This is a genomic window from Streptomyces sp. NPDC021115 (assembly GCF_044333065.1).
In the GTDB taxonomy this organism is placed as follows: Bacteria; Actinomycetota; Actinomycetes; order Streptomycetales; family Streptomycetaceae; genus Streptomyces.
The window spans coordinates 1-113,448 of the sequence record NZ_JBIRQF010000007.1 but is presented as its reverse complement, the minus strand read 5'-3'; the positions used below and the strand labels follow the sequence as shown (position 1 = coordinate 113,448).

The 113,448-nt window shown below is 72.8% G+C and carries 98 protein-coding genes, 1 rRNA gene and 2 pseudogenes (1 of these 101 only partly in view); 41 read left to right on the top strand and 60 right to left on the bottom strand.

What is annotated here, in order from left to right:
* Positions 1-1,069: the 3' portion of a type ISP restriction/modification enzyme gene (locus ACH4TL_RS22880; RefSeq protein WP_398317738.1), read on the top strand. It extends 98 nt beyond the left edge of the window; the window shows 1,069 of its 1,167 coding nt (coding positions 99-1,167); its start codon lies beyond the left edge, outside the window; its stop codon occupies positions 1,067-1,069.
* 133 nt (positions 1,070-1,202) lie between these two features.
* Here the strand turns inward: ACH4TL_RS22880 and ACH4TL_RS22875 are convergent, their stop codons facing one another.
* Complete coding sequence (locus tag ACH4TL_RS22875; RefSeq protein ID WP_398317056.1) at positions 1,203-1,466, bottom strand: hypothetical protein; 264 nt, start codon at positions 1,464-1,466, stop codon at positions 1,203-1,205.
* A 252-nt stretch (positions 1,467-1,718) separates the two neighbouring features.
* Here ACH4TL_RS22875 and ACH4TL_RS22870 point away from each other — a divergent pair, with 252 nt between their 5' ends.
* The 4 genes from ACH4TL_RS22870 (at position 1,719) to ACH4TL_RS22855 (ending at position 8,435) form a co-directional block, all read left to right on the top strand.
* Positions 1,719-3,233, top strand: coding sequence for a DUF4331 domain-containing protein (locus ACH4TL_RS22870; protein WP_398317053.1), 1,515 nt, complete (start codon positions 1,719-1,721; stop codon positions 3,231-3,233).
* Between the two features lie 126 nt (positions 3,234-3,359).
* A complete protein-coding gene (locus ACH4TL_RS22865; RefSeq protein WP_398317050.1) occupies positions 3,360-4,721 on the top strand; it encodes a tetratricopeptide repeat protein in 1,362 nt (453 codons plus the stop codon).
* 554 nt (positions 4,722-5,275) lie between these two features.
* A complete protein-coding gene (locus ACH4TL_RS22860) occupies positions 5,276-6,811 on the top strand; it encodes a nickel transporter (RefSeq protein ID WP_398317047.1) in 1,536 nt (511 codons plus the stop codon).
* 46 nt (positions 6,812-6,857) lie between these two features.
* Positions 6,858-8,435: a serine/threonine-protein kinase gene (locus tag ACH4TL_RS22855; protein WP_398317044.1), complete on the top strand. Its 1,578-nt coding sequence runs from the start codon at positions 6,858-6,860 to the stop codon at positions 8,433-8,435.
* 20 nt (positions 8,436-8,455) lie between these two features.
* Here ACH4TL_RS22855 and ACH4TL_RS22850 read toward each other — a convergent pair whose 3' ends face one another.
* Positions 8,456-9,262 (bottom strand): SGNH/GDSL hydrolase family protein, encoded by an 807-nt coding sequence (locus tag ACH4TL_RS22850; RefSeq protein WP_398317041.1) that lies wholly within the window; start codon positions 9,260-9,262, stop codon positions 8,456-8,458.
* 397 nt (positions 9,263-9,659) lie between these two features.
* Between ACH4TL_RS22850 and ACH4TL_RS22845 the strand changes: the two genes are divergently transcribed.
* From ACH4TL_RS22845 to ACH4TL_RS22820, 6 genes are all read left to right on the top strand, one after another.
* The gene (locus ACH4TL_RS22845) at positions 9,660-10,085 is read left to right on the top strand and encodes a hypothetical protein (protein ID WP_398317038.1); all 426 of its coding nucleotides are present in this window, start codon (positions 9,660-9,662) and stop codon (positions 10,083-10,085) included.
* Positions 10,086-10,088: 3 nt separating this feature from the next.
* Positions 10,089-11,201 carry a GNAT family N-acetyltransferase gene (locus ACH4TL_RS22840; protein ID WP_398317035.1) on the top strand — a complete coding sequence of 371 codons (1,113 nt, stop codon included), beginning with the start codon at positions 10,089-10,091 and terminating at the stop codon, positions 11,199-11,201.
* 382 nt (positions 11,202-11,583) lie between these two features.
* Entirely contained in the window at positions 11,584-12,396 is an 813-nt protein-coding gene (locus tag ACH4TL_RS22835) for a glycosyltransferase family 2 protein (protein ID WP_398317032.1), read from the top strand.
* Positions 12,393-13,499 (top strand): glycosyltransferase family 2 protein, encoded by a 1,107-nt coding sequence (locus tag ACH4TL_RS22830; RefSeq protein WP_398317029.1) that lies wholly within the window; start codon positions 12,393-12,395, stop codon positions 13,497-13,499. Before ACH4TL_RS22835 ends, ACH4TL_RS22830 begins: the two co-directional genes overlap by 4 nt.
* 145 nt (positions 13,500-13,644) lie before the next feature.
* Positions 13,645-14,433, top strand: a complete 789-nt coding sequence (locus ACH4TL_RS22825; RefSeq protein ID WP_398317026.1) for a polysaccharide deacetylase family protein — start codon at positions 13,645-13,647, stop codon at positions 14,431-14,433.
* Positions 14,434-14,437: 4 nt separating this feature from the next.
* Positions 14,438-18,109, top strand: coding sequence for a lipopolysaccharide biosynthesis protein (locus tag ACH4TL_RS22820; RefSeq protein WP_398317023.1), 3,672 nt, complete (start codon positions 14,438-14,440; stop codon positions 18,107-18,109).
* A 17-nt stretch (positions 18,110-18,126) separates the two neighbouring features.
* Here the strand turns inward: ACH4TL_RS22820 and ACH4TL_RS22815 are convergent, their stop codons facing one another.
* Positions 18,127-19,455, bottom strand: a complete 1,329-nt coding sequence (locus ACH4TL_RS22815) for a xylan 1,4-beta-xylosidase (RefSeq protein WP_398317020.1) — start codon at positions 19,453-19,455, stop codon at positions 18,127-18,129.
* A gap of 252 nt (positions 19,456-19,707) precedes the next feature.
* On the opposite strand from ACH4TL_RS22815, the gene ACH4TL_RS22810 reads away from it, so the two are divergent.
* The gene (locus ACH4TL_RS22810; protein ID WP_398317018.1) at positions 19,708-20,859 is read left to right on the top strand and encodes a DUF5925 domain-containing protein; all 1,152 of its coding nucleotides are present in this window, start codon (positions 19,708-19,710) and stop codon (positions 20,857-20,859) included.
* A 12-nt stretch (positions 20,860-20,871) separates the two neighbouring features.
* Here the strand turns inward: ACH4TL_RS22810 and ddaH are convergent, their stop codons facing one another.
* Both ddaH and ACH4TL_RS22800 read right to left on the bottom strand, forming a co-directional pair.
* Positions 20,872-21,651 (bottom strand): dimethylargininase, encoded by a 780-nt coding sequence (gene ddaH / locus ACH4TL_RS22805; RefSeq protein ID WP_398317015.1) that lies wholly within the window; start codon positions 21,649-21,651, stop codon positions 20,872-20,874.
* Positions 21,652-21,673: 22 nt separating this feature from the next.
* Positions 21,674-22,048 (bottom strand): GntR family transcriptional regulator, encoded by a 375-nt coding sequence (locus tag ACH4TL_RS22800; protein WP_398317012.1) that lies wholly within the window; start codon positions 22,046-22,048, stop codon positions 21,674-21,676.
* A gap of 111 nt (positions 22,049-22,159) precedes the next feature.
* Here ACH4TL_RS22800 and ACH4TL_RS22795 point away from each other — a divergent pair, with 111 nt between their 5' ends.
* A complete protein-coding gene (locus ACH4TL_RS22795; RefSeq protein WP_398317009.1) occupies positions 22,160-23,104 on the top strand; it encodes a GNAT family N-acetyltransferase in 945 nt (314 codons plus the stop codon).
* 172 nt (positions 23,105-23,276) lie between these two features.
* On the opposite strand, the gene ACH4TL_RS22790 is transcribed toward ACH4TL_RS22795, so the two are convergent.
* On the bottom strand, positions 23,277-24,440 hold the full coding sequence (locus ACH4TL_RS22790; RefSeq protein ID WP_398317006.1) for a methyltransferase domain-containing protein: 1,164 nt from the start codon (positions 24,438-24,440) through the stop codon (positions 23,277-23,279).
* 85 nt (positions 24,441-24,525) lie between these two features.
* On the opposite strand from ACH4TL_RS22790, the gene ACH4TL_RS22785 reads away from it, so the two are divergent.
* From ACH4TL_RS22785 to ACH4TL_RS22765, 5 genes are all read left to right on the top strand, one after another.
* Positions 24,526-24,897, top strand: a complete 372-nt coding sequence (locus tag ACH4TL_RS22785) for a type II toxin-antitoxin system RelE/ParE family toxin (RefSeq protein ID WP_398317003.1) — start codon at positions 24,526-24,528, stop codon at positions 24,895-24,897.
* Entirely contained in the window at positions 24,897-25,232 is a 336-nt protein-coding gene (locus tag ACH4TL_RS22780; RefSeq protein ID WP_398317000.1) for a helix-turn-helix domain-containing protein, read from the top strand. Before ACH4TL_RS22785 ends, ACH4TL_RS22780 begins: the two co-directional genes overlap by 1 nt.
* Positions 25,233-25,339: 107 nt before the next feature.
* Positions 25,340-26,635 (top strand): MFS transporter, encoded by a 1,296-nt coding sequence (locus ACH4TL_RS22775; protein WP_398316996.1) that lies wholly within the window; start codon positions 25,340-25,342, stop codon positions 26,633-26,635.
* Positions 26,607-28,373 (top strand): beta-galactosidase, encoded by a 1,767-nt coding sequence (locus ACH4TL_RS22770; RefSeq protein WP_398316993.1) that lies wholly within the window; start codon positions 26,607-26,609, stop codon positions 28,371-28,373. Before ACH4TL_RS22775 ends, ACH4TL_RS22770 begins: the two co-directional genes overlap by 29 nt.
* Positions 28,374-28,481: 108 nt before the next feature.
* Positions 28,482-29,558: a LacI family DNA-binding transcriptional regulator gene (locus tag ACH4TL_RS22765; protein ID WP_398316990.1), complete on the top strand. Its 1,077-nt coding sequence runs from the start codon at positions 28,482-28,484 to the stop codon at positions 29,556-29,558.
* Here ACH4TL_RS22765 and ACH4TL_RS22760 read toward each other — a convergent pair.
* From ACH4TL_RS22760 to ACH4TL_RS22735, 6 genes are all read right to left on the bottom strand, one after another.
* Positions 29,549-30,718: a type III PLP-dependent enzyme gene (locus ACH4TL_RS22760; protein ID WP_398316987.1), complete on the bottom strand. Its 1,170-nt coding sequence runs from the start codon at positions 30,716-30,718 to the stop codon at positions 29,549-29,551. The two genes, ACH4TL_RS22765 and ACH4TL_RS22760, sit on opposite strands and share 10 nt — an antisense overlap.
* Positions 30,715-32,436: an IucA/IucC family protein gene (locus tag ACH4TL_RS22755; RefSeq protein ID WP_398316984.1), complete on the bottom strand. Its 1,722-nt coding sequence runs from the start codon at positions 32,434-32,436 to the stop codon at positions 30,715-30,717. Before ACH4TL_RS22755 ends, ACH4TL_RS22760 begins: the two co-directional genes overlap by 4 nt.
* A 59-nt stretch (positions 32,437-32,495) precedes the next feature.
* On the bottom strand, positions 32,496-34,331 hold the full coding sequence (locus ACH4TL_RS22750) for an IucA/IucC family protein (RefSeq protein ID WP_398316981.1): 1,836 nt from the start codon (positions 34,329-34,331) through the stop codon (positions 32,496-32,498).
* The gene (locus ACH4TL_RS22745) at positions 34,328-35,557 is read right to left on the bottom strand and encodes an acetyl-CoA carboxylase biotin carboxylase subunit family protein (RefSeq protein WP_398317735.1); all 1,230 of its coding nucleotides are present in this window, start codon (positions 35,555-35,557) and stop codon (positions 34,328-34,330) included. The genes ACH4TL_RS22750 and ACH4TL_RS22745 overlap by 4 nt, the downstream gene beginning before the upstream one ends.
* Positions 35,558-35,702: 145 nt before the next feature.
* Positions 35,703-37,295, bottom strand: coding sequence for a carboxyl transferase domain-containing protein (locus ACH4TL_RS22740; protein ID WP_398316978.1), 1,593 nt, complete (start codon positions 37,293-37,295; stop codon positions 35,703-35,705).
* A 76-nt stretch (positions 37,296-37,371) separates the two neighbouring features.
* The gene (locus ACH4TL_RS22735) at positions 37,372-37,869 is read right to left on the bottom strand and encodes a MarR family winged helix-turn-helix transcriptional regulator (RefSeq protein ID WP_398316975.1); all 498 of its coding nucleotides are present in this window, start codon (positions 37,867-37,869) and stop codon (positions 37,372-37,374) included.
* Positions 37,870-37,973: 104 nt separating this feature from the next.
* Between ACH4TL_RS22735 and ACH4TL_RS22730 the strand changes: the two genes are divergently transcribed.
* Positions 37,974-38,390 (top strand): organic hydroperoxide resistance protein, encoded by a 417-nt coding sequence (locus ACH4TL_RS22730; protein WP_398316972.1) that lies wholly within the window; start codon positions 37,974-37,976, stop codon positions 38,388-38,390.
* A gap of 12 nt (positions 38,391-38,402) precedes the next feature.
* Here the strand turns inward: ACH4TL_RS22730 and ACH4TL_RS22725 are convergent, their stop codons facing one another.
* The 3 genes from ACH4TL_RS22725 to ACH4TL_RS22715 form a co-directional block, all read right to left on the bottom strand.
* A complete protein-coding gene (locus tag ACH4TL_RS22725; RefSeq protein WP_398316969.1) occupies positions 38,403-39,284 on the bottom strand; it encodes an esterase/lipase family protein in 882 nt (293 codons plus the stop codon).
* A gap of 146 nt (positions 39,285-39,430) precedes the next feature.
* Positions 39,431-40,543: a helix-hairpin-helix domain-containing protein gene (locus ACH4TL_RS22720; protein ID WP_398316966.1), complete on the bottom strand. Its 1,113-nt coding sequence runs from the start codon at positions 40,541-40,543 to the stop codon at positions 39,431-39,433.
* The gene (locus tag ACH4TL_RS22715; RefSeq protein WP_398316963.1) at positions 40,540-44,070 is read right to left on the bottom strand and encodes a DNA polymerase III subunit alpha; all 3,531 of its coding nucleotides are present in this window, start codon (positions 44,068-44,070) and stop codon (positions 40,540-40,542) included. Before ACH4TL_RS22715 ends, ACH4TL_RS22720 begins: the two co-directional genes overlap by 4 nt.
* A gap of 208 nt (positions 44,071-44,278) precedes the next feature.
* Between ACH4TL_RS22715 and ACH4TL_RS22710 the strand changes: the two genes are divergently transcribed.
* Together ACH4TL_RS22710 and ACH4TL_RS22705 are read left to right on the top strand one after the other, a co-directional pair.
* On the top strand, positions 44,279-44,731 hold the full coding sequence (locus ACH4TL_RS22710; protein WP_398316960.1) for a PPOX class F420-dependent oxidoreductase: 453 nt from the start codon (positions 44,279-44,281) through the stop codon (positions 44,729-44,731).
* A 421-nt stretch (positions 44,732-45,152) separates the two neighbouring features.
* Positions 45,153-45,599 (top strand): subtilase-type protease inhibitor, encoded by a 447-nt coding sequence (locus ACH4TL_RS22705; RefSeq protein WP_398316957.1) that lies wholly within the window; start codon positions 45,153-45,155, stop codon positions 45,597-45,599.
* A gap of 116 nt (positions 45,600-45,715) precedes the next feature.
* Here ACH4TL_RS22705 and ACH4TL_RS22700 read toward each other — a convergent pair whose 3' ends face one another.
* Complete coding sequence (locus tag ACH4TL_RS22700; RefSeq protein WP_398316954.1) at positions 45,716-46,792, bottom strand: S1 family peptidase; 1,077 nt, start codon at positions 46,790-46,792, stop codon at positions 45,716-45,718.
* A 222-nt stretch (positions 46,793-47,014) separates the two neighbouring features.
* Positions 47,015-48,092, bottom strand: a pseudogene (locus ACH4TL_RS22695) (RNA-guided endonuclease InsQ/TnpB family protein).
* A gap of 122 nt (positions 48,093-48,214) precedes the next feature.
* Between ACH4TL_RS22695 and ACH4TL_RS22690 the strand changes: the two are divergent.
* Positions 48,215-48,298, top strand: a pseudogene (locus ACH4TL_RS22690) (IS200/IS605 family transposase); the annotation flags it as partial.
* A gap of 257 nt (positions 48,299-48,555) precedes the next feature.
* Here the strand turns inward: ACH4TL_RS22690 and ACH4TL_RS22685 are convergent.
* The 9 genes from ACH4TL_RS22685 to ACH4TL_RS22645 all read right to left on the bottom strand — a co-directional run bounded on the left by ACH4TL_RS22685 (position 48,556) and on the right by ACH4TL_RS22645 (position 59,497).
* The gene (locus ACH4TL_RS22685; protein ID WP_398316951.1) at positions 48,556-49,479 is read right to left on the bottom strand and encodes a slipin family protein; all 924 of its coding nucleotides are present in this window, start codon (positions 49,477-49,479) and stop codon (positions 48,556-48,558) included.
* Positions 49,480-49,676: 197 nt separating this feature from the next.
* A complete protein-coding gene (locus ACH4TL_RS22680; RefSeq protein WP_398316948.1) occupies positions 49,677-50,582 on the bottom strand; it encodes a S1 family peptidase in 906 nt (301 codons plus the stop codon).
* A 190-nt stretch (positions 50,583-50,772) separates the two neighbouring features.
* Positions 50,773-52,086, bottom strand: coding sequence for an NtaA/DmoA family FMN-dependent monooxygenase (locus ACH4TL_RS22675; protein WP_398316945.1), 1,314 nt, complete (start codon positions 52,084-52,086; stop codon positions 50,773-50,775).
* Positions 52,083-53,177 (bottom strand): LLM class flavin-dependent oxidoreductase, encoded by a 1,095-nt coding sequence (locus ACH4TL_RS22670; protein ID WP_398316942.1) that lies wholly within the window; start codon positions 53,175-53,177, stop codon positions 52,083-52,085. The genes ACH4TL_RS22675 and ACH4TL_RS22670 overlap by 4 nt, the downstream gene beginning before the upstream one ends.
* 31 nt (positions 53,178-53,208) lie before the next feature.
* Positions 53,209-54,198: an ABC transporter substrate-binding protein gene (locus tag ACH4TL_RS22665; protein WP_398316939.1), complete on the bottom strand. Its 990-nt coding sequence runs from the start codon at positions 54,196-54,198 to the stop codon at positions 53,209-53,211.
* Between the two features lie 23 nt (positions 54,199-54,221).
* Positions 54,222-54,974, bottom strand: coding sequence for an amino acid ABC transporter ATP-binding protein (locus tag ACH4TL_RS22660; RefSeq protein ID WP_398317732.1), 753 nt, complete (start codon positions 54,972-54,974; stop codon positions 54,222-54,224).
* Between the two features lie 5 nt (positions 54,975-54,979).
* On the bottom strand, positions 54,980-55,867 hold the full coding sequence (locus ACH4TL_RS22655) for an amino acid ABC transporter permease (RefSeq protein ID WP_398316936.1): 888 nt from the start codon (positions 55,865-55,867) through the stop codon (positions 54,980-54,982).
* A 53-nt stretch (positions 55,868-55,920) separates the two neighbouring features.
* Positions 55,921-57,834, bottom strand: a complete 1,914-nt coding sequence (locus tag ACH4TL_RS22650) for an FAD/NAD(P)-binding protein (protein ID WP_398316933.1) — start codon at positions 57,832-57,834, stop codon at positions 55,921-55,923.
* Positions 57,835-58,267: 433 nt separating this feature from the next.
* Positions 58,268-59,497: a DUF5685 family protein gene (locus tag ACH4TL_RS22645; protein ID WP_398316930.1), complete on the bottom strand. Its 1,230-nt coding sequence runs from the start codon at positions 59,495-59,497 to the stop codon at positions 58,268-58,270.
* A 233-nt stretch (positions 59,498-59,730) separates the two neighbouring features.
* Here ACH4TL_RS22645 and ACH4TL_RS22640 point away from each other — a divergent pair, with 233 nt between their 5' ends.
* Positions 59,731-60,165, top strand: coding sequence for a cell division protein SepF (locus ACH4TL_RS22640; protein WP_398316927.1), 435 nt, complete (start codon positions 59,731-59,733; stop codon positions 60,163-60,165).
* Between the two features lie 15 nt (positions 60,166-60,180).
* On the opposite strand, the gene ACH4TL_RS22635 is transcribed toward ACH4TL_RS22640, so the two are convergent.
* Both ACH4TL_RS22635 and ACH4TL_RS22630 read right to left on the bottom strand, forming a co-directional pair.
* Positions 60,181-61,368: an acyl-CoA dehydrogenase family protein gene (locus ACH4TL_RS22635; RefSeq protein WP_398316924.1), complete on the bottom strand. Its 1,188-nt coding sequence runs from the start codon at positions 61,366-61,368 to the stop codon at positions 60,181-60,183.
* A 129-nt stretch (positions 61,369-61,497) separates the two neighbouring features.
* Positions 61,498-63,201 (bottom strand): MFS transporter, encoded by a 1,704-nt coding sequence (locus tag ACH4TL_RS22630; RefSeq protein WP_398316921.1) that lies wholly within the window; start codon positions 63,199-63,201, stop codon positions 61,498-61,500.
* Between the two features lie 305 nt (positions 63,202-63,506).
* Here ACH4TL_RS22630 and ACH4TL_RS22625 point away from each other — a divergent pair, with 305 nt between their 5' ends.
* Together ACH4TL_RS22625 and ACH4TL_RS22620 are read left to right on the top strand one after the other, a co-directional pair.
* A complete protein-coding gene (locus ACH4TL_RS22625; RefSeq protein WP_398316918.1) occupies positions 63,507-64,691 on the top strand; it encodes a hypothetical protein in 1,185 nt (394 codons plus the stop codon).
* Positions 64,692-65,003: 312 nt separating this feature from the next.
* Positions 65,004-66,050, top strand: a complete 1,047-nt coding sequence (locus tag ACH4TL_RS22620; protein WP_398316915.1) for a phosphatase PAP2 family protein — start codon at positions 65,004-65,006, stop codon at positions 66,048-66,050.
* Between the two features lie 135 nt (positions 66,051-66,185).
* Here the strand turns inward: ACH4TL_RS22620 and ACH4TL_RS22615 are convergent, their stop codons facing one another.
* Complete coding sequence (locus ACH4TL_RS22615; protein ID WP_398316912.1) at positions 66,186-66,401, bottom strand: I78 family peptidase inhibitor; 216 nt, start codon at positions 66,399-66,401, stop codon at positions 66,186-66,188.
* Between the two features lie 325 nt (positions 66,402-66,726).
* Between ACH4TL_RS22615 and gvpO the strand changes: the two genes are divergently transcribed.
* The 9 genes from gvpO to ctaD all read left to right on the top strand — a co-directional run bounded on the left by gvpO (position 66,727) and on the right by ctaD (position 71,989).
* Positions 66,727-67,029, top strand: coding sequence for a gas vesicle protein GvpO (gene gvpO, locus ACH4TL_RS22610; protein WP_398316909.1), 303 nt, complete (start codon positions 66,727-66,729; stop codon positions 67,027-67,029).
* Between the two features lie 50 nt (positions 67,030-67,079).
* Positions 67,080-67,547 carry a gas vesicle structural protein GvpA gene (locus ACH4TL_RS22605; protein ID WP_398316906.1) on the top strand — a complete coding sequence of 156 codons (468 nt, stop codon included), beginning with the start codon at positions 67,080-67,082 and terminating at the stop codon, positions 67,545-67,547.
* A 19-nt stretch (positions 67,548-67,566) separates the two neighbouring features.
* Positions 67,567-68,286 (top strand): GvpL/GvpF family gas vesicle protein, encoded by a 720-nt coding sequence (locus tag ACH4TL_RS22600; protein WP_398316903.1) that lies wholly within the window; start codon positions 67,567-67,569, stop codon positions 68,284-68,286.
* Positions 68,286-68,492, top strand: a complete 207-nt coding sequence (locus ACH4TL_RS22595) for a gas vesicle protein GvpG (protein ID WP_398316900.1) — start codon at positions 68,286-68,288, stop codon at positions 68,490-68,492. The genes ACH4TL_RS22600 and ACH4TL_RS22595 overlap by 1 nt, the downstream gene beginning before the upstream one ends.
* The gene (locus ACH4TL_RS22590; protein WP_398316897.1) at positions 68,471-68,869 is read left to right on the top strand and encodes a gas vesicle protein; all 399 of its coding nucleotides are present in this window, start codon (positions 68,471-68,473) and stop codon (positions 68,867-68,869) included. Before ACH4TL_RS22595 ends, ACH4TL_RS22590 begins: the two co-directional genes overlap by 22 nt.
* A complete protein-coding gene (locus ACH4TL_RS22585; RefSeq protein WP_398316894.1) occupies positions 68,866-69,687 on the top strand; it encodes a GvpL/GvpF family gas vesicle protein in 822 nt (273 codons plus the stop codon). The genes ACH4TL_RS22590 and ACH4TL_RS22585 overlap by 4 nt, the downstream gene beginning before the upstream one ends.
* Positions 69,684-69,896, top strand: a complete 213-nt coding sequence (locus tag ACH4TL_RS22580; RefSeq protein WP_398316891.1) for a gas vesicle protein — start codon at positions 69,684-69,686, stop codon at positions 69,894-69,896. The genes ACH4TL_RS22585 and ACH4TL_RS22580 overlap by 4 nt, the downstream gene beginning before the upstream one ends.
* Complete coding sequence (locus tag ACH4TL_RS22575) at positions 69,893-70,171, top strand: gas vesicle protein K (RefSeq protein WP_398316888.1); 279 nt, start codon at positions 69,893-69,895, stop codon at positions 70,169-70,171. The genes ACH4TL_RS22580 and ACH4TL_RS22575 overlap by 4 nt, the downstream gene beginning before the upstream one ends.
* A gap of 102 nt (positions 70,172-70,273) precedes the next feature.
* On the top strand, positions 70,274-71,989 hold the full coding sequence (gene ctaD, locus ACH4TL_RS22570; protein WP_398316885.1) for a cytochrome c oxidase subunit I: 1,716 nt from the start codon (positions 70,274-70,276) through the stop codon (positions 71,987-71,989).
* Here ctaD and ACH4TL_RS22565 read toward each other — a convergent pair.
* From ACH4TL_RS22565 to ACH4TL_RS22555, 3 genes are all read right to left on the bottom strand, one after another.
* On the bottom strand, positions 71,943-72,914 hold the full coding sequence (locus tag ACH4TL_RS22565; RefSeq protein WP_398316882.1) for a helix-turn-helix transcriptional regulator: 972 nt from the start codon (positions 72,912-72,914) through the stop codon (positions 71,943-71,945). The two genes, ctaD and ACH4TL_RS22565, sit on opposite strands and share 47 nt — an antisense overlap.
* 58 nt (positions 72,915-72,972) lie before the next feature.
* Positions 72,973-73,833 carry a hypothetical protein gene (locus ACH4TL_RS22560; RefSeq protein WP_398317729.1) on the bottom strand — a complete coding sequence of 287 codons (861 nt, stop codon included), beginning with the start codon at positions 73,831-73,833 and terminating at the stop codon, positions 72,973-72,975.
* A gap of 68 nt (positions 73,834-73,901) precedes the next feature.
* Positions 73,902-75,143: a glycosyltransferase family 4 protein gene (locus ACH4TL_RS22555; protein ID WP_398316880.1), complete on the bottom strand. Its 1,242-nt coding sequence runs from the start codon at positions 75,141-75,143 to the stop codon at positions 73,902-73,904.
* 272 nt (positions 75,144-75,415) lie between these two features.
* On the opposite strand from ACH4TL_RS22555, the gene ACH4TL_RS22550 reads away from it, so the two are divergent.
* Together ACH4TL_RS22550 and ACH4TL_RS22545 are read left to right on the top strand one after the other, a co-directional pair.
* A complete protein-coding gene (locus tag ACH4TL_RS22550) occupies positions 75,416-76,234 on the top strand; it encodes a hypothetical protein (RefSeq protein WP_398316877.1) in 819 nt (272 codons plus the stop codon).
* A gap of 62 nt (positions 76,235-76,296) precedes the next feature.
* Positions 76,297-76,662 carry a hypothetical protein gene (locus ACH4TL_RS22545; RefSeq protein ID WP_385442191.1) on the top strand — a complete coding sequence of 122 codons (366 nt, stop codon included), beginning with the start codon at positions 76,297-76,299 and terminating at the stop codon, positions 76,660-76,662.
* A 51-nt stretch (positions 76,663-76,713) separates the two neighbouring features.
* Here ACH4TL_RS22545 and der read toward each other — a convergent pair whose 3' ends face one another.
* From der to ACH4TL_RS22470, 15 genes are all read right to left on the bottom strand, one after another.
* Positions 76,714-78,177, bottom strand: a complete 1,464-nt coding sequence (gene der, locus ACH4TL_RS22540) for a ribosome biogenesis GTPase Der (RefSeq protein ID WP_398316874.1) — start codon at positions 78,175-78,177, stop codon at positions 76,714-76,716.
* Positions 78,178-78,231: 54 nt separating this feature from the next.
* Positions 78,232-78,912 (bottom strand): lysophospholipid acyltransferase family protein, encoded by a 681-nt coding sequence (locus tag ACH4TL_RS22535; protein WP_398316871.1) that lies wholly within the window; start codon positions 78,910-78,912, stop codon positions 78,232-78,234.
* The gene (gene cmk / locus ACH4TL_RS22530) at positions 78,909-79,625 is read right to left on the bottom strand and encodes a (d)CMP kinase (RefSeq protein ID WP_398316869.1); all 717 of its coding nucleotides are present in this window, start codon (positions 79,623-79,625) and stop codon (positions 78,909-78,911) included. Before cmk ends, ACH4TL_RS22535 begins: the two co-directional genes overlap by 4 nt.
* Positions 79,626-79,717: 92 nt before the next feature.
* Positions 79,718-80,803: a prephenate dehydrogenase gene (locus ACH4TL_RS22525; protein WP_398316866.1), complete on the bottom strand. Its 1,086-nt coding sequence runs from the start codon at positions 80,801-80,803 to the stop codon at positions 79,718-79,720.
* Entirely contained in the window at positions 80,800-81,162 is a 363-nt protein-coding gene (gene aroH / locus ACH4TL_RS22520; RefSeq protein WP_385442198.1) for a chorismate mutase, read from the bottom strand. The genes ACH4TL_RS22525 and aroH overlap by 4 nt, the downstream gene beginning before the upstream one ends.
* A 107-nt stretch (positions 81,163-81,269) precedes the next feature.
* The gene (locus ACH4TL_RS22515) at positions 81,270-82,295 is read right to left on the bottom strand and encodes an ADP-ribosylglycohydrolase family protein (RefSeq protein WP_398317726.1); all 1,026 of its coding nucleotides are present in this window, start codon (positions 82,293-82,295) and stop codon (positions 81,270-81,272) included.
* On the bottom strand, positions 82,292-83,353 hold the full coding sequence (locus tag ACH4TL_RS22510) for a pseudouridine synthase (protein WP_398316863.1): 1,062 nt from the start codon (positions 83,351-83,353) through the stop codon (positions 82,292-82,294). The genes ACH4TL_RS22515 and ACH4TL_RS22510 overlap by 4 nt, the downstream gene beginning before the upstream one ends.
* Positions 83,353-84,036 (bottom strand): SMC-Scp complex subunit ScpB, encoded by a 684-nt coding sequence (gene scpB / locus ACH4TL_RS22505; protein WP_398316860.1) that lies wholly within the window; start codon positions 84,034-84,036, stop codon positions 83,353-83,355. The genes ACH4TL_RS22510 and scpB overlap by 1 nt, the downstream gene beginning before the upstream one ends.
* On the bottom strand, positions 84,033-85,181 hold the full coding sequence (locus tag ACH4TL_RS22500; protein WP_398316857.1) for a segregation and condensation protein A: 1,149 nt from the start codon (positions 85,179-85,181) through the stop codon (positions 84,033-84,035). The genes scpB and ACH4TL_RS22500 overlap by 4 nt, the downstream gene beginning before the upstream one ends.
* A gap of 69 nt (positions 85,182-85,250) precedes the next feature.
* Entirely contained in the window at positions 85,251-85,847 is a 597-nt protein-coding gene (locus tag ACH4TL_RS22495) for a hypothetical protein (RefSeq protein ID WP_398316854.1), read from the bottom strand.
* Positions 85,832-86,848: an AAA family ATPase gene (locus ACH4TL_RS22490; protein ID WP_039939394.1), complete on the bottom strand. Its 1,017-nt coding sequence runs from the start codon at positions 86,846-86,848 to the stop codon at positions 85,832-85,834. The genes ACH4TL_RS22495 and ACH4TL_RS22490 overlap by 16 nt, the downstream gene beginning before the upstream one ends.
* A gap of 543 nt (positions 86,849-87,391) precedes the next feature.
* The gene (gene ald, locus ACH4TL_RS22485; RefSeq protein WP_398317723.1) at positions 87,392-88,507 is read right to left on the bottom strand and encodes an alanine dehydrogenase; all 1,116 of its coding nucleotides are present in this window, start codon (positions 88,505-88,507) and stop codon (positions 87,392-87,394) included.
* A gap of 264 nt (positions 88,508-88,771) precedes the next feature.
* Positions 88,772-90,784, bottom strand: coding sequence for a tetratricopeptide repeat protein (locus tag ACH4TL_RS22480; RefSeq protein WP_398316851.1), 2,013 nt, complete (start codon positions 90,782-90,784; stop codon positions 88,772-88,774).
* Positions 90,785-91,532: 748 nt separating this feature from the next.
* Positions 91,533-92,159 carry an NUDIX domain-containing protein gene (locus ACH4TL_RS22475; RefSeq protein ID WP_398316849.1) on the bottom strand — a complete coding sequence of 209 codons (627 nt, stop codon included), beginning with the start codon at positions 92,157-92,159 and terminating at the stop codon, positions 91,533-91,535.
* Between the two features lie 119 nt (positions 92,160-92,278).
* Positions 92,279-93,934 (bottom strand): CTP synthase, encoded by a 1,656-nt coding sequence (locus tag ACH4TL_RS22470; RefSeq protein WP_398316846.1) that lies wholly within the window; start codon positions 93,932-93,934, stop codon positions 92,279-92,281.
* Positions 93,935-94,428: 494 nt separating this feature from the next.
* Here ACH4TL_RS22470 and ACH4TL_RS22465 point away from each other — a divergent pair, with 494 nt between their 5' ends.
* Genes ACH4TL_RS22465 through ACH4TL_RS22455 form a run of 3 tightly spaced genes read left to right on the top strand, consistent with a single transcriptional unit; the run spans position 94,429 to position 98,294 of the window.
* The gene (locus ACH4TL_RS22465; protein ID WP_398316843.1) at positions 94,429-96,231 is read left to right on the top strand and encodes a glycoside hydrolase family 15 protein; all 1,803 of its coding nucleotides are present in this window, start codon (positions 94,429-94,431) and stop codon (positions 96,229-96,231) included.
* A 44-nt stretch (positions 96,232-96,275) separates the two neighbouring features.
* Complete coding sequence (locus ACH4TL_RS22460) at positions 96,276-96,542, top strand: hypothetical protein (protein ID WP_398316840.1); 267 nt, start codon at positions 96,276-96,278, stop codon at positions 96,540-96,542.
* A 33-nt stretch (positions 96,543-96,575) separates the two neighbouring features.
* Positions 96,576-98,294, top strand: coding sequence for a PucR family transcriptional regulator (locus ACH4TL_RS22455; RefSeq protein ID WP_398316837.1), 1,719 nt, complete (start codon positions 96,576-96,578; stop codon positions 98,292-98,294).
* Positions 98,295-98,303: 9 nt separating this feature from the next.
* Here the strand turns inward: ACH4TL_RS22455 and ACH4TL_RS22450 are convergent, their stop codons facing one another.
* The 6 genes from ACH4TL_RS22450 to ACH4TL_RS22425 form a co-directional block, all read right to left on the bottom strand.
* Positions 98,304-99,479 (bottom strand): glycoside hydrolase family 64 protein, encoded by a 1,176-nt coding sequence (locus tag ACH4TL_RS22450; protein WP_398316834.1) that lies wholly within the window; start codon positions 99,477-99,479, stop codon positions 98,304-98,306.
* A gap of 133 nt (positions 99,480-99,612) precedes the next feature.
* The gene (locus tag ACH4TL_RS22445; RefSeq protein WP_398317720.1) at positions 99,613-100,737 is read right to left on the bottom strand and encodes a glycosyltransferase family 4 protein; all 1,125 of its coding nucleotides are present in this window, start codon (positions 100,735-100,737) and stop codon (positions 99,613-99,615) included.
* Between the two features lie 247 nt (positions 100,738-100,984).
* Entirely contained in the window at positions 100,985-102,736 is a 1,752-nt protein-coding gene (recN, locus tag ACH4TL_RS22440) for a DNA repair protein RecN (protein WP_398316831.1), read from the bottom strand.
* A 168-nt stretch (positions 102,737-102,904) separates the two neighbouring features.
* Complete coding sequence (locus tag ACH4TL_RS22435) at positions 102,905-103,849, bottom strand: NAD kinase (RefSeq protein ID WP_398317717.1); 945 nt, start codon at positions 103,847-103,849, stop codon at positions 102,905-102,907.
* 20 nt (positions 103,850-103,869) lie between these two features.
* Positions 103,870-104,736 carry a TlyA family RNA methyltransferase gene (locus ACH4TL_RS22430; protein WP_398317714.1) on the bottom strand — a complete coding sequence of 289 codons (867 nt, stop codon included), beginning with the start codon at positions 104,734-104,736 and terminating at the stop codon, positions 103,870-103,872.
* A 39-nt stretch (positions 104,737-104,775) separates the two neighbouring features.
* The gene (locus ACH4TL_RS22425; protein ID WP_398316828.1) at positions 104,776-105,117 is read right to left on the bottom strand and encodes a hypothetical protein; all 342 of its coding nucleotides are present in this window, start codon (positions 105,115-105,117) and stop codon (positions 104,776-104,778) included.
* 66 nt (positions 105,118-105,183) lie between these two features.
* On the opposite strand from ACH4TL_RS22425, the gene ACH4TL_RS22420 reads away from it, so the two are divergent.
* On the top strand, positions 105,184-105,531 hold the full coding sequence (locus ACH4TL_RS22420; RefSeq protein WP_398316825.1) for a sterol-binding protein: 348 nt from the start codon (positions 105,184-105,186) through the stop codon (positions 105,529-105,531).
* A 60-nt stretch (positions 105,532-105,591) separates the two neighbouring features.
* Here ACH4TL_RS22420 and ACH4TL_RS22415 read toward each other — a convergent pair whose 3' ends face one another.
* The 4 genes from ACH4TL_RS22415 to ACH4TL_RS22400 form a co-directional block, all read right to left on the bottom strand.
* Complete coding sequence (locus ACH4TL_RS22415) at positions 105,592-106,569, bottom strand: ABC transporter ATP-binding protein (RefSeq protein ID WP_398316822.1); 978 nt, start codon at positions 106,567-106,569, stop codon at positions 105,592-105,594.
* Positions 106,566-107,627: a FecCD family ABC transporter permease gene (locus ACH4TL_RS22410; protein WP_398316819.1), complete on the bottom strand. Its 1,062-nt coding sequence runs from the start codon at positions 107,625-107,627 to the stop codon at positions 106,566-106,568. The genes ACH4TL_RS22415 and ACH4TL_RS22410 overlap by 4 nt, the downstream gene beginning before the upstream one ends.
* Positions 107,624-108,685: a FecCD family ABC transporter permease gene (locus ACH4TL_RS22405; protein WP_398316816.1), complete on the bottom strand. Its 1,062-nt coding sequence runs from the start codon at positions 108,683-108,685 to the stop codon at positions 107,624-107,626. The genes ACH4TL_RS22410 and ACH4TL_RS22405 overlap by 4 nt, the downstream gene beginning before the upstream one ends.
* A 123-nt stretch (positions 108,686-108,808) precedes the next feature.
* Positions 108,809-109,840 (bottom strand): HAD-IIA family hydrolase, encoded by a 1,032-nt coding sequence (locus tag ACH4TL_RS22400; RefSeq protein ID WP_398316813.1) that lies wholly within the window; start codon positions 109,838-109,840, stop codon positions 108,809-108,811.
* Between the two features lie 79 nt (positions 109,841-109,919).
* Between ACH4TL_RS22400 and ACH4TL_RS22395 the strand changes: the two genes are divergently transcribed.
* A complete protein-coding gene (locus tag ACH4TL_RS22395) occupies positions 109,920-111,191 on the top strand; it encodes a DUF1015 domain-containing protein (RefSeq protein WP_398316810.1) in 1,272 nt (423 codons plus the stop codon).
* Positions 111,192-111,255: 64 nt separating this feature from the next.
* Here the strand turns inward: ACH4TL_RS22395 and ACH4TL_RS22390 are convergent, their stop codons facing one another.
* From ACH4TL_RS22390 to rrf, 3 genes are all read right to left on the bottom strand, one after another.
* The gene (locus tag ACH4TL_RS22390; protein ID WP_398317711.1) at positions 111,256-111,999 is read right to left on the bottom strand and encodes a hypothetical protein; all 744 of its coding nucleotides are present in this window, start codon (positions 111,997-111,999) and stop codon (positions 111,256-111,258) included.
* Positions 112,000-112,022: 23 nt separating this feature from the next.
* Positions 112,023-112,967 carry a hypothetical protein gene (locus ACH4TL_RS22385; protein WP_398316807.1) on the bottom strand — a complete coding sequence of 315 codons (945 nt, stop codon included), beginning with the start codon at positions 112,965-112,967 and terminating at the stop codon, positions 112,023-112,025.
* Between the two features lie 181 nt (positions 112,968-113,148).
* Positions 113,149-113,265 (bottom strand): 5S ribosomal RNA (rrf, locus tag ACH4TL_RS22380).
* Positions 113,266-113,448 lie beyond the last annotated feature (183 nt).

The window sequence follows — 113,448 nt, the reverse complement described above, 5'->3', positions numbered from 1 at the left end:
GGGGGACGAGGCCGAGCGGGCGGCGCTGTTCCGGCCGAGCCGCGCCCGTACGCTGCACACCTCCGTGAGCCAGCTGCCAGGACAGGCCACCTCGACCGCCCGGCTGGTGCGCGAGGACGGGCCGTGCCCGGAGCCGGTGCGGATCGCGCACGGGCCGTTCGACCAGCAGTGGCTGATACCGGATCACCGCGTGCTCGACGCCGCACGTCCTGAGCTGTGGCGGGTCGCGGACGACCGGCAGATCCATGTGGTGGAGGCGGGCGGGCCCGCCCCCGATCCGGTGCTCACCTTCTCGGCACTGCTGCCGGACGGCCACTCCCCCGCCGGGCGCCCCGGGCTGATCCGCCCGCTGTACCGGCGCCCCGGCGGGCGTGAGCCCAATCTCGCGCCGGGGCTGCTCGCCCACCTCGGCGAACGGCTCGGGCAGCCGGTCACCGCCGAGGACTTCCTCGCCTGGACGGCCGCCGCGCACCGGGGCGCGCCGTGCACCGTGCCACTGACCGCCGATCCCGAGGTCTGGGAGACGGGCGTGGAGCTGGGCCGCCGTGCGCTGTGGCTGCATACGCGCGGGGCACACAGTGCTGAACGCCCGCGCATGCCGGGCGGCCAGCGCCCGTACGTACGCGCCGCGCTGCCCGAGCGCGGACTGCCGGACACGATCGATTACGACCCGGACGAGGCGGCCCTGCTGCTGGGCGCCGGGCGCATCTCCCCCGTACCGCGGGCGGCCTGGGAGTCCCACGCGGGCGGGGTGCGGGTGCTGGAGGCGTGGTTCGAGCGGCGTACGGCACGCCCCGAACCGGGGACCCTGGAGGCGGTCGGCGCACCGGCCGGATGGCCTCGGGCCTGGACGTCGGAGCTGCTGGAGCTGATCACCGTGCTGGCGCTGCTCGCCGAGCTGCGCCAGGACCGGCGGGCGCTGGCCGACCGGGTGGCGGAAGGGCCGGTGGCCGGCCCGGAGGAGCTGCGCGCCGCCGGAGTGCTGCCGGTGGCCGCCGCGGCCCGCCGTCCGGCGTCGGTGCTGGACCACCAGGAGGAGGGGCCGGAGGGCCAGTTCGCGCTGCTGTGACCGGCTGCCGCGGTGACCTCACGGCAGTGGACTCACAGCGATGAACGCAGCACGGAGCACCGGCTGGAGCGGGCCGGTGCATCCGGTGCCTGGCGGGGCGGTCGGGCGCGAGGGGCCAGGCGCGGTGGATCGGTCAGGCGTGGTTGCCGAACAGCGAACGCCGCAGCCGCCGCAGCGGCGCGAACAGCGACACCCGCGCGCCGCGGTTGTTCTTCGCGCGCGCGTGATCGCGCGCGATCAGCTCCTGCATCAGCACCGTCGCGCTCTCGGCCTCCCGCTCGGGGACGGCCGGGCCGCCCAGCACCGCGAGATGGCGGTCGAGCCGCGCGCTGGTCGCACCGCTCCCGCAATGAATGGCAGGCACTCGGGGCCTGCTGCGAACTGTTATCTGCTCCATGGTCACTCCCCACCCGTACGAGGGCACCCGCCCCGGGCAGAGTAACCCTACCTCCCCGAGCCGTCACCTGCGCATCCCAGGTCGCTGATTCACCACCACGTCAAGGGTGTTGACGCCCATACAGTGAAGATCAGCCCCGGTGACGGCGCCTTTGCCATTCGTGACAAATTACGGAACGCGCCAAGCCATTCGGCCCTCCGCCCCGAATAGCCGCATGAAGGAACATCCGGCAAGGTGCGAAGGACCGACACGATGACCGCATTCACCAGGAGCTTGGCCGGGCTCGTCTGCTGCTCGCTGGCCGCGGGCGCGCTCACGGCCGCCGGCGTGGCGGCGCTCCAGCCGCAGACGGCCGAAGCCTCCAGCCACCGCGAGGCGCCGCTGATCTCGGGGCAGCCGCAGTACGACGCGACGGACGTGTACGCGTTCCAAAGCCCCGACAAGCCGGACAAGACCACCCTGATCACGAACTTCCTGCCGTTCCAGGACCCGGCCGGCGGCCCGAACTTCTACAAGTTCGGCACAGACGCCAGGTACGACCTGCACGTCGACAACGACGGCGACGGCCAGGGCGATCTGCTCTTCCGCTGGACGTTCAAGGACGATGTGAAGAACGGGGACACGTTCCTCTACAACACCGGCCCGGTCGAATCACTCGACGACCCGGACCTCAACTTCACCCAGAGCTATGACCTGGAAGTCTTCAAGCTGAGGAACCAGCGCGCCGTCGCCCGGGCCAAGCTCGCCGACGACCTCCCGGTCGCCCCGTCGAACGTCGGCAAGGCGTCCATGCCCGACTACAAGAAGCTCCGCGACCAGGCGGTGCAGGAGATCGGCTACAGCGGCGGCTCGACCAGCTTCGCCGGTCAGGCCGACGACCCGTTCTTCGCCGATCTGCGGGTCTTCGACCTGCTCTACGGCGGCGACATGTCGGAGATCGGCAACGACACCCTCAAGGGATACAACGTCCAGTCCCTTGCTCTCGAGGTGCCGACCAAGGCGCTGGTCGAGTCCAAGGACCAGCCGGTGATCGGCGTATGGTCCACCGTCCACCGCAGGACCGCGAGCGGCGGCTGGGCCCAGGTCTCCCGGCTCGGCAACCCGCTGGTCAACGAGGTCGTCATCCCGCGCAAGGACAAGGACAAGTTCAACGCCTCGGCGCCGTGGGACGACGCGCAGTTCGCGGGCTCCGTCAAGGACCCCGAACTGCCCAAGCTGATCGAGCAGATCTACAAGATCGAGGCCCCGGACACGCCCCGCGACGACCTCGTGCAGGTCTTCCTGACCGGTGTGCCCAAGCTCAACCAGCCGCCGCACGTCCGCCCCTCCGAGATGCTGCGGCTCAACACCTCCATCGAGCCCGCGAAGAACCCCAAGCGGCTGGGCGTGCTCGACGGTGACAACGCTGGGTTCCCCAACGGGCGGCGGCCGCTCGACGACGTCCTCGACATCTCGCTCCAGGCGGTGGAGGGCGAACTCCTCGGCAAGAAGAACGACCTGGGCGACGCGGTCGACAAGAACGACCAGGAGTTCTACGGCGCCTTCCCGTTCCTCGCGCTGCCCAGCTCCGGTTCGGACGCCAAGGCCGTCTCCAAGAGCGCCGGTTCGTCCCTGGTGAACGGCGGCTCCGGCATCGGCGGCTCCTCCGAGGACACCATGATGCTCGCCGGATCCGCGGCGGCCGGCGGCGGCGCCGTCCTGGTGCTGGGCCTCGGCCTGCTCTGGCTGCGCAAGTCGCGCCGTCCCGCCCGCGCGCGCAGGCACTGACCGGCGCCCGTCTCCTCTCGCACCACCCCGCGGGCGCGGTCCCGCCCCTCCTGCCCTCCCGCGCGCTGTGAGCCGCGCGGGACCGCGCCCCCCCTTCACCGTCCTGGCGAAAGGCAGCTGTCACCCATGGCTCTCCGGCCACCCCTCCCCCGCACGGTCCGCACGGCGGCCGTCGTCTGCACCCTCGCGGTGGGTCTGACCGCCGCCTCGTCCGTCCTCAGCGGAACGCCCGCCGACCAGTCCGCCGGACCGGTGTCGCTGCGCGCCGCCGGGTCACCGGCCTCGCTCCAGCAGGTCTCTGCCGACGGCCTCGCCAGGCGGATCAGCGCCCTCCAGAAGCATCTGCGCGCCCAGCCGAAGGACGCCTCGGGCTGGTCCGGGCTGGGGGCCGCCTACATCGAACAGGCCCGCAGCACCGGCGACCCCACCCGCTATCCGCAGGCGGAGAAGAACTTCGCCCGCTCGCTCGCCGTCCAGCCCCGCGACAACGACGAGGCCCTCGCCGGGCGCGCCTCCCTCGCCGCCGCCCGGCACGACTTCACGAGCGCCCTGCGGGACGCCGACAAGGCCCTGAAGGTCAACTCCTACAGCCAGGCCGCGATGGCCGTCCGGATCGACGCCCTGGTGGAGCTGGGCCGCTACAAGGACGCGTCCGCCGCCGCCGAGCACGCCGACTCGGTGCGGCCCGGCATCCCCGTCTTCACCCGGCTCGCCTACGTGAAGGAGCTACGCGGCGACCCGAAGGGGGCGCGCGAGGTCCTGGAACGCGCGCGGGTGTCCGCGACCTCGCCCAGCGACATCGCCTACGTCTCCACCTCGCTCGGTCAACTCGCCTTCAACCGGGGCCGCTACGACGCGGCGCGCAGCGCCCTGCGCACCGCCCTGCGCGCCGTCCCCGGCTACCTCCCAGCCCTGGAGTACCGCGGCCGCACCGCAGCCGCCGAGGGCCACCTCGGGCCCGCCGTACGCGACCTCGAAGCGGTCGTACGGCGCTCCCCGCTGCCCGCCCAGCTGGCCGCGCTGGGCGAGGCGTACGAGGCGCGCGGCGGCGGCAAGGACCGCACGAAGGCGAAGCAGCAGTACGCCGTGGTCGACACCTGGATCACCCTGGCCCGCGCGAACGGCGTGGCCACCGACCTCGACAGCGCCCTCGTCGCGGCCGACCACGGCGACGTCAAGGAGGCCCTGAAGGCCGCCCGCGCCGAATGGGACCGACGGCAGACCGTGCACACCGCCGACGCCCTGGCCTGGGCCCTGCACCGCAACGGCAAGGACCGCGAGGCCCTCGACGCCGCCGAGCGCGCCGCCGGACCGGGCTACCGCAACGCGGCGTTCCTCTACCACCGGGGGATGATCGAGAAGTCCCTCGGCGACGAGTCCGCCGCCCGCGACCACCTGTCGGCGGCCCTCGACCTCAACCCGGGCTTCTCGCCGACGGGCGCGCGCGACGCGAAGGCGGCGCTGAAGCAGCTGGGCGGTGCCCGATGACTTTCCCCCACCCCGCCCCTACCCGATCCGGGGGCCAGCCCCCGGCCCCCCACAAGGCGCGCTCCGCCCGGCCGGTCCCCAATCTCCCCCGGCTACCGCTGGCAAGCGCCCCCTGGACCGGCTGGACTGCCACCGGTCCCCCGACGGTGTCGAGCGCGGAACCCCCCGCAGGGCCCGGCCCCGGGCACTGGGCAAGGTCCGGAGCGAAGCACCCGGCGGAACCCGAATCAAAGCCCCCGGCGTGGCCCGGAGCGGAGCGCACGGCGCAACCAGGCGCGGAACCCGCGGCACAGCCCGGCGCGGAGCGCGCGGCGCGGCCCAAGGCGAAGCGCGCGGCGGGGTCCGGGGCGGAGCAACCGGCACGGTCCGCGAGGCGACACCCCGCAGAATCCGGCGCGGAGCGCACGGCGGGGTCCGGGGCGGAGCCCCGGGTCCGGGGAGGGGCGGGGTGGGGGAACAAGCCCGGCCACCGGCCCGCACACGCCGACGAAACCCACGCCACGCGGCCCGGGGCGGAGCCCGGTCAGCGGCGGTTTCGGCGGCGGCTGGCCGTGGTGGGCGTGTTGGTCGGGGCCGCGGCCGCGGTCCTGGTGCCCGCCGGGAGCGCCGAGGCGCATCCCCTCGGCAACTTCACCGTCAACCGCTACGACGGCCTGGTCGTCACGCCGGACACCCTCCGCGTCGACCACGTCGAGGACCTGGCCGAGATCCCCTCCGCACAAGCCAAGGCGCAGATCGACAAGAACGGCGACGACGCCCTCTCCCGGAACGAGCTGACCACCTGGGCCAAGACCCGTTGCGAGACCGCCGCGGACAAGGCCCGCCTCACCGTGGACGGCCGCGAGACCGCCGTACGCGTCCAGCACAGCGCGGCCCGCAGCCGTCCCGGGCAGGCCGGGTTGCCCACCCTGCGGGTGGGCTGCCGGATGACGGCGAGCCTGCCGCACGCGCAGGCAGCGACGCTTCGCTACCGGCCCCATGACGTCGGCACCGGCCCCGGCTGGCGCGAAGTCACGGCCCAGGGCGACCGCATGACGCTCGCCGACTCGACCGCCCCCACCCGCTCGGTGTCCCACCGGCTCACCACCTACCCCAAGGGTCAGCTCTCCTCGCCGCTCGACCAGCGCACGGCCACCCTCCGGGTCGAGCCGGGCGGCCCGGCGCTCGCCGCGAACGCACCGGCGTCCGACCGGGACGAAGCCGTCGGCTCGTCGGTGCTGCCGCGTGGCGCGGACCGCTGGACGCAGGCGCTCACCTCGATGGTGGCGCGGCACGACATCACGTTCGGCTTCGCGCTCACCGCCTTCGGCATCGCGGTCCTGCTGGGCGCGATGCACGCGCTCGCCCCGGGCCACGGGAAGACGATGATGGCGGCGGCCGCCGCGGCGGGCGGGCGCAGCGCGCTGCGCGACGTACTGGCGCTGGGCGCGTCGGTGACGGTCACCCACACCATGGGCGTGTTCGCCCTGGGGCTGCTGGTCACGGCGGGTTCGGCGGCCGCGCCCTCGGTGATCTCGTGGCTGGGTATCGCCAGCGGGGTGCTGGTCGCGCTGACGGGTGCGGGGCTGCTGCGCAAGGCGGTCCGCAGGCATCGGCACGTGAAGGCCCATCACCACCACCATCACCACGAGCACGAGCACGAGCACGGGCACAGCCACGAGCACGGACACACGCACGGGCACACCCATACGCACGACCACGGCGACGGCCACACCCACACCCACACCCACGAACTCCGCCCCACCCTCCGCGGCACCCTCCTCATGGGCTTCGCGGGCGGCATGGTCCCCAGCCCCTCCGCCGTCGTGGTGCTCGTCGGCGCGGCCGCGCTCGGACAGGCGTGGTTCGGGGTCGTACTGGTAGTGGCGTACGGGATCGGGCTGGCGCTGACCCTCACCGCGGCCGGGTTGACGGCGGTACGCGTGGGCCAGGAGGCCGCCGAGCGGCTCATGGCCCGCCGGGAACGGGCGGGCCGCGGCCACAAACTGCTGGGCGTGCTGCACCGCGCGTCGCCGTTCGGGACGGCCGCCGTCGTGCTCGTGCTGGGCTGCGGATTGGTGCTGAGGGGGGCGGCAACAACACTCGGTTGAGGTACATTCAGCCCGAATTGCTCGGTTGGTGGGGGAGGGCTCGGCCATGAGCGAAGAGGGTTTCGGCCGACAGGGCGAGCAGCTGACCGGGGGGCGTTACCGCCTCCTCGGCGAGCTGGGCCGCGGCGGCATGGGCGTGGTGTGGCGGGCGTACGACGAGGCGCTGGGCCGCGAAGTCGCCATCAAGGAGGTGCGGGCCCCGGCCGGGCTCGGCGGCCGTGACATCGACCGGCTGTACGCCCGGCTGGAGCGGGAGGGCCGGGCGGCGGCGCGGGTCTCGCACCGCAATGTGGTCACGGTGTACGACGTGGCGATGGCGGGCGGCCGCCCGTGGATCGTCATGGAGCTGGTGCGCGGGCTGTCCTTCGCGGACGTACTGGAGGCGGAGGGTTCGGTGCCGCCCGCGCGGGCCGCGTCCGTCGGCGCCGAAGTGCTGGCGGCGCTGCGGGCGGCGCACGGGGTGGGCGTGCTGCACCGGGACGTCAAGCCCGGGAACGTCCTGCTCGCCAACGACGGCCATGTGGTGCTCACGGACTTCGGGATCGCCGTGGTGGAGGGCGACGCGGCGCTGACGCTGACCGGGGAGCTGGTCGGCTCGCCCGAATTCCTCGCCCCGGAACGGGCGCTCGGGCAGCCGCCGGGCCCGGAGGCCGACCTGTGGTCGCTGGGCGTGATGCTGTACGCGGCGGTGGAGGGCTTCTCGCCGTTCCGGCAGGACACGCCGCTGTCGACGTTACGGGCCGTGGTGGACGCGGCGTTACCGCCGCCCCGCTGGGCCGGGCCGCTGAGGCCCGTACTGGAGGGGCTGCTGCACAAGGATCCGCGGTGGCGGACGTCCGCGGCGGAGGCGGAGCGGCTGCTGCGGCTGGTGGCCGCGGGCGGCACGCCCTGCGACGTACCGTCACGGCCGGACGTGCCCGCCTCGCCTCCCCCGCGGCGCCTGGCGGCGGTGCCACCGGGTGGCCGTTCGGCCACGACCGGCCCTGCTCCCGCGGACGACCGGCCCTCACCGGCGCATCCCCGGGCGGCGATGGCCGCGATCGTGGCCGGGGCGCTGCTGGGCGTACTGGCGCTGGGCGGGCTCACCTGGGCGCTGTTGCACAACGGCGGCCAGGACGACAAGAGCGGCGGCACCGGCGGCGGTACGACGGTCGGCACCGCCACGACGGCGAGCGGTACGCACCATACGGACGCCACGAAGGACACCACCCGCCCCGCGACCACCTCCCCCGCGCTCACCATCACGGTCGTCATCAAGGCCGAGCGCGACGGCTACGAGGGCGCCTGCCCGCCCCCGCCCGACCAGGCGCCGTCCTTCAGCGCGGACCTCTCCGTGGACCACGCGCCCGCGACGGTCCGGTACCGCTGGATCACCGGCAGCGGCCGGGTGTCGGACGGCGGCTGGAAGTCGGCCCGCTTCGGCAGGGGCGGTACGGCGCGGACGGTGCGCCACACCGAGCCGTCGTATCAGGCGGGTGGCCGCCACAAGGACTGGATCGCCGTGGAGGCGAGGGGCGCGGAGGGGGCCAGGTCCGTCACGCCCGTCACGTCCTCGCGCGTCGACTTCGCCACGACGTGCGAGGAGGCCCCGCCGGACGGGGCCTCCTCCGGATCAAGCAGCTGAGAGGTCGAGCAGCTGAGGGATCAGGCAGCCGAGGTGAACACCGGGAGGTAGCCACCGGACTGACCGGCGGCGGTCGGGTGGTAGGACTCCTCGATGGGGAAGGTGACGCTGTTCAGCCAGGCGTTGCCGGAGCAGATCTCGTGGCCGGTGAAGGTCGTGGTGACGTCGCCGAAGGAGAAGCCGTGGTCGGCGGCGCGCTTGGCGGTGACGGAGTTGAGGAGGTCGGCGGCGTTGTTGATGGCGGCGCGCGAGGCTTCGCTGATGCCCAGGAGACAGGAGCCGTTCAGCTTGTAGAAGCGCGGGTAGCCGAGGACGACGACATGGGCGGACGGGGCCTTGGCGCTGATGGCGTCGTACACCTGGTCGAGCTTGCCGGGCAGGGTGCCTTCGGCGTACGTACGGGCGTTGGCGACGGCGGTGAGGCAGGCGCTCTCGCCCTGGAGGGCGCAGGTGGTCATGACGCTGGCGAACCCGGCGTCGTTGCCGCCGATGCTGATGCTGACGAGGCCGGTGGCCGAGTTGAGCGGCCCGAGCTGACCGCTGAGCACATCGCCGGTCTTGGCGCCCGAGCAGGCGGTGAAGGCGAAGCTGGAGGGGGCGTGGGCGGCGGCCCAGAGCGCGGGGTACGCCTTGGTGCTGCGCTTGCAGGAGCCGCTGGCGCTGTCGTAGCTGCCCGAGCCGACTCCGGCCGAGTAGGAGTCGCCGAGCGCCACATAGGCGGGGCCCGCGCTCTGTTCGGCGGCCTGGGCGGCACCGGCCCCGGTGAGGGCGAGGACGGTGCCGACGGCGAACGCGCCTAAGGCCGCCGTGAGTCTGGACAGTTTCATTCGAATCTCCCTAGCAGGATCACTCCTGTGTCGATGTGAGGCGCGATCACCCCGAAACAGGGCAATCACGTTCGAAACCGTCAATCACGCCACCGTGTATATTTCGGCGCCATGACATGGCTATGTCATGCCGCCGAAAATCATGATCTATGCGCGAAAGTGGCCAAAATCTTTCGATCACTCAAAAGGGTGAATCCTGCACGCAATCCCCGGCGCGCGCCAGGCGCGCACGGTGCGTAAAACCCTTGGCGGGCGCTCGACCACGCGCTCTCGCCTGGCTTCTTCGCGCTCCTTTCCCGTCTTGACGGGCCTTGGCGCACTGCGCGACATTGAAGCCCGGCATCCGGCGCTTCGGGGGGCAAAGTCGCCAATGCAGCCAATGCAGCCAATTCATTCCATGCAGACGAACACCGACAAGAGATCGGCACGCGCCGAACTGCTGCCGGTGGCCGCGGGGGCGGCCGTCGGCATCGCGGCCACCGGCGCGGCGCTCGCGCTCGCGGACTTCGACTCACCGCTGCGCGCGCCGTTCACCCTGTTCTTCCTGGTGGTGGCGCCCGCCGCGGCGCTGGGCAGCGCCCTGCGCGGGCTCGACGCGGCGGCCCGAACCGTGCTGGGGGTGGCGGGCGCGCTCGCCCTCGATCTGCTGGTCGCGCAGACCATGCTCGCGCTGCACATCTGGTCGGTGCGCGGCGGAGTGGCCGCGGTGGGCGTGCTGAGCCTGCTGATCCTGTCCCCGGCACTCCTCCCGCGGGCCCGGCGCACCGGCAGGGGCGCCCCCGGCCGGGAGCGCGCCGAGCCGCACCCCGGTGGGGGCTGCTGACCGGTGGATATCCGTGTGCACCGGCCGGGCGAGCTGACCGCCGCGGACCGGGCGGTCTGGACGGACCTCCAGGCCCGCGCGCATCTGCACGGCGCGCCCCAGATGGCGAACCCCTTCCTCTCCCCCGAGTTCGCCCTCGCGCTCGGCCGCTGCCGCCCCGGGGTGCGGATCGCGGTGGTGCGCGAGGAGGGCGAGCCGGTGGCCTTCTTCCCGTTCCAGCGGACCCCGTTCGGGGTGGGCCGGGCCATCGGCCTCGGGCTGTCGGACGCACAGGGGCTGGTGCACCGGCCGGGGTTCCAGTGGGAGGCGCGCGAGCTGTTACGGGCATGCGGTCTCGCGGTGTGGGAGTTCGACCATCTGGTGGAGGGCCAGAAGCCGTTCGAGGTGGCGGCCCGGGGTGCGTACGACTCCCCCGTGATCGACGTGGAGGGCGGTTACGAGGCGTATCTCGCCCATCTGCGCGCCCGCTCGCCGAAGTTCACCCGGACGACGCTGGCCAAGGAACGCAAGCTGGGCCGCGATATCGGCGAGGTGTCCTATGTACACGACGAGCGCGATCCGGCCGTGCTGCGCACGCTGATGGGGTGGAAGTCCGCGCAGTACCGCAGGACCGGGCGGAGCGACCGCTTCGCGCATCCGTGGATCATCCGGCTGGTGCGGCAGCTGTTCCACACCAGGGGGGATTCCTTCGCGGGACTGCTGTCCGTGCTGTACGCGGGCGGCCGCCCGGTCGCCGCGCACTTCGGGCTGCGTTCGCAGCGCGTCATGGCGTGCTGGTTCCCCGCGTACGACACGGACTTCGCCAAATTCTCGCCCGGTCTGGTGCTGCATCTGCGGATGGCGGAGGGAGCCGCCGCCGAAGGTGTGGGCTATCTGGATCTCGGGCGCGGTGAGAAGGACTACAAGGACTCCCTGAAGACACGCGATCTCAGCGTGTCGGAGGGGTGGGTGATGCGCCGCCATCCAGTGGCGCTGGGGCATCGGGCACGGCGCGCGCCGGTGCGGGCGCTGCGCAACACGGTGCTTTCCCGGCCGGAGCTTTTCGGTCCGGCCGACCGGCTGCTGAAACGCATGGGGAGTGTGCGGGCCGCCGGGAAGATACGGGACCAGAAATGACGGCCGACATGACGGAGAGAGGTGTCGCCACAGAGTCACCAGGATGAATAGCATCGTTACTCAACCCGCAGCGGACCATCATTCAACGCGGCTCAAGGGGAGGGCTCGAGCGCCGCGATGGATTCCGTGCGGGGCGCGGTAGGGGGGTGCCGCGTCCGGTTTTCCTGCCTGTTGTGAGGAGGCACCGGGGCGCGGGCCGCGAGGCCAGTAACAGCCAGCTCGTCCGTCCTGCACGGCGTGCATGACGTGCGTGGCGTGCACGCGAGTCTTGCCGTCATGCGGTCATGCCGTCACGGGCGGATGAGAACCCCCCTTTCGAACCGGATACACCAAGGGATCACCGCGGGGGCGGTGGTCCACCGGACGAGAGGGAACCATCGTCATGAGTTCTTTTGTGCGACCGGCCACGTCCGATATCGCACTGGCGGCCGGATCATCGCGATACCGGCCCATCTCCTCGCATCTCGCGATCGCGCCGCCGGTGAGCGTCGTGATTCCGGCGATGAACGAGGCCGAGAATCTTCCCTATGTCTTCAAGACCCTTCCGGGCTGGATTCAGGAAGTCGTCCTGGTGGACGGCAATTCCACGGACGACACGGTCCGGGTGGCCCGTGAACTGTGGCCGGACGTGAAGGTGGTGCCGCAGCGCGGCAAGGGCAAGGGAAACGCGCTCATCGCCGGATTCGCCGCCTGCACCGGCGAAATCGTGGTGATGGTGGACGCGGACGGCTCCGCCGACGGGTCCGAGATCGTCAGCTACGTCTCCGCGCTGGTGTCGGGCGCCGACTTCGCGAAGGGGTCGCGCTTCGCCAACGGGGGCGGCACGGACGACATGACGCCGATCCGCAAGCTCGGCAACCGCGCGCTCACCACCATCGTCAACCGCAAGTTCGGCGCCCGCTACACCGATCTCTGCTACGGCTACAACGCCTTCTGGCGCCGCTGCCTGGACGAGATCGCGCTGGACTGCGCCGGGTTCGAGGTCGAGACGCTGATGAACATCCGGGTGGTCAAGGCCGGGCTGCGGGTCCAGGAGATCCCCAGCCATGAGTACGAGCGCATCCACGGCGCCAGCAATCTGCGAGCCGTCCGCGACGGGCTGCGGGTGCTCAGGGTGATCCTGCGCGAGCGCGGCGTCCGGCGGCCCCGCCGCCCGGCCGTGGCGCCCGCGGCGGTCCGAGGGGAGGTGTCTTGACCCTCGACCGGCCGCAGCCGCGGATCTCGGTGGTGATCTGCGTCTTCACCGAGGACCGCTGGGACGACATCCTCGCCGCGGTGTCCTCGGTGCGCGACCAGTCGCGTCCCGCCGAGGAGACGCTGCTCGTGGTGGACCACAACCCGGCGCTGCTGCGGCGGCTCCGGGACCACTACGGGGACGCGGGCGGGGAGGGGGTGCGGGTGCTCGCCAACGCGGGCCCCCGCGGCCTGTCCGCGGGCCGCAACACCGGCATCGCCGCGTCCTCCGGCGAGGTGATCGCGTTCCTCGACGACGACGCGGTCGCCGAGCGGGACTGGCTGCGCCACTTCGCCGCCGCGTACGCCGATCCGCGGGTGCTGGCGGTCGGCGGGCGCACCGAACCGGTGTGGGCGTCCCGGCGCCGCCCGGCCTGGTTCCCGGAGGAGTTCGACTGGGTCGTGGGGTGTACGTACCGGGGGCTGCCGCCCGGCCGGGTCCGGGTGCGCAACGTACTCGGCGGGAACGCCTCGTTCCGCAGGGAGGCGTTCGACGCGGTGGGCGGGTTCGCCAGCGGCATCGGGCGGGACGCCGGCAAGCGGCCGCTGGGCTGTGAGGAGACCGAGCTGTGCATCCGGCTGGCCCGGGCCCGGCCGGACGCGGTGCTGCTGATCGACGACCGCGCGGTGATCCACCACAAGGTGCCTGCGGCGCGGGAGCGGTTCGCCTACTTCCGCGGCCGGGCGTATGCCGAGGGGCTGTCGAAGGCCCTGGTCGCCCGCAGCGTGGGGGCCCAGGCCGGGCTGGCGACCGAGCGCCGCTACACCACGCGCGTGCTGCCCGCGGGCGTGGCCCGCGGGCTGCGGGACGCCCTGCTCGGCCGGGCGGGCGGGGCCGGTCGCGCGGGCGCGATCGTGGCCGGTGTGTCGGCCGCGGCGGGCGGCTACCTGATCGGCACCGTCCGCGCCCGCCGAGGCACAGGCCCGGGCTTCACGGTCCCGGCGGTGCCGGGCCCCTTGGCGTCCGACGCTTCGGGGCCGAGTGCTTCCGGGTCCGACGCTTCGACGCCAGGAGCCCGGGCCGACGGCAGCCCCGCCGGGCCGGGACACGAGGGGGCGGCATGACGGCAAGACGCGGGCGCCCTCGCCGCGCCCTGCTGGGCGGGGCGCAGCCGCCGCGCGGGGAGCCGCGCGGCGTCGCACCGCGGAGGACCACGGCCGTGGGCTGGAGCGGCTCGGGCCCGGGCGGCGCTGGCCGTGGGAGCTCGCCATGACGGCCGGGGCGGTGCCGATATTGATGTATCACGCCGTGGCCCACGCACCGGCGCGGGCGACGCATGCGCTGTCCGTCTCGCCGGGGGCGTTCGCCGAGCAGATGGAGCTGCTCGGCGCGTCCGGCTTCACCCCGGTGACCTGCGAGCGGCTCGCCCGGGCCTGGCGCGGGGGCCCGGCGCTGCCCGCGCGCCCGGTGCTGATCACCTTCGACGACGGCTACGAGGGCGTGCACCGCCACGCCCTCCCCGTCCTCGACCGGCACGGCTTCGCGGCCACCCTGTTCGCCTCGACGGGGTGGCTGCGCGGCCGGTACGAGACGGACGGCGCGCTCGACCTGATGCTCGACTGGGGGCAGGTGCACGAACTCGCCGCGGCCGGGATGGAGATCGGTGGGCACAGCCACACCCACCCGCAGCTCGACCAGCTCGGGGACGAGCGGCTGCGCTTCGAGGCGGTGCGCTGCCGGGACATCCTCGAGGCCGAGCTGGGCCGTCCGCCGGTGTCGTTCGCGTATCCCTACGGCTACTCCGACCGCCGGGTCCGGCAGGTGGTGCGGGAGGCCGGGTTCGGGGTGTCGCTCGCGGTGGGCAACGCGCTGGCGGCCCGGCACCAGGGCCCGTACGCGCTGCGGCGGGTGACGGTCGCCCGCACCACCCGCATCGAGGAGTTCGACGCGCTGGTCCACGGCCGGGCCGTCGGCCGCGCCTTCGCCCGGGACCGGGCCCTCACCAAGGGCTATGCCCTCGTCCGCAGATCACGTCAGCTTCTAGGGAAGGTGCGCTGAGCCCGTGTCCGACACGACCACCCGGGTCGAGGCCGCCGCCGAGGTGCGGCCCGCCACGGAGCAGCCGCCGCCGACCGGCCCCGGCGGCGGCAGCCAGCTGTTCCGCAACGCCTATGCGCTGATGCTCAACACGGGCATCTCGGCCGTCCTCGGCCTCGGCTTCTGGCTGGCCGCCGCCCGCTACTACGCGGAGGACGCGGTCGGCCAGGGCTCGGCGGCCATCGCCGCGATGAAGCTCCTCGCGGGGCTCACCGCGGTGACGCTGACCGGTGCACTGGCACGCTTCATCCCGGTCGCCGGGCGGACGACGCGACGGCTGGTGGCCGCCACGTACGCAGGCAGTTCGGTGGTCGTGGCGTGCGCCGCCGTGGTCTTCCTGCTGACGCTGAACCTCTGGGGCCCCTCGTACCGCTTTCTGCACGGCCCGGTCCACGGCGTCGGCTTCATCGCGGCGGTCGTCGGCTGGTCGCTGCTGACCCTTCAGGACGGGGTGCTCACCGGGCTGCGCAGCGCGCTCTGGGTGCCGGTGGGCAACACGGTGTTCTCGGCGGCGAAGCTGCTGCTGCTCGTCGCGCTCGCCGCCACGATCCCGACCGCCGGGGTGTTCGTCTCGTGGGTGGTCTCCATCGCGGTGTCCGTGCTGCCGCTGGGCTGGCTGGTCTTCCGGCGGCTGGTGCCGCGGCACGTGAAGGCGACGGAGGGCCGGGCGCGGCCCGCGTCGTGCCGGGAGATGGGCCGCTTCCTCGCCGGGGACTGCACCGGGTCGCTGTTCTCGCTGGCCGTGGTGTACGCGGTGCCGGTCATCGTCGCCTCGCAGGTCAGCGCGGCCGACAACGCGTACTTCTACATCACCACCACCATCGGCGGCACGGTCAATCTGCTCGCCATCAACATGGGCGCGTCGCTGACCGTCGAGGGTTCGCACGATCCGGCCCGGCTCGCCGAGAACTGCCGGGCGGCGCTGGGCCGGATGGCGCGCCTGATGCTGCCGGTGTGTATCGGGCTGTTCGTCTTCGCGCCGCAGATCCTGGGAGTGTTCGGGGCGGGCTACGCGGACGCGGCCGCGCCGCTGCTGCGCTGGTTCGCGGTGGGCGCGGCGCTGCGGGTGGTCATCGAGGTGTACTTCGCGGTGCTGCGGGCGCAGAGCCGTACGTCGGGGCTGGCGTATCTCCAGGGGCTGTTGTGCGTGCTGGTGCTGGGGCTGACGTTGCTGCTGCTGCCGCGGATGGGGCTGGTGGGGGCGGGGGTCGCGGAGATCTCCAGCCTGGCGGTGATCGCCTCGATCGCGTCGGTGAAGCTGTACCGGGTGGTCAGGGCGCAGCCGCAGCCCGCGGATCCGGCGCCGGACGCGGCCCGGATTCCGCCGCCGCCCGGCCCTCCCCCGCCGCTGGAGTGCAGCACGGCGCCCGACGGTGATCTGGCGGATCTGGCGGTGAACGGCGACCGTCGCGTCAAGCGCTCCCGCCCTGCGGACGACGCCCGCTACGGCACGCGCTGGGCCCTGCGCTCGGCGCTGGACTCGGACACCCTGGCGCAGGGCGTCCGCATGGACTTCGACCATCCCGAGCGCCGCCCGGACAGCCGGTACGGTCCCCAGCAGCCCGCCCACGCACCACCGCCCGCTGCCGCTGCCTCCGCTACTTCTGCCTCTGCCGCGCCCGGCGCGCCTCCGCCGCGCAGCACCACGGTGCGGACCGGCGTGGCCGTCCTGTGGGCGGTGCTGGCCGCCGGTCTCGCCCTCTACTGGCTGCCGCTGTTCGGCCTGGACGAGGCCGACCTCGACCGGATGAGCGGGCTCGGGCTGGTCTCCGTGCTGCCCGGGCCGACGCTGCTGGGGGCGGCGCTGCTGATCGCCGCGTTCGCCGGTGCGCTCGCGCTCGCCCGGCAGCGCCGGGCGCTGCTCACCGTCGCCCTGCTGGCCACCGTCGTCTCGCTGCACGCCGTGCCCGCCGTGCTGGAGACCCATCCGCGGTTCCCGACCGCGTGGCAGCATCTGGGGTTCCTGGACTACATCGGCCGGACCGGCGACGCCGTGCCCGACCTGGACGCGCGCTGGAGCTGGCCGGGCTTCTTCGCCGGGGCCGCGTTCGTCGCCGAGGCGTGCGGCGTACGGGACTTCTCCGCGCTGCTGCGCTGGTGGCCGACGGTCATCCAGCTGCTCTACCTCGCCCCGCTGATGCTGCTGATGCGCGCGCTGCGGGCGAGCTGGCGGGCCAAGTGGACGGCGGTGTGGCTGTTCGCCTTGAGCGGCTGGGTGGGCCAGGACTACTTCTCGCCGCAGGGGTTCACGTACCTCTTCTATCTGGTGTTCGTCGCGGTGCTGCTGGTGTGGTTCCGCGAACCGCGGGTGCTGGGCGGCAGGCGCCGCCCCGGTGAGGCGGAGGTGGCGGAGGCGACGCGCGGGCAGCGCGCGGCGCTGCTGGGGCTGCTGATCGCGCTGTTCGCGGCGTCGGTGGCGGCGCATCAGCTGACGCCGTTCGTGATGCTCGGGGTGGTGACCGCGCTGGTCCTGGTGCGGCGCTCCGACCTGTACGGGCTGCCGCTGCTGTGCGGGGTGATGGTGGTCGTGTGGATCGGCTTCCTGGCGGAGCCGTACTGGTCGGGCCACTGGGACGAGCTGTTCGGCGGGGTCGGCGGGGTGGGCGGCAATGTGTCGTCGTCCGTCTCCGGCCGGATCGAGGGCGGCAGCAGCGTGCACAAGCTGGTGCTGTACGTGCGGGTCGCGCTGGCGGGCGGGGTGCTGGCGGGCGCGTGCTGGGGGGTGCTGCGGCGGCGCGCGGCGGGCTTCACCGAGCGGGCGTTGCTGGTGCTGACCTTCGTCCCGTTCCTGGGCTTCGGCATGCAGAGTTACGGCGGAGAAATGGCGCTGCGCGTCTTCATGTTCGCGCTGCCGGGCGCCTGTGTGCTCGGGGCGCTGGCGTTCTTCCCGCGGGTGCGCCCTGACCGCCGGGGGTTGGCGCCGGTCGCGGCCCTGGTGGCGGGGCTGACGCTGATGTCCGGCTTCCTGGTCGCCCGCTGGGGCAATGAGTCCTTCGAGCGGGTGCGGCCCGGCGAGGTCGCGGCCATGGAATACCTCTACGCGCACGACAGGCCGACCGTGCGGGTGCTGTGGATGAGCGACGACCCCGTCAACAGCGTCACCCCCGCGATGCCGTGGGGCGCGCGGGACATGGAGCGGGTCGCGTACGAACCCACCCTCGCGCCGCGCGATCCGGTGCTGGTGGGCGGGCTGGTGACGGCGCTGCGCGACGCCGGGTCGCGCTCGTATCTGATGGTGGGCCGCGGCCAGTCGGTCTCGCTCCAGCTGGACTCCGGTTACGGGGCGCGCTGGCAGGAGCGGCTGCTGCGCTCCCTGGACGAGCGCCCCGAGCTGCGCCGGGTGCTGTCGAACGAGGACGCGTCGCTGTACGAGCTGACGCCGCCGCCGCGCGCGGCGGCGCCGAAGCCGGAGCCGGGCCCGGCCGGTCCGCAGATCACCTGGACGCCGTGGTCGGTGATCGGCGCGCTGGCGGCGGTGGTGCTGATGGCGCTGCTCGTGGCGCGCGAGGTGGTGCGGGTGGTGGTGCGGCCGAGCGTGCGGCGGCTGCGGTGGCTCCAGGCGTCGTACTGGTTCGCGCTGCCGCTCCTGCTGATGGTGCTGGGGTCGCTGGTGCAGCGGTTCCTGACGATGTCATGAGGGAGGACGGCATGGCGCTAGCGCCGCAGCCAGCGCACCTCGTACGCGTCCATGCCGAACGACCGCCCGTCGACCTTCGCCTTGATCGACCGGCCCAGCGTGTTGATCACCAGCACCGCGTCGTCGTCGGCGAGGACCTGGACGTTGGGGCGGTCGTCGGCGGCGATGTCCACCGAGCGGAAGCGGGTGCCCGGCGGGAACTCGCGGCCGAAGCGGCTCAGCAGCTCCATCATGGGCAGCGCGCTGCCGCCGTCGTCCAGTTCGGTGGGGCGCCACAGACAGCCGGGGCAGGAGGCGCCCGTCGTCTCCGGGTTCCAGTAGAAGGCGGTGGCGGCGCCGCCGCGGGCCAGCCGGGTCAGCGCGGTGGCCTGCACGGCGACGCGGTGCGCCTCGCTCCAGCGGCCGCGGGCGCCCTGTCTGCTGGTGTCGGCGGCCGGTTCCACGTACCACTCGGCCCACCAGACCGGCAGCTTCGTGGTCTCGTCGAGCCAGCGGGTGATGTCCTCGAACTTCTGGGTGGCGCCGAACGTATTCGGGATCAGCTCATCGTCCGCGCGGGTGTAGCTGGAGCCGTCGACCACGACGAAGTCGGCGCCCGCCTTGTGCTTGTTCCAGTACGTGATCGCGTCGACCGAGCGGCGGTCGAGCGCGCCCCAGGGACCGCTCACCGTGTCGTCGCCGCCCGCTGCGCCCGGCGGGTCGCTGTCGGCGACCACATAGGGGCCGCCGACCAGGTTCTTCGGGTTCCGCTTCTTCAGCTCGTCGTAGACCAGGTTGTAGAGCTTGGTGTACCCCTCGTAGTTCCAGCGGTTCCTGGCGTCGTCGTAGAAGCCCTTGAACTCGTTCCAGACGATGAAGTGACGCACCTCCGGATAGCGGTCGGCGACCTTCCCGGCGAGCTTCGCGAAGTCCTCGTAGTGGTCGGGGGTCGGCGCGGTCTCCAGGGCCTCCTGCGACCAGTCCGTATCCCCCGCGGCGCCGCCCTTCATCCAGTCGGGCGCACAGCACAGGGTGAGCACCGGCTCGGTGCCGGTCTTGCGCATCAGGGCGACGCGCCGGTCCAGGTCCACGAAGTCATAGCGGCCGGGGGACGGCTCGGGGTTGCCCGCGCCCCACCCCATGATGTGCTGGTTCTGCGGCATCGGACGACTCGACAGCAGCGACTCCGCGGCCTTCCTGGCCCGGTCGGTGCCACGGTCCGCGCTGTACTGGGTGTGGGTGAAGCCCCAGCCGAGACCGCCGGACGCCGCCCGCTCCCGGGCCGAGGCCGACGCCCCAGGACGCCCGGCGCCGTCGTCACCCGGCCAGCCGGTGCACGTGGTCAGCAGCAGGGCCAGCACGGCCATGCCGATGGCGAGAGGGGCGGTGAGCCGCCACCGCCGCGCTCCCGAGGGTCCGGATAACCCGGACCGCGATTCCGTCCGCGACCCCACTCGCGGTCCCGCCCACGATCCCACCCGCGCCCCGCCCCGTTTCCGTCCTTGACGCCCCACAAAGGGTAAGAGTATCCCTGAACGCCCCCATTCCGGTGGGCTTCTTCGGAACAGCTCGGTAAACGGCCGTAAACCCCGGTGCGCCGACGCCCCTCGTGCTGGATCATGGGGCGGGGTGCGCCGACCGCCGCACCGGACCGCTCGCTCAGGAGGCAGACCCTGCCCGCTACACCCGCCGAACAGTCCCTTCCGATCCGGCTGAACGTCGATGACAGCGATTCGCCGTCGGATGTCGTCGACGCACTCTTTCTCGGCCGCTTCGCGACCGGAGAGCAGCCGTATGCCCGCAGCCACTCCGTCGACCGGGTGAAGTCGGGCGCCACGCTGCTGCCGCCCGCCGCGACCGTGCTGCGCGCGGCCCGCGACGACGACCGCAGCGCCACGCTCGCCGAGGGCGACGGCTGGACCCTGCTGGTGTCCCGGTGGAACCGGGGCGCGGACGTGACCGTGACCGCCGTCGAGGACGACCTGGCCGAAACGGTGCTGCGGCAGGCGGTCGACGGTGCGGAGGACGAGCCCGAGCCGCAGCCGGAGAACGTGTCGATGGGCTTCTGGTACGTCTCGCCGCGCCGCGGCCCGCACCGCACCACCCGCCAGATCGCGGCCGGGACGTGGGAGGAGATCCGCGACAACTACACCGCGCCGGTCGCCGAGGCCATGGACGGGCTGATGAAGGTCACCCCGGACGACATCGCGGGCCGCCTCCTGCTGCTGCACGGCCCGCCCGGCACCGGCAAGACCTCCGCGCTGCGCACCCTGGCCCGCTCCTGGCGCGACTGGTGCCAGGTGGACTGCGTCCTGGACCCGGAGCGGCTGTTCACCGACGTCGGCTATCTGATGGACATCGCCATCGGCGAGGACGACGGCTCGGCCAAGGGCCGCTGGCGGCTGCTGCTCCTGGAGGACTGCGACGAGCTGATCCGCGGCGAGGCCAAGCACACCGCGGGCCAGGCGCTGTCCCGGCTGCTCAACCTGACGGACGGTCTGCTGGGCCAGGGCCGCAACGTCCTGGTCGGGGTGACCACCAACGAGGACCTGGAGCGGCTGCACCCGGCGGTGGTCCGCCCCGGCCGCTGCCTCGCCCGCATCGAGGTCGGCAAGCTGAACCGTACGGAGGCGGTCAACTGGCTCGGCACGGAGGAGGGCATCGGGCGGGACGGAGCGACGCTCGCCGAGCTGTTCGCCCTGCGCCGCGGCACGCGTCCCGCCTCGGTGCCCATCCAGCCTGGCGAGACGGACGCGGGCCTGTACCTGTAAGGCCCTGTGCCGCTATACGTACAGCTCCCGCAGCCGCACCGACAGACAAGTCACACAGCCCTCCATCTTCTCGAACTCGCCGATGTCCACCGGCACCGGCGTATACCCGAGGTCGGCGAAGAGCGCCGCGCTGCGCGGCGCGCTCGCCGCCATCAGCAGCCTGCCGCCGCCCAGCAGCACCACATGCGCGCCCGACTCCTCCGGCACCGGCAGAAACCGCGGAAAGGCGGCCGGGTCGTCGACCAGCGGCGGATAGCCGATCACGGTCCCGTCCGGCAGCGCCGTGACCGCCGACTTCAGATGCAGCACCTTGCTGACCGGTACGGCCACCACCCGCGCCCCCAGCGGCTCGAAGGCGGCACGCACCTGCCGCACCCCGTCGCCGTTGGTGCGGCCGCCGCGCCCCACGTAGACGGTGTCGCCGATCTTCAGCACATCGCCGCCCTCCAGCGTCCCCGGCTCCCGCACCCGGTTGACCGAACAGCCGAGCGCCGTCACGGCCGCCTCGGCGGCCGCGGTCTCGGGGCGCCGGGACTCGGCACCGGGGCGCGCGATCAGCGCGACGTTCCGGTAGAGGACCATCGTGTCCTCGACGAACACCCCGTCCGGGCACGCGTCGAGCGGATCGGCCTCCACGGTCTCCCAGCCGTGCAGCCGGAGGGCGGCGACGTACGCCTCCCACTGCCGCAGCGCGAGCGCGACGTCGACCGGCTTGCGGTCGATGTGCGTGACGAGCCCGTCGGCGAGCCGCGGGCTCGGGCGGCGGACCAGGGCAATGCGGCTGGTGGTCATGGCTTCCCCCTGTCTCTTCGGGTCACTCACCGTACGTCGCGCGCAGGGCGTCCTCGACGGTGGCGAGCGCCGTCGCGCGGTCCAGGCCGAGGCGGTGCGCCCGCTGCGCGTACGTCTGCGCCGCCTCGGCGGCCCGGCGCCCGGCCGCGTCACCGGCCGCCGCGACGAACGTGCCGTGGCGGCCACGGGTCTCGATCACCCCGTCCGACTCCAGCGCGCGGTACGCCTTGGCCACGGTGTTCGCCGCCAGCCCCAGCTCCTCGGCGAAGCCGCGCACGGTGGGCAGCTTGTAGCCCACGGGGAGGTCCCCCGAGCGGGCCTGCTCGGCGATCTGCGCGCGGATCTGCTCGAAGGGGGCGGTCGCCGCGTCGGGGTCGACGGTGATCTGCAAGGCCACGTGGGGCTCCTGGGGGTGCGGGCAGGTTTTGTCGCATCCATTGTGTGCCGCTTCGTGGACGTCCGGAAATTCGGAGGCGGGGCGGGTGGGCGGGCCGTAGTCTGCCCGCCCATGGCCATGACCGTGCGCGATTTCCGGGCCGCCGACGCGGCCGCCGTCGCGGAGGCGCGACGTTCCGCCTTCCCCCATCTGCTGACGACGCCCCGGACCGTGGCATGGGAGGTGGCGAGCGCGCCGCGGCCCTGCCGCTACCGGCTGCTGGTCGCGGAGGCGGACGGCCGGGTGGTGGGCTCCTGCGAACTGGGCCTCTTCCCGGACGCGGGCCGCGACGAGCCGGGCGTGACGGGCGTGGGCTGCGCCAATACCTCGGTGCACGCCGATGCCCGGGGCCGGGGCGCCGGTTCGGCGCTGGTGATCGCGGCGGAGGAGTATCTGGCGGGGCTGGGTGCCGCCAAGGTGTTCGCGTGGACCCTGGACGAGCCCGCCTCCGTCGCCTTCGCCGAGCACCGTGGCTACCGCCGCAGCCGGTCGTCCCGCGTCCAGCGGCTGGACCTGACCACGGCGGCCCTGCCGCCGCTGGACGCGGACGCCCTGCCGGTCGGCGTGGAGCTGCGGACCGCCGCGGACCTCGCCGACGATCCACGCCCGCTGTACGAGGCGGACGTCGCGGTAATGGCGGACGAGCCCAGCGATGTGGTGGAGGGCCCGATGCCCTACGCCGAGTGGCTGGCCCGGACCTGGGACCATCCCGCGCTGGACCACGAACTGACCTCGCTGGCCGTGGTGGACGGCAGGGTCGCGGCGTTCAGCCTCGCCCACACGGACGGCCGCGGCCGCTACTGGTCGGGCATGACCGGCACGCTGCGCGCCTACCGCGGCCGGGGCCTGGCGAGGCTGGCCAAGACCGACTCGCTGCGCCGGGCGCGCGCGGCGGGGTGCGCCGAGGCGTTCACGGGCAACGACAGCGAGAACGGCCCGATGCTGGCGATCAACGCCCGGCTCGGCTATGCCGTGGCCGCCCTGGAGCGGCGCTACGTACGCGAACTGCGCCACTGATCGGCGGCCTCGGGCGTGCCACGGCGTTGACCGGACGGGGCCCACGTCTGGGTCCACACCGGGGTGCCGGACCCCGCCGTCCGCCCGATCCGGGCACCTGAGCCGCTGCCTCCCCCACGGACCGGGGCCGTGTCCCGGCGGCCCGGACGGACCGGGCGTCACCCCGTGACCGTCACTCCGTCGCCTTCAGCACCACCAGTCGGTCCGGGCCCGCCGGGGCGAACGCGATGGCGTCCCCCGGCTCGTGCCAGTGCGTGGCGAACCGCTCCCCGGCGCGGTACGCCTCGACGCCCGCCCGGCAGTACGCCACCATGTCCTCCGGCAACGCGTCCAGCGCGAACCACCCGATCTCCGAGCACTTGTCCGGCTCCCGGTTCACCGGCTCCGGCCCGCCCTCCCCCAGCCGCGCCTCGAAGAACCAGCCCGTACGGGCCGAGCCCGTGGGCGACTTGTGCTGCATGACGAGCGCCACCCGCACCTCGTCCGGGGTGAGACGGACGCCGATCTCCTCCTCCGCCTCGCGGAGCACCGCGGTGCGTACGTCCTCGCCGTCCTCCACATGGCCGGACGGCGCGTGCAGCAGACCGTCCGCGTAGCCGGTGCCCGCGCGGCGCGCGAGCAGGAGCCGATCGCCGCGCCGCAGCAGCAGATGGACGTCGACGATCTCGGCGTGCCGCCTGGGCGGGGCGAGGGCCGCGCGCAGCACATAGCGCTCGTCGCGCACCGGCCGCCCCCAGAGCGCCGCGTCCGGCGCCAGCTGTTCGACGTGCGTACGGGACGCCAGCGGCTCGACCATGCGCAGCAGGTCACCGGCCGCCAGCCCGACCGGGTCCGACTCGCCCCAGCGGCCCTCGATCAGCACCAGTTGCCCGCCCGGCCGCAGCAGCCGCGCCCAGCGCCGCAGCACGGCCTCCTGGCCGGGCAGCAGCCACAGCAGATGACGCGCCAGGACGACATCGAAGCGGCCCTCCCCGACCGGCGGCGCCGCCGCGTCGCCGACGAGCACGGTGGCGTCCGTCCCGGTGAGCTTGGCGCGGGCGCGCCCGGCCATCCCGGCCGACCGGTCGACGCCCGTCACCCGGTGGCCCTGCTCGGCCGCGAGGCGGGCCAGGCTGCCCGTGCCGCATCCGAGGTCGAGGACGTCGGAGGGCCGCCCGGGCAGCCACTCCCGCAACCGCCGGGCCCATGCCTCCCGCACGGCGGGATCGCGCAGCCCGTGGTCGGGCTCGTCGTCGAACCCGGCCGCGGCGGCGTCCCAGTAGTCGGCGGTCCCGTAATCGGTGGCACCGTAGTCGGCGGTCCCGTGACCGGCGGTGGTCGATCCCTCAGCGCACATAGGGCGATGTTGTCACCCGTCGCCGACAACGCCTCGGCTCCGACCCCGCTTGATGATGTCGTTGGCGACATATGTCGTTCACGACATGAACGCCCTGTACGTCGTCGAGGTCGAGCCCGAGATCAGGACCTGGCTCGAACTCTTACCCGGCAAGCTCTACCGCAAGGTGGAGGCCTACGCGGAGTTGTTGGCCGAGCTGGGGCCGCACACGCCGATGCCCTACGCCCGCCCGCTGCGCGATGGAGTGAGCGAGCTGCGCCCCAGCCTCGACGGCGTGCAGACGCGAGTGACTTACTGGATCACGGACGACCGCCGCGTCGTCCTGCCGACCGTGTTCCGCAAGACCAGGGCCCATGAGGAAGCCCAGATCAGTAGGGCGGTACTGGCGAAGAAGGAATGCGAAGCCGAGCATGGCCCAGCGCATTCAGAGTTCATCCGCACGGAAGGAGACCAGTGATGGGACACAGCCGTTGGAGGTTGGCGCGTGAACGCGAGCTGGCCGAGGGGCACCGGGAGACCGCTGAGGTCGAACAGGAGCGCCAAGAGCACCGGCTGTCCATGGCGCTGGCCAAGGTCGTCTACGACCGTCGCGTGGAACTCGGGCTTTCGCAGAGCGAGCTGGCCACCCGTACCGGGCTGACCCAGGCCAAGATTTCCCGGATCGAGGGGTCCGACACCGTTCCCACGCTGCCCCTGCTCGCAAAGCTGGCCAAGGGGTTGAACGCGTCCTTGAACATCGCCATCGATGAGGACGACGCACAGGTGACGCTCACAGCCCGCGAAGCGGCTTAGGCTCACGCCCGACACGAAGGGCATCCGTACTCAAGGGCCTGGCACCGATCCCCAAGGGCGCCCAAGGACGCCTTGACGGCAGAAATGTTAGCGGTAACACTCCCTGCGTGGACACCGTGGACAAGCACGTGGACCAGACCCGACCCGACCCCGCGGAACCGCTGTTCAGCCGCGCCGCGATCGTCGCGTCCTGCGTCGGCTTCATCCTCATCGGCGCGCTCCAGGCCCTCTACGGCCCGGCGATCCCCGCCTTCCGCGACTCCTACGGGCTCTCCCCCTCGGCCGCCGGGCTGGCCCTCAGCGCGCACTTCGTCGGCGGGGTCGCGGGGGTCCTCGGCTTCGACCGGCTCTTCGGCCGGGTCGGCAACCGTACGATGCTCGGCTGCTCGTATCTGCTCATGGCGGGCGGCGCGGCCGGGTTCGCGCTCGCCCTCGGCTGGCCGTTCGCGCTGGTCATGGCGCTGGTCGCGGGGCTCGGCTTCGGCGGTATCGACTACGGGCTCAACCAGCTGTTCGCGGTCGGCTTCGGGCGGCGCAGTGCCGCCATGCTCAACGTCCTCAACGCCCACTTCGGCATCGGCGCGATCCTCGGCCCGGCGCTCGTCGGGCTGGCCGGGGCGGAGCGCTACCCGGCGGTGTTCCTGGGCTTCGCCGTGCTCACGCTGCCGCTGGTGCTGTGCCTGGCCGGGGTGCGGGACCGGGCACCGGCGCACGGCGGCGACGGTGCGGAGGGCGAGCCGACCGCCGCCGGTGCGGTGCGGACCCGCAGCCTGGCCACCGTCCTGGGCGCGTTCGTGCTGCTGTACGTCCTCCATGTCGGCGTCGAGTCCGGGGTCGGGGGCTGGGAGCCCACACACCTGGAGACGGTCGGGTACGGCGCGGCCGCCGCCGCGTCCGCGACCTCCGTGTACTGGCTGATGATGACCGTCGGCCGCTTTCTGGCCGTCCCGCTCGCGCTGCGCTGGTCCGCCCCGGCGATCATCGCGTTCAGCTGTGCGGGCATGACGGTCTGTCTGCTGCTCGCCACGATCCCGGCCGCGGCCCCGTACGCGTACGCGGGCGTCGGCCTGTTCATCGCGCCGGTCTTCCCCACCGGTCTGCCCTGGCTGGCCCGGGCGGCGCCGCGCGCCCGCCGGGCCGGGGCGCTGGTGATCGCGGCGTCGATGATCGGCGGGGTGGCCGCGGGGCCCGTGCTCGGCAAGGCGATCGAGCTGTCGGGCATCCGTGCCGTACCGCTCGTCCTGGGCGGTGTCTCGGCCGTCTGCCTGCTCACCACCGTCTGGCTGATCCGCGCGACCACCTCATCCGTATCCCTGACGAACACCACTGCCACCGCACCCGCTCCCGCCCGTGCGGCCGAAAGGACCTCCGGCCATGCCCGCTGCCCTGACGCTCGACCATGACGGCTTCCTGCTCCACGGTGAGCCCTTCCGGATCCTCTCCGGCGGCATCCACTACTTCCGCACCCACCCCGACCAGTGGGCCGACCGGCTGCGCAAGGCGCGGCTGCTGGGGCTCAACACGGTCGAGACGTACGTGCCGTGGAATCTGCACCAGCCCACCCAGGACGGCCCGCTCGACCTCGACGGACTGCTCGACCTCCCCCGCTTCCTGGAGCTGGCGCGGGCCGAGGGGCTGCACGTCCTGCTGCGCCCCGGCCCGTACATCTGCGCCGAATGGGAGGGCGGCGGGCTGCCCTCCTGGCTGACCGCCGATCCGAACATCCGGCAGCGCAGCAGCGATCCGCGGTTCACCGGTGCCGTGGACGCGTACCTCGATCTGCTGCTGCCGCCGCTCGCCCCGTACATGGCGGCGTCCGGCGGCCCGGTCATCGCGGTGCAGGTGGAGAACGAGTACGGCGCGTACGGCGAGGACACCGCCTATCTCGCCCATCTGGCCGACGCGCTGCGCAAGCGCGGCGTCGAGGAGCTGCTGTTCACCTGCGACCAGGCCGACAAGGCGAAGCTGGCGGCCGGAAGCCTGCCCGGGGTGCTCTCCACCGGCACCTTCGGCGGCCGGATCGGCGACTCGCTCCAGGTGCTGCGCGCCCACCAGGAGAGCGGGCCGCTGATGTGCGCGGAGTTCTGGATCGGCTGGTTCGACCACTGGGGCGAGCCGCACCATGTGCGGGCGGCGGACGACGCGGCCGCCGATCTGGACGCGCTGCTGTCGGCGGGGGCGTCGGTGAACATCTACATGTTCCACGGCGGCACCAACTTCGCCTTCACCAGCGGAGCGAACCACGATCACGCCTACGCTCCCGCCGTCACCTCGTACGACTACGACGCGGTGCTCACCGAATGCGGCGACCCGGGCCCCAAGTACGCGGCGTTCCGCGAGGTCATCGCCCGCCACACGGACGTACCGGACGAGCCGCTTCCGGAGCCGTCGCCCAAGCTGCCGCCGACCGAGGTCCGGCTGACCGCCTCGGCGAACGCCCTGGTCACCGCCGAATTCCTGGCCCCCGCTGAGCACTTCACCGATCCGCCCACCATGGAGGCGCTGGGCCAGCCTTACGGCTTCGTCCTCTACGGCACCGAACTGCCCGCCATCGGCGACCACGTCCTGCACTTCACGGGCGGGGTCGGCGACCGGGCGCAGGTGTTCGTCAACGGCGCCCCGGCCGGTGTGATCGAACGCGAGCGCCACGAGGACAGCCTGCATGTGCGCAGCCCCGAGTACGGCGCCCGGCTGGACGTCCTGGTGGAGAACATGGGCCGCGCCAACTACGGCAGCCGCATCGGCGACCCCAAGGGCATCACCGGCCCGGTCACCCTCGACGGCGAGCCGCTGGAGAACTGGACCTGCCACCGCCTCCCCCTGGACCGGCTCCCCGAACTCCCCTTCCGCACCACCGGCACCCCCGTCGCGGGCCCGGCCTTCCACCGCGGCACGTTCACGGTGGAGTCCCCCGCCGACGCGTATCTCGACCTGCCGGGCTGGACCAAGGGCCTGGCCTGGGTCAACGGCTTCAACCTGGGCCGCTACTGGGCGCGCGGCCCGCAGCGGCGGCTGTACGTGCCGTGGCCGGTGCTGAAGGCGGGCGAGAACGAGCTGACCCTGCTGGAGCTACAGTCGGCGACGACCCGGGTGGCACACCTCGTCGACGAACCGGACCTGGGCTGGACCGCGCAGGACTGACGGCCCCTCCGGGTGCGGGCCCCGCGGCCCGCACCCGGGATGCGCACCCGTGTACGCACCCGCGACGCGCACCCGGTGCGACGCCCCCGAAAGGAGCCACGACCGAACATGGCGGAGCCACACCGCGCCCCCACCCGGCGCCGCCGCCCCACCACCGGCGGCAAGGTGGTCATGGCGGACGTCGCCCGGCTCGCCGGGGTCTCCGACCAGACCGTCTCCCGCGTCCTCAACGACCACCCCCGGGTCCGCGCCGAGACCCGCGAGCGCGTCCGCGCCGCCATGCGCGAGCTGGGCTACCGCCCCACGGCCAGCGCCCGCACCCTGGCCAGCGGCCGCAGCCGCACCCTCGGCGTGATCTCCTTCGACGCGGCCCGCTTCGGCCCCGCCGCCACCCTCGCCGGGATCAACCAGGCCGCGCAGGAGGCCGGTTACCTCGTCAGCACGATCGCCCTCACCGCCGCCGACCAGGCCGCCGTCACCGGCGCGGTGGACCGGCTGCTCGGCCAGGGCGCGGACGGCATCATCGCCATCGCGCCGCAGCGCTCGGTCGGCCAGGCCCTGGTCGAGGCGGGCGATGCGGGCGAGACGGGCCGGGGCGTCCCCATGGTCACCCTGGACAAGAGCTTCGGCGCGCACATCCCGGTCGTCGCGGGCGACTCCGCCTCCGGTGCCCGCCAGGCCACCGCGCACCTCCTCGGCCTCGGCCACCGCACGGTCCACCACATCGCGGGCCCCACCGGCTGGATCGCCGCCGAGGCCCGCGTCGACGGCTGGCGCGCCGCCCTGGAGGCCGCGGGCGCCGAGGTCCACGAGCCGCTGCTGGGCGACTGGAGCGCGGACTCCGGCTACGACCTGGGCCGCCGCATCGCCCGGCAGCCGGGCCTGACCGCGCTGTTCGTCTCCAACGACCAGATGGCCGTGGGCGTCCTGCGCGCCCTCCACGAAGCGGGCCGCCGGGTCCCCGAGGACGTCAGCGTGGTCGGCTACGACGACATCCCCGAAGCCGCCCACCTCCTCCCGCCGCTCACCACGATCCGCACCGACTTCACCGAGATCGGCCGCCGCTGTCTGACCCTGATGCTGGACCAGCTCGACCGCACCCCGGAGCCCGGCGTCCGCGTGACGATCCCGACCGAACTGGTAGTCCGCCACAGCACGGGCCCCGCCCCCGGAGGTCACAGGTAGTGGAAGCCCGGCTTCGGGTGCATGAGGAAGTCGTGGTGCGAGATGTTCCAGGCGTACGCGCCCGCCAGCGCGAAGGCGACGCGGTCCCCGGCGCGCAGCCGCGCGACCGGGATGTCGCGGGCCAGGACGTCCTTCGGGGTGCACAGCTGGCCGACCAGGGTGACCGGTTCGTCGCGGGCGGCGGGGCGGGGCCAGTCCCGGTCCCAGTCGGCGGCGGGGAGCACCTGGAAGGGGTGGTCGTGCTGTTTGGTGGCCGGGGTGCGCAGGTGGTGGGTGCCGCCGCGGAGGACCGCGAACGCCTCGCCGCCGCTGTGCTTGAGGTCCAGCACCTCGGTGACGTACCAGCCGCAGTACGCGGTCAGCGCCCGGCCCGGCTCGATCCGCAGGGTCAGGCCGGGGTTGCGGTCGGCGACGTCGGCCAGGCCCTCGCCGTACGCCTTCCAGTCGAAGCGGGCGTCGGGGCGGGCGTAGTCGACGCCCATGCCGCCGCCCACGTTGACCTCGGTGAGGTCCAGGCCGTGGCGGGCGGACAGCTCGCGCGTCCAGTCGGCGATCCGCGCGGCCACGGCGGTCTGGGCGGGGGCGTCGAGGCCGCTCGCGAGGTGGGCGTGGATGCCGCGCAGCCGGAGCGGGCCGCCCGGGGTGAAGAGCGGCAGGCAGTGCTCCACCCGGTCCGGGTCGAGGCCGAAGGGGCTGGGGCGGCCGCCCATGGCGAGCGCCGCGCCACCCAGCGCCGCATCGGTGAGGGGCAGGTTGACGCGGAGCAGGACACCGACAGGGCGATCGGCGAGTGAGGCGAGCAAGCGCAGTTCGTGCTCGCTCTCCACATGGAACCGTTCCGCTCCCAGCTCCAGCGCCCGCCGCAGCTCCGTCTCGGTCTTGCCCGGTCCGCCGAAGGCCAGCGGCCGCTGGGGGACGGCCTCGCGGACGTGCGCCAATTCGCCGCCCGAGGCGACCTCGTAGCCGGTGACGTAGGGGGCGAGGGCGCGCAGGACCGGCGGTTCCGGGTTGGCCTTCGCCGCGTAGTACAGCTCGATGTCCGGCGGCAGGGCGGCGCGTACCTCCCGGGCGTGGTCGGCGAGGGCGGTGAGGTCGTAGACGTACGCGGGGAGGTCGTCCCCGCGCAGGGCGGTGGCGAACGAAGCGACGGGGGTGTTCAACGGGCGCTCCCGGGGGCGATGACGCGGGCCGCCTCGGACAGCAGGTCGGAGGCGAGCGGGCTGGCGATACGGACGTAACCGGCGTCGCGGTCGGCCTTGCGGCCCCAGCGGGTCAGCAGGTTGGCCTTGGCGGGCAGCGGCACGCCCGCGACCAGGGCGCGCAGCGCGGGCGGGTCGTCGTGGGCCGCGGCGCGTGTCCACAGCAGTCGGCGGACCGCCGACCACAGGTCGGGCTCCAGGTGGGGGTGGCGGTCGGCGAGGGCGGCGACCATCTCGGCGAGGTGGTTGACCAGCAGGCAGTACACCACCCGGTCCCAGCCGCGCTCGCGCCCGTACGTCATGGGGCGGGCCACCGCCTCGGGCAGCGCCGCGAGCGCGGCGGCGTGATGGCCGGGCACCAGCTTGGTGCCCTCCAGGTCGCGGAAGAGCACCTGGCGCGGGGTGCCGGTGGCGTCCACGCCGATGACGACGTTCTGGAGGTGCGGTTCGAGGACCACGCCGTGGTCGAACCAGGCGGCCAGGACGGGCGGTACGAGGAGGTCGAGGTACGCCTGCCACCAGGCGAGCGCGTGCTCGGGCCCGGTGTCGCCGAGCAGGTGGGACAGCTGGGCGCCGCTCGTCGGGTACTCGTCGGCGACGGCCGCCGCCAGCAGCCCGGTGAGCCCCGGCCGCAGCCGGGCGGCCAGCCCCTCGCGGACGATCACGCCGAAGCCCTCGGAGAGGTGGCGGTCGTCGAGGTCGAGCGTGCGGTAGCCGGGTTCGCGCAGCAGGTCGGCGCCGGGGAAGCGGGCGGCGAGGTCGGCGGCGACCGGCTCCAGCAGCCGGGTGAGGGCGACGGCGCCGGACAGCTCGTAGTCGGCGTTCTTGCGGAGGCAGTTGGTGATGCGCACGTTCAGGCTGAACTTGAGGAAGTCCCGGCCGTCGTAGAGCGTGCGGACCGAGGCGGTCGGCGCGAAGTCCGGCCCGCCGGGCCCGAGGTCGAGGACGTCGCCGCGGTCGAGCGCCGCGCGCAGCACCCGGTGCTCGCGGAGCATGGCGTACTGCCAGGGGTGGGCGGGCAGCAGCCGGTAGCCGTCGGGGACCGGCCGCTGCCGGTCCAGCGGCGCCAGCGCCCCGGCGTACGCGGCCTCCTCCCGTACGAACTCCCGGCGCACGGCGAGGTGGTGCAGCGGGAAGCGGGCCCCGGCCTCGGGCGCGAACAGCGACCAGGAGGCGGGGCTTCCGGTGCGGGCCTTGGGGGTGGGGTGGAAGCGGTGGCCGAAGAAGAGGGACTGTTCGGAGGCCAGGTAGGCGTCCGGGGCGGGGCTGTCCGTGGCCTTCTCCCGCTCCTCAAGCGCGGCCGTCATGCCCGCGTGGCTGGAGGCGACCTGCGCCAGGAACTCGTCGTTCCGGACCCCCGTGCGCAGCTGGAGTTCCCGCTGGACGCGCTCGGCGAGACCGCGCCAGGAGACCTCCGCCCAGTCGCCGTCACGCTCCTCGCTCACCGGTCCGGTGAACCGGTGCGCGCCGATCAGCGACGTACGGCGCAGCCCCACCCGCAGCAGCACCCCGCTGCGGGGCAGCCGCAGCCGCAGCCGGCCGTCGGCCACGACGGTCTGGTGTTCCGGGCCCGAGACCTCGCGCAGCAGACAGTTGAGGAGGGTGTGGGCGGTCGCGTGGTCGGCGGAGACCAGCGGGGTCGCGGGCGCGGCGGAGGAGGGCGAGGAGGTCGTTGGCATGGAGCGGCTCCAGCGGGTGCGGAGAGGAGAGAGGCGGAGGGACAACGGGGTCGCGGCACTCATCTGCCGCGCCCCCGCAGGAGGTAGTTGGGCCCGGTGACGTAGTGCTTGTTGACGTCGGCGGCGCCCGACCGGGCCTTGGTGAACAGCGTGCCCGCGGTCACCATCGCCTTGACCGGCAGCCGGTCCGCGTCCAGCACCCTGGCCCGCAGCACGGCACCGGCCGCGCCGGGGTACACCGCGCCGGTCCGTTCGACGGCCTCGGTGAGCCGGTCGCGCAAGCGCCGCAGCAGGACGTCCAGGGGTGCGCGGCCGAGGGCGGCCAGTTCGAAGGCGAGCGCGGCGGCGCACAGATGGACGGTGATGGTGGTGAACACGTCCGCCACCGGGCCGTCGCCGGCGGTCAGGATGCGCCGGTCGTCGAATCCGCACAGATCAGCGGCGTCGGCCCCGCCGATCATCGCGGCGAGCCGGATGGCGTGCACGCGCGGCCCGTCGTGGTCCTTGATGAGCAGCCGCAGCCGTGGGGTGGCCGGGCCGCCGGTGCCGTCGAAGACGAGGGAGGTGTTCTGCTGATGGGCCTCCAGGGCGATGCCGTAGGCGAAGAGGGTGGTGTGGAAGTCGAAGAGGAGGGTGAGGTACGCGTCGAGCAGCGCGAACAGGTCCCCGCCGTAGTGGCGTTCGGCGAGCGCGTCCGCCACGAGCCCGCCGTCCGGGGTACGGGCCAGCAGCCCGGCCAGCGGCACCACCTGGGCGTTCTCCAGCCCTGGCGGATAGCGGCGGACGAGCGTGGCCAGCAGCTCGTGCCCGGCGTGGAGGTGGGTCGTCTCGTCGGCGAGCAGCACGGTGTCCGTGAACCGCGGCTCGCGCGCGATCACCGCCTCCACCAGGCGCTGCGCCGCCTCGCCGTCGACGAGCGTGCCCGGCTTGACGGTCCGCCGGTTGCGCAGCCCCAGGGTGGCGGTGGTGAGCGGCAGCTTGAGGTGGACGAGCGGATCGTCGTCGACGGCGACGGTCCGCATCGACAGGGTGGGACGTACGCCCAGCCACGGCCGCTCGGCGAGCCGTGCCCGCTCCCGCAGCCCGGTCGCGTCGAGGGCCGCGGTGAGGGAGCGGCCGACGGTGAGCGGATGCACGGGGAACGCGAGGTGGTCGGCGTCGAGTGCCCGCGGCAGCCCCAGCTCCCCGGGGCTCGGCCACCACCCGGGCAGCCGCCCCGGCGCCCCGCCGATCGCCGCGCGCGGGAGCGCGAGCCAGCGCAGCGCGAACGCGGGCGCGAACTCGGGCGCGTGGGCGCGCAGGTCGTCCTCGCCGAAGGCGGCCCGGCCGCGGCTGGTCGGGTAGACGGGATGGTCCCGGAAGGCGGCCAGCGTGTCGTACGCGACGCCACCGCCCATCCCGGCCCACCGCCGTTCCTCCCCGTACCGCGCGACCAGCGTCTCGACGACGCCGGGCCGGATGCGGCCGTGCAGCCGGGCGGCCTCCAGCGCCTGATGGCACTCCCCCACGAAGGCGTCGTACAGCTCCCGGTCCTCGTCCGCCACGCCCCCCCGCAGCCGCCCGAGCACGGCGTCGAGCCCCATGAGCACGACGCTCCCGGCGCCGTCCGGGGCGGGGCGCGCGGCCCCGGCCGGGGACCACGGCTGCTCGCAACGCAGGGTCACCGGGCGGCGGGCGCGGATCTCGCACTGGAAGCCCTCCGGTTCCACCGGCAGCAGCACATCTCCGCCCTCCCCCGGCGCGATGCGCAGCCAGGTGCCGTCCGGGCGGCGCACCGTGCGGGCGCGGCTGCGCAGGCGGTACGCGTCCTCGCGGAACAGGGTGTCGAGCACCCGGCCGAGCAGCTCCTCCTCGGCTTCCTCCCCTGCCGCGCGGCTCACTTCCGCGCGACTCATGACGCGATCTCCCACCGGTGGGCCGCCAGGAACTCCGTCACGGCCGCGTCGATCCGCCCCTGGTCGGTGCCGGTCGCGCGCAGGACGCCGAGGAAGTCGCGGTTGGTGCGGTAGAGGGGGTGTTCCTCGCCGATCTCGCGCAGCGGGCGGTAGTCGAGCCGTACGCCGTCGCGTTCGGTCACGCTCGCCGCCGGGGCGGCGACGAGACGGCCGGGGCGGTCGGCCGTGACGTACTCCATGCGGACCCGGCCGTCGCGGCGGGCGCCGAGGTCGGCCGGGAGCGGTTCGCCGAGGTGGGTGCGGAGGATGTGCTCGAAGAGCGGGATGCCGAGGAGTTCGGCCAGTACCAGATCGCATTGGTCGCCGATGGCACGGTAGTTGACCTCGATGAGGCGGGCCCGGTCGCCCTGGACGACGTATTCGGAATGGCAAGCGCCGAATCCTACTCCCAGCGCCCGGAGTTGAGCCAGCACCTGATCGGTGTGGGGCTGTGGGGGCGGGGCGGGCAGGAGGTGCAGCCGTTCCTCGATGAAGTGCGGGGGCGGGGAGACGTCGGTGCGGAAGGCGCCGAGGACGTGGAGGGTGCGGCCGTCGCCGAGGGTTTCGAGGGTGCGCAGCTCGCCGTCCAGGTACTCCTCGATCACCAGCGCCGCGTCGGGCCGGTGGGCGCGTATGACGTGGCAGCTGCGGACGAGGGAGTCGGCGTCGGCGACGAGGACGACGTCCTCGCTGGCCACGCCCTCGCGCGGCTTGACGACGCAGGGGTAGGGCGCGTCGAGGGCGGCGAGGGTGGCCGGGTCGTCTCCGGTGCCGAGTTCGGTGGACCAGATCGTGTCGGCACCGGCCGCGGCGAGGGCGCGGCGCAGCTCGGCCTTGTTCTTGGTGCGGAGGGCGGCGCGCCAATCCTTGCCGGGGAGGCCGAAGTACGCGGCGGCGAGGGCGGCCTGGGTCTGGAGGTGGTCGCTGTTGGTGAAGACCGCCCGGGGCCGTCGGCCGTCCGGGGCGGCGGCGATCCGGCTGATGACCTCGCGGAAGTCCCGTACGTCGCAGGGGGCGATGTCGAGCGTCGCGGGGAGCCGCCCGCCGCGGGCGGCGTGACGGGCGTACGCGCGCTCGTGCGCCTCGGGCTGGTCCGTGAGGAGGGTGACGGGCAGGGCGAGGCGGGCGGCGGCGGGGAGGAAGCCTTCGGTGACGGAGTCGGTGGGATTGAGGGCGAGGAGGTGGATTGGCGCGGGGTGGGCAGGGGCAGGGGAGGAGGACGGCCGGGGTGCCGTGTCGAGATCATTCTCGTTCACGAGCCGAGATTAGGTTAGGCATGCCTAAGACTGCCAATTGGGCTGGCCGGTGCGCCCGTTTGGCCCTGTTACGGCGTCAACTCGGCACCCCGATGCGGCGGTGCCGGGCCCGGCGGGCGGCCATGCGGTCGCCGGGGTCCTGGGCACGGAGGGCGGCGAGCTCGGCGCCGAGGATGCGCCCGAGCCCCACGAGGAACCCCTCCCCCTCTCCGTTCCCTTCCTCTTCCACCACACGGTCGACGATGCCGTTGGCCAGGAGGTCGGCGGAGCGCACCCCCTGCCGGTCGGCGACCTCGTACGCCCGCTCCGTGGAGCGGTAGAGGATGGCGGACGCGCCTTCGGGGGGCAGCGGCGACAGCCAGGCGTGCCGCGCCGCCACGACCCGGTCGGCGGGCAGCAGCGCGAGCGCGGCCCCGCCCGCGCCCTGCCCGAGCAGCAGGCAGAGGGTGGGCGCGGGCAGCGTGACCATGTCGGCGAGACACCGGGCGATCTCCCCCGCCAGCCCGCCCTCCTCGGCTTCCCGGCTGAGCGCCGCACCGGCGGTGTCGATGACGGTGAGCAGCGGCAGCCCCAGCTCGGCGGCGATGCGCATGCCGCGCCGGGCGGTACGCAGCCCGGCGGGCCCCAGCGGCTGCCCCTCGGTCGAGGCCCGCTCACCGCCCGGCCGCCCGCGCCGGTTGTGCCCGAGCACCACACAGGGCACGCCGCCGACCCGCGCGAGAGCGAGCAGCAGCCCGGGGTCGTGCTCCCCGGCGCCCGTCCCGCTGAGCGGACTCACGTCCTCCGCGGCCACCCGCAGCAGATCCCGCACCCCGGCCCGGTCCCCCCGCCGCGAGGCCCGGATCGACTCCTCGGCCGAGGGCCCCACCGCCGTGGCCCCACCACCCGGTCCTGCGGCGCCCGGCGCAGCCGCGCCCGGCTCGGTGGCTGGCCGGAAATCGGCCTCCCCGGGAGCCCGGGGCGACGGGTCCTGGTCGCCGCACAACACCCTCAGCACTCGCGCCGCCACCTCCGCGAGGCGGCTCGTCGGGAGCACCGCGTCGATCAGGCCGTGGTTCATCAGGTTCTCGGCGACCTGGACGCCCGCCGGGAACTCCTCGCCGTACAGGGCCTCGTGCACCCGGGGGCCCATGAAGCCGATGAGGGCGCCCGGTTCGGCGGCGGTGACGTGACCCAGGGAGCCCCAGGAGGCGAGGACGCCGCCGGTGGTGGGATGGCGTACGTGCACCAGGTACGGCAGGCCCGCGGCCTTGTGGTCGGTTATCGCCGCCGCCACCTTCACCATCTGGAGGAAGGCGACCGTGCCCTCCTGCATCCGGGTCCCGCCCGACGCCGGGGCGGCCAGCAGCGGGAGCCGTTCCGCCGTGGCGCGCTCGACGGCGCGCACCAGCCGCTCCCCCGCCGCGACCCCGATCGAGCCCGCCAGGAAGCGGAATTCGCAGGCCACATAGGCCACCCGCCGCCCCTCAACGCGCCCCTCGCCCGTGATCACGGACTCGTCGAGGCCGGTTCGCTCGCGGGCCCGTTCCAGGTCGGCCCGGTAGTCGGGGTCGGTCGTGATGATCTCGACCGGCTGGTCCCAGCCGCGCCGGCTGCCGGGGTCGAGGAAGGTCTCGACCAGGTCGATGGCGGACTTACGGGTGCCCGCGCGGGGATGAGTTCCGGTCATGCCTGACACCTTCCACCCACCCGACGCCGCTCAATCATTCCGGGCATCACCGCACGCGCCCCTCACGGTCGCGCGCTCACCCTTCGTCGTCGGCGAGCGCCGCGTCGAGCGCCGCCGTCAGCCGCTGCACCTGCGACCGCAGCGCGGCCAGCTCCTTGTGGTCCAGGCCGGTCGCCTGGATCACCTTCAGGGGCACCTCCCGGGCACGCTCCTTGAGCGCCACGCCCTCCGCCGTCGGCCGGACCGTCACCGAGCGCTCGTCGTGCGCGCTGCGCTCGCGTTCGACGAGTCCGGCCGACTGCATGCGCTTGAGCAGCGGCGACAGGGTGCCCGAGTCCAGCCGCAGATACTCGCCCAGCTGCTTGACCGGCATCTCGCCGTGCTCCCACAGCACCAGCAGCGCCAGGTACTGGGGATACGTCAGCTCCGTGTCGCGCAGCACCCGTCGGTAGATGCCGCCGAACGCGCGCGAGGCGGCGTGCAGGGCGAAGCAGAGCTGGAGGTCGAGACGGAGCGGATCGTCCGCGGTGACGGCTCCGCTCTGTGCGGGAAGCGGGTCGGGCTGAGATGGCATATCACCAGCGTACCTCTTAGTTGTGCACAATTTAATTGTGTGCTCTACTGACCCCACTCCCCCGGCCGGCCGGGGGCCACGGGATTCGAAAGGGATTGGTCTTCATGGATGCGCTCTACACCGCGGTGGCCACGGCGAACGGCCGCGACGGACGCGCCGTCAGCTCCGACGGCCGCCTCGACCTGCCCCTCGCCATGCCGCCCGCCCTCGGCGGCAACGGTGAGGGCACCAACCCCGAGCAGCTGTTCGCCGCGGGCTACGCCGCCTGCTTCGCGAGCGCGCTCGGCCTCGTCGGCGGCCAGGCCAAGGTGGACACCAAGGACATCTCCGTGACCGCCGAGGTCGGCATCGGCAAGGACGAGTCGGACGGCGGCTTCGCCCTCAAGGTGACGCTGCGCGTCGAGCTGCCGGCCGACCTGGAGAACGAGACCGGCCGCAAGCTCGTCGAGCAGGCGCACCAGGTGTGCCCGTACTCCAAGGCGACGCAGGGCAACATCGAGGTAGAGCTGATCGCCGAGTAGCCCCCGCGGCGGCTACTTCGAGGCGCAGGTCGTCGGGGTGGCGTGCTCCGGGTCGAGGGCGTTGGCGGCCTCGTGGAAGGCGAGGCGGTCGGTCATCCCGATGGTCAGGTGCTCCGACAGATCGGACGCGCACAGGTCCTGGAGCACGACGTTCTTCACGTCAGGACCGGTCAGGAACTGGCTGCGGTACGGCGTGACCACCTCGTCGTACCGGGTGGAGATGACGGTGTACCGGACCCCGGGTACGGTGTCGCCACCCGCGTTGAGCCGGTTCAGGAAGTCCGACCCGGCCACCTGGTCCCTCAGCCCCGGGGCCGCCTTGGCGATGGCGTCGTCGAGGCCGGGGAAGTAGTCCAGCAGCTTCGTCAGCCCGGACAGGGTCGTGCCGTGATTGGACGGCGCGAGCCCCACGAGGGCGTTCACCTTCGCCGCGCCGCCGAGGAACTTCAGGTAGTAGCGGGGCATCATCCCGCCCTGGGAGTGGCCGACCAGATCGACCTTGGCGGCGCCGGTGGCGGAGCGCACCCGGTCGACGTACGAGGACAGCTGCCCGGCGGACCGGTCGACGGGACCGAGCCCGTAGAAGACGGGCACGCCGGGGAGTTGGCCGTAGTCGAGGGAGAAGACGCAGTAGCCGCGGTCGACCAGGTACGGGGCGAGGCCGAGCCAGTTGTCGACGGAGTTGCCGAGGGTGCCGTGGACGAGGACGACGGGGCGGGGGTGCGCGGCGGAGGGCTTGCAGGAGTAGTCGTTCCAGCCGCTGCTGGTAGTGGTCTGCCCGCTGTCGGCGACCTGCGGCGACTGGGCGGCCGCGGCGGCGGGGGCCGCGGTCACCGCCGCGGCGGCCAGGGCCAGGGCGGGCAGTAAGGTACGAATGTGCCTCCAGGGCAGCATCACATGAACTCCTCGCGGTCGGGAGAGAGTCGCATCGGCGGTGCACCCTGTGACCCGGATCACAAGCGTGTGGCGCGGGGATCAAATTACGCGTGAGTAGCGGAGACTTCCAGCCATCGGCCGGTGAAGAAAGGTTCACGCACCTCTTACGCGACGTCCAGGAATCCGCTGCCCGGGGAGCCGTCGCCCAGGAACCCGGCGGGCCGGACCGCGTCCACCCCGAACCGGGCCCGCGCCCGGTCGGCGGCGGCCTCCGCCCGGCGGGCCTTGTCGTCCGCGGCGTCGAAGGACAGCTGGTGGGAGGCGAGTTCGGCGCCCATCAGCCCCTCGGCCCGCAGACCGACCGACCGCACCCGGGCCCGCTGGAGCCCGAGCGCGTCATGCAGCGCGTACGCGGCGGCGGTCAGCACCGGGGTGTGGGCGGTCGGCTCGGTCAGGGTCCGCGAACGGGTCGTCGAGGAGCGGTCGGCGTACCGGACGGTGAGACTGAGCCGGGCCGCGATCTGCCCGCTCGTCCGCAGCCGGACGCCGAGCCCGTCGGCGAGCGTCAGCAGCGCCCGGCGCCGCCGGACCGGGTCCAGCTCATCGCGGTCGAAGCGGTGCTCGGCGCCCATGGCGCGGGCGGGGGCATTCGGGGTGACGGGCGCGGGGTCGATGCCGTGCGCCCAGGCGTGCACCCGGCGCGCGGTCGCCGCACCGAGGATCCGCTGCAACGTGGCCAGCGGCGCGGCGGCGATCCGCTCGGTGCTGTCGAGCCCGTACGCACACAGCGCCCTCGCGGTCGCGGCCCCCACGCCGGGCAGGGCGATGGGCGGCTTACGGGCCAGGAACCCGGCGACGGCGCCGGGGTCGTCGGGCACGGTACGGACCGTGCCGGGCGTGTTCGGCGGGGCGTCGTGGGCGGCCATGCGGGCGAGCATGGGGTTGGCGGCGACGCCCACGGTGCAGTCGACCCCGTACCGGGCCAGCGCCCGTACCCGCACGATCTCCGCGAGCCCGGCCGCGTCCCGCCCGAAGTACCGCAGTGCCCCTTGGACATCGGCGAGCGCGGCATCGGGCGGCAACGCCTCCACGACGGGCGTCACCTCACCGAGCAGCGCGAGCAGCCCCTGGTAGACGTCCTCGGCGAGCACGGCCTCACCCTGGAACCGCACGTACAGCACATGCGCCGCCGGACACGCATCGGGCTCACGACCGGGCGCGGCGCCATCGGCCCCGGTGGAACGCGGGGCGGTCGGGTGGGGGTTCTCGGTGGTCATCCCGCGCTCCCCGGGCTCGCGTGCCACAGCTTGCGGCCGGTGGCCGACTGGTCGCCAGCGGGCTGGAGGTCGGCCCAGGGGTGCATGGCGTAGCCGGTGGGCAGGTGGATGCGGCGGCCGGAGTCCGCCTCGTCCGATTCCGCGTCCACGCCCGGGTCCACATCCGAGCCCACGGACGCGTCCGCACCCGCACCCGCCAGTTCCGCGGCCACCGCCTCCAGGCCGCCTTCGCTCCGCAGCCGGGCCAGTTCGGCGAGGTTCCAGACGGCCGAGCCGACGACGCTGAGGCTGCGCGGGCCACGGCGCTGGACGACGCCGCGCACCAGCAGCAGCCAGGAGTGGAAGACGGTGTGCGCGCACGCGGCGTGGCTGTCGTCGAAGAAGGCGCAGTCGACCAGGCCCGTGCCGTCGTCGAGGGTGGTGAAGATGACCCGGCGGCCGGAGCGGATCGGCGGGGTCTGGGTGGCGGCCTTGGCGCCCGCGACGAGCACCGTCTCACCGTGCCGGGCCGACCGCAGCCGCTTCGCCGGCATCGCACCCAGCTCGTCCAGGAAGGCCCGGTGGTCGGCCATCAGATGGCGGGAGACGTCCATGCCGAGGATGCCCAGCTCGGCGCCGAGGCGTTCGCTGTCGTCGAGGTCGGGCAGCCCGGCGGGGGCGGGTGGGCCGGTTTCAGCCAGCGGAAGCTGACCCTCGCCCCGCGCCCCGCTCCGCTGCCGGTGCAGTTCGGCGATGTGCAGCAGCAGGTCGCGGCGGCCCGTACCGAAGGCGTCCAGCGCCCCGACCTGGGCGAGCCGTTCGGCGACGGGCCGCCCGGGGTGGGCGCGCAGCCAGAGGTCCTGGAGCGAGGAGTAGGGCTGACCGGCGGCGATCCGCCGCGTTTCGGCCTCGCTGATGCCATGGACGTCGCTCAGCGCCAGCCGGACGCCCACAGCACCGCCACCGGACATCAGTTCGATTCGATAATCGGGGCCCGAACGGTTCACATCGAGCGGAAGGATCGGCACGCCCCGCCGCCGCGCGTCCGCCAGCAGCAGCCGCTTCGGGTACATCCCGGGGTCGTGCGTGAGCAGTCCCGCGTAGAAGGCCGCCGGATGGTGCGCCTTGAGCCAGGCGGACTGGTACGTGGGGACCGCGAAGGCGACCGCGTGCGCCTTGCAGAAGCCGTACGAACCGAACGCCTCGACGATCTCCCAGGTGCGGCCCAGCACCTCCGCCGAGTAGCCCCGCCGTCCCGCCTCGGCATGGAACCAGGCCCGCACCCGGCCCTGCCGATCGGGGTCGGACAGGGCGCGGCGCGCCTCGTCGGCGAGGTCACGTTCACATCCGGTCATGATCGACAGGATCTTGATGATCTGCTCATGGAAGACGACCACCCCATACGTCTCGCGCAGCGCGTCCGTCAGGTCCGGATGCGGATAGCGGGCGGGGCGGCGGCCGTGCCGGGCCTCGATGAAGGGGCGCACCATGTCGGCGGCGACCGGTCCTGGCCGGAAGAGCGATATGTCGACCACGAGGTCGTGGAAGGAGTCGGGCTGGAGGCGGCCGAGGAGGTCGCGCTGGCCGGGCGACTCGATCTGGAAGCAGCCGAGCGTCTCGGTGGAGCGGATCAGGTCGTAGGTGGCCGGGTCGCCGGGCCGGACCTGCGCGGGGTCGTCGAGGTCGACGGTCTCCCCCGTGGCCCGCCGGATCTCGGCGACGGCGTGCGCCATCGCGGACTGCATGCGCACGCCGAGGACGTCGAGTTTGAGCAGCCCCAGCTCCTCGACGTCGTCCTTGTCGAACTGCGACATGGGGAAGCCCTCGCCGCTGGTCGGCACGATGGGGGTACGGGCCAGCAGCCCGGCGTCCGAGAGCAGGACCCCGCAGGGGTGCATGGCGATGCCACGGGGCAGTCCGTCAAGGGCTTCGACCAGCTCCCAGAACCTGCCGAAACGTTCCTGCCCTTCGGTCGCCTCGCGCAGCTCCTTCAGCTCCGGCAGTTCGGCGAGCGCCGCACGCGCGTCGCGGGCGCGGATGTGCGGGAAGGACTTGGCGAGCCGGTCCACCTCGGCCGGGTCCATGCCGAGGGCCGCGCCCACGTCCCGTACGGCGTGCCGTACCCGGTAGGTCTCGGGCATCGAGACGGTCGCGACCCGCTCCGCCCCGAAGCGGTCGAAGATCGCGCGGTAGACGTCGAGGCGGCGCGCCGACTCCACGTCGATGTCGATGTCGGGCAGCGCGGCCCGCCGCACCGACAGGAAGCGCTCCATCAGCAGCCCGCACGACACGGGGTCGGCGTGGGCGATGCCGAGCAGATGATTGACGAACGAGCCCGCGCCGGAGCCCCGGGCGGCCACCCGCACCCCGAGCTCCCGGGCGTCGTCCACGACCCGGGCGACGGTGAGGAAGTACGAGGCGAAGCCGAGCCGTTCGATGGTGCGCAGCTCGTCCTCGAGACGCTCCCAGCGCACCCGGTCGCGGTCGTACCCCCGCAGCACCATGGCGGCGGCGCAGCGCGACCGCAGCACCCGCTCGGCGCTCCGCCGCCCCGCGCCGACCAGGCGCGGTTCGGGGAAGTGGACGGTGCCGAGGCCGATGTGGTCCTCGGGGTCGACCAGGCACGCGGCGGCGGTACGAGCCGTCTCCTCCAGCAGCCGGTGCGCGCCGTCCCGCCGCTGCCCGGCCGCCTCCGCGATGCGCTCGGCGGCGCGCGCCATGTCGCGCGGACCCTTGAGCCAGCGCTCGCCGCTGTCGAGCGCCCCAGGCGTGCGCGGGTCGACGGGGACCAGTCGGCGGGCGGCGTCCAGGACGTCGGCGACCGGGCCCTCGCCGGGGTCGGCGTAGCGGACGGCGTTGCTGAGGACGGCCCGGACGCCCTGGTCCGCGGCGAAGCCGACGGTACGGGCGGCCAGCCGCAGCGAGCCAGGGCCGGTACCGGCGCGGCCGTGCCATACGGCCTCCAGCCGCAGCGCGTCGCCGAACAGTTCGCGCCAGGGGGCGATCAGCCGTGCGGCCCGGTCGGGGCGCCCGGCGGCCAGGGCGCGGCCGACGTCGGAGTCCGGGCCGAGGAGCGCGGTCACCGGGGCGAGCGCATCGGCGGCAGCGACCAGATCGCGCCAGTGCAGCAGGGGCGGCCCGTCGCCGCCCGTGCGGGCGGAGCCGGGGTGGTCGAGCCCGGCGTGGGCGGCGGAGACCAGCCCGCACAGCGCGGCCCAGCCCATGGCGCCGTCCCGGGCGAGGAAGACCGCCCGAGGCGCGGAGTCGTCGATGAACGCCCCGCCGCGCACCGGCGTGCGCCGCCGGGCCGTGCGCCCGGGGTCCTGGGGTTCCGCCCGGACGGCCAGATCCACCCCGAAGAGCGGCCTGACCCCCGCGGCCTCGCTCGCCCGGGCGAACCGCACCGCCCCGGCGAGGCTGTCGCGGTCGGTCAGCGCGATGGCGTCCATGCCGCGCTCGGCGGCGCGCGCCGCCAGCCGCTCCGGGTGTGCGGCGCCGTACCGCATGGAGAACCCGGAGGCGGTGTGCAGATGCGTGAAGCCTGACATCCGCACCTCCCGCTGCTCACACCCCCTGGCCGATCCTGCTCTGCTCGTCCTCCCCGGACCCCACCTTAACCTCTTCTCGAACAAGCGTGCGAGTGACATCGAACGCCCCTCGCGGCGCTTCCATATACACCATAAGCGCGCAAATGCCCCCTCATTCCGCGTGTCGTATCCCGGGAAATCGGCCATCGGCGCGCGTACTCTGATCACCATGACGGAGCCGACCCTGCTCGACCTGCTACGGGAGCAGCGCACCGGCGCGCTCGTCACCCTCAAGCGCGACGGCCGTCCCCAGCTGTCCAACGTCGCCTACAGCTACGACCCGGCCGAGCACCTGATCCGCATCTCGGTCACCGACGACCGCGCCAAGACCCGCAATCTGCGCCGCGACCCGCGCGCGAGCTTCTACGTCACCAGCGGCGACCGCTTCTCCTATCTGGTGGCCGAGGGCGACGCCGAGCTGACGCCGGTGACGACCGACCCCCATGACGCCACCGCCGACGAGCTGGTCGAGGTCTACCGCGCCATCCAGGGCGACCATCCGGACTGGGAGGAGTTCCGCGCCGCGATGGTGGCGGACCGCCGGCTGGTGGTGCGGCTGCGGGTCGGCCACGCATACGGCTGGGGCCGCCACACCGGCCCGCTCAGCGGCGGGCTCGACTGACCCGGCGGGCTCGACCGGCCCGGCGGGTTCGACCGGCCCGGCGGACCCGGCGAATCCGGCGCCGGAAAAGTCGCTGACTCGTCCCGATACGGTCGGCTTGCCCTGGCAGATTCTCGCTCTGCCGTCACTCACGCACCGGCATCACCGGCACACCCCTCAGCTGAGCGCGCCTGAATCGATTTGAGCGCCGCTGAACTGTCGTTCGACAGATCGGCGCCCCGCCCGCACTCCCCCGGCCCGCACATCAGCACGCACCCGGTCGACACGCGGCGTTCCCCTGGGCCACACCCTGCGCACGCGACAATGAGCCACCAAATGACTACTTGTAGCGACCGGAAGTGCTCGATCAACATGCGTTCCCGATCCGTGGGGCGTAGAACTCCGTCCGGTATCTGCAACCACGAGCAAGGGAGTGTTCGATATGCGGAAGACGACAGGAGCGATCGGCGGTCTCGGCGCCGCGCTGGCCATGAGCGCCGCGCTCGGGCTGGGGGCGAGCGGCACGGCACACGCCGCGCCCGCGACGCCGAAGAGCCTGTATCCGCCCTCCGCGCTGGTCCTCAGCGTCGGCTACGGGGACGACGCGTCCTCGCTGGCCGTCCAGCGAGCGGTGACGCTGAGCTGTCAGCCCACCCCCACGGGTACCCATCCGGCGCCCGCCCGTGCCTGCGCCGAACTGCGCGCCGTGAACGGCGAGTTCTCGACGCTGACCGAGACGACCGAGCCCGGTCGGATGTGCACCAAGGAGTGGCGGCCGGTGACCGTCACCGCCGAGGGCGTCTGGGACGGCCAGCGGATCTCGTACGCGCACACCTTCGCCAACAACTGCGTCAAGAGCGCGGCGGCGACCGAGCTCTACGAGTTCTGAGCCACCGCGCGGGCCGACCGGGCCGAAGGGCCTGAGCGGAGCGAAGGCCCCCGGACACCGTCCACGGGTGTCCGGGGGCCTGTCCCTGTGCGGGCAGATCGCGTCGGCTGCGTACGTCAGCCGATCTTGGCGCCGTACGCCTCCAGCGCCTCCGGCACCGGCTGGAAGAACGTCTCGCCGCCCGCGGAGCAGTCACCGCTGCCGCCGGAGGTCAGACCGAGCGCCGTGTCGCCCGCGAAGAGCGCGCCGCCGCTGTCGCCGGGCTCGGCGCAGACGTTGGTCTGGATGAGCCCGCTGACCGAGCCCTCCTGGTAGTTGACGGTCGCGTCGAGGCCGGTGACCTCGCCGTCGTGCACCTGGGTGGTGGAACCGCTGCGGGTCACCTTCTGGCCGACGGTGGCCTCACCGGCCTTGGAGATGGCCTGGCTGTCGCCGTTGTAGAGGTTCACCTCGCTCGGGTGCGCGACATCCTTGGTGTACTTGACCAGGCCGTAGTCGTTGCCGGGGAAGTCGCTGGCCTCGTTGGCCCCGATCTCGTCGCCGCCCTGCGAGTCGGACCAGCTCTTGATGGACTCGGTGCAGTGACCGGCGGTCAGGAAGTACGGCTGACCGTCCTTGACCACGTTGAATCCGAGCGAGCAGCGCCCGCCACCGCCCCAGATGGCGTCGCCGCCCGCGAGGAAGGTGGAGAACTTACCGGCCGAGCGCTTCACCTCGACCTTGTCGCCCAGGCTCTTGGCCACCTTGTCGAGGGTGGCCATCCGGCCGCCCTTGACGCTGCTGTCCGCGGTGACGACGACCTTGTTGGCTCTGGGGTCGACCGACCACGAGGTGCCGGGGATGGTCGCCTTGTCCTTGAGGGTGGTGCGCGCCTGCTTGAGCTGCGCCAGCGTGTGCTCGACCACCTTGGCCTCGGCGCCCGCGTCGCGGACCCGCTCGGCGGCGGCCTTGTTCACCACGTTGACCACGAGCTTCTTGGCCTTGGTGTCGTAGTACGAACCAGCGGTGTCACCCCCCAGTGCCGAGGTGAGGGTGTTCGCGAGCTTGCCCGCGGCGTTCACCGAGAGCGTGTGGGGCTGCGGCTCGGCGGGGGCGGCGTTGGCGTTCTGCAGGGTGAGGGCGGCGGCGACCAGGGCCACGGCTCCGGTCCCGGCTATGGCGACACGGCGCTTGGGTATGCGGCGGTGCTTCAACTTTCGGTCCTCCAGTGGGGGGTTGGGCCGTGAGGCAGTGGGGTGCCCGGCCCGGAGGGCGTACGGCACGGGGGCGCGCTTGCCCATGCGGGAGCGCGTCCATGCCAAATTGCGCCGCCGAGTATTCCCAGCGGCGCCGGGGGCGCACAAGACCGCGTTCACGTCATCTGCGTGAAATTTGTGACTCCTCCCCCTCGTACTCGTAAACGAGGGGGCTTCTCGCTATGCCGGTGTGGCTTCACGACGGACCAGCCCGGCCCGTAGGACGTTCAGGGCGCCCACCGTGTCAGCGTGCGCGTTGTGGCCGCACGAGACGCAGTGGAACTTCTCCTGTGTGGGCCGGTTCTCCTTGGCGGTATGCCCGCATGCGGGGCACCTCCGGGAGGTGTTGCGGGGGTCCACCGCTGTCACTTGCCGTCCGGCACCTTCCGCCTTGGCAGCCAGGATCGCGAGGAACACCCCCCATCCGGCATCAGCGATCGATCGGTTCAGCCCGGCCTTCGCGGCGCCCCCGTTAGGCAGAAAGCTGCCCGACGTCTCGGGGTCCGGCTTTGGCGCCGGGACCTTGCTCATATTGCGGATTGCGTCGGCGCTTCGAGCCGCGCTTGCGCCTGGACAGTGCCTGCTGGGCCTTTTTCAGCCTGGCGGCGGCCTTCGCTCCGTGCCGGGGGTTGGGCACGAACCCCCCGCCTGAGTCGGCGAGAAAGTTGGCTATCCCCATGTCGATGCCGACCACGGAACCGGTCTGGAGGAACGGCTCGGGCGGGGTCTGCTCGGCGGTCAGTAGGACGTACCAGCGTCGGCCTTCGCGCTTCACACTGATCGTCTTGACCCTGCCGACCACCGGGCGGTGCTGATGCACCTTGACGTGGCCGACGCCTTGCAGGCGGACGCGGGTAACGGGATCGTGCGGGGTGGCATCCCAACGACAGCCATCCCCGTTCTTCGGAAAGTCCACGGTGTCGAACCGCTTGCCCGACCGGAAGCGCGGATAGCCCGGCACCTCTGCGGCCTTGATCCGCCGGAAGAACGCGGCGAACGCCTTGTCCAGACGGCGCAACGTCGCCTGCTGGCTGGAGAACGACCAACGTCCCTGGCGTTCGGGATCGAAGGACCGGATGTCCTTGAGCTGTGCGGACTGCTGCCCGTACCGGACCGTTGCCTTCGAGGCGTGCCGGTAGGCGTCGCGGCGTTCCTGCAACGCGGCGTTGTAGAGCGAGCAGTGACCGCGCAGCATCTCGGCAAGCGCGCCTTGCTGGCGCACGGTGGGCCGCATGAGGAATTTGAACGCACGGATCATCCGGCCCACCCCCTTCCTGGTCAACTCACGAGATCATACGACGCATGGCGCATGTCACCACATTGAGGACCAAACTCTGATATTCATACTGCCGCCACGTCACCTACAACCTTCACGCGCACTTGGTGGCCGTCATGAAGAATCGGCGTGGTGTCTGCGATGACGCCATACTCAAGCGGTGCGAGAAGATCATGCGAGAGGTATGCGGCAAGCTGCGGAAGCTCACCGCTAACCATGATCCGTCAGTACATCGAGGGCCAGAAGCGGCCCGTTTGACCGCCACCCCGGGAGGAGCAGCGAACTCCGGCGCTGCGGCCCCTCCGGACCGAGCACACATTTCCCTCCCCGGCTGAAGCCGGGGATACCCATGCAAGATCAACGATGGAGCATCGATCCTCATATCCGGACATGATGGTGCCCGCGCGCCCCAAACGGGCACGCGGGCACGGGGCTTATGCGCGGGTCACCGCTCCACGGCACGCTCCGGTTCGCACTCCGTCAGCGTGGGGACGGCCGCAGCGGGCGCGGCCTTCCCCTCCACGGCCTTCTCCTCCGCGGCGCGTGGGGCCTCCCGCCCGGCGGGCACCGACTCCTTGGCGCCGCCGTCCGCCCGGGCCTCCGCCGGGGGCTGCTGACCCCGCTCCAGGAAGCGCAGCAGCTCCACCGGGATGGGCAGGACCAGCGTGGAGTTCTTCTCGGCGGCGACCGCCATCACCGTCTGGAGCAGCCGCAGCTGGAGGGCGGACGGGGTCTCGGCCATCTGCTCGGCGGCCGCGGCGAGCTTCTTCGACGCCTGGAGCTCCGCGTCCGCGTTGATCACCCGGGCCCGGCGCTCCCGGTCGGCCTCCGCCTGGCGGGCCATCGACCGCTTCATGGTCTCCGGCAGCGACACGTCCTTGATCTCGACGCGGTCGATGTGGACGCCCCAGCCGACGGCCGGGCTGTCGATCATCAGCTCCAGCCCCTGGTTGAGCTTCTCCCGGTTGGAGAGCAGATCGTCCAGATCGCTCTTGCCGATGATCGAGCGCAGCGAGGTCTGGGCCATCTGGGAGACCGCGAAGCGGTAGTCCTCGACCGCGACGATCGCCTCGGCCGGGTCCACGACCTTGAAATAGACGACCGCGTCGACCCGCACCGTCACGTTGTCGCGGGTGATGCCCTCCTGGGCGGGCACCGGCATCGTCACGATCTGCATGTTCACCTTCTGGAGCCGGTCCACGAACGGAGCGATCATCGTGAAACCGGGCCCCCGGACGTCCGAGCGGAGCCTCCCGAGCCGGAAGACCACCCCCCGCTCGAACTGCTTGACCACCCGGGCCGACGCCAGGGCGCAGACGGCGCCGACGCAGGCCAGGATCACCACCACTGTCACGAGTGCACCGATCATCACGGCCACCTGCCGTCCGTATCGCGAACGATGCCCCACCTGGGGTACCGATGTCCACGATAGTCCCGCTCCGACCGGCTCGGGAGGCCTGTGGAAAACCGGAGAACCCCCGCCCGGACGGCCCGGGCGGGGGTTTGCGTCGGTCGGTGCGCCGACCGTGTCGTCGTCCCGCGGAATGCGCTTAGTACGGGATGCGCTTAGTAGACGCTCACGCCGTACGCGTTCAGCGCCTCGACGACCGGCTGGAAGAACGTGGTGCCGCCGGAGGTGCAGTCGCCGCTGCCGCCGGAGGTGAGGCCGAGGGCGGTGGAACCGGCGTAGAGGGGGCCGCCGCTGTCGCCGGGCTCGGCGCAGACGGTGGTCTGGATCATGCCGTACACGATGTCGCCGTTGCCGTAGTTGACGGTGGCGTTCAGCGCGGTGACCCGGCCGCTGTGGATGCCGGTGGTGCTGCCGCGCCGGGTGACCGTCTGGCCGACGGTCGGGTTGGCGGCGCTGGTGATGTCCTGGCTGCCGACCGTGCCCTGGGGGGTGACGGAGCCGCTGTACCGGACCAGACCGTAGTCGTTGGTCGGGAAGCTGGAGCCGGAGGTCGGGCCGATGGTCGTGCTGTGGCCGGAGTTCGACCACCAGGTGCCCGCGCCGTCGGTGCAGTGACCAGCGGTGACGAAGTAGTTCGCCCCGCTGCTGTTCTTCACGTTGAAGCCGAGCGAGCAGCGCCAGCTACTCGCGTAGATGGCGTCTCCGCCGGAGATCAGCTTCTGGATCTTGCCGGAGGTGCGCTTGACCTCGATCGCGTCGGCGTTGCTGCCCGCCGCGTCCTTGATCTTGGCTATCTCGCTCTGGGAGACGGTGCTGTCAGCGGTGACGACCAGGGTGTTGGTCGCCTTGTCGACATACCAGGCGGTGCCCGCGACATCGGCGTCCAGAACGGCGTTGCTCGCCGCCTTGGCCTCGGTCGCGGTGAAGGTGTGGGGCCAGTCGTTCCCCGCGTAGGCGGCGGGGGCGACGAGCGCCGTCCCGGCCACGAGGGCCGAGGTGGCGGCGAGGAGTGCGATGCGTCTCGCCCGGTTGCCGTGGGGGGTAATGCGCTTGATCCTCAACTCTTCCTCCGAGGGAATCGGGGGTCTGCTTGGGTGGGCAGGCCCGTGAGGCGCAGTCAGCGAGCACGCCGGACGGGATTTTCCGACGTGCTCCTGACAAGCGCTGCCCGGAAGTATTCGCGGCCACGGCCGCAAAGAGCAAGAGGGCGATACGGAAAACTCCCCGGCCGCCGACCGCCTCCGGTACCGCTCATTCCGGGGCGCCCGGGCGGGAAAGTCCCAGGTGGTCGCGGAGGGTCCGGCCGGTGTACGCGGTGCGGAAGACGCCCCGTTCCTGAAGCAGCGGAACCACCCGGTCCACGAACTCGTCGAGCCCGCCGGGGGTCAGATGCGGCACCAGGATGAAGCCGTCGGCGGCCTCGTCCGCCACGAAACGCGCCATCTCCGCGGCGACCGCCTCCGGGGTGCCGATGAACGACTGCCGCCCGGTCGTCTCGATGACGGTCTGCCGGATGGAGAGACCTTTCTCCTCCGACAGCGCCCGCCACTTGGCGGCGAGCGCCAGCGGATCGGCGTGCCGCACCCGGCCCTGGACGACCTGGGACGTGGGGTCCGGGTCGATGTCCGGAAGGGGCCCGTCCGGGTCGTATCCGGACAGGTCCACGCCCCACACCTGCTCCAGCGCGAGGATCGCGTTCTGCGGCGAGACCTGCTGCCGCCGGATCTCGGCGGCCCGCTCCCGGGCCTCGGCGGCGGTGTCGCCGAGGACGAAGGTCACTCCGGGCATGATCTTCAGATCGCCGGGCGCCCTGCCGTACGCCGCCAGCCTCCGCTTGACGTCGGCGTAGAAGGCGCGGCCCGCCTCCAGGGTGCCGTGCCGGGTGAAGATGATGTCGGCCGCGGAGGCCGCGAACTCCCGGCCCTCGGCGGAGTCCCCGGCCTGGATCACCACCGGATGGCCCTGCGGGGAGCGCGGCACGCCGAACCGCCCCTCGACGGCGAACTGCTCGCCCCGGTGCGCGAACGGGCGCGGCGAACCGCCCTCCGGCCAGGAGTCCCACAGCTCGCGCGCGAGGGCGACGAACTCGGCGGCCCGGGTGTAGCGGTCGGCCCGGTCGAGGTAGCCGCCGCGCCGGAAGTTCTCGCCGGTGAACGCGTCGGAGGAGGTGACGACGTTCCAGGCGGCGCGGCCCCCGCTGAGGTGGTCGAGCGAGGCGAGGCGGCGGGCGAGTTCGTACGGCTCGTTGAAGGTCGCGTTGACGGTGGCGGCGAGGCCCAGCCGGTCGGTGACGGCGGCGAGCGCGTTCAGCACGGTGATCGACTCGGGCCTGCCCACCACGTCCAGGTCGTGGATGCGGCCGCCGTGCTCGCGCAGCCGCAGCCCCTCGGCGAGGAAGAAGAAGTCGAACAGCCCGCGCTCGGCGGTGCGCGCCAGATGCTCGAAGGAGCTGAAGTCGATCTGACTCCCGGACCTCGGATCGGCCCACACCGTGGTGTTGTTGACGCCGGGGAAGTGCGCGGCCAGATGGATCTGCCGGTCGTGCGGCTGCTGTCGGTCGTTCACAGGGCTGTCTCCCTCGCGAGGGCGTAGCGGTTGGCCGGGCGCGGCCGCCCCAGGTGCTCGCGGAGCGTCGTGCCGGGATAGAACGTGCGGAACAGCCCGCGGTGCTGGAGCAGCGCGACGTTTCCGTTGACGAAGCGCTCCAGGTCGCGGCGCGGGACGACGGGGGCGATGTGGAAGCCGTCCACGGCACCGGCCTCATGCCATCCGGCGATCAGGTCCGCGAGGTCGACCGGTCCCCCGCGGTACAGCGGCGGGGCACCGTCCCGGGCGGTCAGCGGATCGCGGGCGGAGGCGGTCCCGGCCGCGCGTTCGCCGTCGCCGAGGTCCACCGCGACGGACGCGAGCACGGTGAGCGCGCCCGGGTCCCGGCCGAACGCCGCCGCGCGGCGGCGCAGTTCGTCCCGGGTCCGGCCCGCCGCCTCCGGGCCGGTGGCCCGTATCCAGGCGACGTCGGCGTGGCGGGCCGCGGTGTCCCAGGTCACCGGGTCGGTGGCGGCGACGGCGACCACCGGGTGGCCCTGCGGCGGCCGGGGCACGATGGCCGGGCCGCGCACCCGGAAGGCGGCGCCCTCGTAGTCGACGTAGTGCAGCTTGTCGCGGTCGACGAAGCGCCCGGTGGCGGTGTCGCGGATCTCCGCGTCGTCCTCCCAGCTGTCCCACAGCCGGGCGGAGACCTCGGCCACCTCGCCCGCCTCCGCCCAGAGTTCGGGGGCGGGGGCGGCGGGGCGGCGGCCCACCAGCCGCGCCTCCGCCTCCGTGGCCGACACCTCGACGGTCCAGCCCGCCCGGCCGCGGCTCACCCAGTCCAGGGTGGCCACGGCGGACGAGACGTGGAACGGCTCGGTGTGGGTGGTGGTGACGGTCGGCACCAGGCCGATCCGCTCGGTGGCGGGCGCGACGCGCGCGAGGACGGCGAGCGCGTCGAGCCTGCCCTGCCCGTCCCCCGGCGGGCCGAACGTGTCGTCCAGGGTGACGAAGTCGAGGGTGCCGCGCTCGGCGAGGCGCGCCAGCTCGACGTAGTACGGCGCCGCGTACCTGCCGACGCCGTCGATGGCGGCGGCCAGGTGCAGGGGGCCGGTCGGTGTGGCCATGGTCGGGGCCCTTCCTCAGTCGGGGAGCCGGTCAGCTGGTGGGCAGGCCGCGCGGGTTGATCTCGGACTTCTTCACGGCCTCGCTGGACAGTCCCCACCGCTTGAGGACCCGGGCGTACGAGCCGTCCTGGATGATGTGGTCGATGGCCGCGGCGTACGCGTCGACCAGCCCGCTGCCCTTCTTGGTGGTGGCCGCGATCTTGCCCTGCACCAGGTCGCCGCCGCCCGAGAGGGTGCCGATGATCTGCGTCTGACCGGCCGAGGCGACGTGGTAGGCGGCGGTGGGGTGGGGGCCGAGATAGGCGTCGATGCGCCCGGACTGGAGGGCGAGGTAGTAGTCGGTGTCCTTCTGGAAGTACTTGATGTCCACGGGCTTGCGGCCCGCCTTCTCGTTCTCCTTGTTCCAGTCGACGAGGATCTTCTCCTGGTTGGTGCCGGAGGAGACGGAGATGGTCCTGCCCGCGACGTCCTCGGGGCCCTTGATCCGCCACGAGGTGCCCTTCTTGGCCTCGAAGGCGAGGTTGTCCAGCCGGTAGGTCGCGAAGTCGTACTTCTGCTTGCGCTCCTCGGTGACGGTGACGTTGGAGAAGACGGCGTCGAACTTGGAGCTGTCCAGGCCGACGAAGAGGTTCTCCCAGGAGACCGCCTGGAAGTCGGCCTTGAGCCCGAGGGTGTCGGCGACCAGGGTGGCGAGGTCGATCTCGACGCCGATCCGGGTCTTGTCGTCGGTCGCGTAGAAGCCGAGCGGCGGCGAGGCGTCGGCGCTGCCGCCGATCCGCAGCGTGCCGCGGCGGCGGATCGCCCCGGGCACCTCGGCGGCGATCGCGGCGACCTTCTTGCCTCTGATCCGGTGCTGCTGCGGGCTGACGTTGAAACCGGCGCCCTTCTTGCCGTCGCCGCCCACCGTCTGCTGGGCGTCGCCGTCGCCGCAGGCGCTGAGCAGGGCGGTGGCGGGGACGGCCGCGAGGGCGGCGAGGAGGGTGCGGCGGGTGGTCACGGGGGTGCTCCTTGCATAGCGCATGGGATGGTTCACGGGGCCTTGGTTCACAGGACCTTGGAGAGGAACGCCTGGGTGCGGGTCTCCCGCGGGCGGTCGAGCACCTCGGAGGGCGGTCCCTGCTCGACGATCCGGCCGTCGTCCATGAAGACGACGGTGTCGGCGACCTCGCGGGCGAAGCCGATCTCATGGGTGACGACGATCATCGTGGTGCCCTGGTCGGCCAGGTCCTTGATGACGTCGAGGACCTCGCCGACCAGCTCGGGGTCGAGGGCGGAGGTCGGCTCGTCGAACAGCAGCAGCTCAGGCTCCAGGGCGAGCGCGCGGGCGATCGCCACCCGCTGCTGCTGCCCGCCGGAGAGCTGCCGGGGGTACGCGGACGCCTTGTCCTCCAGCCCGACCCGGGCGAGCAGCTTCTCCGCGGTCTCCACCGCCTGCTTCCTGGGGCGGCGCAGGGCGGAGACCGGGGCCTCGATGATGTTTTCCAGCACGGTCAGATGCGGGAAGAGGTTGAAGTTCTGGAAGACGAATCCGATCCGGGTGCGCTGCTTGAGGATGTCGCGCTCGCGCAGCTCGTACAGCTTGTCGTTGCGCCTGCGGTAGCCGACCAGCGAACCGGCGACGCTGATCCAGCCGCTGTCGACCTTCTCCAGGTGGTTGATGGTGCGCAGCAGCGTGGACTTGCCGGAACCGGACGGGCCGAGAACGACGGCCACCTCTCCGGTGCGCACCGTGAGGTCGATGCCGCGCAGCACCTCCACTGCCCCGAAGCTCTTGTGGACGGAACGGATGTCGACCATGGCGGTCATCGGGTGGCTCCCCGGGAGAAGTGGCGCTCGACGTAGTACTGCGCGATCGAGAGCAGCGTGGTCAGGATGATGTACCAGACGGTCGCGACCATCAGGAGCGGCACGACCCGGCCGTTGCGCCCGTAGATGACCTGCACCTGGTAGAAGAGTTCGCCGATCGCCATGACGGAGACGATCGAGGTGCCCTTGAAGAGGGAGATGACCTCGTTGGCGGCGTTCGGCAGGATCGAGCGCATCGCCTGCGGCAGCACGATGCGGCGCAGCTGCCGCAGCCGGGGGACGCCGAGGGCGGCGGCCGCCTCCAGCTGTCCGGCGTCGACGGCGAGGACGCCGCCGCGCACGATCTCGGCCGCGTACGCCGCCTGGTGCAGGGCGAGTCCGAGGACGGCCGCGCTCATCGCGCCGACGAGGCCCGCGGTGTCGAAGGAGAAGAAGCCGGGCCCGAAGGGGATGCCGAAGTCGAGCCGCTTGTAGAGATAGGTGAGATTGAACCAGAAGAGCAGCTGGACGATCAGCGGGATGGAACGGAACGCCCAGATGTAGGTGAAGGCGACCGACTTCAGGAACGGGCTCCGCGACAGCCGCATGAAGGCGAGCACGATGCCGAGGGCGAAGCCGAGCGCGGTGCCGTAGAACGTCAGCTGGAGGGTGATCCAGACGGCCTTGAGGATCGTCTCGGTGGTGAAGAAGTCGGCGAAGACGTCCCATTCCCAGCCGGGGTTGGTGATCAGTCCGTGCGCGAACTGGGCGACCAGGACGGCCGTCACGGCGACGGCGACCCAGCGCCAGGGGTTGCGTACGGGGACGACCGTGAGCGCGGAGTAGTCCTCGTGCGCGGCGCGTTCGGAGGCTTTGCGGAGAGGTGGATCGGAGGTCAGAGACACGGGAGGTCCTTGAGGGAAGCGGGGATGGGGACAGAGCTGTGGGGGCGTACGGCTCAGGCGGTGAGCGCGGCGCGACAGGGCGACAGGTCGCGCAGGGTCAGCAGCAGGGCGCGCGCGGTCGCGTCGTTCTGCCGGAACGCGGGGGCGTTGGTACGGGGCCGGGCGAACGCGCCGGAGGAGCGGGCGTCGGTGTACGGGCCGAGCGCGAAGCGGCACGGGTGCGGGCGGCCCGCCCGGTCCAGGATCCGGCCGTCGTCCGGGCTGACGGCGAGCAGCCCCGCGGGGGTGGCGGCCGCGCCGTCCCGGTGGAGGGCGCGCAGCAGCGGATCGCGGGAGCGCCGTACGGTCGGCTCCGGCAGCCGGGCCTCGACCAGGGCGCGCGCCTCGACCTGGCTCCCGTGGACGCTCGCGCCGCCCGCCCGGAACACCCCGCGCCGCGGATCGGCGGTCACGGTCATGTCGGCGCCGAGGAACCGGACGACCCCGGCGCGGGAGAGCGCGAGGAGCTGCTGAAGACGCGGGCCGGGCGGGCCGGAGGCGAAGTAGCTGAAGAAGCCGTGCCACCAGCCGCCGTCGCCGAGGTCGCCGAGCCGGGTGAGCTGGCCGTAGACGGAGAGCAGGGTGAGGAAGACGGCCAGGTCGGTGCTGTGCGCGGGGTCGTGGCGGCGGGCGAGATCGGCCTCGATGTAGCGGCGCAGCCCCTCTTGGAGCGCGTCGTGGTCCGGGAAGCGCAGCCCGTCGAGCGGTCGGTCGACGGCGTCGAGATCGAGCCGGTCGGCCGGGTCGGGGACGGCGGCGGCCACCAGGGCATCCAGTTCGGCGCTGCCGGGCGGGCAGGCGGCGTACCGCTCCTCGAAGACGGCCCGGTCACCGGCCGTGCGCTCGGGGTGGGCGGTGAACAGCCGGTGGTAGTGGGCGAATCCGAGTTCCTTGTCGATCAACGGCCGGATGTCGCGCCGGAAGTCGGGCGGGGTGGGGCGCCGCAGCAACTCCTCGACCTGGGCGGGGCCGAAGAAGCGGGGCACGGGCGGCCGTTCGCCGGTCAGTCCGTAGCCGATCTTGGAGTGGTACGGGACGCCACGGCGCGAGCCGACGTACAGCACGGGTTCGCGCCCGGAAGGCCGGTAGACCGGCTCTCCGCCGGGCCCGCGGTCGTACCGTCCGCCGCGTCCCTCGGTGAGCAGCACCATCAGGTCGACGAAGGCGAGGCCGAAGCCGCGGACGATGACCGGCTCGCCGGGCCGCAGCCTGCTGAGATCGCTGTCGGCGGTGTACTCGGGCGGCAGGTGCGTCAGCCGGTGCTCGGCCGCGAAGGCGGACAGCTCGCGCTGCTCGGGGCCCGGTTCGGCGTCGAGATGGCCGAGGGTGAGGACCACGGCGTCGGCGACGAGCGGCGCGGCGCGCCCTTCCAGCCACACCCGCTGGCGCCCGTCGCGCGGTCCGGTGATCCGTACGGCGCGGCACGCGTGCTCCTGAACGGTGACCCCGGGCGGCAGGGCGGCCACCGACCGCCCGTACACCCAGCGCAGATAGGCGCTCTGGAGCCGCCGGGTGGCGAAGCTCCGGCCGGTCAGCGAGGTGGCCTCGGCGACGGCTTCGGGCGGCAGCGCGGCCAGTTCACCGGCGGGCAGCGCGCCGCGGCGGACGCGGTCGGCCCACTCGGCGAGGGAGGGTCCTGGGCGGACCGGGCCGTCCCGTTCCACCGACTCGTCGGTGAACATGGTGATGTCCTCGGCCATGGAGTTCATCCACAGCAGCGGGGACTGGTCGGGGCGCCAGACCCGGCCGCCGCCGGGCGGATGCGGGTCGACCAGGTGCAGGGTGAACGGGACTCCGTCGCCGTACAGTTCGGGCGCGTTGGCGGCGATCCGCTCCACGAGGCCGGTGGCGCGCGGGCCCGCGCCGACGATGACGACGGCGTGCGGGGCGTGCGGGGAAGGTGAAGCGAGGTCCGGGGTGGCGGACATGCGAAGGCTCCGTGAGTTCGTGAAGGAACACACGCATTGCCTGCACACACACATCGGCCGCGCCCCTCAGCACGGCATGCCGCCGAGGTTAAGGCGTGGCCACGGCCCGTTGTCAAGACTGTCCACACTGTGAGCGCGGCGTCTCGGCGCGGTTGACGCGGAACCGGAAGGCTGCTCCACTTACCTCATGCATTCATGGCAGCGACTGGTCACGCGCGACCACATCGACTTCGGTCGGGTGTGGTCGTCGTCCTGTTCGGGCTGACGCCGCCCGCCTCCGCTGCCTCTTCGCTTTCTCTTTGGGCTTTCCGCCCTTTGGGCTTCCTGAGGCTTCGCCCGCCCGCCGGTTCGTCCGGTGCGGCCGTCACGTCCGCGTCGTCACGCGCCTCCACACACGCTTCAGCGCTTCGCGCTTCCCCTCGCGCACCCCGTGTCAGCAGCCGCAATCGCAGCCGCAGTCACAACCGTCACAGCAGTTCCCGCAGCAGTCACCGCAGTTGCTGCAACAGTCACAGCAGTCGCAACAGTCCGAGCAGTCGTCGCACTTGTGGCACCAGCCCTCGCGCGGCTCGCCCGACCACGGGTCGTGGTACGGGTCCCGGCAGCACACCTGACAGGTGCAGCAGAGCCCGGCCCACACCGCGCATCCGGCGATCAGCCCGCGCCGCCTGCCCCGGTCCGGCGGCCCGGGCGGGGTACCGCCGGGGCCGCCGCCGGGCCCCGGCGGGGTGATCCACGGCGACTGCGGCGGCGGCGCGCCCTGGGACGACTCGGGGGCGTGTCCGCTGTGCGCGCAGGCCGTGGTGCCGAACGCCCGGTCCACCGCGCGCGGCAGCTCGTGCGCCAGCAGCACATGGGCGAGCTTGCCGGACTGCTTGTCGGCGAACGCGACGTCCCGGAGCGCCAGCCGCACCCCGTGCACCGCGTCGTCGCACAGCCGCCGCACCTCGGCGAGGTCGGCCCCGGTGGCCGCGATCGGGTTCCAGGCGCCCGTCTCGGCGTCCTCGCATCGGTCCTCGACCGCGTCCAGCAGATGCGCGAGCCTGCCGAAGAGCCGTCCGGCCTCCTCCAGCGGCGCCCGGTTGCCGGGCTTTCCGGCCAGTACGGCGGTGTGCCCGAAGGCCGCGGCGGTCGCGGTCTCGGTCGGCTCGGTGACGGTCAGCAGCGACGTACCGGCGCCCGCCAGCTCCTCGACCTCCTGCTGCCGCCCGACCGCGTCCAGCAGCACTGCCGTGTCGAAGCCCACCTCGGCGCCGCTGCGGGCCCCCGCCCGGCCCCACCGCCCGGCCACCAGGCCGGCAACCGCGGCGACCGGTCGGCGCGCCAACGCCCCGTCGCCGTCCGCCACATGGTCGCGCACCTTCGCGGAGGCCAGCACCAGCGAGACGGTCGCCGCGAGCCGCGCGCCCTCGCCCCGGGCCACCGAGGCGGTGCGCATCCCGCGCAGCGGACACGGCCCGGCGGTGCGCCGCCAGTCCTCGGAGCGGCCGGATTGGGCCTCCACCAGAACCGATATGACCAGCCCGTCGTAGTTGGTGGCCATGCGGGCGAACTGACCGTGGTCACCGCGCAGCGCGAGGCACAACCCGCACAGATGCGCCATCCATTCCGTCTGGAGGTTTTGCGACAGCCGGTGCCGACAAGGCCGGATAATGCCAAACAAAACTGTCCCCGTTCACCCGTACGTCCCCGGTGTCACCCGTCCGGCCTGCGAAGTCTATCCAGCGCCCCGTCAGCCCCCTTCATCAGGTGCGACCCTGATATGGCGCCAGACGTTGTGCACCGGTAACGTCACAAATCCGCTGTGCGGCCGCAATCCACGTGGCACATCATCCGCATCATGGACGACCATAGAGGGGCGGACAGTACACACCGTTAAGAGGAGAGGAGGCGTCCATGGGATCGGTGCGCAAGGCGAGCGCTTGGCTTGGCCTCGTCGACGACAGCGATGACGAGCGCTACTACGACGACGACTACGCCGAGGGACCCGAGCCCGGCGACTCCTGGGTGACCGACCCGCGGGTGCGGGTGGCCGACCAGGCCGCACAGGACCAGGGCACGCGGATCGCGACGGTCACCCCGGACGGATTCCGGGACGCCCGTGGAATCGGTGAGATGTTCCGGGAGGGCATTCCGGTCATCGTCAACCTGACGACGATGGAGCCCGCCGACGCCAAGCGCGTGGTGGATTTCGCGGCCGGACTGACGTTCGGGCTCCGCGGCTCCATCGAGCGCGTCGCCAACCGCGTCTTCCTCCTCACCCCCGCCGACTACCAGATCGTCAGCGGGGAGAACAGCCGCGGGATCGGCGGCTTCTTCAACCAGAGCTGAGCCCGGCGGGGTGGCTCACCGGAAGGCATCGAGACCGGTGAGCGCCTTGCCGAGCACCAGTTGGTGCATTTCGACGGTGCCCTCGTAGGTGAGCACCGATTCCAGATTCGTCGCGTGCCGCATCACCGGGTATTCCAGTGAGATCCCGTTGGCGCCCAGGATGGTCCGGGCCGTGCGGCAGATCTCGATCGCCTCCCGCACGTTGTTCAGCTTGCCGAAGCTGACCTGCTCCGGCCGCAGCCGCCCCGCGTCCATCCGCCGCCCGAGGTGATGGGCGAGCAGCACGCCCTTGTGCAGTTCCACCGCCATGTCGGCGAGCTTGGCCTGGGTGAGCTGGAAGCCCCCGATGGGCCGCCCGAACTGCTCCCGGGTCCGCGCGTACTCCAGCGCCGACGCGAACGACGCGCGCGCCGCGCCCAGCGCACCCCAGATGATGCCGTAGCGGGCGTGGCTCAGACAGCTCAGCGGTCCGCGCAGCCCGGTGACCTCGGGGAGGACGGCGTCGGCGGGCAGCCGCACCTCGTCCAGGACGAGTTCGCTGGTGACCGAGGCGCGCAGCGACCACTTGTGCTTGATCTCGGGGGCGGAGAAGCCGGGCGTATCGGTGGGGACGGCGAACCCGCGGATGCCCTCGTCGGTGCGGGCCCACACCACAGCGACCCCGGCCACGGAGCCATTGGTGATCCACATCTTACGGCCGGTCAGCACCCAGTCCGTGCCGTCCCGCTTGGCGTACGTCCGCATGCCCGCCGGGTCGGAGCCGTGGTCCGGTTCGGTCAGCCCGAAGCAGCCGATGACCTCGCCGGAGGCCATCCGCGGCAGCCACTGCTGCTTCTGCTCCTCGGAACCGAAACGGTGGATGGCGTACATGGCGAGCGAGCCCTGCACCGAGACCAGGGAGCGGATGCCGGAGTCGGCGGCCTCCAGCTCCAGACAGGCCAGCCCGTACTGGACGGCGCTGGCGCCCGCGCAGCCGTAGCCGGTGAGGGACATGCCGAGCGCGCCGAGGGAACCGAGTTCACGGGTCAGCTCCCGGATGCCGGGCAGTTCACCGCGCTCGTACCAGTCGGCGATGTGGGGCAGGACGCGGTCGGCGGCCCACTGCCGCACGGTGCTCCGGACGGCCAGGTCCTCCGGCTCCAGCAGGTCGTCGATGCCCAGCGGGTCGTCGGGGTCGAACGGCGGCAGGGTGCCAGCGGACATGAGCAGCGACCTCCGGTTCGGTGTGGCCTTCGGTTCGGTATGGCTTCCGGCCGCTGACGCTACGGCCGGGTAACGCCCGGCGTCCAGACCGTGTGGATCAGCCGGGCGCCGTGGCCGTGGCGTCGGGCGTCAGCTGCGGGACTCGGCGCCGACGACGGCGGCCGGGTCGCGGCGCGCCGAAGCGTCCGCGGCCTCCGGGGCGTCGGCGGCTTCGGTGTCGGCGGTCCCGGCGGAAGGCTTTTCGCCGGCGTCGTCCTCGTCGGCGGGCGCGCACTCCATGGTCTTCGGCAGCTTCAGCGCGGCCCCCGCGCCGAGCAGCAGCAGTGCGGCGCTGACCGCGAGCGTGACGTGCAGACCGTGGACGAAGGAGGCGCGGGCCGCGGCGAGCAGCGCGGCCCCGGGCTTGCCCCCGAGCTGGGCGGAGACGTCATACGCCGAGCCCAGCGACTGCCGCGCGTCGGAGCTGGCCCAGTGGGGCACCCCGGCGACCGAGGAGATGCCCGGCTTGTAGGCGGCGTTCATGACGCTGCCCAGGAAGGCTATGCCGATCCCGGCACCGAGCTGGTAGGAGGTCTCACCGATGGCCGCGGCGCCGCCCGCCGACTTGGCGGAAGCCTCGTTGAGCATGGATTCGTACGCGCTGAAAAGCGTGGTCTCCAGGCCGAAGCCGAGGACGAGGAAGGCGCCCACGAGGACCACGGGCCGGTCGGACTGGCCCATGCTGAGGAGCGACAGCACCCCGGCGGCAGTGAGCACGAAGCCGAACGCCACCATCGCGCGGGGGCCGAGCCGCTGGAGCATCCGGGAGCCGACGAGCCCGGCGGCCATGGCGGCGAGGGTGAGCGGCAGCAGCCTCAGCCCGGTCTCCAGCGGGGTGAGGCCGAGGACGAGCTGAAGGTACTGCGCGGCTATCAGCTCCAGGCCGACCAGCGCGAGCAGGTTGACCACGATGCAGCCGACGGAGATCGAGAAGGCGGGCCGGGCGAACAGCTTGAGGTCGATCAGCGGATGCGTACGGCGCCGCTGGCGGCGGACGAAGAGCACCAGCACCACCAGGCCGACCAGGACCGGAGTCCCGGTGAGGGCGTCCAGCGGCACCGAGCCGCTGCCCATCCGCTTCACCCCGAAGACGAGGCAGAACAGCCCGCCAGCGGCCATGAACGCGCCCAGCACGTCCCAGGGGCCCTCCCGGTCGCCGGTGGACTCCGGCAGCAGCCAGCGGCCGACGGGCAGCGCCACGGCCATCAGCGGGAGGTTGACCAGGAAGACCGAGCCCCACCAGAAGTTCTCGACCAGGAAGCCGCCGAGCAGCGGCCCGACCGCCGCGCCGACCGCCGCGACCGCGCTCCAGACGCCGATGGCCAGGGCCCGCTCCCGGCGGTCAGGGAAGACCTGCCGCAGGATCGACAGCGTCGCGGGCATGATCATCGCACCGCCGACGCCCAGCAGGGCGCGGGCCGCGATGAGGATCTGGGGGGTGGCGGCGAAGGCGGCGAGCGCCGATGCCGCGCCGAACAACGCGTAGCCGAGCAGCAGCACCCGGCGGCGGCCGACCCGGTCGCCGAGGGTGCCGAAGAGGATCAGCAGCGAGGCGCAGACCAGCGGGTAGGCGTCCACGATCCACAGCAGCTCGATCGCGCCGGGCCGCAGGTCCTCGGTCACGGCCGGAACCGCGACGTGCAGCACGGTCGCGTCCACGGCGACGAGCAGCAGACTGACGCAGAGCACGAGGAGCACGATCCAGCGGTTCGCGCCGCCGCCCGCCTCCGTACCGCGCCATTGCCGGGGAACGGCCGCCGTCCGCCGAGTGCGGGCCGTGGTCGTCCCGGACATGTACGCACCTCCCTGGTCTTGCGCTCGCGCCGCGTGCCGGGACGGGACGAACGTCACTTCGTAGGGACGTCCGGCGGCCCGGCGGCGAAGGCACGAGTGGAGAGGTCAGGGTACGCGAGTCGCCGCGCGGGGCGTGTGCCGCAGGTCATGTTCCGGGTATCACCGCAGGCCAGGACGGTGGAGCCGGTTCCGCCCCTGCCCGTTTTCCACAGTCCCCTCCCGTCCTCCCCGCGTCCGCCGGTTGTTCTTCCGCTGGTTGTCCACAGGCCGGGCGGCCCCGGAGAAGATCCCCGATAATCGTCGCCGTGACTGATCTCGCCCAAGCCGACACCGCGCCGCCCGGCGCCGGACGGCCGGGCGGCGTGGCGCTCGCCGCGCTGCGCCGGGCCGCCCCGGCGCTGCTGCTGTACGCCGGGACGCGCGCGCTCGGCCTCGTGGTCCTCGCGGTCTGGGGGGCGGCCGCGGGCAGGAGTCCGCACCAGCTCCTCACGGCCCGCTGGGACTCGCTCTGGTACTCCCGCATCGCCGAGGAGGGATACGGCTACACGATCCATCTGCCCGACGGGGCGGTCCACTCCAACCTGGCGTTCTTCCCCCTGCTCCCCGGGCTGGAGCGCGGCATCTCCGCCCTGACGCCGCTGAGCGCGCCGGACGCGGGGCTGGCCGTGAGTTCGGTCACCTCGCTGCTGGCCGCGTGGGGGATCTTCGCGGTCGGCGATCTGGTGTGGGGCCGCCGGGTGGGGATCACGCTGGCGGTGCTGTGGGGCGTGCTGCCGGTCGGGATCGTGCAGTCGATGGCGTACTCGGAGTCGCTGTTCACGGCGCTGGCCGCCTGGTCGGTGTACGCGGTGCTGACCCGGCGCTGGATGTGGGCGGGGGCCTTCGCGGCGCTCGCGGGGCTCACCCGGCCGGTGGGGGCCGCGGTGGTCGCCGCGGTGTGGCTCACGGCGGCGGTGGAGCTGCTGCCCGGCGGCCGGTGGCGCCGGGCGCTCGGTCCCAACTGGCGGGTGCTGGCCGGGGTGGCGATCGCGCCGCTGGGCTGGCTGGGCTATGTGGCCTGGGTGGGGCTTCGGACCGACAGCCTCACCGGCTACTTCGACGTCCAGAACGGCTGGGGGAACGGGTTCGACGGTGGGCTGGCCTTCGCGGTCTTCATCGGCGGGCTGCTGGTGCATCCGCCGTTCGTGGCCGGAATCGCGCTGCTCCTCGGCGTGGCCGCGCTGCTCTGGCTGTATGTCTGCTGCATACGGCAGCGCCAGCCGCTGCCGCTGCTGGTGTACGGCGGCGGGGTGCTCGTCCTCGCGCTCGCGGCCAAGGGGTACTTCGGCTCCAAGCCCCGGCTGCTGATACCCGCCTTCCCGGTGCTGATCCCGCTCGCGATCGCCCTGGCCCGGCTGCGTCCGGCGCGCGCCGCGCTGTTGTTGGGCTCGGTGGGGCTGGCCTCCGCGGTGTACGGGGCCTGGTGGCTGCACGGTTCGGGACCGCCATGATCCGGCCACCCGGTCCGGCCCGGCGGCGGTCCGCCGCACCCGGCCCGGGAGCCCGCCTGTCGCCCCGGCGACGCGCCGGGAAACGGTGAGGAACGCCACGGCCAATCGCCGATAAACACCCCTGTAAGAAATCCATAAAGAGATCGGCGATCGCTGATAGGAACGCCAGCGCACAAATGTGCCGGGGCCTCGTGCATTCCTGGATAAGGGGCGGCCAAAAGCCGCCCGACGAGACGCACCCCACATCACATCGTCATCACAAAGCGACCTGATCGACTGAACCCCCCTGTCACGCAATGTAACGTCGATTAGGTGCGTACCGAAGACAAGCTCCTCAAGGAGGAGCGACCTACCGATCTCGCGCGGCGCGATCTCGCGCGACCGCGGATGACCCGAACACGCTTCTGGCTGCTCGGAACCACCCTCGCGGTCTACGCCGCGACCGTGATCGGCGTGCTCACCACCTCGTGGCTGGTGACGCTCGACTGGCAGATCATGCTCTTCCGGCCCTACAAGCAGTGGCCGGAGTTCCACATGTTCCTGGACTACTTCGTGGTCATGGGACAGCGCGGCCCCACCGCGGTGGCGGTCGCGGCCTGGCTGGGATGGTGCTGCTACCAGCAGCGCACCCTGCGTCCGGGGCTGGTGCTGGGCACCTCACTGCTGCTGCTGAACATGACCGTGGGCGCCGTGAAGATCGGCTTCGGCCGGCTCGGTCCGCACTACGCGACCAGCGTCGGCTCCAATGAGATGTGGGCCACCGGCGATATATTTCCTTCGGGTCACACCGCGAACGCGGTGGTCACCTGGGGTGTGCTGGCCTATCTGGCGACCACTCCGCTGGCCCGCAGGATCGCTTCGCTGATCGCCGCGGGCTTCGCCTTCGGCGTCGGCATGACGACCGTCTACCTCGGCACCCACTGGCTGAGCGACGTGGTGCTCGGCTGGGCCGCCGGGGTCCTGGTCCTGCTGGCCCTGCCGTGGCTGGAGCCCGCCATGGCCCGGGCCGAGATGCTGCTGCTTGGCCTGTACCGGCGGGTGCGCGACGGCCGGTCGACGGCGCCCGTACCGTCCGCGCGCCCGGTCCCAGGGCCCGTCCTGGCCACGCCGCGGGCCGCGCGCGACAACGAGCCCCCGGTCCGCGAGCCGGTCAGCGTGGTCGGCCGTCCTGGCGCCTCCGGACGGGTGCCCGAGGCGCGGCCGCACCACGCGGGGCGGCAGCACACCGTCCGCTCCGAGCGCACCCCGGTCACCCCGGTCGGCAGCCGCCGCCCGCCGCACGCGGACCGCGTACCGCGCACCACGAACCCGTTCGGCCCCTCGGCCGGGCGCGGCCGCACCACGGCGACCGGCGGGTAGCCGCCCGCCCCACCGCGGGCCGGTACGCACACCCCCGCGGCCCGCGCACAGCACGGACGAACGGCCCCGGAGCCTCCTGAAGAGGCTCCGGGGCCGTTCGCCGTTGCCCGGGCCGGTCCGTCGGCCCGGGCCGTGTCAGCCGCGCCAGCAGCGCCGTACGGCGTCATCGGCGACCTCGAAGTTGATGCGTCCGCTCAGGTACTCCATCGTGATGATCGCGCCCGGCGGAAGCGCCCGTACGGTGCTCCAGCCGCGCTCGCGCGCCACGTCCTCGGCGGTCCGGGCATCGAGTCCCACATAGCTGTCGAGGTCGTCATCGGGTTCGGCCGGAAGGTTCGGTACTGATCCCATGCGAGCCACCGTAGGCATTCGTCACACTTGTGTCACAGAAAACACGCCCGGGTTTGTCATCGATTTTGTCACTCTTACGAGCCGCGTGTTGACGCGCGAAAGATGACGGAGAGTTTTCGCCGATATCCCCTGCCAAAGGCGGGGTTCTGGTAGGGGCACAGGGTGGCCCATGGCATGCCGTCGGGGAATTCAACGGCCACCGGAATATGCCGCCACCGAGTGGGCACCCGGGATCCGGAGCGCACAATTCCGACACAAATCGGGGAATTCGAACCCCGAGGTTTACCCCGCCGGGACCGCGGTACCCGGCGCCACCGAGGCGAACATGACAGACACATCCGATGGAACCCGCAAGAAGACGGCGACCAGTGGCCCGAACACCCTGGCGCTCCTGCGTTCCGCCCGGGAACAGCTCGCCGAACTGACGGGCCTGTACCCCGAGTCGCTGCCCCGCCTGGAGCAGACCGACGACGGCTGGGTGCTGGACGCCGAGGTGGTGGAGCTGGCCCGGGTGCCGGAGACGATGAGCCTGATGGCCCTGTACGAGGTGACTCTCGACCCGGACGGGCAGCTCACCGGCTACCGCCGCATCCGCCGTTACGAGCGCGGGCGAAGTGACCGCGGCTGACCGGCAGCAGGAACGGCCGGCCCGGCCGGAGACGAGAGGACACACACGACATGACCACGGTTGTTCCGGCACAGCAGAGCAGGGGCGGGGGCGGCGGTACCAGCGGTCTGTACGACGTCCTGGAACTGATCCTCGACCGCGGCCTGGTGATCGACGCGTTCATCCGCGTCTCCCTGGTCGGCATCGAAATCCTCAAGATCGACATCCGGGTCGTGGTGGCGAGCGTCGACACCTACCTCCGGTTCGCCGAGGCGTGCAACCGCCTCGACCTGGAGGCCGGTCCGAACAAGTCCCCCGGCATCCCCGAGATCCTCGACGGCGCCACCGAGGGCGCCGCCCGCAGCAAGACCAAGGGCGCGCTGTCCGGGGCCGGGGAGACCGTCTCCAAGGCCGCCCACTCGGTGGCCGAGGCGCTCCGGGGCGACGAGGAGGAAGAGGAGCCCGCGCGCTCGCGCTCCCGGCGCCCGGCGGCCCGCAAGTCCGCGCAGTCCGCGTCGAAGAAGTCCGCGGAAGACTGAGGAGAGCTGAGGAGAGCTGATGAGCACCTATGTCTACGGGATCGCCCGCGGCGCCCTCCCGGACCTCGGCGACACGCTGCTCGGCATCGGCGATCCGCCGCTGCCGGTCCGCGCCCTGAACGAGGGCGAGCTGGCCGCGATCGTCAGCGACTGCCCGCCGGAGCTGAAGCCGAGGCGCCGCGATCTGCTGGCCCACCAGCACGTGCTGACCGAGGTGAGCGACAAGCGCTCGGTGCTGCCGATGCGCTTCGGCTCGGTCTCCGCCAGCGACGAGGACGTCCGCACGGTGCTGACCCAGCACGCCGACCGCTACGAGGACCAGCTGCGGAGGCTGGCCGACCGGGTCGAGTACAACGTCAAGGCCGTGCACGACGAGGACGCGGTACTTCAGCAGGTGCTCTCCGAGGAGCCGGAGTTGCGGCTGATGGCCGAGGCCAACCGGGCCGCGGGCGGCGGCACGTACGAGGAGCGGATGCGCTTCGGCGAGCTGGTGGCGAACGCGGTGCGGGCCCGTGAGGTGCGCGACGCGCGGATCGTGGAGGAGGCGCTGGCCCCCGCCGCCGAGGCGGTGCGGCCAGGCCCTGAGGGCGGCGGCTGGTTCCTGAGCCTGTCGGCGCTGCTGGCCAAGGACGGCGTCGAGCCGCTGCTGGAGGCGGTCGCCGACCTGGAGAACACCCACCCCTGGATGAGGTTGCGGGTGAACGGCCCGCTGCCGCCCTACAGCTTCGTCGAGGCCTGATGCTGCTGATCGGCTGGGTGCTCAGACAGGTGCTCGCCGCGGCGGAACGCGAGTACTACGACCCGGCCGCGATCCAGCGCGAGCTGATGGCCCTGGCCACGCGGCTGGAGGACGGGCAGATCGACGAGGCGGAGTTCGAGCGGCAGGAGGACGCGCTGCTCGACCGGCTGGAGGAGGCGCAGCAATGGGCGAACGGGACCCTGTGACCACCGCGTACGGCTCCCCGGCGGGGTACGGGTCGACGGCGCCGCGCGGGTCGGCGCCGTACGGCGCCCCCGGGCCGTCCGGGCTCGCCACCCGTGGTGAATCGGCCAACCTCGCCGACATCCTGGAGCGGGTGCTCGACAAGGGCGTGGTCATCGCGGGCGACATCCGTATCAATCTGCTCGACATCGAACTCCTCACGATCAAGCTGCGGCTCATCGTGGCCTCCGTCGACAAGGCCAAGGAAATGGGCATCGACTGGTGGGAGCACGACCCGTCGCTGTCGTCGCGCGCCCGCCGCACCCCGGTGGAAGCCCCGGTGGAGCCTCCAACGGGGAACGGGAACGGCAACGGCACGAGCGAGGAGGCGGCCGGATGACCGACGCGACGGAGAAGGCCGGAGCGACGGAGGCCATCGGCACGCTGGAGTACGCGTACGCCGTCGTCCGCGAGGCCGACGTCCCGCGCACCGCCCTGGAGCGGGTGCGCGGGGCCGCGGGCGAACCGGTGCGCGCCGTCCCGCATCTGGGGCTCGCCGTGCTGGCGGGCCCCGTACCGGCCGCCGACTTCGACGAGGAGCCGCTGCGCGCCCGGCTGGAGGACCTGACGTGGCTGGAGGGCGTCGCCCGCGCCCATCAGCGGGTGGTCGACGCGGCCGGTGCGGAGACCTGCGTCATCCCGGTCCGGATGGCCACCGTCTGCCGCGGCGAGGAGGGGCTGCGGCGGCTGCTCGCCACCGGGCGGGACCGGTTCGCGGGGGCGCTGGACCGGCTGGAGGGCCGGGTCGAGTGGGGCGTCAAGGTGTACGCGGCGCCCGCCCCGCCCGAGGAGCCGTCCACGGCGCCCTCGGCCGCCTCGTCGGGCCGCGACTATCTGCGCCGCCGCGGCGCCCAGCGGCGCGCCTCCGAGCGGGCGTATGAGCACACGGAGGAGGGCGCGCGCCGGGTGCACGAGACGCTCACCGCGCTCGCCGAGGGCGCCCGGCTGCACCCGCCGCAGGACGTACGGCTGTCCGGGGAGGCGGACCGCAATGTGCTCAACGCCGCGTATCTGATCCCGCACGAGGAGAGCGAGCCGTTCGCGGAGCGGGTGGGCGAGCTGGCCGGGCGCGAGCCGGGGCTGCGGCTGGAGCTGACCGGCCCATGGGCGCCGTACTCCTTCGTCGCGGCCGAGGGCAACGGACGGGCCGGGTCATGACCACGAGCGCCCCGCTCGCCCACCGGCAGATCGCCCTGGTGGACCTGCTGGACCGGCTGCTCGCGGGCGGCGTGGTCATCACCGGCGATGTGACCCTGCGCATCGCCGACGTGGACCTCGTACGCATCGACCTGCGCGCGCTCATCAGCTCCGTGAACGAGAACGTGCCGTCGCCCTGGGAAGAACCGGAAGGACCGGAGGAACCGTGAGCCGGAAGCTGGAGCTGGACCAGGACACGGTCGAGCGCGATCTGATGAAGCTGGTGCTGACCGTCGTCGAGCTGCTGCGGCAGCTCATGGAGCGGCAGGCGCTGCGCCGGGTGGACCAGGGGGATCTGACGGAGGACCAGGAGGAGCGGATCGGGCAGACCCTGATGCTGCTGGAGGACCGCATGGGGACGCTGTGCGCCCGCTACGGCATCAAGGAGTCCGACCTCAACCTCGACCTCGGACCGCTCGGCCCGCTGCTGCCCCCGAGAGAGTGACAGCGCCCGGAGAGGGTGACACTCGGGACATAACCTCGCAGAACACGCCAAACAGGGCGATCATGGCCGGAGCCGACCCAGCGACCGCCACAGGGAGCCCCGATGGTGACAGACACCGCGCGTCCCCCGGCCGGACCGGCACGGCTGGGGCGCCGGGGCCGGCTGCTGGTCGACTGGCTGACCACCACCGACCACAAGAAGATCGGCCATCTCTATCTGATCTCCTCGTTCGGCTTCTTCCTGGCGGGCGGTGCGCTGGCGATGGTGATGCGCGCCGAACTGGCCCGGCCAGGGCTCCAGATCGTCTCCCAGGAGGTCTACAACCAGGCGTTCACCCTGCACGGCACGATCATGCTGCTGCTGTTCGCGACGCCCGCCTTCGCCGGGTTCGCCAACGAGATCATGCCGCTCCAGATCGGCGCGCCCGATGTCGCCTTCCCCCGCCTCAACATGCTGTCGTACTGGCTGTACCTGTTCGGCGGGCTGCTCGTGGTGGGCAGCCTCATGGTGCCCGGGGGCGCCGCGGACTTCGGCTGGACCGCCTACGCCCCGCTGAACAGCGCGGTGCGCTCCCCCGGCGTCGGCGCCGACATGTGGATCATGGGGCTCGCGCTCGCCGGTTTCGGCACGATCCTCGGCGCGGTGAACTTCGTGACGACCATCATCACGATGCGCGCGCCCGGGATGACGATGTTCCGGATGCCGATCTTCACCTGGAACACCCTCTTCACCTCGATCCTCATCCTGATGGCGTTCCCGGTGCTCGCGGCGGCGCTGCTGGTGCTGGAGGCGGACCGGCATTTCGGGGCGATGGTCTTCGACGCGGCCAATGGCGGGGCGCTGCTGTGGCAGCACCTGTTCTGGTTCTTCGGCCATCCCGAGGTCTACATCATCGCGCTGCCGTTCTTCGGCATCATCACGGAGATCATCCCGGTCTTCTCGCGCAAGCCGGTCTTCGGCTATCTGACGCTGGTCGGCGCGACGATGGCCATCACCGCCCTGTCGGTGGTGGTGTGGGCGCACCACATGTTCGCCACCGGGGCGGTGCTGCTGCCGTTCTTCTCCCTGCTGTCGTTTCTGATCGCGGTGCCCACCGGGGTGAAGTTCTTCAACTGGACCGGCACCATGATGCGCGGCTCGCTGTCCTTCGAGGCGCCCATGCTGTGGGCGGTGGGCTTCCTGGTGAGCTTCCTGTTCGGCGGGCTCACCGGCGTCATCCTGGCCTCGCCCCCGCTGGATTTCCAGGTCACGGACAGTTACTTCGTCGTGGGCCACTTCCATTACGTGGTCTTCGGGACCGTGGTGTTCGCGATGTTCGCGGGCTTCTATTTCTGGTGGCCGAAGTTCACCGGGAAGATGCTGGACGAGCGGCTGGCCCGGATGCATTTCTGGACGCTGTTCACCGGCTTCCACACCACGTTCCTGGTGCAGCACTGGCTGGGCGCCGAGGGGATGCCGCGCCGTTACGCCGACTATCTGGCGGCGGACGGCTTCACGACGCTCAACACGGTCTCCACGATCGGCGCCTTTCTGCTGGGGATCTCGACGCTGCCGTTCCTCTACAACGTCTGGAGGACGGCCCGGTACGGCACCAGGGTGGAGGCGGACGACCCCTGGGGGTTCGGCCGCTCGCTGGAGTGGGCGACCTCCTGCCCGCCGCCCCGCCACAACTTCCTGACGCTGCCGCGGGTGCGCACCGAGTCGCCCGCTTTCGATCTCCACCATCCGGAGGTGACCCAGGCCGAGCAGGAACTGGAGGGGCGCCGTGCGGTCAGCCCGGCGCCCGGTCGCCCAGAGCGCGGTCCAGGCGGTCCCTGATCGTGCGGATGTGCTCGGTGAACTCGGCCGGTTCGCGCACCTCGAAGTCGAAACCGGCCAGCACGATGTGGACCACCAGCGCGTCGAGGGCGTGGGCCCCGGTGTGCAGCAGACAGCTGTGCTCGTCGACCGGCTCCAGCGCCCCCACCAGGGGCGAGATGCGCTCCGCCGCCCGCTCGGCGGACACCCGCAGCAGCACGGTGACCCGCTCCCGGTAGACGGCGTGGGACACGCCCCGGGAGACGTACGCCGCGAGGTCGTCGGCGGGCGGCGGGCGCGGGGTGAAGCGGGGGCCGTGCGGCGGGGTGGGGGTGATGCGGTCGGCCCGGTACGTACGCCAGTCGTCCCGGTCGACGTCCCAGGCGACCAGGTACCACTTGCGCTGCGCGGCGACGAGGCGGTGCGGTTCGGCGGTGCGGCGGGTGACCGTACCGCCGTGGTCGCGGTAGGTGAAGCGCAGCTGCTGGGCGTCCCGGCAGGCGCCCGCGAGCTCGGTCAGGACGGCCGGGTCAGCGACGGGGCCCCGGACCGCCCCGGACATCGGCACGGTGAACGAGCTGAGCGCGCTCACCCGGCGGCGCAGCCGGTCCGGCAGCACCTGCTCCAGCTTCGCGAGGGCCCGTACGGATGTCTCCTCGATGCCGTCGACGCCGCCCGCGGCCTGGCGCAGCCCCACCGCGACCGCCACCGCCTCCTCGTCGTCCAGCAGCAGCGGCGGCAGCTGGGCGCCCGCGCCGAGCCGGTAGCCGCCCGCCGTGCCGGGGGCGGAGTGCACGGGATAGCCCAGCTCGCGCAGCCGGTCGACGTCGCGGCGGACCGTGCGCGGGGTGACGCCGAGCCGGTCGGCGAGGTCCGCGCCGGACCATTCGCGGTGGGCCTGGAGGAGGGACAGCAGACGGAGCAGCCGGGCCGAGGTCTCCAACATGGGGCCGAGTCTGCCAGCCCTTGAGGACGGTTTCTGTCCTCAAGGGCCGGGAGGTCCCTTAGTCGGGGTCGGAGACCCGCACCGACAGGTTGTTGTCGACGGTGTAGTACGGACGGACCGCGGCGGTGCCGTGCGGGGCGTCGACCGTCCGCGCCGGATATGTGAAGATCTCCTTCTTGTCCGCGACGTCGTCCAGTATCCGGGCCAGCCGCACCGGGGTGGCCGTGCCGTCCGCCGGGCGCAGCCACAGGTCCCACGCCTCCGCGCCGCCGCCCCAGCTCTCGGCGAGCGGCGCGGAGGCGAGGGTGAAGGAGAACGCGGCACCGTCCGCCGTCACCGGCGCCGTACGCACCAGGTCCCGGTCCCGGCGGCAGCGGGCCTCGGCCACCGCGCCGTCCAGCCAGTCGGCCGGGCGCTCTACCCGGTACAGCCGCCCGCCGACCGTCATCGCGCCGTCCTCCAGCCGGATCTCCCCGGCCTCGGCGTGCGGCGCCCGGCGCCAGGTGCGCAGGCTGAGGTTGCCGTGCTTGGTGGCATAGGGGATGCGGACGGACAGCGGCGAGGTGCTGGGCCCCGGCCTGCGGTCGACCAGCGAGCGCAGATCGTGTAACCCGGGGACGAGCCGCTGCGGCTCCTGCTCCCCGTACGCCGCGAACACGTCCCAGCGGCCCTCCGGCAGGGTGACGGTGCCGGGCAGCGCCGCCTGGAGCCGCCCGTCGGCGGTGGGGCCGAGCGGCAACCGGACCTCGCCGTCGTCGCCCGCCCCGGCGCCGCGCAGCCGTAGGACCAGGGCGCCCTTCCAGTCGTCGTAGCTCCCCGGCTCCGGGCGGGCCCAGTCGGAGATGTGGAAGGTGAGTCCACCGGCGGAGTCCGCGACGCAGTCGGCGCGCGTCACGGTGGCCTCGGTGGCTTCCCTCATGCTGTCCCCCTCAATGCGCTCGATGGGCTCGATGCGCTCGACACGTCCGGCCGGTCTCGTTGTCGTACTCATGCCATGCGCACCCTTCGCATCGCCTCGGTCGTCGCCATCGCCCCGCCGACCAGCGAGCCGCGGGCGCGGTGCAGCGAACCGCGCAGTCCGCCGCGCACCCCCGTCAGGTCGGCGAAGAGGGACTCGTAGCGGCCGGCCACCCGGGACGGGTCGAAGCGGGCGGAGTCCTTCAGCGCCGCCTGGCCCATCTGCTGCCGCAGTTCGTCGTTGTTGATGAGGTCCAGCAGCGCGGTGGCGATCGCGTCGGTGTCGCCGGTGGGGACGAGGCGGCCGTCCACCCCGTTGTCGATGATCTCGGCCGGGCCGTGCGGGCAGTCGGTGGCGACCACCGGGAGGCCGCAGCGCATCGCCTCCACGATGGTCATGCCGAACGACTCCAGGCTGGAGGTGACGGCCGCGATCGAGCCCTTGGCCCACTCGGGGTCCAGCGGGTTGGCGGGGCCCATGAGGAAGACGTGGTTGTAGAGGCCGAGCTTGTCGATGAGGGCGCGCAGCTTGGCCCGCTGCTCGCCGCCGCCGTAGATCCGCAGCCGCCAGTCCGGGCGGGCAGCGCTGACCTTGGCGAACGCCCGTATCAGCACGTCGTACCGCTTCACGGGGGCGAGCCGCCCGGCCGCGACAACCCATTTGCCGGTGCCGTCGGCCGGTTCCAGACCGGGCTCGGGGACGCTGTTGGGTACGGATTCCACCCGTACGCCCGGCAGCCGCATCTCGGCGCGGTAGTCCTTCGCGTCGGCCTCGGTGACGGTGGTCACCGCGTCCAGCCGGGGGTAGAAGCCGCGCAGGGTCTGCGTCAGCCCCTTGGAGTGGGTGCTGAGCGTCAGATGCTCCTGGCCGACCCGGACCGGGCCGCGGCGCGCCTCCCGGGCGATGTGCACATTGAGGCCCGGGCGGGTGCCGACCACCACATCGGCGTCGAGCCCGCGCAGATGCTCGCCGATCCGGCGGTCGGTGAGCGCGCTGTACTGCTTGTACCGGCCCTCGGTGACCGGGAAGACCTTCGCGGGCCGCGAGTACGCGGGGTCGTCGCCCTCGTAGCCGGGGCTGTTCTTGCGGATGTCGACGAGATGGCTGACCCGCACGTTCGGACCGGGGTCGAAGACCGGACGGTCCCGGTGCCGGAACACCGAGACGATCTCCACGTCGTGCTGCTCGCCCAGGGTGCGGGCGAGGTTGTACGTGGTCCGGATCGTCCCGCCGATCCCGTACGCGTTATGAATCAGGAATGAGATGTGCATCCGTCCCGTATCCCGCCGTTTTTATGCGGACAGGGTGCCTCGTCCGCCTACCAAGGGGTAAGACCCCCAAAGGTGCCTCCGGGTTGGGTGCCATGACCGTCTTGTTCCCCAACAGATAGGAAATCGGTAGCCAATTCAGGGAACTTCCCGGGGAGCGTTCGCATCAGAGGTGCGGCGGGCTTCCGGTCGCGTGACCCCCCGCCGTGGATGGCCGTTGTCTACGTATGAGCCGGGGACCGCCCGGCCCACGGACCGAGACCGAGGAGCCACCCGTGCCGCGCATGCTCGACGTCAGCGATGACGTACGCGCCGAGATCGGCGACGAAGAAGCCGACCGGCTGCTCGCCGGTGACAACGCCCCGGGCGCCTACGACTGCACGTCCTGCCGCACCCCCGGCAACTCCGACCAGGAGCGCACCAGCACGGTGCTGTTCGTGGGGCAGGAGACGGCCGTACTCGCGTTCGCGCACGCCACCTGCGTTCCCTCCCAGGTCGTCCCGGTCTCCGAGGAGCAGCTGGCCGGTGCGGTCCGGTCCATCACCGCCGAGGAGCCCTCGCCGTACGCGGCCGACCCGATCCCCGCGCAGTCCGCGCACCCCTACGCCACCCCGCCGCCCCAGCAGGCGGTGCTCGGCGTCACCAGCGGGGTGGTGCTGGTGGGCGGGGAGCAGCGCCCGGCGCTGGTCGTCGAGCCGACCGGGCCGATCACCCGGCCCGGCGCGACCGGGCACGGCGACGACTTCCTGCCGCTCCTCACCGAGCAGGGCTTCCTGCCGGTGGTCGACCTCAGCCGCCCGCCGGTGGCCATCCCCGGCTGGTCGGTGCTGCTCGCCATGGGGCAGCTGCACGCGGTGCTGATGCCCGTGGCGAACGGCGGCTCCCCGGTGGCCTGGTGGCAGGCGCACAGCCCCATGCCGCTCAGCGAGGGCTGGCGCAGCGCGGTGGGCCGCTCCCAGCAGGTGCTGGTGTACGCGGCGGCCGCGGGCACGATCGGCACCCAGCCGCGGGAGGACCAGCTGCGCGCCGCCCTGGACCGGGCCGCGGCGCGCGGCGCGCTGGTCGGTGCCTCGATGCCGCTCGCGGGCACCTGATCCGAATGGCCCACCCCGTCCCGGGCTGCCGCTGCCTGACCCAAGCGGCCCATTCGCCGCCGATGCCGCATCCCCTGGGCGGCCTGGTCGTTGGCACATACGTGCACGGATACGACCTCCCCTACCGCTCCCCCTCGTACGCCCACATCCCGGCCATGCGCCCGGCGCTGGAGGCGTCGCCCGACCCGTGGCGGCACTCCGCGACGCCGATCTACGACGCGCTGTACGCGGAGTACCGGCGGCTGTTCCGGGCGCTGCCCGGTGACCGGTCGGACGAGGAGGATCTGGGGTTCGTCGCGTTCAGCGCCATCGGCCAGCCCCGCGGCCTGACCAGCGGCGGCCACGGCGGGGCCTGGGACACCGGCGGGCTGTACTACCGCACCTACCTGCCCGCCCTGCCGCCCGGCCAGCGGGACGGGCGCTACTGAACGCCTGAGCGCCACCCGCCGGGTGGCGCCCCGCGCGGCCGTCGGGCGGTGCTACCGCTTACGGCCGCGCTTCTCGCGTACCCGCACCGAGATCTGGATCGGGGTGCCCTCGAATCCGAACTCCTCGCGCAGCCGCCGCTCGACGAAGCGGCGGTAGCCCGCCTCCAGGAAGCCCGAGGCGAAGAGAACGAACCGCGGCGGCCGGGTTCCGGCCTGGGTGCCGAACAGGATGCGGGGCTGCTTGCCGCCGCGGATCGGGTGCGGATGCGAGGAGACGATCTCGCCGAGGAACGAGTTCAGCCGCCCGGTCGGCACCCGGGTCTCCCAGCCCGCCAGCGCCGTCTCGATCGCCGGGACGAGCTTCTCCATGTGGCGGCCGGTACGGGCCGAGACATTGACCCGGGGCGCCCACTGGATCTGCCCCAGCTCGGTCTCGATCTCGCGCTCCAGGTAGTAGCGCCGCTCCTCGTCGAGGGTGTCCCACTTGTTGTACGCGACGACCAGCGCGCGCCCGGCCTCCACGGCCATCGTGATGATCCGCTGGTCCTGGACGCTGATGGACTCGCTGGTGTCGATGAGGACGACCGCGACCTCGGCCTTCTCCACGGCGGCCGCGGTGCGCAGCGAGGCGTAGTAGTCGGCGCCCTCCTGGAGGTGGACGCGGCGGCGGATACCGGCGGTGTCCACGAACTTCCAGGTGGTCCCGCCGAGTTCGATCAGCTCGTCCACCGGGTCGCGGGTAGTGCCCGCGACCTCGTTGACGACCACCCGCTCCTCGCCCGCGACCTTGTTCAGCAGGGAGGACTTGCCGACGTTCGGGCGGCCGATGAGCGCGATGCGGCGCGGGCCGCCGACCGTGGCCCCGAAGGTCTGGGCCGGGGCCTCGGGCAGCGCCTCCAGCACCGCGTCGAGCATGTCGCCGGTGCCGCGGCCGTGCAGGGCGGAGACCGGGTGCGGCTCGCCGAGGCCGAGGGACCACAGCATCGCCGCGTCCGCCTCGCCGCTAGGGCCGTCGACCTTGTTGGCGCACAGCACGACCGGCTTCCCGGCCCGGCGCAGCAGCTTGACGACGGCCTCGTCGGTGTCGGTCGAGCCGACCGTGGCGTCCACCACGAAGACCACCGCGTCGGCGGCCTCGATGGCGAACTCGGCCTGGGCGGCCACGGACGCGTCGATGCCGAGCACGTCCTGCTCCCAGCCGCCGGTGTCGACCAGCTTGAAGCGGCGGCCCGACCACTCGGCCTCGTAGGTGACCCGGTCGCGGGTGACGCCCGGCTTGTCCTCGACGACCGCCTCGCGGCGGCCGATGATCCGGTTCACCAGAGTCGACTTGCCGACGTTCGGGCGGCCGACGACGGCGAGCACCGGCAGCGGGCCGTGCCCCGCAGCCGCGAGGTCGCCCTCGACCTGTTCCAGGTCGAAGCCCTCCTGCGCGGCGAGCTCCATGAACTCCGCGTACTCGGCGTCGCCCAGCTCTCCGTGCTCGTCGCCGCCGCTGTGGATCTGGTCGTTCATGAAGTGATGTCCTCGTCGTCCCTCAGTGCCGCGCGCCCCGGTGGGCGCGCGGGTCTATGTCTCGTCGTGGCGGCCGGTGAGCCGCCGGGCGCTCCCCAGGTGCTCCCCCAGGCGCTTCTGGATGAGCACGGTCGCCTCGTCCAGCGCCGACCTGGTCCGCCGGCCGCTGCCGTCCCCCGCCTGGAACGGGTCACCGAAGACCACGTCGACGCGGCTGCGCAGCCTCGGCAGCGCCCGCGGCCGCCCGTCGGGCCGCCGCTGCTCGCCGGTGCCGAGCACGGCCACCGGCACGATCGGTGCGCCGGAGCGCACCGCGAAGTACGCGAGCCCCGAGCGCAGCGACGCGAAGTCGCCCGCGCCGCGGCTGCCCTCGGGGAAGATCCCCAGTACCCCGCCGCGCTCCAGCACGCCCAGCGCGTGGGTGATCGCGGTGCGGTCGGCACTCTCCCGGTCCACCTTCAGCTGGCCGACGGAGCGCATGAACGGGTCCAGGGGACCGACGAACGCCTCCTTCTTGACCAGGAAGTGCACCGGGCGGGGCGCGGTGCCGATGATCATCGGCCCGTCGACGTTGTGGGAGTGGTTCCCGGCCAGGATGACGGGCCCGGCGGACGGGATCCGCCACGAGCCCAGCACCCGCGGCCGCCACAGCCCGTACATCAGGCCGATGCCGATCCGGCGTCCCACCGCGGCGCCGGCCTCGCTCGGCAGCGCCGCGTCGGCGGTGGCGGTCATGCGGCGGCCCGCTTCTCCTCGACCAGCGTGACCACGCACTCGATGACCTGGTCGAGGGTGAGGTCGGTGGTGTCCACCTCGACCGCGTCGTCCGCCTTGGCCAGCGGCGACGCCTTGCGGCCCGAGTCGGCGGCGTCCCGCTTGGCGAGCGCCGCCTGGGTGGCGGCCAGGTCGGCGGCCTCCTTGCCCTTCAGCTCCCCGCTGCGGCGGGCGGCCCGGGCCTCGGCGGAGGCGGTCAGGAAGACCTTGAGGTCGGCGTCCGGGAGGACGGTGGTGCCGATGTCCCGGCCCTCGACGACCATGCCGCGGGGCGCCTCGGTGGCGATCGTCCGCTGAAGCTCGGTGATCACCTGGCGCACCTCGGGAACCGCGCTGACCGCGCTGACCCGGGAGGTGACCTCCTGGGTGCGGATCGGGCCCGCGACGTCGGTGCCGTCGACGGTGATCGTCGGGGCGGCCGGGTCGGTGCCGGAGACGATGACCGGCTTGCGGGCGGCGTCGGCCACGGCGACGGCGTCCTCGACGTCGATGCCGTTGTTCACCATCCACCAGGTGATCGCCCGGTACTGGGCGCCGGTGTCCAGGTAGCCGAGGCCGAGCTTGGCCGCGACGGCCTTGGAAGTACTGGACTTGCCCGTGCCTGCGGGGCCGTCGATCGCGACAATCACTGCTGCCGGGGCGGTCCGGGCGGCGGTTTCCACGGTGACAGACACCTTTCGTATGCACGGGGCTGGGTTGAACGGAGCTTGGTTGAGCCCCGGACAAGGTTACTGGCTCATCCGAGGCTCCCGGTCACTGCCGGACGTCACTGCCGGATGGACCAGCCCCGCTCGCGGAGGGCCTTGGTCAGGCCCGGGGCGGCGGCCGGTTCCACCATCAGCTGGATCAAGCCCGCCTGCTGGCCGGTGGCGTGCTCGATCCGTACGTCCTCGATGTTGACGCCCGCCCGGCCCGCGTCGGCGAAGATCCGGGCCAGCTCGCCCGGCTGGTCACCGATGAGCACCGTCACCGTCTCATAGACGGCCGAGGCGGCGCCGTGCTTGCCCGGCACCCGCTCGCGCCCGGCGTTGCCGCGGCGCAGCACGTCCTCGATACCGGCCGCTCCCCCGCCGCGCTTGGCGTCGTCGGCCGACTGGAGCGCGCGCAGCGCCCGTACCGTCTCGTCCAGATCGGCGGCGACCGCGGCCAGCACGTCGGCGACCGGCCCCGGGTTGGCCGACAGGATGTCGATCCACATCGCCGGGTCGGAGGCCGCGATCCGCGTCACATCGCGGATGCCCTGGCCGCACAGCCGCACCGCCGTCTCGTCGGCGTCCCGCAGCCGCGCCGCGACCATGCTGGAGAGCAGGTGCGGGGTGTGCGAGACGAGCGCCACGGCCCGGTCGTGCGCGTCGGCGTCCATCACCACGGGCACGGCGCGGCAGAGCGCGACCAGCTCCAGTGCGAGATTGAGCACTTCGGTGTCGGTGTCGGCGCCGGGTGTGAGCACCCACGGCCGCCCCTCGAACAGATCCCCGGTGGCGGCCAGCGGCCCGGAGCGCTCCCGCCCGGCCATCGGATGCGTACCGATGTACCGGGTCAGGTCGCAGCCCAGCTCCTCCAGCTCGCGCCGCGGCCCGCCCTTGACGCTCGCCACGTCCAGCACCGCCCGCGCCACGCCCCGGCGCAGCACGTCGGCCACCGTACGGGCCACGTACGCGGGCGGCACGGCGACGATCGCCAGATCCACCGGCCCGTCCGGCTCCTCCTGCGTCCCCGCCCCGAGCGCCGCCGCGGTCCGCGCCGCGTCCGCGTCGTGGTCGGCGAGGTGCACATGGATGCCGCGGCCCGCGAGGGTGAGCGCGGCGGAGGTACCGATCAGTCCGGTACCGATGACGAGGGCTGTTCTCACTGGGCGATGTCCTTGCGGAGGGCCGCCGCGGCGCCGAGGTACACATGGGCGACGTCGGTCTTGGCCAGGTCGGTCTCAACATGCGCCAGTATCCGGACGACCCGCGGCATGGCCCCGGCGATGTCCAGCTCCTGCGCGCAGATCAGCGGCACATCGGTGATCCCCAGCTTGCGCGCGGCCACCGCGGGGAAGTCGCTGTGCAGATCGGGCGTGGCGGTGAACCAGACGCTGATCAGATCGTCCGGCACCAGGCTGTTCCGCTCCAGGATCGCGGTCATCAGCTCGGAGACCTGCTCCCGCATGTGCCCCGCCTCGTCCCGCTCCAGCTGGACCGCCCCACGGACCGCTCGTACCGCCACGTCTGTGCTCCCTGCGCGTGCTGTGCCTGCGCGCCGACGCGTCTCCCCGCGCCGTACGCGTCCCCAGTGTCCCCGATCAGCCTAACCAGCCCGAAACCCACGCTTGCTCACGCGTCCCAGAGGGAGCCCAGCGCCAGCAGCTCCTCCCGGTACTCGATCCGCCCGGTCCACTCGGCGGGCCACGCCTCGGCGCCGAGATACGCACCGGCGAAGGCGCCGGTGAGGCACCCGATCGAGTCCGAGTCGCCGGAGGAGCAGGCGGCCCGCCGCAGGGCGAGCACCGGCTCCTCGGGAAGGAGCAGGAAGCACAGCAGCCCGGTGGCCAGCGCCTCCTCCGCGATCCAGCCCGCGCCGGTGGCCAGGCACGGATCGGCCTCCGGGTCGGGGGCGCGCAGCGCGTCGTCCAGCCGGTCGAGGACGCCCAGGCAGTCGTCCCAGCCGCGTGCCATGAACGTCTTGGGCGAGGGGTCGTGGGAGTGCCGCCAGAGGTCGCCCAGCCAGTCCTCGCGGTAGCGGGTGCGGTTCTCCTCGGCGTACGCCCGCAAGCGCCCGGGCAGCTCGGCCGGGCGGGCGCCCCGCGCCAGCACGTACACCGCGTGCGCCGTCAGCTCGCTCGCTGCGAGCGCGGTCGGATGCCCGTGGGTGAGCGCGGACTGGAGCTGCGCCGCCCCCGCCCGCTGGTCGCCGGTCAGCCCGGGCGCCAGCCCGAGGGGCGCGACGCGCATGTTGGCGCCGCAGCCCTTGGAGCCGACCTGGCTCGCCTCCGCCCAGGGGCGCTCCTCCTGGCTGAGCAGATGGCAGGCCCGCAGACAGGTGTTACCGGGCGCCCGGTTGTTGTCCGGCGAGCGCCACCACTCGACGAACTCCTCCCGCACCGGCCGGGCGAAGCGCAGCGGCGCGAGATAGCCACGCTCCATCGCCGTGCGCAGTCCGCGGCCGAGCGCCAGGGTCATCTGGGTGTCGTCGGTGACGTACGCGGTGCCCGGATGCCCCGGCAGCTCCATCTGGCGCCACGGTCCGCACTTGGCGAGGATCGACGGCACGTCGTTGAACTCGGTCGGGAAGCCGAGGGCGTCACCGAGCGCCAGTCCGAGCAGGGATCCGGTCGCCGGGCGCTTGGCCGGCGCGGTCAGAGGTCGACCTCGCGCATCAGCATGCCGACCTCGGTGTTGGTGAGGCGGCGGAGCCAGCCGGACTTCTGGTCGCCGAGGGAGATGGGGCCGAAGGCGGTGCGGACCAGCTTGTCGACCGGGAAGCCCGCCTCGGCGAGCATGCGGCGGACGATGTGCTTGCGGCCCTCGTGGAGGCTGACCTCGACGAGGTAGTTCTTGCCGGTGTTCTGGACGACCTTGAAGTGGTCCGCGCGGGCGTAGCCGTCCTCCAGCTCGATGCCGTTCTTGAGCTGCTTGCCGAGATCGCGGGGCAGGGGGCCCTGGATGGCGGCGAGGTAGGTCTTCTTGACGCCGTAGCGGGGGTGGGTGAGGCGGTGGGCCAGCTCGCCGTGGTTGGTGAGCAGGATGATGCCCTCGGTCTCGGTGTCGAGGCGGCCGACGTGGAAGAGCCGGGTCTCGCGGTTGGTGACGTAGTCGCCCAGGCACTGGCGGCCGTCCGGGTCCTCCATGGTGGAGACCACACCGGCGGGCTTGTTCAGCGCGAAGAAGAGGTACGACTGGGTGGCGACGGTCAGCCCGTCGACCTTGATCTCGTCCTTCTCCGGGTCGACGCGCAGCCCCTGCTCGGTGACGATCTTGCCGTTGACCTCGACCCGGGCCTGGTCGATCAGGTCCTCGCAGGCGCGGCGCGAACCCATGCCCGCGCGGGCCAGGACCTTCTGGAGGCGCTCGCCGTCCTGCTCGCCGAAGGTCTTGGGCAGCTTGGTCTGCGGCTTGTTGTGGCGGGCCCGGTTCCGCTCCTCTATCTGGGCCTCGTACTCGCGCGGGCGGGCCGGGGCGGTCGGCTTCCGGCGGCCGCCGGTGCCCTTGGGGGCGCCGCTCTTGGCCGCGCCGCCCCGGGGGCCGCCGCCGCTCTGCTTCGGGGCGCCCGCGTCGTAGCGGCGCTCCTCGGGGCGGGGGCGACCGGTGCGCTTCTGCTTGTCGTCGCGCCCGTTCCCGGCCCCCCGGTAGTTCTTGCCGCCGCTGCTGCCGCTGCCGCCGCTACCGCTGCCCCTGCTGTTCCTGCCGCTGCTTCGCATCAAGTTTCCGTCTGAGAGTGGCTGCTGTCGTCTGCGTCTACGGGTGTTACGTCTGTGTCCGGTGCGTCCGGGTCGAACGAGGGCACGCCCTCCTGGGACTCGCCCTCGACCGCGTCCACCTCGGGGAGGAACGGGGCCAGCTCGGGAAGCTCGTCCAGGCCGCGCAGGCCCATCCGCTCCAGGAAGTAGTTCGTCGTCCTGTACAGGATCGCACCTGTTTCGGGTTCCGTGCCCGCCTCCTCCACCAGCCCGCGCTGGAGAAGGGTGCGCATCACGCCATCGCAGTTGACGCCGCGGACGGCGGAGACGCGGGAACGGCTGACCGGCTGACGGTACGCGACCACCGCGAGGGTTTCCAAAGCGGCCTGCGTGAGCCGGGCGTGCTGGCCGTCCAGGACGAAGCCCTCGACGGCCGCGGCGTACGCGGGCCGGGTGTAGTACCGCCAGCCGCCCGCGACCAGCCGCAGCTCGAAGCCGCGGCCCTGCACCGTGTACTCGTCCGCCAGCTCGCGCAGCGCGTCCGCGACCACGCGGCGCGGGCGGTCCAGCACCTTGGCGAGGTGCTCCTCGGTGGCGGGTTCGTCGACGACCATGAGGACGGCCTCCAGCGCGGGCTTGAGGTCGAGCGCCGCGACCTCCGAGAGCTCCGTCTCGGCCTTCGGCCCGCTTTCCGGCTCGGTCATGTCCGTGCCTCCTGTGCCTCTGCCTGTCGCTTCCGCGGCTGGGACTCCTGGTCGAACTCATCGGTGACCAGCGGCCGCTGTCCGTCCTCCGCGCCCGTCCAGCGCACCATGAGCTCCCCCAGCGCCTCCGACTGGTCGAGCAGGACCGCTCGCTCCCGGTACAGCTCCAGCAGCGCCAGGAAGCGGGCGACGACGGTGAGCACGTCCGGCGCGTCCTCGGTGAGCGCGGCGAAACTGGCCTCCCCCAGTTCCCGCAGCCGCCCCACCACCACGTCCGCCTGCTCCCGCACGCTCACCAGCGGGGCGTGGATGTGGTCGACGTACACCTGGGGCTTGGGCTTGGCCTGCATCGCCTTGACGGCCAGCTTCGCGAACCCCTCCGGGCCGACCCGGATGACGACGTCGGGCAGCAGCTCGGCGTGGTGCGGCTCCAGGCCGACCGTACGGGGGTAGCGGCGGGCCTCCTCGATCAGCCGGTCGTTGAAGATGTCCGCGATCCGCTTGTACGCGCGGTACTGGAGCAGCCGCGCGAACAGCAGGTCCCGCGCCTCCAGCAGCGCCAGGTCCGCCTCGTCCTCCACCTCGGCGGCGGGCAGCAGCCGCGCCGCCTTGAGGTCGAGCAGGGTCGCCGCCACCACCAGGAACTCGGTGGTCTGGTCGAGGTCCCAGTCCGGCCCCATGGCCCGGATGTACGACATGAACTCGTCGGTGACCTTGGAGAGGGCGACCTCCGTGACGTCCAGCTTGTGCTTGGAGATCAGCTGGAGGAGGAGGTCGAAGGGCCCCTCGAAGTTGTCCAGCCGCACGGTGAAGGTGCCGTTGGCCTCTTCGGCCGCCTCGCCCGCCTCGCCGTCCTCGGCCTGGCCCCCGTGGTCCCGCGCGGCGGAGGAGGGCCGTACGTCCGCGCTGCCGCCGTCGTCCCCGGCCCCCGCCCGCTCATGCGCTGGCTCGGCGGGATCGGCGGGTACGCCCGCCTCCTGGGGTGCCGCCTCCGGCTCGACCGACGCGGGCTCCACCGGGGTGCTCGGCGCGTCATGGGCCGGGGCGGCCTCGGGCTCCGCCGGGGCCGGGGCCGCCGCGGGGCGGGGCGTGCCGGGGCCTTGGCCCAGGGGGCGGCGGCGGTGCGGGCGGTCGTTGGTCGGCATCGCGGTCCAGGGTGGTGCGCAGGGCCGGGCGGTCAGCCCGCGATCCGGGCAGGGTATCGCCCGGCCAGGTCAGCGGCCGCGCAGGCGGCGCACCAGAATGCTCGCGTCGCCGCGCGATTCGAGGTCGGCGAGGACGACCGCGACCGCCTCGCGGACGATCCGGCCGCGGTCGACCGCGAGTCCGTGTTCGCCCCGCAGCACCAGTCGCGCGTGTTCGAGGTCCATCAGCTCCTCGGCGGAGACATAGACCGTGATCTTCTCGTCGTGGCGCTCGCGCCCGCTGGGGCGCCGGTTGGCCGCGCGGGCCCGGCGGCGGGCGGGGCCGCCCTGGGCGGGCGGGGAGGTGCCGTCGGACGCCTGGCGGCCCTTGGCGGGCCGTTCCCCGGCCGCGGCCGCCGCGGCGGGGCGTCCGCCGCCCGCGTCCGGTGGCGTGGCCTCACGGCCCGTGTGCTCGGCCGCGCCGGACTGCTCGCCGTTGTCGGCCGGTGCGCCGCCCGGCGCCGACTCGCCGCCGCCCGGGTCGGACTCGGTGGCGGGGGCGGGCACCCGTGGGGTCTCGCCGTTCGCCTGGCGGCGGCCGGACGCGGGCGAGGAGGACTGGAGCCCCATCCCTCCCGTGGTGCGGAACAGTTCGTCGGCTCCCGGCAGACTCACTCGGCGTGACACCGGGCGAGCACCTCCCTGGCGAGCTGGCGATAGGCGGCGGCACCGACGGAGTTGGACGCGTACGTGGTGATCGGCTCACCGGCGACCGTGGTCTCCGGGAAGCGGACCGTACGGCCGATGACCGTGTGGTAGACGTGATTGTCGAACGCCTCGACCACACGGGCGAGGACCTCACGGCTGTGCACGGTGCGCGAGTCGTACATCGTGGCGAGGATGCCGTCGAGCTCCAGGTCGGGGTTGAGCCGCTCCTGGACCTTCTCGATGGTCTCCGTGAGCAACGCCACACCGCGCAGCGCGAAGAACTCGCACTCCAGCGGCACGATCACCTTGTGCGCCGCGGTGAGCGCGTTGACGGTGAGCAGGCCGAGCGAGGGCTGGCAGTCGATGACGATGTAGTCGTAGTCCGCCATCAGCGGCTTGAGCGCCCGCTGGAGCGTGGACTCGCGGGCCACCTCGCTGACGAGCTGCACCTCGGCGGCCGACAAGTCGATATTGCTGGGCAGCAGGTCCATGTTGGGCACGGCCGTCTTCAGCAGCACCTCGTCGGCGGACATGCCCCGCTCCATGAGCAGGTTGTAGACGGTGAGGTCCAGCTCCATCGGGTTGACGCCGAGGCCGACCGACAGCGCGCCCTGCGGGTCGAAGTCGACGAGCAGGACCCGGCGCCCGTATTCGGCGAGGGCCGCACCCAGGTTGATGGTGGAGGTGGTCTTGCCGACGCCGCCCTTCTGGTTGCACATCGCGATGATCTTCGCGGGGCCGTGGTCGGTCAGCGGTCCCGGGATCGGGAAGTACGGCAGCGGCCGCCCGGTGGGGCCGATGCGCTCGCGTCGCTGGCGGGCCGCGTCGGGGGCCAGGGTGGCCGCGTACTCGGGATCGGGCTCGTATTCGGCGTCCGGGTCGTAGAAGTGCCCGTCGGGCAGGTCGTCGTAGTCGGCGAAGCGGGCGGGTTCGTTGCCCCCCTGGTCGCCGGCCATGGCGTTCACGTGATGGCCGTCCATGCTGTGGCTCTGGTGGGCTGTCGTCATGCTCGTCACGCTCTGGTGGGTTGCGAAGGTACGGACAGCGACGGAGCCGACAGCCTCCAGCCCCGAGGGGCCCTGGCCCCGCGCAGCCGGTCCTGGTTGACCACCCCCGGGAGAAAATGTCGACTCATTCACAAGTCGTCCTACCTCCTTGGTGACCAGGAAATTTCTCGATAGGTCAGCGTGACACCATGCCGACGGTTGGCGACTCTATGGCGTGTCGGCGGTCCTCAGCAACACAATCCACCGGACACGGCACGATGTGTCGGCAATCGAACACCCCGATGTCAAGGGCGTATGGACGGCGGCGCGGAGATTCCACCACCCCCCAAAGCGTCTGGATAGTTACATTCAGGGCGAGTTGAGCGAGTGCCGGGCCGGGCCTGATCCGGGGCGTTCCGGACACGCCCGCGGCCGGGTCCCGCCTCGCGACAAGACCCGGCCGGATGCTCGGTGTTGACCTGATGTTGACGGCTCTGGTTGACCTGCCGTCGCCCGGAGTTGACCGGCCGCGCGGCCTCAGCCGAGCAGCGAGGCCAGTTCGACGGAGGGCAGCCCGTGGGCCTCGGCGACAGGGCCGTAGACGACCTGGCCCTCATGGGTGTTGAGCCCCTTGGCCAGCGCCGCGTCCCGGCGCACCGCGTCGCGCCAGCCGCGGTTGGCCAGCTCGACGATGTACGGGAGCGTGGCGTTGGTGAGCGCGTGGGTGGAGGTGTTGGGCACCGCGCCCGGCATGTTGGCGACGCAGTAGAAGACCGACTCGTGGACCGTGAAGGTCGGCTCGGCGTGGGTGGTGGGACGGGAGTCCTCGAAGCAGCCGCCCTGATCGATGGCGATGTCGACAAGGACACTTCCCGGCTTCATGCGGGACACCAGCTCGTTGGTGACCAGCTTGGGCGCCTTGGCGCCGGGGATGAGCACCGCGCCGATGACGAGGTCGGCCTCGAGGACCGCCTTCTCCAGCTCGTACGCGTTGGAGGCGATGGTCTGCACCTTGTTGCCGAAGATCCGGTCGGCCTCGCGCAGCTTGTTGATGTCCTTGTCGAGCAGGGTCACGTGGAAGCCCATGCCGATGGCGATCTGCGCGGCGTTCCAGCCGGAGACGCCGCCGCCGATGACGACCGCGCGGCCGGCGGCCACGCCGGGGACGCCGCCGGGCAGCACGCCGCGGCCACCGGCCGAGCGCATCAGGTGGTACGCGCCGACCTGCGGCGCGATCCGGCCCGCGACCTCGGACATCGGGGCGAGCAGCGGCAGCGCGCGGTTCGCGGCCTCGACGGTCTCGTACGCGATGGCGGTGGTGCCGGACTCCAGCAGCGCGTCGGTGCAGGCGCGGGACGCGGCGAGGTGGAGGTAGGTGAAGAGGGTCTGGTCCTTGCGCAGCCGGTGGTACTCCTCCGCGATCGGCTCCTTGACCTTCAGCAGCAGGTCGGCGGTGGCCCAGACCTCGTCGGCGGTGGCCAGGATGCCCGCGCCTGCGGCGATGTACTCCTCGTCGGTGATGGAGGAGCCCAGACCGGCGCTCTGCTCCACGAAGACCTCGTGGCCGTTACGTACCAGCTCGTGCACACCGGCGGGGGTGATGGCCACACGGAACTCGTTGTTCTTGACCTCGCGGGGGATACCGACCTTCACGTCGATCACGGTCCTTGATATGGGGGGACTAAGGGCTTGACCGGCCACAACCGGCCATAGACCGGCCGGGACCGGCCATAGACCAGCAAAACGGAGCATGTCCGCATGCCGAGGACAACCGCAGCGAGCGCGGGTACAGCCAGTGTAATGAAGGACGTCGCGCTGTCTAGCCTTGCATTGCTTTAATCTTTCGCGAGACCACCACTGATTTCGTAGGTCGACTCGCGATCTCCCCTCAGTCGCGGGGGTTGTGGCCCCCCAAGGTCATGGGCTCTCACCCTGCCGTGACCTGGCCCACTCGTCCGCCCGCCGCGACGCCGCGGCCGCCTCCGCCCAGGTGCGCAGCGCCTCCTTCGACCGGCCGGTCTTCTCCTGCGCCTTCGCCGTACCGCTCAGCGCCCGCGCGTACCCCTCCAGGTCCCCGGCCCGGCGGCAGGCGGCCGCGGCGGCCCGCCAGTCGCGCAGCGCCTCGGCCCACCGGCCCGCATAGCCGCGTACGGTGCCGAGCCGGGCGTACACCCGGGCCTCCGCCGCCAAGTCACGGCGGCTCAGCCGCAGTTCCAGGGCGCGGCCGTACCAGTCGGCGGCCCGGCTCCAGTCCTCCAGCTCCTGGTACGTCCCGCCGATGGACTCCAGGGCCCGCCCGGTCGTATACGGATCGTCCGCCTCCCGGGCCGCCTCCAGCGCGCCCTTGTAGCGGGCGAGCGCCGTGTCGATCCGGCCCGCGCCCGCGTCCAGATCGCCCAGGTTCAGCAGCGCCGCCGCCCGCTCCACCGGCAGATCGCGGCGCTTGGCCACGTCCAGCACCAGCTGGTGCAGCCCGTACAGCTCGGGCGCCGCGCCCTCCGCACCCCGGTGCGCGGTCAGCGCGTGGGTCAGCGCCGCCACCAGCCGCCGGGCGAGGGTGTCGACCTCACCGGCCTCGACGGCCACCCGCGCGGCCTCGACCAGCGCGGGCAACCGGCTCTCCAGCCACCGCCCCGCCGCCTCCGCCGACGGAAACCGCAGCGACCCCGGCAGCGCCGCCAGCTTCTTGCGCGCCGGAGACCCCGGCGGCTCGGTCGCCAACCGGCACGCGTGCAGCTGCCGTACGGTGCGCTCCAGCATCCGCGCCCGGGCCAGCTCCACCTCCGCCGGGCGCTCCGTCGCCTCCAGCAGCGCGCGCAGCAGCGGGTCCAGGCACCCCGGCAGCTCGTACCGCTCCTCCTCGCGCGGCCGCAGCATCCCGTACGCGGCGAAGCCCTCCAGCGCCGCCCGGCCGTCCGCCAGCGAACACCCGGCCAGCGCGGACGCGGTGTGCGCGTCGGCCGACCCAGCGGGCGCGAGCGACAGCAGCCGCAGCATCCGGGCCGCCGCCGGGGGCAGCGAACCGTACGCCAGCCGGAAGGCGCGGGCCAGCGGGCGGACGCCGCGGTCCACGTCCCCCTCGGACGGCGGCAGTTCGCGCAGCCGCTCGATGACGTCGGCCACCGAGTCCTTGGGCCGGGCGGCGAGCCAGCCGCCGACGAGCACGAGCGCCGCGGGCTGCCCCGCGCACTCCTCGACCAGGGTCTGCGCGGCCACCGGATCGCAGGTGATCCGGGTCGGCCCCGCGTACTGTGCCAGCACCCCGACCGCCGCGCTCACGTCCAGCCCGCCCACAGTGCACGGACGGACGTCCGGCACGCCGGTCAGCGGGCCCCGCGAGACCGCGACCACCAGGCAGCCGGGCTCGTCCGGCAACAGCGCGTCCACCTGCTCGGCGCCCGCCACGTCGTCGAGCAGCAGCAGGACCCGCTTGCCGTCCAGCGCGCCGCGCAGCATCTCGCCCAGCTCGTCCTCGTCCGCCCCGGGCGGGGCGGTCACCCCCAGCCGGACCAGCAGGTCACGGGCGGTGCGCTCGGTCGGCACGGGGTCGCCGGCGGACGTCATCAGGCGGGCCTTGAGCACCCCGTCGGGGTAGTCGTCCGCCAGCCGCCGGGCCAGCTCCTCGGCCAGCGCGGTACGGCCCCAGCCGGGGCGCCCCGCGATCAGCAGCACCCGGCAGCGGGCGGCCTTGCGGCCCGCGATCGTGTCCAGTCCGGCGCGGTCGATGTCGGCCCGCAGCGCCAGCAGTTCCCGGCGGCGGCCCGCGAACCCCCGGCCCACGGTGGCCGCGGCCGCGAACAGCACGGCGCGCGTCGCCCCGCTCCACACCCCGCCGTCGCCCGCCCCGCGCGCCGGAGGCACCCCGTCCGCATCCCCGTCCGCGGGTTCGCCCAGGGGCTCCCCGTCGGTGTCGACCGCCTGCTCCGCCACGGGCCCCACTCCCGTCCACCTGCGCATACGTGCCCGCCGCGGCTGCGGTCTGGGTGCGTACGAGCGTAGTTCACTCCGCGTCAGGTCCCGGGCACTCCGGGCCGGTGATCCGGACCGAAAATCACCCCATCGGATGGTGCGACGGGTCCTCTCCCCACCGCCGCCCCTACCCGGGGACACCCCGGCCCCCGAGAGGAATGGCCAGTCGGCGGGAGGGATAGAACATGTGCGGTGGCCCCGTCCGACGAATGAGGCACGGGCCGCCCGGCCAACGACGCGGGGCGCGAGGCACCGACGCCCCAGCCGCCCGCCAGTGGCGGGCCGGGAGCTGGGACCATCTGCGGGGCGGGGCGGGCCACGTCTGCCCTGGTCCACCCGCGTGGTGGGATCGCGGACCACCGGGCCGCGGCCGCCGACGAGACGGGAGGGGCCGGGGCCGCATCCCACCCCCGCCCGGCGCCCGCCCCACCGGGCGGACCGGAAGCGACCCGGCCCCGAGCCACCAGCAGGGAGCCGCCGACGCGACGGGAGGGGGTGGGGTCGCAGGGGTGGGGTCCTGGACGATGACGTGTATTTGCGGCGCCTACTCCCGGCCCACCCCACGTCTCCGGGCACCGGCGCCAAAAATATACGAGTCCAGGGCCCTGCCCCGGAGGCCCCGCACCCGGCACCACCCACACGCCCCAGGCGCACCCACCCACAAAGCCGCACCCAGGCGCACCCAGGCGCACCCGGCAAAACCCAGGCGCTACGCCTCGAAGGGGCGGGCGGGCCAGGGGGCGTCGGCGGGGCGAAGGGCGTCCACGCCGTCGCCCGTCAGCGCGGCGTGCAGCGCCAGGACGCCCACCGCGAGGCAGTTGTTGTGCAGGTCACCGGCCAGCACGGCACGCACCAGCTCGTCCAGCGGCACCCGGGCCAGCTCCATGTCGGCCTCCTCCTCGGAGACCTCGTACCGCTCACCGTCCGCCGCCGAGATCTCCCGCGCGAGGAAGACCCGCACGGCCTCGTCGCAGCCGCCGGGCGTCGTGTAGACGTCCGTCAGCACGCGCCAGTCCTCGGCCTTGACGTGCGCCTCCTCGTACAGCTCGCGCTGCGCCGCGTGCAGGGGGTTCTCGCCGGGGACGTCGAGGAGTCCGGCCGGGATCTCCCAGAGCCGGTGCCGGACCGGGTGCCGGTACTGGCGCAGGACGATGACGCGGCCGGTGTCGTCGAGGGCCAGGACGGCGACGGAGCCGGGGTGGACCTGGTAGTCACGCTTGACGGTGGTGCCGTCGGGCATGACGACCTCGTCGGTGCGCACGCTCGTCTTGTTGCCCGTGAACGGCGTGGCGGTGGCGACGGTCCGCCACTCCTCGGGAGTGTCCTGGATACCCATTGCTCAGCCTCAGCGTCCTTTCAGCGTGCGGTTGACCATGCGGTCGAGTTGACCATGCGGTCGAGCGGGGGATGCGGGCGGGGGCCTGAACCGCCCGCGCCCCCCGTCAACCGTATCGGTCAGCCCTCGGCGGTCCGCCCCTGACCAGCGGTGAGTCGCTCGACTGCCGCCTTCACCAGGCCCGCGAAGAGCGGGTGCGGGCGGGTCGGGCGGGAGCGCAGCTCGGGGTGGGCCTGGGTGCCGACGAGGTACGGGTGCACCTCGCGCGGGAACTCGACGTACTCGACCAGCTTGTTGTCGGGGGAGGTCCCGGAGAAGACGAGCCCGGCCTTCTTCTCCAGCTCACCGCGGTAGGAGTTGTTGACCTCGTAGCGGTGGCGGTGGCGCTCCTCGACGTACGGCTGGTCGTCGTAGACCTCGCGGACGATCGAGCCCTCGGCGAGCTTGGCCGGGTACATGCCCAGCCGCATGGTGCCGCCCATGTCGCCCTCGCCCGCGACGATGTCCAGCTGCTCGGCCATGGTGGAGATCACCGGGTCGGTGGCGGCCGGTTCGAACTCGGTGGAGTTGGCGCCGGAGATGCCCGCCAGGTTCCGCGCGGCCTCGATGACGATGCACTGGAGGCCGAGACACAGACCCAGCAGCGGGATCTTGTTCTCGCGGGCATAGGTGATCGCGCCGACCTTGCCGATGACGCCGCGGTCGCCGAAGCCGCCGGGGATGCAGACCGCGTCGCAGTCCGCCAGCTGCTGCCGGGCACCGGCGGCGGTCTTGCAGTCGTCGGACGTGACCCACTTGATCTTCACGCGGGCGTTGTTGGCGAACCCGCCCGCGCGCAGCGCCTCGGTGACGGACAGATAGGCGTCCGGCAGGTCGATGTACTTGCCGACGAGCGCGACCGTGACCTCGTGGTCGGGCTGGTGGACCCGCTTCAGCAGGTCGTCCCACTGGGTCCAGTCCACGTCGCGGAAGGGCAGGTCCAGCTTGCGGACGACATAGGCGTCAAGACCCTCGGAGTGCAGCACCTTGGGGATGTCGTAGATCGACTTGGCGTCGATGGCGGCGACCACCGCGGCGTCGTCGACGTCGCACATCAGCGAGATCTTGCGCTTGATGGAGGTGGGGACCTCGCGGTCGGCGCGCAGCACGATGGCGTCCGGCTGGATACCGATGTTGCGCAGGGCGGCGACCGAGTGCTGGGTGGGCTTGGTCTTCAGCTCGCCGGACGGGCCGATGTACGGCAGCAGCGAGATGTGCACGACGAAGACGTTGTCCCGGCCCACCTCGTGGCGGACCTGGCGGACGGCCTCCAGGAAGGGCAGCGACTCGATGTCGCCGACGGTGCCGCCGACCTCGGTGATGACGACGTCCACGTCGTCGGTCGCCATGCGCCGGATGCGGTGCTTGATCTCGTTGGTGATGTGCGGGATGACCTGCACGGTGTCGCCCAGGTACTCACCGCGCCGCTCCTTGGCGATCACGCTGGAGTAGACCTGGCCGGTGGTCACGTTGGCGGAGCCGTCGAGGTCGACGTCGAGGAACCGCTCGTAGTGGCCGATGTCCAGGTCGGTCTCGGCGCCGTCGTTGGTGACGAACACCTCACCGTGCTGGAACGGGTTCATCGTGCCCGGGTCGACGTTCAGGTACGGGTCGAGCTTCTGCATGGTGACCCGCAGACCCCGCGCCTTGAGCAGCGCACCGAGGCTGGAGGCGGTCAGGCCCTTGCCGAGTGAGGAAGCGACACCCCCTGTGACGAAGAGGTGCTTGGTCGTCATGGGCTTAGCGGCAATGGCCAAAAGGGGGCTCCCGTGGTCGCGTCGTAAGGGTGCGGTCCGGCAGCCGGCCCGCTTTCACGGGGGCGCCGTCGCTGAGGTTCGGGGGTTTGGTGCCCGCCGCTCCACGGGCTACCAGGGTATCAGTGCCCCGGGGCGGCCGCTGGAGCCCCGTCTCACCCACGCCATGTCCGCGCCACCCGCACACCATCCCGGGTCACCTCGCGTAGCGCGGCGGCCACGCCCCGTACGCGTACCGCTCGCCGGCGCCGGGCGGCGGCCGTGACCGGCCACCCGATCGGGGGTCGTGACGCGAGCCACGATATGGACGGGCTCAAGCGGATCACTGTCCCGCGTCGTATCCTGCTCGGACGAAACGCTACGAGCCCCGGCACGGCACCACCAGCACGCCCCCGGAACCAGAGCTCGTCCAATATTTCCGGAGACCGTAAGGACACCCGCAAGGGGCAGTACGGCCGTCGAACAGGGGAAAGCACGTGGCCGGGCGTATCGAGGACTACGCACTCATCGGGGATATGCAGACCGCCGCCCTCGTCTGCAAGGACGGGACGGTCGACTGGCTGTGCCTGCCGCGTTTCGATTCCCATGCCGTCTTCGCCGGTCTGCTGGGCACCGAGGAGCACGGATTCTGGCGACTGGGCCCCGCCCACGCCGCCGGGAGCGAGCCGCCGACCGCCGACCGCCGCCGCTACCGGGGCGACTCGCTCGTACTGGAGTCGGAGTGGGACACCCCGCGCGGCACGGTCCGCGTGATCGACTTCATGCCACCGCGCGACGGTGCCCCGCAGCTGGTGCGGATCGTCGAGGGCGTCAGCGGCCGGGTGCCGATGCGCTCCGCGCTGCGGATGCGCTTCTCGTACGGCTGGGTCGTGCCGTGGGTGCACAAGGTGGACTCGCGGACGGTCGCCGTCGCCGGTCCCGACTCGGTGTGGCTGGACACCGAGGTCGACACCTTCGGCAAGGACCTCACCACCTACGCCGACTTCACGGTGGCCCCCGGCGACCGGATCGCCTTCACCATCAGCTGGCAGCCCTCGCACAAGGAGCCGCCCGCGCTGCCCGAGCCGGAGACCGCGCTGGAGGCGACCGAGGCGTTCTGGCGGGAGTGGGTCGAGCACTGCACGTACCACGGCCCCTACCGGGACGCGGTGGTCCGCTCGCTGATCACCCTCAAGGCGCTCACCTACGCCCCCACCGGCGGCATCGTCGCGGCGCCCACCACCTCGCTGCCCGAGGAGATCGGCGGCGTACGGAACTGGGACTACCGCTTCACCTGGCTGCGGGACGCCGCGATCACCCTGTCCTCCCTGCTGCGCACCGGCTACCGCGAGGAGGCGCGCGCCTGGCGCGAATGGCTGCTGCGCGCGGTCGCGGGCGATCCGGAGAACCTCCAGATCATGTACGGCATCGCGGGCGAGCGCGAGCTGTCCGAGGCCGAGCTGACCTGGCTGCCCGGCTACGAGGGCTCCCAGCCGGTCCGGGTCGGCAACGGCGCGGCGGGCCAGCTCCAGCTGGACGTCTACGGCGAGGTCACCGAGGCGCTGCACCTGGCCCATATGACCGGCCTGGCCCGCAACGACTACGCGAGCGTGCTCCAGCTCAAGCTGATCCGCTACCTGGAGGAGCACTGGGACGAGCCCGACGAGGGCATCTGGGAGGTCCGCGGCCCGCGCCGGCACTTCGTGCACTCCAAGGTGATGGCCTGGGTCGCCGTCGACCGCACCGTCAAGCTCATCGAATCGGGCGATGTGGACGGCCCGTTGGACCGCTGGCGGGATCTGCGCGACGAGATCCACCGGGACGTGTGCGAGAAGGGCTACGACGCCGAGCGCAACACCTTCACCCAGTCCTACGGCTCCAAGGAGCTGGACGCCTCGCTGCTGCTCATCCCGCAGATGGGCTTCCTGCCGCCGGACGACAAGCGGGTCATCGGCACCATCGAGGCGATCCAGCGCGAGCTGTCGACCTCCGACGGCTTCGTGATGCGCTACCCGACCGCGGGCGAGGACGCGGGCGTGGACGGCCTGGAGGGCGACGAAGGCGCGTTCCTCGCCTGCTCGTTCTGGCTCGCCGACGACCTGGCGATGATCGGCCGGGTGGACGAGGCCCGCAGGCTCTTCGAGAAGCTGCTCGCGCTCCGCAACGACCTGGGCCTGCTGGCCGAGGAGTGGGACCCGAACCTCCAGCGCCAGGTGGGCAACTTCCCGCAGGCGTTCAGCCATGTCCCGCTGATCGACACCGCCCTGCGGCTGACCGCCTCCGGCGCGTACGGCGGCTGAGCGACCCAGGGGCGAAGTCGGGTATCGATTTACGGAGGGCCGAAGTGACATTCCGCAATCACCAGGAGCTGGATGTGACGGTGGTCGCGGTGGCTCCCGTGGGAGCCAGGGTCGAGGTGGACGGCGTGACCGGATTCGTCGACCAGGTGAAGCACCCCTCGTGGTGGGACGAGAGCGTCGCACCGGTCCGGGACGGCGACGCGTTGCACGTCGTCGTGCTGGACGCCGACCGCGAACCGCCCCGGTTCAGCGCGCTTCAGCGGGACATCGACACCGCGCGGCGGCTGCGGGCGGACGACGGGCGGTCCTGAGTACCTCTGAGCGCGATCGACGGCCGGAACCGGATGGAAGCACAAGGAACGATCACCGTGGCGCGGGCGCTGGACCTGCCCGCGCTGCGCCGCGGCCTCCCCGAGGTGGTGACCGGGGACGAGCTGCTGGACCGCCCGGTGCGCTGGGTGCACGCGGGCGAGGCGCCGAACATCGCCGCCCTCCTCAAGGGCGGTGAGCTGCTGCTGACCACCGGTCTCGGCGTCGGGCCGCGCCCCGCCGAGCAGCGCGCCTTCGTCCGGCGGCTGGCCGAGCGCGGGATCGCGGCGCTGGTGGTGGAGCTGGGGCCGCGGTTCCGTACGCTCCCGGTGGCCGTGGTCGACGCGGCGCGCTCGTGCGGGCTGCCGCTGGTGCAGCTGCACCGCGAGGTGCCGTTCGTGGCGGTCACCGAGGAGATCCACACCGAGATCGTCAACGAGCACTACGCCCTGCTCCAGCAGGCCGACGTCGTCCACCGGCAGGGCACCGAGGTGCTGCTGCGGGGCGGCGGGGTGCCGGAGATCCTGCGGAACTTCGCGGAGTTCGCGGGCAACCCGGTGTTCCTGGAGACCCCCGACGGCCGGTTGCTGTACGCCGCCGGGCCCGTGGGCGTACGCCCCGGCGCCACCGATCCGCTCCAGGCGTGGGAGGGGCTGCGCGCCCGCCACGCGGACCGGCGGCCCTCGGAATCCTCGGCCGGGCTTGCGGCGGGGCTTCCGGCGGGACTTCCGGCGGGCAGCGTGTCCGCCGATGTGCCGGGCGGCGGCCGGGGCCCCGGCGCGGTACGGGCACGGCTGACCGTGCTGCCGGTGGCCGCGCCGCTAGGCCCGGTCCACCGCATCGCCGCCGAGCGGACCGCCGATCTGCTGGCAGTGGTGCTGCTGCGGGCGCGCCAGGAGGAGGAGCTGACGGCGCGTGGCCGGGGCGACTTCCTCACCGACCTCGCCGAGGGGCGCGTCGAGCCGTCGGACGCGCCCGCGCAGGCGCGGGTGCTGGGCTTCCGGCCGTCCGGGGACGGCCCGCTGCTGCCGGTGGTGATGCGGCTCGCGGCGGACCCGCATCCGCTGAGCGGCGGCGGCGTCGGCGGGGTGGCGGTGAGCGGTGGCGCGGAGGGCTGGGCGGCGCTGGCCCACGCGCTGCGGGAGGAGCTGGCGGCGGTGGGCGTGCCGGTGCTGCTGGGCGTGCGGCTGCCGGAGGGCCGGGTGCCGCTGCTGGTGGGCCTGCGGACCGCGGCGGACCGCGGCGCGGTGGCGATGCGCGTCGCGACGGCCCTGCGGGCGGGGGTCGAACGGGCCTGGCCGGACCGTCCCGCGGGTGCGCATCCGCCCGTGGTGATCGCCGGGCTCGCGGCGGGCTGGGACGGCGTCGGCGGCGAGCTGCGGCACGCGGCGGAGGCCGCGTACGCGGCGCACGGTCTCGCGGACCGGGACTGGTACGACGTGCGCAGCCTGGATGTCGACCTGTTGCTGTGGCGACTGCGCGAGCACGGGGATCTGGCCGCCTTCGTCGACCGGGTGATCGGCCCGCTGCTCGCCCACGACCGGGAGGCCCGTCCGCCGCTGGTGCCGACGCTGGAGGTGTATCTGCGGCATGCGGGCCGCAAGGCGGAGACGGCCCGCGCGCTGCACCTCAACCGCCAGACGCTGTACGACCGGCTGGCCCGGATCGCCCGGCTGCTCGGCACGGACCTGGAGGACCCCCAGACGGTGCTCGCCCTGGGGGTGGCCCTCCAGGCCCGCCGCCATGTGCGCTGATCCCCGGCTCTAGAACGGGGTCAGGGTGAGGGTGAACGCGGTCGGGGCGGTGTCCTGGATGTACGACGCGAAGTCGGCCACGTCGTCGAAGGCGAAGCCGTACGCCTTGCCGTCGGCTGTCGCCGCGTGCATCGCCTTGGCGTAGTGGTGGGTGATCCGCTCCCCGTAGAAGGCGGCCGGGTCGGTCGTCGGCTGGGCGGCGGTGTCGTGCAGCGTGGTGCGGTTGAAGCCCGCGCCGAGGATGGCCGCGACCGGCCCCGTCGTCCCGTCGTTGGGCGCGGCGAGGGCGCCGTCGCAGAACAGCACGTCTTTGGTGGAGGGCTTGTCGAAGGCGACGGAGGCGGGTCCTGTGAAGGAGAACTTGCCGCCGCCGACCCGGCCGGTGAAGGTGCCCGCGTTGGTGGTGACCTTGAGGTCCTTCGAGGAGTAGGTGTCCCAGACCTGGTCGATGTAGGGCGCGAAGTAGTCCTGTGAGAACAGCCCGGCGCCCAGGCCGTGGCCGGGCGCGATGACCCGCAGATCGTCCCCGATGACCAGCTTGTCGAAGCCCTCGGCCGCGCGCAGATCGGAGAAGACCCGGGCGCGGGCGCCGTCCTTGAGGGCGCCGGTCGTCTGGTCCTTGGCGCCGGTGAGGCGGATGGCGAGCGGGACGCTGAACATGTCGACCATGGTGGTGTTGCAGAACATGCCGGAGGCGTTGAAGGTGAACTCCGCGCAGTCGTGCAGGATCTTGTAGTTCGGGTCGCCGGACACCCAGCCCGCCGGGTACTGGAGCGCGGCCTTGCCCGCCCCGTCCGCCACCACCTTGAACTTGAGCTTGTCGCCCAGCGCGACATAGATCCGGCCCGACATCCGGGGCAGCGTCAGCTTCGTGTCGCCGCCTGACGAGAGCGGGATGGCGTAGTCGGCGAAGCCGTCCGCGCCGTTGTCGGAGAGCGCGACGGGGGCGAGTTTGCCGTCGGGGGTGACGCGGACCTGCTGGTTGTCGGCGTTGCCGACGATGTAGAGCCATATCGACTCATTGCCGAACTGGCCGGTCTTGTTGACGACCGTGAGGGGAAGCGTGTCGGCGGCGCGGGCCGAGCCCGGCGCGGCGGTCGGCGCCGCGGCGGCGCGGCCGCCGGCGAGCGTCAGGCCGGTGCCCGCTGCGGCGATTCCGGACAGCAGCATCCTGCGCGTGATCATGACAAATCTCCTCGGCGTAGTGGGGGATAGCCGGGACATGACGGGAAGCGGTGGTGCGCGGAAAGCGCCCGGAGAGCGCTCTCTTGTCCACCGCGCAGCACCCTGCCGATCAACGACCAGGGGCGTCAACCCCCTAGCACAGAAAGGTCTGCACCAATTCGTCGTAGACGCTGAGGACATGGGCCACCGTGTCGTCCTCCGTCGGCCACTGCGCGGTCCGCGCCCGCCCCGCCGCGGTCAGCTCCGCGCGCCGCACGGGGTCGGCCAGCAGCCGCATCACCGCGTCGGCCAGCGCGTCGGGGTCGTCGTACGGGACGAGTTCGGCGGCGTCCCCCACCAGTTCGGGCACCCCGCCCACCGCCGTGGCGACCAGCGGCACCCCCGCGTGCAGCGCCTCCTGGGCCAGCAGCGAGCGCGCCTCCCAGCGGCTGGACAGCACGCACACATCGGCGGCGGCCAGCAGCTCCGGTACGTCCTCCCGGCGGCCGAGCAGCCGCACCGGAAGGCCCTCGGCGTCGATCCGGCGCTGCAACACCGCCCGGTCCGGCCCCTCCCCCGCGATCGCCAGCAGCGGCGGCGGGTCGAGGGTGCGCCAGCGGCGCGCCGCGTCCAGCAGCGGACCGTGGCCCGTGGCGGCCTCCAGACGGCCCACCGCGACCAGCAGCCCCCGCTCCACCGCGCCCAGTTCGGCGCGCGCCTTCTGGCGGGCGCCGTCGCCCGCCTCGGGCGCACGGCGCGGCGCGGGCACCGCGACCGGCGCGAGCCGGGCGTCCCGCGCCCCGCGGTCGCGGGCCCGGTCCACCAGGTCCGACGACGCGCCCAGCACCACGGACGCGGCCCGCGCCACCTGCCGCTCCATCAGCCGTACGACACGGGCCCGCGGCCCCTCGGCCTCCCGCTTGGTGTGCCAGGTGACGACGAGCGGAATGCCCCGGCCGCGCAGCGCCAGCGCGGCCAGCAGACCGGGCCGCAACCCGTGCGCGTGCACCAGCCCCGCCCCGACGGATGCCGTCCGCAGCGACGCGATGCTCCCGGCGTCCGTACGGCCGTCGAGCGGCGCGAACCGCGCGCCCGCCTCCGTGAACCCGTACCCCTGTTCGGCGCTCCACGGCCCGCAGACGGTCACCCGCAGCCCCCGCGCCACCAGCCCGGCCGACAGCGACCGCACATGCACCCCGCTGCCCGAACTGCCGTGGCCCAACACCTGAACGGCATGCAGCGACGGCTGCCCGTGCGGCGGGACCGGGGTGTTGCTCACGGTACTGCTCACTCGGGCGGAGCTCCTGGGGCGGTGTCGAACGTGCGCTTACTGCGCCAAGAATGCCAGCACTCACGGCGCGCTCGCCGCAACGCTCCCACGCCACCCCCACCCCCCGCTCGCCCGTACGTCCGCAACACCACCCATAAGGGTGAACTCCACACCCCCGACAACACCCGGACCAGCCCCGAACCCCGCTGGGCAGGGCCCCCGGGGGCCGGGCCAATGGGAAGGGGCGGGTGGCCCGTCAGTGGTGGGTGCGGGCCGCTTCCAGCAGTTCCTCCGCGTGGGCGCGGGCCAGTTCGGAGTCGTCCTGGCCCGCCAGCATGCGCGACAGCTCGCGGACCCGGTCCTCGCCCTCCATGGCCTTCACACCGCTCCGCGTCACCGCACCGTCGTTCGTCTTCTCCACCACCAGGTGCCGGTCAGCGAAGGCGGCGACCTGCGGCAGGTGGGTGACGACCACGACCTGGGCGGAGCGGGCCAGGCGGGCCAGGCGGCGGCCCACCTCGACCGCGGCCTTGCCGCCGACACCGGCGTCCACCTCGTCGAAGAGATACGTCGGTACGGGGTCGGAGCCCGCGAAGACGACCTCGACCGCGAGCATCACCCGGGACAGCTCACCGCCGGAGGCGCCCTTGGCGATGGGGCGGGGCGGGGCGCCGGGGTGGGGGGCGAGGAGGAGTTCGACCTCGTCGGCGCCGTGCGGGCCGTACGCCACCGACCGCCCGCCGACCTCGACCCCGGACGCCTCGTCCGCGGCCTCGGTCTGCCGGATGGCGAACGTCACCCGGGCGTGCGGCATGGCGAGGGAGGCCAGTTCCTCGGTGACGGCCTCGGCGAAGCGCGCCGCGGCCTCCGTACGGGCGTCGGTGAGCGCCTGGGCCAGCTCGCTCAGGTCGGCGCGGAGCGCGTCGCGTTCGGCGGTCAGCTCGCCGATGCGGTCGTCGTCGCCGTCGAGTTCGGCGAGCCGGGTGGCGCCCTGCTCGGCCCAGGCCAGCACGTCGCCGATGGTCTCGCCGTACTTGCGGGTCAGCTGGCCCAGCGCGGCGCGGCGCTCCTCGACAGCGGCGAGCCGCAGCGGGTCGGCGTCCAGATCGTCGGCGTACCCGGCCAGTTCACCGGCCACGTCGGACAGCAGGATGCCCACCTCGCCGATGCGGTCGGCGAGCCCGGCGAGGGCGGGGTCGTGGGCGCGGACCGCCTCCAGGGCGCGGTGCGCGCCGCCGACGAGGGTGGCGGCGTCCACGCCCTCGGGGTCCTCGGGGTTGCCGGCGAGCGCGGTGTGCGCGAGGGCGGCGGCGGAGGCGAGGGCCTCGGCGTGGCCCAGCCGCTCGGCCTCGGCGGCGAGTTCGTCGTCCTCGCCCGCCCGCGGCTCGGCGGCGGCGACCTCCTCCAGCCCGAAGCGGAGCAGATCGGCCTCCTGCTCCCGCTCGCGCGCCCGGGTGGTCAGCTCCTCCAGCTCGGCGGCGACGGCGCGCAGCCGCCGGTAGGCGCCCGCGTACTTCTCCAGCGGCCCGGCGACGGCGGCGCCCGCGTACCGGTCGAGCGCCTGACGCTGCCGGGCGGGCCGCAGCAGGCCCTGCTGGTCGGTCTGGCCGTGGACGGCCACCAGGTCGTCGGCCAGCTCCCCGAGCAGCCCCACCGGCACGGACCGGCCGCCCACATGGGCGCGGGACCGCCCTTCGGCGGAGAGGGTACGGCTGATCAGCAGCGCCCCGTCGTCGAGTTCGGCACCCGCCTCCTCGGCCCGTACGGCGACGGACGAGCGGGCGTCGACCGTGATCCGGCCCTCGACGACCGCCGCCTTGGCGCCGATCCGCACCAGGGCGGCATCGGCGCGCCCGCCGAGCAGCAGCCCGAGACTCGTGACGACCATGGTCTTGCCCGCGCCGGTCTCGCCGGTCACCGCGGTGAAGCCGGGTGACAGCTCGACCACGGCATCGTCGATGACACCCAGGGCACGTATCCGCATCTCCTCCAGCACGTGCAAGACCATACGAGGTTTACCGGCCACCTCGCGACGGCCACCCCCGGGGACGGCCCCGCCCCTACCCAGGGTGAACACGGGGTCGCCCGATGACCTCCCCTTCACCGGGGCCGGGGGTGTACCGGACGTATCCCCTCGAAAGGGTGTTCCCGGTCTCCGCCCCCGGCCGGACACCCCCTAGTGCGGCGCCCCGCGCCACCCGGCCACCGGGAGCGCGAACTTCGCCACCAGCCGGTCGGTGAACGACGCGTGGTGCAGCCGCGCCAGCCGCACCGGCACCGCTCCCCTGCGCACCTCCACCCGCGCCCCGGCGGGCAGCTCCACGGTGCGCCGCCCGTCGCACCACAGCACCCCGTGCGGGGTCTGCGGCTGCACCTCGACGGCGAGCACCGACTCCGGCGTCGTCACCAGGGGCTTGGCGAACAGGGCGTGCGCGCTGATCGGGACCATCAGCAGCGCCTCGACCTCGGGCCACACCACCGGGCCGCCCGCCGAGAAGGCGTACGCGGTCGAGCCGGTCGGCGTCGCGCACACCACGCCGTCGCCGCCGAAGCGGGAGACCGGGCGGCCGTCGACCTCGGTGACGACCTCCAGCAGCCGCTCGCGCGCCGCCTTCTCGACCGACGCCTCGTTCAGCGCCCAGTCGGTGTGCACGATGTGCCCGTCGTTGCGGACGAGCACATCGATGGTCATGCGCTCCTCGACCTCGTACTGGCGGCTCACCACCCGGTCCACGACCTTGTCCAGGTCGTCCCGCTCGGCCTCGGCCAGGAAGCCGACCCGGCCCAGGTTGACGCCGAGCATCGGCACGCCGGAGATGCGCGAGAACTCCGCGCCGCGCAGCAGCGTCCCGTCGCCGCCGAGCACGACCAGCAGTTCACAGCCGTCGAGCACGTCGCGGCCCGCGTCGACCAGCTCGACCTCGGGCGGCAGAGGCAGGTCCTCCGCCTCGGCGGCGAGCACCCGCACCCCGATGCCGCTGCGCACCAGCCCCTGGACGACGAGTTCGGCGCTGCGGATGGCCGCCGGGCGGCCGGTGTGCGCGAGGAGGAACACGGTGCGGTCGGCGGTCGCCTCGGACGTCGGTTTGTCCGCTGCGGTCTTCGTCGCCGCATCCGCCATCGCCGCTGCTTCTGAAGTGGTCAACTGGGCCCCTCCGCCACTGCACGGTCAACATCGTCCGGGTCCAGTGCCGGCGCCCCGGCGCGCATCCACAAAAAGTACTCGACATTCCCCGACGGCCCCGGCAGCGGGCTGGCGGTCACGCCGAGCACACCCAACCCCAGGTCCGCGGCCTGATGAGCCACCGTCCGCACCGCCTCGGCACGCAAGCGTGCGCTGCGGACGACTCCACCGCTGCCGAGCCGCTCCTTGCCGACCTCGAACTGTGGCTTGACCATCAGCACCAGATCGGCGTCGGGAGCGGTGCAGCGCACCAGGGCGGGCAGCACAAGACCGAGCGGGATGAAGGACAGATCCCCGACGACAAGGTCCACGGGCTCGCCTCCCATCTGCTCCGGCGTCAGCTCGCGTACGTTCGTACGGTCGAGAACGCTCACGCGTTCATCACTTTGCAAAGACCATGCAAGTTGCCCGTAGCCGACGTCGGCGGCGACCACATGGGCGGCGCCCGCGCGCAGCAGGACGTCGGTGAAGCCGCCGGTGGAGGCGCCCGCGTCCAGCGCCCGCCGCCCGGCGACGGTCAGCCCGGAGCCGGAGACCGGGGTGGGTTCGGTCGTGCGCCCCGGCCCCTCGCGGTACTCCTCGCTGAACGCGTACAGCGCGCCCGCGAGCTTGTGACCGCCGCGCGAGACATAGTCCGGATCGCTGTCGTCCTTGGTCACGACGACCGCGGCGCTGGTCTCGACCTGCGTCGCGGCCTTGGTCGCGATGGCCCCGCCGACGGTCACCCGGCCCGCCGCGATCAGCTGGCTCGCGTGCTCGCGCGAGCGGGCCAGCTTGCGGCGCACCAGCTCCGCGTCGAGTCGTACGCGTCGTGGGCGGGTCACTGCCACGGGTGGTTCAGCTCCTGGAGTCGGGGGTCGTTCTTACGGGGAGGGGGCGGGCGGGCCGGGCCGCCGGTCGAGTGCCGTCAGCGTGTCGCGCAGGCCCCGGTGCACATCCTCGTACACCTCCAGGTGGCTGCTCACCGGGAGGTCGTCCGCATCGGCCAGCCGGTCGAGCCGGGTGTCGACGTCGGGCACGCCGGTGGCCGTACGGGCGACACCCAGCGGAGCCGGATCGGCGGCCCTGCCCGGCGCCCCGGCGGCCCCCTCGCCTGGCTCCTCCGCAGGCGTCCCCTCGGGCGTCCCGGGGCCTTCCGGGGCCTGCTCGGCGGACTCCGGGGCGGGCTCGGGCCCGGGCCGTACGCCCGGCATCGGCTCACTCATGCCCCCGACGCTACCGCGAAGGGGACGCGTCCCGGCGGGGCGCGACCTGGGGTACCGTCGTCGGCGATGGCCACCTTGGAACAGTGCCGCGACGCACTCGACAAACTGGCGGAGAACCTCGCGGGCGCGAACGGGGACCTCCGCAGCGCCGCCGCGCTCGATCGCTCCGTGAGCTGCTGGATCACCGACCTCGACACGACCTTCGTGGGCCGTCTGGTGGACAGCCGCATCGAGGACGTGACGACCACGCCCGGCCCCCCGGAGGACCGCGCCCAGATCCGGCTGGCCATGTCCGGCGACGACCTGGTCGCCCTGGTCGACGGCGAGCTGCACTTCGCCCGGGCCTGGGGCAGCGGCCGGGTCAAGCTGGAAGCCGGGTTCCTCGACCTGCTGCGGCTGCGGAAGCTGCTCTAGCGGCCCGCTCCCGCGTACGCACCACCCTGACCCGTAACCCCGGGTAACCCCCGCCCTCGCTCAGGACTCCGTCGCCGCGGCGGCCACCGGCTCGGCCTCCGCCGTCCCCGCGGCCGGGACGGCCGTACGGGACTTCCGGGCGGCCGGTATGACCAGCGGCGTTCCCGTTTCCGGATCGTCGATGACCTGGCAGCGCAGCCCGAAGACCCGCTCCACCAGCTCCGCCGTGACGATGTCCCCGGGCGCGCCCTCCGCGACGACCTCGCCGCCCCGCATCGCGATCAGATGCGTGGCGTAGCGGGCGGCGTGGTTCAGGTCGTGCAGCACCGCGACCAGCGTGCGGCCCTGCTCCTCGTGGAGCTGGGCGCACAGGTCGAGCACGTCGATCTGGTGCTGGATGTCCAGGTACGTCGTGGGCTCGTCCAGGAGCAGCAGCGGGGTCTGCTGGGCGATGGCCATGGCGATCCACACCCGCTGGCGCTGCCCGCCGGACAACTCGTCGACATAGCGATCCCCCAGCTCGGCCACGCCGGTCGCCGCCATCGACTCCTGGACGATCCGCTCGTCCGTCTCCGACCACTGCCGCAGCAGCCCCTGGTGCGGGTAGCGGCCGCGGGCGACGAGGTCGGCGACGGTGATCCCGTCCGGGGCGATGGAGGCTTGCGGCAGCAGACCGAGGGTGCGGGCGACCTTCTTGGCGGGCAGCGAGCCGATCGACTCGCCGTCCAGCAGCACCGACCCCGCGGTCGGCTTGAGCATCCGGGACAGGGCGCGCAACAGGGTGGACTTGCCACAGGCGTTGGGGCCGACGATCACCGTGAAGGAGTGGTCGGGGATGGCGACCGACAGGTCCTCGGCGACGGTGCGCCGGTCGTACGCGAGGGTCAGCCCCTCGGCGGTGAGCCGCTGCCGGTCCGTCGTACGTGTGCTCGTGTTCGTACTCGTGCTGTTGCTGCTGGAAGCCACGGTTTGCCCGGTGTCCTTTTCCCTGTAGCCCTTGTAGCCGCTGTGGCCCTTGCCGTCCTTACGAACCGTCATATCCGCCCCGCCCTGCGCTCGGTCACCAGCAGCCACAGCAGATAGCCGCCGCCCAGCATCGCGGTCAGCGCCCCGACCGGCAGCTGATCGGCGCCGAAGGCCCGCTGCGCGGACCAGTCGGCCGTGACCAGCAGGGCCGCGCCCATCCAGGCCGCTGGCAGCAGATTGGGACCGGCCGAACGGGTGAGCCTGCGGGCCAGCTGCGGGGCGACGAGCGCCACGAAGGCGACGGGCCCGGCGGCGGCCGTGGCGGAGGCGGTCAGCAGGACGCCCGCGAACATCAGCACCAGCCGGGTCCGTTCGACCCGCACCCCGAGGGCGTACGCGCTGTCGTCGCCCATCTCCAGCATCCGCAGCCCCCGCGCCTGCCCGAGGACGACGGGCAGCAGGACCGCGCACACGCAGGCCAGCGGCCAGACCTGGGTCCAGTCGCGCCCGTTGAGCGAGCCGGTCAGCCACACCACCGCGCGGGTGGCGTCGGGCAGGTCGGCCTTGGTGAGCAGGTAGCCGTTGAGGGCGGCGAGCATCGCGGTGGCGCCGATGCCGACCAGCACCAGCCGGTAGCCGTGGACGCCCCGCCGCCAGGCCAGCGCGTAGACCCCGACGCCGGTCAGCAGACCGCCGCAGATCGCACCGGCGGCGACCTCGGCCGGGGCGCCCTGGAAGAGGACGATCACGGTGAGCGCCCCGGCCGCCGAGCCCTGCCCGAAGCCGATCACGTCCGGACTGCCCAGCGGATTGCGGGAGATGGACTGGAAGACCGCCCCGGCAAGCCCGAGGGCCGCGCCGACCAGCAGCCCGACCAGGACGCGCGGCAGCCGCAGGTCGTGGACGATGAAGTCCTGGGCCACGGTGCCGTTCCCGGCCAGCGTGCGGAGCACATCGGCGGGGGCCATGGGGAAGTCGCCGGTGCCGATCAGGACCACGCTCATCGCCAGCGCCACGGCGAGCAGCAGCAGCCCCACGACGGCGGCGCGGACGTCCAGGCGCAGCGAGAGGCCGCCGGTGCGCAGCGTGACTCCGCTCGCCCTGGGCGTGGTGCGCTTGCTCGCGTTCACAGTTGGGCCATCCTTCGGCGGCGTACGAGATAGAGGAAGACGGGCCCGCCGACGAGCGCGGTGACGACGCCGACCTGGAGTTCGGCGGGCCGGGCGACGATCCGCCCGATCACGTCGGAGCCCAGCAGCAGGACGGGCGACAGCACGGCGGCGTACGGCAGGGTCCAGCGCAGATCGGGTCCGGTGAGCGCCCGGACCAGGTGCGGAACCATCAGCCCCACGAAGGCGATCGGCCCGCACGCGGCGGTCGCGGCCCCGCACAGCAGGGTGACCGCCAGCATCGACATCGCCCGGGTGCGGACCAGGTTGGTGCCCAGCGCCCGCGCCGTGTCGTCGCCGAGGGCCACCGCGTTCAGCGAACGGCCGAGCGCCAGCGCCAGCACCGCGCCGACCAGGAGGAACGGGGCCACCTGCCGGACCACCGTCATATTGGCGGAGGCGAGCGAACCGACCGTCCAGAAGCGCATCTTGTCGAGCGCCGCGCTGTCCAGCAGCTGTACGGAGTTGATGTAGCCGTAGAGCGCCGCGTACACGGCCGTACCGGCGAGCGCGAGCCGCACCGGGGTGGCGCCCCGGCTGCCGCCGAGCGCGTACACCAGCACGGAAGCGACGGCGGTGCCGAGGAAGGCGAACCACACATAGCCGGTCAGGGAGGTGACGCCGAGAAAGCTGATCGCCGAGACGACGGAGGCGGACGCGCCCGCGTTCAGCCCCAGCAGCCCGGGGTCGGCGAGCGGGTTGCGGGTGAGGGCCTGGATGACCGCGCCCGCGAGCCCGAGACCGACGCCCACGAGCAGCCCGAGGAGGGTGCGCGGCAGCCGTACGTCCTTGATCACCACATCGGTGTCGCTGCCGGTGTAGTGGAACAGTCCGTGCCAGACGTCCCCCAGCGCGATCGGCTTGGCGCCGATCGCGATGCTGGCGGCCGCGACGGCCAGCAGCACGCCGAGCGAGACGACGAGCCCGGCCGCTCGACGCGCGGTCTGCCGGCGGGGTGGCGGAGCCGCCGTATCGGTCGCTGTCTCGGGCCCGGCTTTCGCCGGACTGACCAGGGTCACGCGGAACTCCACCTCACAGCACGGCCGATCAAGACTTAGGTTAGGTTACCCTAATCTGCACGTGCGACACCGAGGCGGGTCCGCGGCCCCGGTCACATCACCCCAGGCCCGGGGGCCTTCCGCTCACAGCCCCAGCCGAGCCAGCGCCTTCCCCGCGTCCGCGCCGCTCACACCCTCCCCCGCCTCGCTCCAGGCCGCCGCGCACAGCGCCCGCAGCCCGTCCAGCGGCTCGTCGCCGTCCCCGTCCAGCAGCAGCGCGCCGCCGTCCACGCGCGCCGTCCAACCGCCGCACCGGAAGCCCCCGTCGGCCGCTTCGACGGGCGGCTGGGGCGTCAGCAGCCCCCGCAAGTCGCGGTCCACATAGGCCGGACGGTGCTTCGGCTCCGCCGCCAGCAGCTGCGCCGGGGTCGTCACCCCGGTCAGCACGAGGAGCGAGTCGACGCCGCCCGCGTACGCCCCCTCGATGTCGGTGTCCAGCCGGTCCCCCACCACCAGCGGCCGCCGGGCCCCGGTCCGCAGGATCGTCTCGCGGTGCATCGGCGGCAGCGGCTTCCCCGCGACCTGCGGGTCCTGGCCGGTCACGATCCGTACGACCTCCACCGCCGCACCGTTGCCCGGCGCGATCCCGCGGCCGCTCGGAATCGTCAGGTCCGTGTTGGACGCGTACCACGGCACCCCGCGCGCCACCGCGTAGCCCGCCTCCATCAGCCGCGCCCACGGCAGGTCGGGCCCGCCGTACCCCTGGACCACCGCCGCCGGGTCGTCATCGGCGGACTCCACCGGCAGCAGCCCGCGCTCGCGCAGCGCCACCCGCAGCCCCTCCCCGCCGATCACCAGCACCCGCGCACCCTGCGGCAGCTGCTCGGAGATCAGCCGGGCGACGGCCTGCGCCGAGGTGATCACGTCCTCGGCCCCGGCGGGCACCCCGAGCCGGGTCAGATGCTCGGCGACGGTCTGCGGCGTGCGCAGCGCGTTGTTCGTCACATACGCCAGCCGCATGCCGCCGTCCCGTGCGGTGACCAGCGACTCCACGGCGTACGCGATGGCCTCGCCACCCGCGTACACCACCCCGTCGAGGTCGAGCAGCGCGGTGTCGTACGCCTCGTTCAGCGACCGCTGGCTGCCCTCGGGCGCGATCCGGACGGTCTGGTTCATGGGGGGACACTCTCCTCGCAGATCCATGCGTTCTCCCCCCGATCATGGCGCATCGCCGACCGGGGCATAACATTCTCTAATGACCACTTCAGGGCCAGGCGGGCACGGTCTCCAGCTCACCCCCTTCCGGGGGCTGCGCTACGACGCGGAACGGGTCGGCAGTCTCTCCGCCGTCACCTCACCGCCCTACGACGTGGTCGTACGCCCCGACGGTCTGCGCGAACTCGAGACGGCCGACCCCCACAACATCGTCCGGCTCATCCTCCCGCAGGCGGGCGCCCCCGCCGACCGCCACCGGCAGGCAGCCGACACCCTGCGCCGCTGGCAGGCCGACGGCATTCTCGCACCCGACCCCGAACCGGCCCTGTACGTCTACGAACAGCGCGACGCCCAGATCCTCCAGCGCGGGCTGATCGGCGCCCTGCGGCTGAGCCCGCGCGAGGAGGGCATCGTCCTCCCGCACGAGGAGGTCATGCCGCACATCGTGGAGGACCGCGCCGACCTGATGCGCGCCACCGCCGCCAACCTCGAACCCCTGCTGCTCGCCTACCGCGGCAACGGGACGGGCGGCGCGTCGGACGTCATCGAACGCACCATCCGGCACGAGCCGCTGCTCTCCACCACCACCGAAGACGGCTTCGACCACCGGCTGTGGCGGATCACCGACCCGGCCGACCTGGTCGAGATCGCCGCCGATCTGCGCAACCACCAGGCCCTCATCGCCGACGGCCACCACCGCTGGGCCACCTATCTGCGACTGCGCGAGGAGCGCACCGATCCCGGCCCCTGGAACTTCGGCCTCGTCCTCCTGGTCGACACCGCCCGCTACCCGTTGCGGGTCCGGGCCATCCACCGGCTGCTGCGCCACCTCCCGGTGGCCGACGCGCTGGCCACGGCGCGCACCGCCTTCCGGGTGCGGACGGTCGACGGCCCGCTGCCACGCGCCCTGGACGCCCTCGCGGAGGCGTCCACCACGAACGCCTTCCTGCTCGCGGGCGACGGCCGGTTCCACCTGCTCGACCGACCCGACCCCGGGCTGCTGGCCCGTACGGTCCCCGAGGGACGGCCCGAGGCGTGGCGGACGCTGGACGCGACCGTCCTGCACTCGCTGCTCCTGGACCACCTCTGGCAGATCCCGGACAGTGCCGAGCACATCGGCTACATCCACAACGCGGAGGCGGCCGTCGAACAGGCGGAGCGGCACGGCGGCACGGCGGTGCTGATGCATCCGGTGCGCGAGGAGGTCGTCCGCGAGCTGGCGCGGCAGGGGGTCGCGATGCCGCGCAAGTCGACGTCCTTCGGGCCGAAGCCCGCCACGGGTCTTGTACTGCGCAGTCTGACGTTGGGCTGAGCCCGCAAAGCGAAGAGGGCGGAGCCCCGGCCGGGGGTGGTGGCCGGGGTTCCGCCCTCAGGTATCAGCTGCCGCTGTTGTCGTCGCCGTCCTTGCGGTCCGCGACCTCTTCGCTGTTCTCCGCGGCCTCGGCGGCCTCGGTCGTCTCCGCGACGTCCTCGTCGGTCTCATCATCGTCGAGAACGTCCACGAACTCGACACCATCCAGCTCGGCGAGCCGGTCGGAGGCATCCGTGGTGCCGCCCTGGTCCGCCTCCAACGCCTTGGCGAACCAGTCCCGCGCCTCGTCCTCGCGACCGACGGCCAGCAGCGCGTCGGCGTAGGCGTACCGCAGCCGGGCGGTCCACGGCTGGACGGAGTTCGACGCCAGCTCCGGGCTCTGGAGGGTGACGACGGCGGCGTCGTCCTGACCCATGTCGCGCCGGGCACCGGCGGCCACCAGCCGCATCTCGACCTGCCCGGCCCGGTCCAGCTTCTGCACCTCGGGCTCACCGGCCATGGCCAACGCCCGCTCGGGACGGCCCATGCCGCGCTCGCAGTCGGCCATGACCGGCCACAGGTCGTTGTTGCCGGTCATACGGCGCGCGGCACGGAACTCCGCCAGCGCCTCCGAGTACTTGGCGACGGCGTACGACGCGAACCCCGCCGCCTCACGGACGGCGGCGACGCGGGAGGCGAGCCGCAGCGCGACGCGCGAGTACTGGTACGCCCGCTCCGGTTCCTCGTCCAGCAGCTTGGCGACCATCACGAGGTTCTTGGCGACGTCCTCGGCAAGGGTCTTCGGCAGGCTCAGCAGCTCCTGCCGCACGTCCTTGTCGATCTCGTCCCCGGTCACGTCCTCGGGGATCGGCAGCCGCTTGATCGGCTCGCGGTCGCGGTCCCGGCCGCGGTCGTCGCGGTCGCGACGGCCGTAGCCACCGGACCGGTCGTCGCGACGCGGCCCACGGCCCCGGTCGTCACGCCCCCGGCCCTGACCGCCACCGCCGCCACCGCCGCCGTACGGACGCCGAGACCCACGGTCGTCCCGCCCACCGCGGAAGCCGCCGCGGTCGTCGTCGCGACGCGGCCCACGGGGCCGGTCGTCCCGGCGATCATCGCGCCGATCGTCGCGGCGGTCGTCGCGGCGGAACCCACCGCGATCATCGCGCCGGTCATCCCGGCGGTCATCGCGGCGGAACCCACCACGGTCATCACGCCGGTCGTCCCGACGGAACCCACCACGATCGTCACGGCGGTCATCCCGGCGGTCATCGCGGCGGAACCCACCACGGTCATCACGCCGGTCATCCCGACGATCGTCCCGACGGTCATCCCGCCGGAACGCGGGCCGGTCATCCCGGCGCTCGAAGCCACCGCCCGGTCGGCCACCACGGTCGTCACGGCGACCGTAGCCACCGCCAGTGGGACGTCCACCACGGTCGTCGTCGCGACGCGGCCCACGAGGCCGATCATCACGCCGGTCGTCACGGCGGTCATCACGCCTGAAGCCACCACGGTCGTCACGGCGGTCATCGCGACGCTCGTCACGACGGAACCCACCCTGACGGAAGCCACCATCACGGTCGTCCCTACGCGGACCACGAGGGCGGTCGTCACGCCGGTCGTCGCGTCGATCGTCGCGGCGCTCGAAGCCACCGCCCGGTCGACCGCCCCGGTCGTCACGGCGACCGTAGCCACCGCCAGTGGGACGTCCACCACGGTCGTCCTCGCGACGCGGCCCACGAGGCCGATCATCACGCCGGTCGTCGCGACGGAACCCACCACGATCACGGTCATCGCGGCGCGGTCCGGAGTCGCGGAAGTCCCTCCGGTCGCCGCCGTCCCGGCGCCGCGGCTCGCGGTCCCCCCGGTCGTCGGAAGAGTTGGTGGGCATCTACGTGACTCCTGTCTTCTGGCCAAAACAAAAAGGACCCCTGGTCCCAGCATGAACGCTGGGACCAGGGGTCCTCCAAAGATTGTTCGGCGGCGTCCTACTCTCCCACAGGGTCCCCCCTGCAGTACCATCGGCGCTGAAAGGCTTAGCTTCCGGGTTCGAAATGTAACCGGGCGTTTCCCTAACGCAATGGCCACCGAAACCCTATCGGGTTCTAGCGAACAAGCACACTTTTCAATTAAGTAAGTGGAACTGATTCACCGGTGCGACTGTTCGCAACCCGGGAACCACACAGTGGACGCGAGCAACTGAGGACAAGCCCTCGGCCTATTAGTACCAGTCAACTCCACCGGTCACCCGGCTTCCATATCTGGCCTATCAACC

Excerpts from the sequence above, each read along its gene's own strand:
- recN (WP_398316831.1), bottom strand. The coding sequence starts at position 102,736 with ATGGTCTTGCACGTGCTGGAGGAGATGCGGATACGTGCCCTGGGTGTC.
- ACH4TL_RS22870 (WP_398317053.1), top strand. The coding sequence starts at position 1,719 with ATGACCGCATTCACCAGGAGCTTGGCCGGGCTCGTCTGCTGCTCGCTG.
- ACH4TL_RS22835 (WP_398317032.1), top strand. The coding sequence starts at position 11,584 with ATGAGTTCTTTTGTGCGACCGGCCACGTCCGATATCGCACTGGCGGCC.
- ACH4TL_RS22560 (WP_398317729.1), bottom strand. The coding sequence starts at position 73,833 with ATGAGGGAAGCCACCGAGGCCACCGTGACGCGCGCCGACTGCGTCGCG.
- ACH4TL_RS22730 (WP_398316972.1), top strand. The coding sequence starts at position 37,974 with ATGGATGCGCTCTACACCGCGGTGGCCACGGCGAACGGCCGCGACGGA.
- ACH4TL_RS22685 (WP_398316951.1), bottom strand. The coding sequence starts at position 49,479 with ATGATCGGTGCACTCGTGACAGTGGTGGTGATCCTGGCCTGCGTCGGC.
- ACH4TL_RS22590 (WP_398316897.1), top strand. The coding sequence starts at position 68,471 with ATGGGCGAACGGGACCCTGTGACCACCGCGTACGGCTCCCCGGCGGGG.
- ACH4TL_RS22670 (WP_398316942.1), bottom strand. The coding sequence starts at position 53,177 with ATGGCCACACCGACCGGCCCCCTGCACCTGGCCGCCGCCATCGACGGC.
- ACH4TL_RS22755 (WP_398316984.1), bottom strand. The coding sequence starts at position 32,436 with ATGCCAACGACCTCCTCGCCCTCCTCCGCCGCGCCCGCGACCCCGCTG.
- ACH4TL_RS22425 (WP_398316828.1), bottom strand. The coding sequence starts at position 105,117 with ATGAGTGAGCCGATGCCGGGCGTACGGCCCGGGCCCGAGCCCGCCCCG.
- ACH4TL_RS22640 (WP_398316927.1), top strand. The coding sequence starts at position 59,731 with ATGGGATCGGTGCGCAAGGCGAGCGCTTGGCTTGGCCTCGTCGACGAC.
- ACH4TL_RS22545 (WP_385442191.1), top strand. The coding sequence starts at position 76,297 with ATGCCGCATCCCCTGGGCGGCCTGGTCGTTGGCACATACGTGCACGGA.
- ACH4TL_RS22595 (WP_398316900.1), top strand. The coding sequence starts at position 68,286 with ATGCTGCTGATCGGCTGGGTGCTCAGACAGGTGCTCGCCGCGGCGGAA.
- ACH4TL_RS22735 (WP_398316975.1), bottom strand. The coding sequence starts at position 37,869 with ATGCCATCTCAGCCCGACCCGCTTCCCGCACAGAGCGGAGCCGTCACC.
- ACH4TL_RS22455 (WP_398316837.1), top strand. The coding sequence starts at position 96,576 with ATGGAAGCACAAGGAACGATCACCGTGGCGCGGGCGCTGGACCTGCCC.
- ACH4TL_RS22875 (WP_398317056.1), bottom strand. The coding sequence starts at position 1,466 with ATGGAGCAGATAACAGTTCGCAGCAGGCCCCGAGTGCCTGCCATTCAT.
- ACH4TL_RS22725 (WP_398316969.1), bottom strand. The coding sequence starts at position 39,284 with ATGCTGCCCTGGAGGCACATTCGTACCTTACTGCCCGCCCTGGCCCTG.
- ACH4TL_RS22865 (WP_398317050.1), top strand. The coding sequence starts at position 3,360 with ATGGCTCTCCGGCCACCCCTCCCCCGCACGGTCCGCACGGCGGCCGTC.
- ACH4TL_RS22555 (WP_398316880.1), bottom strand. The coding sequence starts at position 75,143 with ATGCACATCTCATTCCTGATTCATAACGCGTACGGGATCGGCGGGACG.
- ACH4TL_RS22815 (WP_398317020.1), bottom strand. The coding sequence starts at position 19,455 with ATGGCCGTGCTGGCCCTGCTGCTGACCACGTGCACCGGCTGGCCGGGT.
- ACH4TL_RS22510 (WP_398316863.1), bottom strand. The coding sequence starts at position 83,353 with ATGCGAAGCAGCGGCAGGAACAGCAGGGGCAGCGGTAGCGGCGGCAGC.
- ACH4TL_RS22710 (WP_398316960.1), top strand. The coding sequence starts at position 44,279 with ATGACGGAGCCGACCCTGCTCGACCTGCTACGGGAGCAGCGCACCGGC.
- ACH4TL_RS22585 (WP_398316894.1), top strand. The coding sequence starts at position 68,866 with ATGACCGACGCGACGGAGAAGGCCGGAGCGACGGAGGCCATCGGCACG.
- ACH4TL_RS22715 (WP_398316963.1), bottom strand. The coding sequence starts at position 44,070 with ATGTCAGGCTTCACGCATCTGCACACCGCCTCCGGGTTCTCCATGCGG.
- ACH4TL_RS22385 (WP_398316807.1), bottom strand. The coding sequence starts at position 112,967 with ATGACCGTGATCGTGGTGGGTTCCGTCGCGACGACCGGCGTGATGATC.
- ACH4TL_RS22395 (WP_398316810.1), top strand. The coding sequence starts at position 109,920 with ATGACCACTTCAGGGCCAGGCGGGCACGGTCTCCAGCTCACCCCCTTC.
- ACH4TL_RS22740 (WP_398316978.1), bottom strand. The coding sequence starts at position 37,295 with ATGACCGGAACTCATCCCCGCGCGGGCACCCGTAAGTCCGCCATCGAC.
- ACH4TL_RS22750 (WP_398316981.1), bottom strand. The coding sequence starts at position 34,331 with ATGAGTCGCGCGGAAGTGAGCCGCGCGGCAGGGGAGGAAGCCGAGGAG.
- ACH4TL_RS22630 (WP_398316921.1), bottom strand. The coding sequence starts at position 63,201 with ATGTCCGGGACGACCACGGCCCGCACTCGGCGGACGGCGGCCGTTCCC.
- ddaH (WP_398317015.1), bottom strand. The coding sequence starts at position 21,651 with ATGACCACCAGCCGCATTGCCCTGGTCCGCCGCCCGAGCCCGCGGCTC.
- ACH4TL_RS22600 (WP_398316903.1), top strand. The coding sequence starts at position 67,567 with ATGAGCACCTATGTCTACGGGATCGCCCGCGGCGCCCTCCCGGACCTC.
- ACH4TL_RS22705 (WP_398316957.1), top strand. The coding sequence starts at position 45,153 with ATGCGGAAGACGACAGGAGCGATCGGCGGTCTCGGCGCCGCGCTGGCC.
- ctaD (WP_398316885.1), top strand. The coding sequence starts at position 70,274 with ATGGTGACAGACACCGCGCGTCCCCCGGCCGGACCGGCACGGCTGGGG.
- ACH4TL_RS22635 (WP_398316924.1), bottom strand. The coding sequence starts at position 61,368 with ATGTCCGCTGGCACCCTGCCGCCGTTCGACCCCGACGACCCGCTGGGC.
- ACH4TL_RS22435 (WP_398317717.1), bottom strand. The coding sequence starts at position 103,849 with ATGGCGGATGCGGCGACGAAGACCGCAGCGGACAAACCGACGTCCGAG.
- ACH4TL_RS22415 (WP_398316822.1), bottom strand. The coding sequence starts at position 106,569 with ATGACGGTTCGTAAGGACGGCAAGGGCCACAGCGGCTACAAGGGCTAC.
- ACH4TL_RS22765 (WP_398316990.1), top strand. The coding sequence starts at position 28,482 with ATGGCGGAGCCACACCGCGCCCCCACCCGGCGCCGCCGCCCCACCACC.
- ACH4TL_RS22660 (WP_398317732.1), bottom strand. The coding sequence starts at position 54,974 with ATGGTCGACATCCGTTCCGTCCACAAGAGCTTCGGGGCAGTGGAGGTG.
- gvpO (WP_398316909.1), top strand. The coding sequence starts at position 66,727 with ATGACAGACACATCCGATGGAACCCGCAAGAAGACGGCGACCAGTGGC.
- ACH4TL_RS22580 (WP_398316891.1), top strand. The coding sequence starts at position 69,684 with ATGACCACGAGCGCCCCGCTCGCCCACCGGCAGATCGCCCTGGTGGAC.
- ACH4TL_RS22450 (WP_398316834.1), bottom strand. The coding sequence starts at position 99,479 with ATGATCACGCGCAGGATGCTGCTGTCCGGAATCGCCGCAGCGGGCACC.
- ACH4TL_RS22535 (WP_398316871.1), bottom strand. The coding sequence starts at position 78,912 with ATGACCGCCACCGCCGACGCGGCGCTGCCGAGCGAGGCCGGCGCCGCG.
- ACH4TL_RS22795 (WP_398317009.1), top strand. The coding sequence starts at position 22,160 with ATGGCCATGACCGTGCGCGATTTCCGGGCCGCCGACGCGGCCGCCGTC.
- ACH4TL_RS22605 (WP_398316906.1), top strand. The coding sequence starts at position 67,080 with ATGACCACGGTTGTTCCGGCACAGCAGAGCAGGGGCGGGGGCGGCGGT.
- ACH4TL_RS22475 (WP_398316849.1), bottom strand. The coding sequence starts at position 92,159 with ATGGGTATCCAGGACACTCCCGAGGAGTGGCGGACCGTCGCCACCGCC.
- ACH4TL_RS22400 (WP_398316813.1), bottom strand. The coding sequence starts at position 109,840 with ATGAACCAGACCGTCCGGATCGCGCCCGAGGGCAGCCAGCGGTCGCTG.
- ACH4TL_RS22650 (WP_398316933.1), bottom strand. The coding sequence starts at position 57,834 with ATGTCCGCCACCCCGGACCTCGCTTCACCTTCCCCGCACGCCCCGCAC.
- ACH4TL_RS22845 (WP_398317038.1), top strand. The coding sequence starts at position 9,660 with ATGCAGACGAACACCGACAAGAGATCGGCACGCGCCGAACTGCTGCCG.
- der (WP_398316874.1), bottom strand. The coding sequence starts at position 78,177 with ATGAACGACCAGATCCACAGCGGCGGCGACGAGCACGGAGAGCTGGGC.
- ACH4TL_RS22825 (WP_398317026.1), top strand. The coding sequence starts at position 13,645 with ATGACGGCCGGGGCGGTGCCGATATTGATGTATCACGCCGTGGCCCAC.
- scpB (WP_398316860.1), bottom strand. The coding sequence starts at position 84,036 with ATGACCGAGCCGGAAAGCGGGCCGAAGGCCGAGACGGAGCTCTCGGAG.
- ACH4TL_RS22810 (WP_398317018.1), top strand. The coding sequence starts at position 19,708 with ATGGGGCGGGGTGCGCCGACCGCCGCACCGGACCGCTCGCTCAGGAGG.
- ACH4TL_RS22770 (WP_398316993.1), top strand. The coding sequence starts at position 26,607 with ATGCCCGCTGCCCTGACGCTCGACCATGACGGCTTCCTGCTCCACGGT.
- ACH4TL_RS22780 (WP_398317000.1), top strand. The coding sequence starts at position 24,897 with ATGGGACACAGCCGTTGGAGGTTGGCGCGTGAACGCGAGCTGGCCGAG.
- ACH4TL_RS22850 (WP_398317041.1), bottom strand. The coding sequence starts at position 9,262 with ATGAAACTGTCCAGACTCACGGCGGCCTTAGGCGCGTTCGCCGTCGGC.
- ACH4TL_RS22500 (WP_398316857.1), bottom strand. The coding sequence starts at position 85,181 with ATGCCGACCAACGACCGCCCGCACCGCCGCCGCCCCCTGGGCCAAGGC.
- ACH4TL_RS22720 (WP_398316966.1), bottom strand. The coding sequence starts at position 40,543 with ATGACCACCGAGAACCCCCACCCGACCGCCCCGCGTTCCACCGGGGCC.
- ACH4TL_RS22470 (WP_398316846.1), bottom strand. The coding sequence starts at position 93,934 with ATGACGACCAAGCACCTCTTCGTCACAGGGGGTGTCGCTTCCTCACTC.
- ACH4TL_RS22785 (WP_398317003.1), top strand. The coding sequence starts at position 24,526 with ATGAACGCCCTGTACGTCGTCGAGGTCGAGCCCGAGATCAGGACCTGG.
- ACH4TL_RS22665 (WP_398316939.1), bottom strand. The coding sequence starts at position 54,198 with ATGCGCTATGCAAGGAGCACCCCCGTGACCACCCGCCGCACCCTCCTC.
- ACH4TL_RS22490 (WP_039939394.1), bottom strand. The coding sequence starts at position 86,848 with ATGGACGGCCATCACGTGAACGCCATGGCCGGCGACCAGGGGGGCAAC.
- ACH4TL_RS22420 (WP_398316825.1), top strand. The coding sequence starts at position 105,184 with ATGGCCACCTTGGAACAGTGCCGCGACGCACTCGACAAACTGGCGGAG.
- ACH4TL_RS22615 (WP_398316912.1), bottom strand. The coding sequence starts at position 66,401 with ATGGGATCAGTACCGAACCTTCCGGCCGAACCCGATGACGACCTCGAC.
- ACH4TL_RS22790 (WP_398317006.1), bottom strand. The coding sequence starts at position 24,440 with ATGTGCGCTGAGGGATCGACCACCGCCGGTCACGGGACCGCCGACTAC.
- ACH4TL_RS22565 (WP_398316882.1), bottom strand. The coding sequence starts at position 72,914 with ATGTTGGAGACCTCGGCCCGGCTGCTCCGTCTGCTGTCCCTCCTCCAG.
- ACH4TL_RS22855 (WP_398317044.1), top strand. The coding sequence starts at position 6,858 with ATGAGCGAAGAGGGTTTCGGCCGACAGGGCGAGCAGCTGACCGGGGGG.